Here is a 113,003-nt window from a genome sequence, read left to right on the forward strand (position 1 = left end):
CGGCCAGGTCGAGCGTGGCGCCCGTCGCCACGGTGAAGGCGCTCGCACTGCTCAGCGTGTTGGCCGCGCCGGCGCGCAAGGTGCCCGCCGCGACGCTGGTGGCGCCGGTGTAGGTGTTGGTGCCGCTCAGCGTCAGCACGCCCGCGCCGTTTTTCGCGAGGCTGCCGGCGCCGGAGATCGGGCCCGACCAGCCGAGGCTGTTGCCGTTGGTGTCGATGGTGCCGTTGCCGCCCAGGATCAGCGCGTTGGGCACGCTCAGGCCGTTGGCGCCGGCGATCACGCTGGCGGTGGCGCCCGCGTCGATGGCAACGGCGCCGGTCATCGCCGAGCCGGTGTTCAGCGTGAGGCTGTTGGCGCCGCCGGTGAACTCCACCGCCGCGGCGCGCGTGACGCCGTCGCCGCCGAGGCCGCCGGTGATGGTGCCGCTGTTGGTCAGCGCGATGTTGGCGCCCGCCACGCCGGCCCCGCCCACGCCGTTGGCGCCGGCCGCGCCGCCGCTGCTGTTGGCGCCGCCTGCGCCGCCGGCCCCGCCCGTGATGCTGTTGGTGTTGCCGATGGTGGCGCCCGCGCCGGTCGACGACAGGCCGATGCCGCCGTCGCCGCCCGCGCCCGGCGAACCGGTGCCGCCCACGCCGCCGCCGGCCGCACCGCCCGCGCCACCGGCGCCGCCGGTGATCTGGCCCGTGTTGCTGACGGTCACCGCGGTGCCGGCCAGGGTCACGCCGATGCCGCCCGCGCCGCCGCCGCCGCCCGCGGTGTTCGCGCGCGGTGGCGGCGACTCGGCGCCGCCCGCGCCGCCCGCGCCGCCGGTGATGGCACCGGTATTGATGAAGGTGATCCCGGCGCTCGTCGTGTTCAGGTAGAAGCCGCCACCGCCGCTGCCGCCGCCGCCGGCCTGCGAGAAGGCGTCGCCGCCCTGGCCGCCGATGCCGCCCGTGGAACTGCCCGTGGCCGTGTAGCTGCCCAGCGGCGCATCGAGGATCGAGCCGTAGCCGCCGGCGCCGCCGCCGCCGCCGCCCCAGTAGCCGTTGCCGCCCGCGCCGCCGGCACCGCCGGTGTAGCTGTCGGGAGACGTGGTGGTGCTGTTCAGGATCGACGCGCCCTGGAAGCCGCCGCCGCCGCCGCCGCCGTAGCCGTCACCGGCGGCGGGGCCGCCGGTCTGCGCCTGGCCCGCGCCGCCGGCCTGGCCCACGAACGCCCCCGGACCGGCGGGAATGCTGACCGTGCCGGCCGTGCCGCCGGTGCCCGGGGTTGCCGTGCCGAACAACCCAATGTTTGCGCTCGCTCCCGGCGTAACGCCTGTTGGCGTTGACGAACCGCCGGCGCCGCCGAAGGCATTGACCGTGGTGTCGTTCAAGCCGCCGGCACCGCCGGTGCCGTTGCTGCCGCCCGCGCCCGCGTTGAGCGTGGTCTCGCCGACGGGCACGCCGCCCGCGCCACCGGCCGCCCATGCCGGCACGGCGCACACCAGCAGCGCCGCCGCCGTGGCCACGCGAACGCTGCGCGTGCTGGACGAGCGCGCATGGCCGCGCGAGATTTCAGGTGCGGCCACCCAGGTGCCGAGGGTCGGATTCCAGAGGGTTCGGAAGATCTTGTTCATGGCTTCAACTTGGTCCTTCGTTACCTGATCGGGCAGGCGCCCGCGTGTGGCAGCAATGGCTTGCACCTCCCCACGCCGTCGATTTCGAATTTGCAAGTTAAAAATGTAAGTACGCGTAGCAGGGCGGCATATGCCCGGTTTCGGGTACCCCATGCGGGCCTTGAAGGATGGGTAGGGCGGCCGCCCCCGTCGCGTCGGGGCATCCGGTAGGCGGCATACCCTGAACTGCATCAGGAAGTAACCAATGTTTCCTGATGAGTTCGAAGGTACTCAGTGCAACAGGCGTGCAGCAGGCGCCGCGGCCTGCGATTTCCGGCGAAAGGCGCGCAGCCAGCCGGTGCCCGCGTCGAAGCCGCGGCACACACCGGTGGCAACAAGCCACGTGGTGGCAAGCATTGCCGCGGAGTGAACGCCAACCGCCGCGAACGCCAGCAGCAGCGAGCCCGACGCGGTGATCTCCCGGGCCGCGGGCGCATCGCCCATGCACAGGGGGATGAGCGCCGGCACCAGCATCAGGCCGGCGCCGTGCGCGGTGGACATCATGAAAGACCAGAGCGCCAGCCCGGCATGGCCGGTGGGCGTACGCGCCGCCCATCGCGCGGGGCCGTGCCCGGCGCGGCGGCGCAGCAGGCCCGCCAGGTGCACGCCGACGACCGCGGCGAACAGCACCCCCGCCCCGGCCTGCAACAGCACCCGGTCCATCGACAGGCCGAGCGCCACCGCGGCGGCCACCAGCGCGACCGAGGCCGCATGCCCGATGCCGATGGGCGCCAGGGCCCGCAGCGCCTGCCGCCGGTCGTGCGCGCGCAAGCCCCAGGCGGCGGCGAACATCCAGCCGGTGGCTGGGTTCAGCCCGTGCAGTGCGCCGACACCGGCGACCGCCAGCCATGGCCAGAGGCTTGCCATGCCGTTCTCGTGCGGGCGGGCCGTTCGCGCCTCAGTGCTGCGCGCCGCCGCAGCAGCCGCCGGCCGCCGCGGGAGCAAGCGTCGGTGCCGGTGCCGGCTCGTAGCGGTCGTGGTGGCGCACCCACTCCATCTTGTGCGGCACGTCGCGCTCGCTGCGGCCCTTGGGCGTGAGGTCCATCAGGCTGTACGCGCCCATCATCACTTCCACGCCGCGGCCGAAGGTCGAATAGGTGTGGAAGACATCGCCCGCGTCGTCCTTGTAGAACACGCTGACGCCCGGCGCCTCTTCCGCCGGGAAGGGCCGCTTCTCGTAGTTGTAGTAGACGGCGCCGGTGGCCTGCTCCTGCGGCGTGAAGCTCACGGCGAAGTCGTGGTTGAAGTCGCTGCCGTTCGAAGACACCCAGTCGAACTGCCAGCCCATGCGTTCGCGAAAACGCAGCAGGTCGGCCAGCGGCGCGCGCGAGATGGCCACGAAGGTGATGCCGCGGTCCGCCAGGTGCACGTTCATGCCGTCGGTGTGGTCGGCCATGTACGAGCAGCTCGGGCAACCCTGCGCCCAGCCCGGGCCGAACATGAAGTGCTGCACCAGCAGCTGCCGGCGGCCCTCGAACAGCTCGGCCAGCGTGCGGCGGCCCTGCGGCGTGTCGAACACGTAGGCCTTCTCGATGCGCTCCCACGGCAGCGCGCGGCGCTCGCGGGCGACCTGGTCGTGCAGGCGCATCAGCTCCTTCTCGCGCGCCAGCAAGGCGCGGCGTTCGGCCACCCAGCGCTCGGGCGGCACGACAGGATGATTCACGGTGCTTGTTTCGGTAACTGCGGTGTTCATGGTGGGAAGCTCCTTGCAATCTGCGGACGTGTACGAAGGTGTGTGGAGATGTGAGTCAGGCCCGCTCGGCCCGGGCAGCTTTGGGCCGGCGCACGGCGCGCACCTTGCCGCTGCCACCGCCGCCGCAATAGAAGAGGTCGGCCCCGTCCGACTCGAGCCCGCTCACGCCCACGCCGCTGGGCATTTCCAGCCGCTCGAGCACGGCGCCGGTCTGCGCGTCGATGCGGCGGATCTCGCTCTCGTCGCCCTCCCAGGTGCCGTGCCAGAGCTCGCCGTCGACCCAGGTCACGCCGGTGACGAAGCGGTTCGACTCGATGGTGCGCACCACCGCGCCGGTCTCGGGGTTGACCTGGTGGATCTTGCGGTCGCGGTACTCGCCCACCCACAGGCTGCCTTCGGCCCAGGTCAGGCCCGAGTCGCTGCCGTGGCCGGGCGCCGGAATCGACGCCACCACGCCGCCCGTGACGGGGTCGATCTTGTCGATGCGCGAATCGGCGATCTGGTAGAGGTGCTTGCCGTCGAAGGCGGTGCCGGCGTCGCAGGCAACGTCGAGGGTGCGCGTGGGCTCGCCGCTGTGCGGATCGAAGGCGATCAGCTGCGCCCCCAGCGCGGCCCAGACGCGCTGGCCGTCATGGGTCACGCCGGCCACCTTGTCGCTGCCGGGGAAGGGTCCGTACTCGCGCACGATCTCCGCGGGCTGCACCCTGGCGCGCGCCTCGGCATGAGGGCCGGCCTTGCCGGTCTCGGCTGTCTTGCTTGCTTTGCTGGTCATCGTTGGCTCCTTGTGGGTGCACCGTGGATCGGCGCCTTGGAGACAACTCTATTCAATCGGCAGCGCAGCGGGGAGTAACAAGATCGTCGTGAATCCGGCCAGCGGCGGCGACAGCCAGCGCCGCGCCCGCGTCTGTCCGATCGAACGCACGCGGCCTTCGGCTTCGAGATCGGCAAGCGCGCGCTGCACCGTGCGCTGGCTCGCGTTCAGCGCCAGCGCGAGCGCCGAGGTCGACCACGCCGCGCCGTCGGACAGCAGCGCCACCAGCGCGCCCTGTTCACCGTCGATCGGCGGCGCCAGCACCACCACCGCGCGTGGGCCGTGCGGCTTGAGCACGAAGCCGCGCGGAGTGGCCTCGATCTGCGCCATGCCCTTGGCCAGCGCGCGCAGGCGGCCGATCTCGACGCGCAAGCGCGCGCGGTGCGTTTCGTCGGGGCGCTGCGTGCGAAAGGCGCTGGCGATCAGGGCTTCGCGATCGACGTCGCCGGGCCACGCCTCGGCCAGCACACGCGCCAGCGCGAACAGCACGGGCCGGCGTGCCAGCGGCTGCCAGGCTTCACCCATGCCGAGCCCACGGCGGCAGGCGTCGATCACCAGCGCATCGGAGGCCAGCAGCGCGGCAACCTCGTCGAGGCGCAGCACCTGCTCGTCGCCGTTGGACAGACGCCGCGCGGCGGGCCGCTCCAGCGTGGCGCGCGCCTCGGCCACCTCGGCCAGCAGCGCGGGCACGCGGGCGCGGCCGGCGGCTTCGTGCGCGCGTTCGAGTGCCGCATGCGCGGCGCCGATGTGCAGCGAGCGCAGCGCCAGTTCCGCCGCGCTGAGCTCGGCCACCGCCGCCAGCGAAGGCGGCAGGCCGCGCGCATCGAGCAGCGCCAATGCGGCGGCGGCCTCGTCGAGCCGCCCGAGCAGCAGCAGCCGGCGCGCCGCGATCAGCCGCGCCTGCAGCGCGTTGGCGTGGTCCGCGCGCGCTTCGAGCGTGGCGGCCGCCGCGGCCAGCGCGCGCGGTGTCCCGCCAAGGTCGCGCATGGCCAGCGCCACCTCGGCCTCGGCGACGACGCAGCGCGCGCGAAACAGTTCTTCATGCGCGCCGAAGCCGGTTGCCGCGCGCTTGAGCAGCTCGCGCGCACGCGGGTGCTCGCCAAGCTGCGCCATCGCGATGCCGCGCAGCGCCAGCGCCGGCGGGTCGTCGCGCAGCGCCACGCGCTTGAGCGCGCCCAGCGCGTCGCCGGCGGCAAGCGCGCGGGCGGAGGCGGCGATCAGCGAATCCATGTCGGCAGGGTTGCGGCGCGCTCAGGGCTGCACGGCGATCAGCGGCTCGAGCTGCGCGCGCAGGCGCCGCACCGCCACCTCGTGGCGCAGCGTCTGCGCGCCGCGCCCGTAAGTGCCCGCCTTGCGGATCAGCCGCAACTGCTCGCGCTGCAGCCGCGTCTTCAGCCGGCGCGCGCGCCAGCCGAAGGTCCACCCGATTTCGCGGCGGACCTTGTAGCGCTGCATCGGCGCGCCGATGCGCACCCACTCGTCGTCGCGGATCAGCTCGCGCTCGGGCACGAAGTAGGCCGCCAGCGCATGCAGGTAGGTGCCGTTCTCGCGCGCGGCCACGCGCCAGAAAAGCCCCGCCGCAATGACCACGGGAATGCCCTTCACGGCGAGCAGCACGGCCATCTCGCCATAGCCGCCGTCGAACAGGTCTTCGAGGAACGGCGAGTTCCAGACGAAGTGCATGGCCCATGCGAGCGCAAAGCACAGGAAGGCCACGGCGATGCGCACCACCCGCGGCTTCTCCGGATGCAGCAGGAACCACGCGATGCCGAAGGACGCGATGGTCGTGTAGGCCGCGTGGCTCCACAGCCCGCTCAGCAGCCCGCGCGTCAGCAGGTTGATGAACACCGGCGCCACCTGGTTTTCCAGCGGGAAGTGCATCGAGGCATTGACCGTGTGGATCAGGTTCTCGGTCACCTGGAAGCCCAGCCCGGTCATGGCGCCGACGATCAGCACCGACAGGTAGGTCTGGAACTGGTTGCGCGCCACCAGCACCAGCAGGATCACGCCCGCGAGCTTGAGGAACTCTTCCGTGATCGGCCCCGCCACCGCCGGCCCCCAGACCGCCACGAACTCCGGCGACACCAGCTTGGCGCACAGGCTCTGGATGGCGATGTTCGCCGGCGCCGAGAAATACACCGCGCCCATGCCGCCCCATGCGAAGGCCAGCACGAAGGCCTCGGGCGGGTGCTGCTCGAGCAGGTCCAGCGTGCGAAAGACCTGCAGGAACACCAGCGTGTAGAGCCCCCACACCACCAGCCCCAGCAGCGCGGTGACGGGCACCACGCGCACGCCCATGAAGAACAGGTGCAGCGTGTAGAACAGGCCGTTGACGATCAGCGCGGCCAGCACCCAGAACGCCACGCGGCGCGGCTGGAAGAAGGAGTCGGTGCCCACCGGCCACGCGGAAGCGTCCTTGTCGAAGACCGGCGGGATCATTGGGCGGCCTCCAGGTCCATCGAGTCGAGCATCTCGCGGGCGTCTTCCAGGGCTTCGTCGAGCCCGTCGTCGGCGCCGTAGGCGTCGATCTGCACCACCGACTGGCGCCGCGGGTCGACCACCTGCCAGAAGCGGCCCGCCAGCTTCGAGCCGTAGTAGGCGAAAGTCTTCCCCTGCAAGCCCCACAGGGTGATGAAGTCGGACACGTCGCCGTCGATGCGCAGGCCCTGCCCGCGCTCCATGAGCCGCTGCTGCCGCAGCATCGGGCCGTCGGGGCCACCGGCCCATTGCCCGACGGTCACCAGGAACTTGTGGCTGCCCTTGAAGAGCATCATCGACTGGCCGGCCTTGGAGCGCGACACGTCCATCTGCCAGCCCTCGACCGGAATGAAGCGCGCCTGGCCCACGGCCACCGTGCCGCCCTCGGGCAGGGGCCGGCTCGCGGGCGTGCGGCGGTCCCAGAGGCTCAGGCCGCCCACGTAGACGGCGATGGCGAGAAGCACCGCGAGCGCGCCCGGCCAGGTGCGATAGGGTATTCGGCGTGACGGCTCATGCATCCTTTGATCGTGCCATAGGCCCGATGAAATTCGCGGTGCGCGGTGCGCCGGCCACGATCGCGGTGACGCTCAGTCTCCGCTGTCGCGCGCCGCGAGCCGCTCCACCTCGCGGTCGAGCGCGTCGTACTGGCCGTCGCAGAAAAGCTCGCACAGCCGGTCGACCTCGCCGCGGTTGCGCGCGTCGGCAACGGTCGCGTCCTGCGCCAGCTTGCCCTTGCCGAAGAAGCCCTTGCGCATGCGCATTGCGACCGACTGCAGCTGGTAGCTGCCCGCGGTGCCACCCGTCGTGCCGGTACCCAGTGCAGTGACCCACAGCTGCCGCTGCTCGGCGTCGTTGCACAGCACCAGCGCGGGCAGCGGACCCTCCTGCGCCTCGTCCCATGCCTGGTGCTGCTCGCCCCAGGGGAAGGCGTCGATGGCGGCCATGAAGGCGATCAGGTTGGTCTCGCCTTGCGGGTCGGTCTGCTGGTGGTCGTAGCCGACTTTCTGGATCGCGTAGGTCAACATGTGGCGAATGCCTTTCGGGTGGTGGAGGCCGACATTCTGTGGGCATCGGCACGCGGGAGCGTGGGAGCGTGGGAGCGTGCGAGGGTGCACGGGACCCGTGACTACACTGGCCCCGATGAGCCGCCCTCCTCCATCGTCCGCGCCGCAGCCGCTGTCCGGCACGCGCGACGCCCTCACCTCCATCTTCTGGAACGGCGACGCGCTGCGCAGCCGCAGCGTGAGCGGCACGGTGCTGTCGGCCACGCTCGACATACCGGCGCCGCCCGCGCGGCTGGTGGCGGACTGGGACCGCGAGATCGCCTCGCAGCTGGCACTGGAGCCCGGCGACGTCGAGCCGATGCCGCTCGCGCGGGCGCGCATGCGCTGGCCGGACTACAAGCGCTGCGTGCAGGCCATGGCCGACTGGACCCATGCGCAGGGGCTGCCCGGCGTGCTGGCCGCCAGCGACATCGCCCTCATGGCCTGCCGCGGCGCGCGCTACCACCACGACGGCGCGCAGTACGGCAGTGCGGCGTTCTGCAATCTGTTCGTGAGCGAGGACCGCGGGCTCGACGTGCTCTTTCCGTACGCGGGGCAACGCATTCCGCTGGCGCGCGGCACCGCGCTGGTCTTCGACACCGGCCAGCCGCATGCCGTGGTGCGGCGCGGCAGCACCGGCTTCGACGCGGCCGACTTCCTGCCCGGGCAGGACTGCACCCAGCTCTTCCTGACCTGGGAACTGCCCATGGCCAACGCCCACGTCGCATGCGCGTTGCGGATCGCGTTCGACGTCGATCCCGCGGCCGCGCAGCAACTGGGCGAAGAACAGGTGCTGGTGAACGGCGCGCCGGCCGTGCTGTGCCCGAGTTCGGGCCGCTGGCTTCCGGTCGGCTGACCCGATCGCCCTGCGCGCTACGCCGCGTTCACGGCAGCCAGCCGCTTGCCCGCCGTGGCACGCACGGCGTTGTCGATCGCCTTGTCGAGCAGCTCCAGCCCCAGGTCGATCTCGCTGTCGCTGATCGTCAGCGGCGGCGCGATCCGGAAGACGCCGCCCATGGACGGCAGCTTCACGATGTTCATGCTCAGCCCGAGCCGCATGCACTCGCGCGTGATGGCTTCGCCGAGTTCGGAGGCCGGCTCGCGGGTCCGGCGGTCGGTGACGAGTTCCAGCCCCAGCAGCAGGCCGCGTCCGCGCACGTCGCCGATGCATTCATGCCGCGACTGCAGGCGCTGCAGCCCCTGCGTGAGCCGCGCGCCCGCCGTGCGCGCGCGCTCCACGAGCCCGTCGCGCTCCACCACTTCGAGCACCTTGAGGCCGACCGCCGCGGGCAGCGGGTCGGACACGTGCGTCGTGTAGAAGAGGAAGCCGCGCGCATGGGCTTCTTCCTCGATGGCCGCCGTGGTCACCATCGCCGCCAGCGGCAGGCCCGCGCCCAGCGTCTTGGAGAGCGTGAGGATGTCGGGCGCGACGCCGTCGCGCTCGCACGCGAACATCAGCCCGGTGCGCCCGACGCCGGTCTGCGCCTCGTCGACGATCAGCAGCATGCCGCGCTCGCCGCACTTCTTCTTCAGCGCGGCCATGTAGCCCGCGGGCAACTCGAGGATGCCGCCGCTGCTGAGGATCGGCTCCGCAATGAACGCGGCCAGCGCGCCGGTCGACTGCCTATCGACCTGCTCGAAGCCGTCGTCGAGTTCGCGGCGCCAGTCGAGCTCACCCGCCGGCGTGGTGAAGCGCGGCCGGTAGGCGTTCGGCGCCGGAATGGCCAGCGAGCCGGCCGCGGCCGGGCCGTAGCCCTTGCGCCCCGCGCTGTAGGTGGCCGCGGCCGCGCTGCCGGTCATGCCGTGCCATGACTGCGTGAACGCCACCACCTCGTGGCGGCCCGTCACCAGCTTGGCCATGCGCAGCGCCGCCTCGTTCGACTCGGCGCCGGTGCTCAGCAGCAGCGAGCGCTCCAGCCCCGGCGGTGCATGCTTCGCGATCTGCGCGGCCAGCGCCACCACCGGGCGCGACAGCATGCCGCTGAACAGATGGTCGAGCGTGCGCGCATGCTCCGACACGACGGCGACGATGTCCGGGTGCGAGTGCCCAAGCAGCGCGCTCATCTGGCCCGAGGTGAAGTCGAGGATCGCGCGGCCGTCGGCGTCGTAGACGAAGCTGCCTTGCGCCCGCTCGATGATCAACGGCTCGAAGCTGCCGCCGTAGCGCACCAGGTGCTGTCGGGCCTGCTGCCAAAACTGGGGGTCGTCGTTCCTGCTCATGTCGATGCTTCCCGATCAAAATGAAGCACCTTACGCAGCGGCCTGCGCGTGGGGAAGCGAATTGTTTTGAACTCAGGTATCAGGAGAACTCATTTCGTGAGCCAATCCCTCGACATCGACCTGCTGCGCAGCTTCGTGGCCATTGCCGAGACCGGCGTGCTGGGCCAGGCCGCGGCACGCGTCGGGCGCACGCAGTCGGCGCTCAGCATGCAGATGCAGAAGCTCGAAGGCATCGTCGAGCAGCCGCTGCTGTACCGCACCGGGCGGGGCGTGACGCTCACCGCCACCGGCGAGCGGCTGCTGGTGCGCGCGGGCGAGCTGCTGCGCAAGCACGACGAAGCACTGGCCGAGCTGCGCGGCGAGCAGCTAACCGGCGTGCTGCGCTTCAGCTGCCCCGACGACTATGCGGTCGTGTTCCTGCCGTACCTGCTGCAAGGCTTCGCCAGCCTGCATCCGCGGGTGCAGGTGGACGTGACATGCGCGCCGACTCCGCGGCTGCACGAGCTGCTGGCGCGGCACGCGGTCGACCTGGCGCTGGTGTCGATCGCAAGCAGCGCGGGCAGCTCGGACAGCTCGGTCGACGCAAGCGGCGCGGCCGGCACCGACGTGATCCGCCGCGAGCCGCTGGTGTGGGTGGCACGGCGCGGCGGTGCCGCCGCCCTGCTCGACCCGCTGCCGCTGGCCTTGGGCGCGCCCGACGCGCTGGACCATCTGTGGCCGAAGCGCTCGCTCGAGGCCGCGGGCCGCGCGTACCGGCTCGCCTATGCCAGCAGCAGCCTCTCGGGCCTGGTCGGCATGGCGCGTTCGGGCCAGGCCGTCATCGTGCTGACGCGCACCGCCGTGCCCGACGACCTGGAGATCCTCACGCCGGAACACGGCCTGCCCGACCTGCCGAGCGTCGGCGTCACCCTCGCGTTCGACCGGAAGGAACCGACCGCGTTGACCGCCGCGTTCGCTGCGCACGTGAGGAAGTTTCTTCCCTCGGCTTGACCCACCTCCTGGAACATACAAACCGAAATGGTTGTCAACCAACCGAATCGGTAGAATAATGAGCTTCCAACCTCGGCGTGAGGCTGGACTGCCCGCCCCTCCAAGAAGGAAAACACATTGACCCGCCTGCACCTCGCCTTCACGGCCATCAAGCCCTGCATGAAGATGCTCGTCGTTCTCGGGTTGGCGTTCGGCGGGCTCTACATGGCCGGCAAGACCGTGGCGACGCGCATGCCCGAGTTGCGCGTTTCGGTCAGCATGGGGCACGGGATCCTGGCCCCGAAATTCATCAGCTTCGTCGGCGGCGTGTGACGCGTGGCGGCTAACGAGTGACGGGTGACGGGTGCCCACGCGCGCCTGCGGTGACGAAGCTCGGCGTCAGTGGCCGAGTGCGTTCATCGCGGACGCGACGATGTCGTTGCGCCACTCTTTCTTGAGGTTGACCCGGGCGGCCAGCATGGCCGTGATGCCGAGCCCCGAAAAAGCGCTCGTCACACGCACGATGCGCTCCATCTTCGCCGACTTCAGGTCGATGGCAAGGGCCGCGTACATCATGAGGCCCATCTCGGTCAGCTCCGGGTCGACGTCCTGCTCGGTGTTCGCGAGCTGGTTTGCGAACGCCGACAGGCCCGGCCAGTCGAAGGTCAGGTCGACCGAAGCCTCCACCACGGCCCGGTCCCGCTCGACGCCGGGCGGAATGCCCTTGACGCTGGCCAGCAGCGTCTGCGTCTGCCCGAGGCCGATCTTCAGCGCCGCGTCGTAGATCGCCTTCTTGCTCGGGTAGTGGTGCAGCAACCCGGCCTTGGAGTAGTTGACGGCGTCCGCGATCTGCTGGAGCGAGGTGTTCGCAAAACCGTGCCTGGCGAACAGCGCCGCGGCGCGGTCGATGATTTCTGCGTCTATCTCGGGTCTGGTCGGCCTGGGCATTCCCGCAGTCTAGCGCAGCTTCTACCGGATCAGTCTGTTACCGCGTCGATCGGTTGGTAAAGACGCCCTACCCTACCCGAAGCGACCTGCTGGCGCGGCCGAAGCGCGCGTCACCTTGGCGTCGCCGCCGCAGGGGGCGGCAACGACCGCCGCGAGAGAATGCGCGCATGGAAATCGAAAAATTCCCCAGCGCGCTGATGCACACCATCGGCTTCTCGCAGGTGCTGCATACCGACCCCGAAGCCGGCGTGGCGCGCGTGCGCTTCGTTGCGCGGCCGGAGTTCGCGCACAGCAACGGGACCGTGGTGCAGGGCGGGCTCGTCACCGCCTGGCTCGACTGCTCGATGGCTGTCGCCGTGCACGCCAAGGACCCGACCGCCGGCCTCGCCAGCCTGGAGCTCAAGGTCTCGTTCCTCGACCGGGCCGAAGTGACCACCTTCGAGGCCGAGGCGCGCATCCTTCGATGGGGACGCAGCGTGGTGTTCCTCGACGCGGACCTGTTCGCGCCCGACGGGCGGTTGATTGCGCGTGCGTCTTCCACGGGCAAGCTCGTGCGAAGGACGTGACGGGAGCCGCGTGTGCACTGGATCCTCCAAGAAAACCTGTTCAAGGAAAACGAGTGGGCCAACCTGACCGGAACGCTGGAGCGGTTCGGCATTCCCTTCTCGGTCCACAAGGTCATCCCGTTCATCGGGGAGCTGGTGCCGCCCGCGCAGCCGCAACAGGAGAAGGTCGTGTGCTTCGGTTCGTACTCGATGCGGCACACGGCCAGGGCCCAGCGCTGGACACCCGGCGTCTACGACCTGTTCGACAAGGACTTCAAGGTCCAGCTCCAGCACTGGGGCGAGCGCATGCTGAACTTCGACAGCAGGATCCTGCCGTTCAAGGACGTGCCGCTCCTCGCCGAACCGACCTTCCTGCGCCCCGTCGACGACAGCAAGTACTTCGCGGGCAAGGTCTTCATGCCCGAGGACTTCAATGACTGGAAGCACAAGGTCGTCGACCTCGGGCACGACTACGGGACGTCGTTGAGCGGTGAAACGCTCGTGCAGATCTGCAACCCGAAGACCATCCACGGCGAGTACCGCTTCTGGATCGTGAACGGCGAGATCGCGACGCGGAGCATGTACAAGCGCGGCGACAAGGTGATGTACGCCAGCGACGTGGATGAACGGTTCGACCGGTTCGTGCAGGCGTGCGTGCAGGCATGGCAACCGCACAGGGCGTTCGTGATCGATGTGTGCGACACCCCGCACGGCTTGAAGATCGTGGAGATCAACACGATCAACGCGGCAGGCTTCTATGCCGGCAACGTGCAATCGCTTGTGCTGTCTCTCGAGGACATGGAAGGCGCGGGCTGAACAGCGGCTTGCGCGCACTGGCTCCCCGGTAGGCCAGCCTCAGTCACACGGTTGAAATCGCTGGCATCCCGCCACCGCGTGGATCGACGTCACGGTGTTCTCGCCGTCGATGTGCCTGGAAGTGAACTTCACCGAGGCGCCTTCGGAAAGGCCCGCGAGCAACGACCGGTCGGCGACCCTGAAGGTCTGCACGGTGAACGGGAGCTTCGCCCTGGGCAACAGCTTCAGCCGCACGTAGGACTTGCCGCCGGGCTCGTCGTGGAACGACCGCACGACCGCCAGGGTGAGCACCTGCGCGGACGCGCCTGCGTGCTCCAAGCCGTCAGGCGGTTTCGGCTGCGCGCCGGCGTTGGCGGCCATGAGCAAGAAGCCGAGGCCGATGCTGGCGAGAACGGTGCGGTGCGGCGCGAGCGGCATGCGTGAGTCTCCTCGAGGTCGGTTGGACGTTCAGCACGACATTCTGGCTCAGCGGCGCGTGCGTTCCATCGCCACCGTGGAGCCGACGAACCCGAGCGTGGCGAAGAAGGCGTCGGCGCCCTCCCTGCCCGCGCGAAGCACCCAGGTGACGGCGTCGTCGCCTCGCATGATCTCTTCGGCAAGCGCCCGGCCCACGCCCTGCCTGCGGGCATCCTGCGCAACCACGACCATCGACAGGTAGCCGTTCGAGATCCCGTCGGTGATCGCGCGCGCGAAGCCGACGACACGCCCGTCGGTCTCGGCCACCACCACCCGCTGCGACGCGGCGATCAGGCGGGCCAGGTGTTGCACGTCGTGTATCCGGTGCGACCATCCGCTGCACGCCAGGAGCCGGTGCACCGCCGCGAGATCGGCCGCCTCGAAAGCCCGAACGATCGCGTGCGTCATGGTGAATCCCTACGCCGCCTTCGGCTCCGGAAGAATCGCCGTCAACGCGAAGTCGAGGAGATAGAGCCACGTCGCCTCGAGCCCCATGATGCTGTGGTGGTCCGAGCCTGGCACGGTCTGCACGCTGATGGGGGTGGGCCAGGCCGCGATGAGCTTGGCCGAGCGCTCGGGCAGCACCACGTCGTCGCGCTCCGCCAGCAGCACCTGCGTCTTGGCAGCCACTTCCTTGCTGTGCTCCAGCGAATTGAACTGGTGCCGCAACAGCAGCGACAGCGGCACCAGCGGGAACCGCTTCTTGGCCACTTCGAGCATGGAGTCGTACGGCGTGACGAGTTGCAGGCTCGCGAATGCCTGACGTGCCACGAGCTGGATGGCCACGCCCGTGCCCAGGCTGCGGCCAACGACGTGCAGCCGCGCGTGCGGGAAGGCCTTGCGCAAGTGGTTGGCGAACTGGCACGCGTCCTGGACCGAGGCGATCTCCGACGGGTGCCCCTGCGAATCGGCCACGCCGCGGTAGTTGAGCGCGGCGAAGCCGAAGCCCTCGGGCAGCCAGTGCAGCATCTGCGCCGTGGCGCGCACGTCTTCGCCGCGGCCCGCGAAGTAGACGAACAGGTCCTGCAGCGCGGCCTCGCCCTGCGGGTGGTAGACGTAGCCGCGCACCATGCCGCCGGGCACGGTGTGCGAGTAGGTGGAGAAATCGTCGGACAGATGCACGACGGGAAGCTTGCGCGCGTTGAACAGGATGTCGCCTTGCCGTGCCGCAAGCAGGGTCCAGTACGCCGCGATGCCTCCGATGGCGGCGGCCGAAGCCGACAGTGCGATGCGAAAGACTTTGTTGGATGCCAAGTTGTTCTACTCCCGGGGAGATGGTGCTGGTGCTGCCGGTGCCACCGGTGCTGGTGCGCGGCGCATGGCGCGTAGTTTCGCCGCGTTCGGTGAACCCGCGGTTCGGCGGGGGAAAAGCCGACCGCGCCAGTGCGAAGCGGCTGTCACATCCACCGTGCCTGCCGTGCGTGGCGGCGGCATCGAAACGCGCCGGTCTTGCAGGACCCCGGCGCGACTATGCCCCAGGCCGAAGCAGGACCAGAAAGCTCCAGGTGACATCGCCGCGGCCCAGCATGTCTTCCCGCTCGCCGAGAAAGCGCAGCACGAGGCCATGCCGTTCGGCGAGCCGCGTCGTCTCTTCCGCCGACACGCTGAACATCCGCCGGCCTTGCGGCACGGGGCCATGGCGCAGCGACATCACGACCTGCCCGCCATCGGCCAGCAGCGCCGCAACGGCCTCCATGGCGACTTCACGTTCGCCGGCATCGAGATGCATCCACACGGCAGTCAGCAGGATCAGGTCATGCCGGCGGCCGCCGGCCCGCGTGGCGTGCAACGCGGGCAGATGGTCGTCCACCCATTCGATGGGCAAGGCCATGGCGGCGCATGCCCTCCATGCGGAGTTCGGGGGTCGGCTCGACCGCCACCACGCGGTGGCCGAGCGCGGCCAGTGCCGCGGCATCGCGCCCAGAGCCCGCGCCGATGTCCAGCACACGGGCGGGTGGCGGTGGAAAGCAATGCAGCACCACGCGATGCACATCGGCGAACTTCAGGCTTTCGTACTGCTGCGCCAGCGCCGCCGCGTTGGCGCCGTAGCCGGCGGTTCCCGGAACCTGCGTCATGGCGTCATGGCCGGCGCACGACGCAGCCGAAGTTCGACGCATCGTTCACCGAAGCACCCGCCGCGCCCGTGAACATCGGCCATGCCGGCCAGCGGCACATGGTGCGCGAGCGATGGACGTCGGGGTTGTTGTCGACCGACGCGATCGTCTCGGGCGCCTGGCCAATCGCGCTGGCCGGGATCTCCATGCCCTGGAGCGCCGTGCACGCGGCCTGGGCGTCGGCCGTCGCGCCGGTGGTGCCGCTGGTGCCGCTGGTGCCGCTGGTGCCTGCGCATCCGGCCAGCATGGCGCTTGCCAAGACCACCGCGCCGAGTGCGGGGCCGTGTGCATGAAACTCTTGAATTGCCATGGTCGCCTGCTCGGGTCGTTGTCGCTCAGGCAGATGGTAGAGACAACGCCGCCCGACGTGGGCACGGGTTTGCGCGCTTGCGAAAGACGCATGCGCCGCACACACAGCACACGCCCCACAAGCCGCAAACGTGGCTCGCGGCGCGCTAGCGATTCTCTCGATGCACCACGCCGTGCTCGTCCGTCCACCGCCCCGACCACGTCAGCGGATACAGCTGCTGCTGCCAGAACCCCTTGGGCACGTAGTCGCCCACCACGCCGTAGTTGTCGGGCCAGATCTTGTTCTTGTCCGCCTTCACCGCGGTGCCGAACAGGTAGTCCCAGAACGCGAAGTGCGCCGCGTAGCAACGGTCGAGCCCTTCGGCGTCGCGGCTGTGGTGCCAGTGGTGGAAGTTGGGCGTCACGATCAGGTAGCGAAGCGGCCCCAGCCGCACCGACGCATTGGTGTGGTTGAACACCGCCTGCACGCCCGCGATGACGATGTACACGTTGATCACGTTCTGCGAGAAGCCCAGCAGGAACGCCGGCGCGAGGATGACCACGGTCGACAGCACCGTCTCCACGCCGTGCGTGCGGCTGCCCGAGATCCAGTCCATGCGCTCGGCGCTGTGATGGATGGAGTGCAGCCGCCAGCCGATCGCGGTCTCGTGATAGAAGCGGTGCAGCCAATAGCGCGCGAAGTCGGTGACCAGCATCAGCAGCAACAGCGCATAGCCGAACGGCAGGTTGCGCACCCAGCCGCGCAGCGTGTCCTGTGCGCCGGGCTGCACGCCCGCGAACATGCCGCTCACGCCGTAGAGAACTGCGTAGACCAGGAACAGCGTGAGCCCCACCAGCAGGTGGCCCGTCACGAAGTACATGAAGTCGGTCTGCCACTCCTTGCGGAAGATCGGCATCGCGGGCCGCAGCGGCTTGAGCTTCTCGATGGTGGTGAACAGCAGCGTGGTCGCCAGCAGGTCGAAGATGAACCAGTCGACACCCAGGTACGGCATGTTCGCCGGCAACGGCCCCGCGGGCAGCCAGCCATGGCCCGTGGCACTCACGCCCAGTTGCGAGCCGACGACCGCCACGGCCAGCCAGAACAGCGCCCATGCCGACAGCCGCCGCACGCGGTTGAAGACGATGTTGGTCAGCGCCAGCGCGCCGCACACCACCATGGCCACCAGCAGCACGGTGCGCATGGCGTCGAAGCTCAGCACCTCGCGCACCTTGGGCGTGCTCAGGAAGGCCGGGAACTGGAACATCAACACGCCCAGCATGCTGAAGTTGGCCAGCACCAGCGCGATCATTCCGCTGACCATGCCCTTGCCGCGGTGCAGCGGCCCGTGCGAAAGGGCGAGGTCGACGCCCTTCCTGATTTCCTGGGCGACGTCGTTCTTGAAGCGTTCTGCGGGGGAGGGAGTGGGCATGGGGAACCGGTCGTTGAGTGGCGACCGAGTATCCACGCGCGCTGCCTGCTAACGCCCCAGGTGCCGGTCGAAGAACCTCGCGATATCGCCAAATGCTTCTCGGGTTTCCGGTGCGTCTGGACTCAGCCCGTACTGCGCGTGCGACTGGCCTTCGTAGACATTCAGGTCCGCCTCGACACCGGCGCGCCGCAGCTTGCGGTGCGTGCGCACGGTGTTCGACAGGAACAGGTCGCGCGTGCCCGTGGTCAGGATCGCGGGCGGAAAGCCCTTGAAGTCGCCGTAGATCGGCGACAGCTGCGGGTCCTTCAGGTCGCGGCCTGCGGCATAAAGCAGCGCGGCGCGCCCGAGCCAGCCGTCCCACGTCACGAGCACGTTGTCGATCCACTCGTTGGTCTGGTAGGTGTCGCCGACCTTCGCGATGTCGGACCACGGCGTGCCCGGTGCGATGGCACCCGGCAGCGGCACGTTCTCGGCCTTGGCGCGCAACACCAGCGCAAGCGTCATCGCGCCGCCGGTCGAGGTGCCGAACACCGCCATGTTCTTCGCCCGGTTGGTCTTGAGCAGTTCCTTCCACACGGCCATGGCGTCGTCCATGGCGGCGGGGTACGGGAAGTCGGGCGGCATGCGGTAGTCGACCGACACGACCTTGTAGCCGCCGATGCTCGCAAGCAGCAGCGCCTCGGGCAGCGCCGACTCGCCCGGGCCGAACACGTAGCCGCCGCCGTGCACATGCATCAGCAGACGCTTCTCGTTGCCCGGCGCGATCTTGTTGGGCGTGACGATGAAGGCGTTGACGCCGGCGATCTTCACCGACTGCACGCTCACTCCGAGCTTCTGCTTCATCGCCGGGATCGCCGCGATCACGGGCGCGGCGCGGCGGTTGATGAGCTCTTTCCATTCAGCCGCGTCCTTCGGCGCCGCATTGAAGTGCGCGGGGTACGGCGCCGCGATCAGCGCCTGCATCTGCGGGCTCACCTCGCTGGTCGGCACCGGGCTGAGCTGCGCGGGCGATCGGCGCGCGCCGGGTTGCGCATTGGCCGTGCCTTGCGCGCTGGCCTTCTCGGCGTAGGTCTGCGGGACTTGCGAACAGGCAGAGAGCGCCGCCGCGGCAAGCAGCGCCGCGATGTGCAGGGTTCTGGGGATCATCGCCTTCTCCTGGATGTTTCCTGGGGTTGTCGCGGAATGCGGCAGCGGATGCGCCGGCGCGCGTGGATGCTCGCATCGCCCTTGCATGGCAAGCCCCCGTTGAAACCCCAAGCGTGTCCTTGCCTGGCGAGTGACATGTAGACCAACGACTTAAGAATCGATGCACGACGGGCGAAGACGTGGCGTCGTCCTACAAGCCCCCAAGCGCGACCTGAAGCCGGCCTTTGGTCACGAGCCGGTGGTTCTTCAGGGCCGCGGCTCGAGGTCCGCGGACACGCCGCCCGCCGCATCCACAGCGGCTATGTCGGAAGCGCTCTCCCTCCCCATGCCCATGCCCATGCCGACGCCGGCCAGGCCACCGCCCGCACCCGCCGCACCGGCACCTCCCGCGCCGCCGCCCTTGGCACCGCTGCCGCCGCGCGCGCCAGCCGTGCCGCCACCTTCGCCGCGCGACGGCGTGCCCTTCGCGCGCAACGGGCCCTGCTTGGGCACGCCGAGTTCGGCGGGAAGGGGGTCGAGGTCGAGCACGTCGCGGATGAAGGTGCGCAGCGCAATCACCAGTTCCGCCGTCTCCACGGTGCGGCCCGCGACCATGTCGTTGGCCGCCTGCGTCGCCAGCCGCACCTGCGTTTCGGTGCCGAGCAGGATCACGTCGGACAGCGCGGCCTCCACCGCATCGCGGATGCGGCGGCGGCGGTCCGACGCGGGCATGTCGGCGCGCGCCGGGCCGTCTTCATCGGTCGCGGGCACGTCCGTCACGGCACCCGCGCGCTGGCGCAGGTCGCGAAGGTGGCTCGGGTCCACGGCCAGTTCACCGGTGAAGGAACCACCGAGCACCTTGTAGGCCGCGATGAGCGTCTTCAGCCGTTCGTTGATCTGCCGGTTCTGCCGCTCGCGCCGCTGCTGCACGCCGTGCATGACCAGCAGCCGGATGCCGACCGCAATGGCCGACACGAGCACCAGCCCCAGCAAGGTCGAGAGCAGGCCTTGCCAGGAACTGAAGTCGAGCGCGTTGCGCACCGGGGCCGCGAGCCGGTGCGAATCAGAGGCGGGCCGGCCGCTTGGCGACCGCCAGGGCCAGTGCGAGGCCCACCACCGCCGCGCCGCCCAGCAGTTTCACGGGGCTGCTCGTCACGCTGCGCACGGCCCTGCGGCACGCGGCCCCCCAGCCGCCGCGCGTGGGGGACAGCAAGGCGCGCTCCTGCGGCGTGGTCGCGCGCAAGGCGCTCGGGTTCTCCTCGTCCTCGAGCACGGCCTGGGACACGTCGAGTTGCGTGATGGCATCGGGATGGCGTGGGGGCGTCGTGGGGTGCATGGTGGGTGATCCTTTTCATCGGGATGGTGTCGAGCGACGAGCTTGCGTCGCTTCACGGCCCCCGCCCATGCGCGAGGGCTGACGCTCCGAGTAGGCCAAATGCCCGCCTACAGTGGCGCAATGCTCGCACTCTTCATCATCCGTCCCGTCAGTTCGATCTCATGCCGGATCACCTGCAGATAGCCCTCCGGCGTCGACGGCGTGACCTGGCTGCCCAGCTCCGTCATCGCCGCGATCACCCGCGGGTCTTTGAGCATGCGGCTGAACACCTCGTAGATGCGCGCGGCAATCGGGTCGGCGGTGCCGGCCGGCAGCGAGAGCCCGCCCCACGACGTGAGCTCCACGCCCTTCAGCCCCTGCTCGGCCAGCGTGGGCACGTCGGGCAGGCTGGCGTTGCGCTTGCCCGCCGCGACGCCCAGCGCCCTGAGCTTGCCGGCCTTCACGTGCGGGTAGGCCACCGCGAAGATCGGCATGCCGAAGCCCACCTGGCTGCCCAGCACCGCATTGACCAGCTCCGACGCGCCCTTGTACGGCACGTGCGTGGCGCTGATGCCGGCGGCATTCAGGAACAGCTCCACGCCGAGGTGCGAGGGCGTGCCCACGCCGCCCGAGGCGTAGTCGAGCTTGCCGGGATTGGCGCGCGCCCTGGCGATGAGGTCCTGCAGCGTCTCGATGCCCGAGGCGGGGTGGACGACCAGCAGCACGTCGGACGTGGTGAGCCGCATGACGTGGCGAAAGTCCTTCATCACGTCGTAGCCGGGGCTGCGGTACATCAGCACGTTCGCGGCCATGGGCGCGGCGGAGTAGATCCAGGTGTAGCCGTCGGGCGTGGCACGGGCCACCTGGCGCGCGCCGATGTTGCCGGCGGCGCCGCCCTTGTTCTCGATGATGATCGGCTGGCCCAGCAGGCGGCCTGCCGCCTCGGCGAGGATGCGCGCGCCGGTGTCGGGGCCGGTGCCGGCCAGGTAGGGCACCACCCATTTGATGGGGCGGCTGGGCCAGGGGTCGGCGGCCCGGGCGGCGTTCGCGAGCGGCAGCAGGGGCGATGCGGCCAGTGCGCGGCACAGCGCGCGGCGTGAAAGGTCGATGCAGCCGTTGAGGTCGATGAGGTCGTTGTTCAATTCGCTTGTCTCCGGATCGTTTGGTCTTGTATTTCGTTCGGGCCCGGCCTACGGCGTCTCGCCGAGCAGCTCGCGCGCGATGATGTTCTTCTGTATCTCGCTGGTGCCCGTGAGCACGCGGTACATGCGCAGCATGCGGAACAGGAACTCCACGCGCCGGCCCTGCACGATGCCCTCGCCGCCGTGGATCTGCACCGCCGCGTCGGCGATGCGAAAGGCCGCCTCCGAGCAGAACAGCTTCGCCATCGACGCATCGGCGCGCGCGTCGCCGCCCGCGTCGAGCTGGCGCGCGGTCGAGAGCATCAGCGCGCGCGCCGCGGCCAGTTGCGTGGCCATGTCGGCCAGCGAATGCTGGATGGCCTGGAACTGCGCGATGGGCTGGCCGAACTGCCGGCGCGTGCGCGCATAGTCGCGTGCGTCCTTCAGCGCGACGGTGGCCAGGCCCACCATGCCGGGGCAATGCAGCAGCCGGTTGACGGTGATGCGGCCCAGCGCCAGCGCCAGGCCGCGCCCCGGCTCGCCGATGAGGTTGGCCGCGGGCACGCGGCAGTCGGTCAACAGGATGTCGCCGGTGGTCGACTGGCCGGCCATCGTCTTGTAGCCGGTCTTCACCTCCACGCCGCTCTGGCGCAGGTCGACGAAGAAGGCCGAGATCTCGCGGCGCTCGGGGCTGTCGGAGGTGGAGGCCATCAGCACCGCGAAGTCCGCGAAGGGCGAGCCCGAGATGAAGCGCTTGCGCCCGTTGATGACGTAGGTGTCGCCCTCGAGGCGCGCCTGCGTCTGCAGCGCGCCGGGGTCGGAGCCGGCCTCGGTCTCGGTGAGCGCGAAGCAGATGGCCTTCTCGGCCTGCGCCACCGGCACGATGAAGTTCGCGAGCTGCATCGGCGTGGCGTAGCGCGCCAGCGCGCCCACGCGCGGCGGGCCGCTGAGTTCGCCAAACACATGCGGCGCCAGCGGCGAGCCGCTCGCGTAGATCGACTCCTTGATCAGCACGTGGTCGAGCAGCGAGAGCCCGAGGCCACCCATCTGCGTGGGCAGCGTCATGCCGTAGAAGCCCAGCTCGTGCGAGCGGCGCCACACGCGCCGCAGCGTGGCCCTGTCGGCGCCGTGCTCGTGGTCGATGCCTTCTTCGCGCACCAGCGTGGCCAGCTCGCCGTGCAGGAAGTCGCCGATGCGCGCGATCAGTTCGGCCGCGCGTTCCGAGCCTTCGAAGGGCCCGTCGAACAGCGGCGAGCGCACGCTGGAAGCAGCGGTGGCCGAGGTTGCGACCGTGGTCGTGGCCGTGGCCGTGGCCCCGGGTTCGGATGAGATGACTTGTGTGTTCATGGCAGTGCGGCTCCTCAGTTCACGCGGCGGTCGTGGCCGGCCCAGTACGGCGACTGGATCAGCTTGCGCGCGATCTTTCCGTTGGCGTTCTTCTGCAGCGCCTCGACGAACTCGATGCGGCGCGGGCGCTTGAAGCCCGCGAGCCGTTCGGCGCAGAAGGCGTCCAGCGTGGCCGCGTCCGCGGCCACGCCGGGCTTCAGCACGATGTGCGCGGCCACGGCCTCGCCCCACTTGTCGTCGGGCACGCTGAACACGCAGGCCTCGTCGACCGCGGCGTGCTGGTACAGCACCGCCTCGACCTCCGACGGGTACACGTTGAAGCCGCCGCTGATCACCATGTCCTTCTTGCGGTCGACGATGTAGATGTAGCCCTCGTCGTCGGCGCGCGCCAGGTCGCCCGTGTGGTAGCGGCCGTTCTTCAGCACCTCGGCCGTGAGCTCGGGTGCGCGCCAGTAGCCCGCGAAGATGTCGGCGCCGCCCACCACGATCTCGCCGATTTCTCCGGTGGCCACCGGCTGGCCTTCGTCATCGACGATGTCCACCTGCGACTCGAGAAACGGCCGCCCGCACGACGCGAGCCGCCCGGGCATGGCGGCGCGCGCGAACAGGTGGTCTTCCACGCTCAGGCCGCACACGCCCGAGGTCGTCTCGCCCGCGCCGTAGCCCTGCGAGAGCACGGGGCCGAACACGTCCATCGCCTGCATGATGCGGGCCGGCGCCATCGGCGCGGCGCCGTAGCCCAGGCGCCGCAGGTCGGGCAGCGGACGGTAGCGGCCCTGCACCTCGGCCAGCAGCATGTTGATCATGGTCGGCACCATGAAGGTGTGGGTCACGCGCTCGCGCTTCATCTCGGCGATGAAGCGGCCGGGGTCGAAGCCGCCGAACAACCGGATCGTGGCGCCGCTGCACAGCGCCGGCACCAGCTGCATGCCCGACGCGTGCGTGATCGGGCCCACCAGCCCCAGCAGGTCGCCGGGCTGCAGGTTGTCGGCGCGCATCAGGAACTTGCGCAGTTGCGCGAGCCGGTTGCCGAAGGTCTGCATCGCGGCCTTGAGCACGCCGCTGGAGCCCGAGGTGTAGTGCAGCACCGCGAGCTCGTCGGCGCGCACCCGCGCCGGCGTGAAGCGGTCGCTGGCGCGCGAGAGCATGCCTTCGTACGACGCCGGCGAACCGTCCGCGGCGTCGAGCAGCAGCAGGCGCGGCGCGGCGCCCTTGAGCAGCGGCAGGAAGCCCTCGGCGCGTTCGGCGGTGGTGACGATCAGCGTCGCCTCGCTGTTGGCGATGACCTCGGCCACCTCGACCGGTGCGAGCCGCGCGTTGATCGGCGCCTTCACCAGCGCGGCCTTGTAGCAGGCCAGTTCGAGCTCGACGATCTCGATGCAGTTGGGCAGGTACACGCCCACGCGGTCGCCGCGCTGCAGGCCGAGGCCGCACAGCGCGTTGGCCAGGCGGTTGGAGCGCTGCTCGAGTTCTTCGTAGGTCACCGAGCGCTGCGCGCTGGTGACGGCCAGCCGCTTGGCGTGGATGCGGGCGGCCCGGGATGCGAGCTCGCCGACGTTGGCGATCCCGGGGGCGATCTGCGGGTCTATCTGGGGGGCTGTGGTTTGCAAGTTGTCTCCTGGATGCCCGTGCCACGGCACGGGATGGAGACGACTTTGGCAGCGCAAGGCGCGCAACAACAAATACGGATTGCTGATGCGCGGCCATCAAAAAGGTTGATGGCCCGGCCGGCTCGGCGCGTCCGGCGCTATGGCCTGGCGGCCGTGCCCGGCGTGGCCGGCGTGCGCCGCTTTCCGAACAGAAACTCCGCCTCCCATCGTCCCGACGCGATCATGCGGCGCGTCTCGTCGACCAGCACGTCCATCACCGCCTGGGTCGCGGGGTCGGGTTCGCGCGCCGACGGGGTCGCAAGGAAGTAGGTGCGCGCCAGGTCGGGCTGCACCACGCGCGCCACCAGCCACTGCTTGCCGCCCGGCGACGCGTCACCCATGGCGCAGGCGGGCGAGAAGGTGAAGCCCGCGCCGGCCAGGTACAGCGAGCGGATCACGCGCGCCGAGTCGTGCTCGTGCACGATGTTGAGCTCCAGCCCCAGGTCGGCCGCGGTGCGCTCGACCTGCGCGCGAATGCTGAAGCGGCGCGACTGCAGCACCAGCGGCAGGCCAGCCGCGCGGGCGAAGGGCAGCTCGGGGCGCTGCACCGCGGCGGCCTTGCCTTTCGCCGCCTTCCTGCCGGCGGGCTGCACCGTCATGGCCGCGACCTTGCCGTCGGCGTCGTGGCCGCAGACGAACATCGCTTCCCGCGCGAAGGGCTTCACGTCGAGGCCGTTGACGTATTCGGTGTCGACCAGCAAGCCGATGTCCGCGCGCCGCTCGACCATGGCCTTGCGCACCATCAGGCTCAGGTCGTCGATGACGAACACGCGGATGCGCGGGTGCGACTGCTTCAGCCGCGCCAGCACCGGCCCGAGCAGCAGCGAGGCCAGCAGGAACGGCACCGCCACCGTGACCGAGCCCTCGGGCCCGTCGGGCGCGCGCTGCAGGCGTTCGCGCATCGCGCTGGCGTCCGACAGCAGCCTGCGCGCGTCCTGGTAGAGCTGCAGCCCGGCCGCCGTGGGCGTGACGCCCACGTGCGAGCGCTCGAAGAGCTGCGTGCCGAGCTCGACCTCGAGCTTCTTGATCTGCGCCGTGAGCGCCGGCTGCGCGACGTACAGCGCGCCCGCGGCACGCGACAGGCTGCCCGCCTCGAGCACGGCGATGAAATAGCGGAGGGATCGGAGTTCCATGGCCCCGCGATTCTGTACCCAGGCCGCGCCCTCCTTTCGCCCTGCTTTTCTTGCCGTCTTCAGGACGCCGCGCCGGGCATCTTCTGTTCGCAGTACGCCAGGAACTGGTTGATTTCCTCGGTCTTGTCGAACACCGCGTCGGCGCCCAGGCGCAGGCACTCCGCGCGGTTGTCGGGCGAGGCGGCGTTGGTGAGCGCGATCACCGCGCAGCCCTCGCCGCGCGGGCCCGCGCCCGCCACCGCCGCGAGCACGCCCAGGCCCGAGCCCTGCGCCAGCTTCAGGTCGACCACCAGCAGCTGCCAGCCGCCGTCGTGGGCGTGCAGCCACGCGATCGCCTCGGCCTCCGAGGGCGACGAGCCGATCACCTCGGCGCGCAGGTAGCCCTCGATGACGACCTTCAGGCTGTCCTGGATCGCGGGCTCGTCCTCGACGATGTAGACGGCAAGTTTCATGGCTTGCACAGTCGTTCTTTCGCGCGCGGGGGCCTGTAAGCGAAGGTCCCGTCCGGCTGGCGGCGCCATCGCATTCGGCGCCCGCGCGGCCCGCGCCGCGCCACAATATCGGCTCTTCGAGAACGCCCAAGCCCCGCCCGTCCTTCCATGCGCACCCCCACCCTGTCGGCCCGGCTCCTGCTGGTCGCTTCCGCCGCCCTGCTGCCGCTGGCCATCGTCTGCGGCTTCGCGCTGCACGGGCTGCTCAAGGGGCAGCGCGAACAGACCCAGGCCTCCACGCTCGGCGTGGCCCGCGCGCTGGCAACGGCGGTGGACAGCGAACTGCGGCTCACGGTGGCCGCGCTGCAGGCCTTGGCGCTGACCGAGCCGCTCGGCGCGCCGGAATCCTCGGGCCTGGTCGATGCGCTGCTGCTGTCGAAGGGGCTGCGCGCCTCGCACCCCGAGTGGCGCGGCGTGCTGCTGGTGGCACCCAACGGCAAGGTCATCTTCAGCACCGAGGGCGCCGTCACCGGCACGGGCGAAGGCGTGGTGGAGGCCGCGAGCCTGGCGCAGGTGGTGCGCACCGGGCAGCCGGCGGTGGGCCCGCTCATTCCGGGGCCGCGCGGCAACCTGGCGTTTGCCGTGCGCGTGCCGGTGCTGCGCAACGACGAGGTGCGCTACGTGCTCACGGCCATCGTGCGGCCCGAGGCCATCCACGCGGTGCTGACGCGCCAGCGCGTGCCCGAGGGCTGGGCCGTGTCGATCTTCGACTCCAACGACCTGCGCGTGGCGCGCTCGCGCGAAGACGAGCGTTTTCGCGGCCAGGCGCCCAGCGACACGCTGAAGGAACTGCTCGGCTCGCGGCGCGACCGCCAGGAATTCGTCGGCACCACGCGCAACGTGGACGGCACGCACGTGCAGACGGCCGTGTCGCGCCTGGACTTCGCGCCGTGGACCGTGGCGCTGGGGGCACCCACCGTGGTGGCCGAGGACGCGATGCGCCGCACGCTCATCGCCTACGGCAGCGGCCTGCTGATCTCGCTGCTGCTGGGCGGCGTGGCCGCCTGGTGGATGTCGCGCAGCATCACCCGCCCGATGGCCCGCCTGCGCCAGAGCGCCGACGCGCTCGGCCTCGGCCAGCCGGTGGCGAGCGTGCGCTCGGGCGTGTCCGAAATCGACGCCGTGGGCCAGGCGCTGGCCTCCGCCGCCACCCAGCGCCTGCAGCACGAGGTGGAGCGCGAATGCCTGCTCGGCGCCGAGCGCGACGCGCGCACCGCGGCCCAGGCCGCGCAGCTGCGGCTCGAGCGGCTGGTGAGCGCCAGCGCGGCGCTGTCGCGCTCGCTGGAAGAAGACTCCACGCTGCACGCCATTGCCGAAGTGATCGTGCCCGACGTGGCCGACCTCTGCCGCATCGACCTGCTGGACGAGAACGACGTGCTGCAGCGCAAGCTCACGCACCACGCCGACCCGGCGCGCGGCGCGCAGATTGCCGCGATGGTGGGCAACCGCGAGGCGCCGGCCGGCGTGCCCGGCTTCTTTCCGTGGGCCATTGCCACCGGCAAGACTTTTCTTCACAACCTGGACGAGCCGGGCCTGCTCGCCACCTTCGACCCGCAGCTGCTCGACTTCGTGCAGGCGCTGGACATCAGCGCCGGCTGCGTGGTGCCGCTGGTGGCGCGCGGCCGCACCATCGGCGCCATGGCGATCCTGCAGGACCGCTCGAAGCGGCGCTTCGGGCCGGAGGACGGCGCGTTCATCGGCGAGCTGGCGCAGCGCGCCGCACTGGCGCTGGACAACGTGCGCCTGCTGGCGCGCGCGCGCCAGGCGCAGGCGCAGGCCGAAGTGGCCAGCAAGGCCAAGGACGAATTCCTGGCCATGCTGGGCCACGAGCTGCGCAACCCGCTCGCGCCCATTTCGCTGGCGCTCACGCTCATCGAGCGGCGCGACAACACGGCGTTTCCGCGCGAGCGGCAGATCATCGAGCGGCAGGTGAAGCACCTGTCGCGGCTGGTGGACGACCTGCTCGACATCTCGCGCATCGTGTCCGGAAAGATCGTGCTGCGGCCCGAGCGCATCGACCTGCGCGACACCGTGGCCAAGGCCATCGAGCTCACGCTGCCCGCGCTGCACGCGCGCGGCCACATGCCGCACGTGTCGCTGCCGGCCGCGCCGGTGACCGTGCACGGCGACCCGCTGCGCCTGGCGCAGATCGTGGGCAACCTGCTGAACAACGCCGCCAAGTTCACCCAGCCCGACGAGCGCATCGAGATCGCGCTGCGCGCGCAGGACGGCCAGGCCGAACTCACCGTGGCCGACGCGGGCATCGGCATTGCGCCCGAGCTGCTGTCGCAGGTGTTCGAGCGCTTCGTGCAGGGCGAGCAGCAGCTGCAGCGCGCCGCGGGCGGGCTGGGCCTCGGGCTGGCCATTGCACGCAGCCTGGCGCGGCTGCACGGCGGCACCATCGAGGCGCACTCCGACGGCCCCGGCCAAGGCAGCAGCTTCACCGTGCGGCTGCCGCTGGCGCGCGACGAGGCGCCGGCGGCACTGCCGGCTGCCGTCACGCCGGCCGACACGCGACCAAGATTGAAGCTGCTGCTGGTCGACGACAACCGCGACGCGCTGGTGGTGCTGGCCGACTGGTTCACGCTGGAAGGGCACGACGTGAGTACCGCCGACAGCGCCGAGGCCGCGCTCGAGCTGCTGGAGACCACGCGCTTCGATGCGGGCGTCTTCGACATCGGCCTGCCGGGCCTGAGCGGACACGACCTGGCGCGGCGCGTGCGCGCCGACGCGCGCAGCCGGGGCATGGTGCTGCTCGCGCTGACGGGCTACGGCCAGGAGTCGGACCGCGGCAAGGCGCTTGAAGCGGGCTTTGACGCGCACTTTGCGAAGCCGCCGGACCTCGAGCGGATACAGGATGCGCTGTACCCGGGCCAGCGCGCTTGGCTGGCAGGGTTGGCTGACTGAGCGTTCAGCGCCAGCCGCGCGCCGCGGCCCGCGACAGGCTCGAACGCACCACCAGCCGGTGGAACGGCGAGATCACGAAGATGTAGATGCGCCCGAACAGGTTGTGGCAATGCACCGCCGTGGTCGCGACCAGCTCGCGCCCTTCACCGCTGGCCGACGCGCGCTGCAGCACCGAGGCTCGAAAGTCGAGGTGCCGGTCGTCTTCGCCGATGATCAGCTCGCCGGGCTCGCGCGACAGGATGGGAAAGAAGTCGATGTGCGTGGCGGCCCCGTCGCTGCCGAGTTCGCGACGCAGCCGCGCCGAGGTCTTGATGCCGAACGGCGCCACGATGGCATCGCGCAGCGCCAGCAGCGCGCGGAACCACGGGGCCGGGTCGCCGAACACCGCACGCGCGAGCGCCTCGGTGTCTTGCGGCGCACCGGCCGGCAGCGTGATGGCGAAGGCATCGGCCAGGTCGGCGCCCACGAAGAGGTGGGCGATGCTGCTTTCGGCGGGCAGTGCCGCGGTTCTCACGCTGTTTGGGGCCATGCCCGCATTGTGCGACGCCGTTCGGGTTCAGTCATGGTCCGTCGCGCTCGACAGGGCCTCCCAGGCATCGATCTCGCGCGACATGGCCGCGAGCTTCTCGCGCACCAGCTTCACCGCGTCCTTGCCGAGCAGCAGGTGCACGGGCGGGCTCGTGTCGGCCACGATCTTCAGCAGCGCCTGCGCGGCCTTGGCGGGGTCGCCGGCCTGGGCGCCGCTCTTGTCCTGCCGGGCCTGGCGGATGGGGTCGAACAGCGCGTCGTAGTCCGCCACGGTGCGCGCCGCGCGCACCATCGAGCGCCCGGCCCAGTCGGTGCGAAACGACCCCGGCGCCACCGCCGTGACTTTCACGCCGAAGCCCGCGACCTCCTTGGCCAGCACCTCGGAAATGCCTTCGAGCGCGAACTTGCTGCCGCAGTAGTACGCGATGCCCGGCATCGTGATGAAGCCGCCCATCGAGGTGATGTTGACGATGTGCCCGGCGCGCCGCTCGCGCATCGACGGCAGCACCGCCTTGGTCATGGCGACGGCGCCGAACACGTTGACGTCGAACTGCCGGCGCATCTCGCCGAGCTCCGACTCCTCCAGCGTGCCTTCGTGGCCGTAGCCGGCGTTGTTGACCAGCACGTCGATCGGCCCGACCTGCCGCTGCACGGCGTCGACGGCCGCCCCGATGGCGTCGAAATCGGTCACGTCGAGCAGCACGGCGTGGGCGCGGCCCGGTGATTCCGAAGACGCGGGCACCCGCGCCTCGAACGCGGTGCGCGCCGCCTCGCTGCGCACGGTGCCGACGACCGTGTGGCCTTCGGCGAGCGCGGCGCTTGCGAATGCGCTGCCGAAACCGGAGCTCACGCCGGTGATGAGAAAAGTCTTGACTTGCGATGCGACGGCCATGGCGGCTCCTTGAATGGGGATGACCGATGCTAGGAATCGCCAGCGAAACCGGAAATGCCCGGTCGCCTGCATTGCTTGCCTGAAACTATGAGCCGATGGAAGTCGTGGCGCTTGTGTGGCAAATTGAACGCAACCCGGAACAGCCCGCCATGCCCTCCCCTTCCCCTTCCAAGAAACGCAGGCCGCCGCCAGCACCGTCACCAGTGCCGTCACCCGCACCGCCCGCGCTCCAGCGGCAGATGGTGGCGCTGGCCGGCGCGCTCGCGCCCGCCGAGGGCTACAACCTCACGCCGCTGCCCGATGTGCGGTTTTTGCGGTCGAACCGCCCGCTGGGCCGCGCCCCGGTGCTGTACGACCCCGGCATCGTCATCGTGCTGCAGGGGCGCAAGCGCGGCTTTCTCGGCGACGAGGTGTACCTGTACGACGCGCAGCACTACCTCGCGGTGTCGGTGCCCGTGCCGTTCTCGATGGAGACCGACGCCACCGCCGAGGAGCCGCTGCTGGCCATCTACTTCCGGCTCGACTTCAACGTGGCCGCCGAGCTCATGCTGCGGCTGGACGAACACGGCGCGCCCACGCGCGCGGCGCCCAAGGGGCTGATGTCCACGCCCATGGATGCGCGGCTCTCGCAGTCGGTGCTGCGCTTCCTGGAGGTGATGCGCTCGCCGGTCGAGGCCGCCGTGCTCGGGCCGGGCCTGGTGCGCGAGATCTACTTTCGCGTGCTCGGCGGCGAGCAAGGCGGCGCGATGCGCGCGGCGCTCACGCGGCAGGGCCAGTTCGGCAAGGTGGCGCGCGCCATCCGCAAGATCCACGCGTGCTTCGCCCAGCCGCTGGACATCGGCATGCTGGCGCACGAGGCCGGCATGAGCGCGCCGTCGTTCCATGCGCACTTCAAGGCCGTGACGGCCACCTCGCCCATGCAGTACCTGAAGTCGACGCGGCTGCACCAGGCGCGCCTGCTGATGGTGAGGAACAGCGTGACGGCGGCGCTGGCCTGCACGCAGGTGGGCTACGAGAGCCCCTCGCAGTTCAGCCGCGAGTTCAAGCGCATGTTCGGGCGCGGCCCGGCGGAAGAAGCGCAGCGCATGCGCGAAGCCTTTGCGTTGCCCGATCCGGTGCCGCACGCGGTGTACGTGGCGTCGCACTGAGCCTGGACGGCAGTACCAAGGGGCAAAGGCACCAAGGGGCAGGACCGAAGACCGCCGGATAGAATGAGAGTAATTCTCATTGACGGCAATTTCGTTCCATGTCCTCCCCCGCTGCGGCAGCCCCGATCGACGCGCTCTACCGCGAGCACCGCGACTGGCTGCAGGGCTGGCTGAGGCGCCGCCTGGGAGACGGCCACACCGCCGCGGACCTGACGCAGGACACCTTCGTGCGCGTCATCACCGGCGGCCAGGCGCAGGCCATCCGCGAGCCGCGCGCCTACCTGACCACCCTGGCGCAGCGCGTGCTCTACAACTTCTGGCGCCGGCGCGAACTGGAACACGCGTGGCTCGACGCGCTTGCCGCGCAGCCGGAGGAACTGGCGCCTTCGCCCGAGGCCTATGCGCTGGTGCGCGAAGCCATCGAAACGCTGGACCGGTGGCTCGACGGCCTGCCGCCCAAGGTGCGCGAGGCCTTCCTGCTGCGCCAGCTCGAAGGCTTGCCGCACGGCGAGATCGCGGCGCGCATGGGAGTGTCGATCACCTCGGTGGAGCGCTACGTGAAGCAGGCGATCGTGCACCTCTACACCTGCCCGGCGCAGCCCGATGCCTGAGATGCGGGGGTACGCGGCGCCGCCGCTCGATGCCGCCACCGAAGAGGCCATCGACTGGCTGGTACGGCTCGACTCCGGCCACGTCGACGACGGCGACCACCAGGCCTTTGCCCGGTGGCTTGCCGCCGCGCCCGCTCATGCCGCCGCGTGGGCCACCTTGCGAGAGCGGTTGAGCCAGCGGATCGCCCCCGCGCTGAACCATCTGCAGACCAGCGGCCACGCGCCGATGCACGTGCGCGCACTGAGCGCGCCGCCCGAGCACGGTGCCCGCCGCCGCGCGCTGCTGGGGAGTGCCGCGGTGGCGCTGCTGGCGGCCGCGGGTGGCGGCCTCTGGGCCGACCGGCGCGCCCCGCTCATGGCGTGGGCGGCCGACTTGCGCACCGGCACCGCCGAGCGCAGGCGCTTCACGCTAGACGACGGCAGCGAGCTGCTGCTCAACGCGCGTTCGGCGGTCGACCTGCACTTCAGCCCGGCCCGACGCCTGGTGCGGCTGCGCGAGGGCGCACTGATCGCCGAGGTCGCGGCCGATGCACGGCGGCCCTTCGTCGTGCACAGCGCGCAAGGCACGGTGCAGGCGACGGGCACGCGCTTCATGGTGCGGCAGGACGACGGGCGCACGCTGGTCTCGGTGCTGGAACACAGCGTGCGGCTCAGCGCGCAGCAAGAGGGTGCCCCCGTCGACCTGCAGGAAGGGCGCAGCGCCTGGATGCAGGCCGGCCGCATCGAGCCCCTGCCCGTGTCCAACGCCCCTGTCGACCCGAGCGCATGGTCCACCGGCGTGCTCGAAGTGCACGACCAGCCGCTGGCCGACGTGATTGCGGCGCTGCGGCCCTACACGCCCGCCATCCTGCGCGTGAGCCCGCAGGCCGCGCGCGTCGGCGTGTACGGCGTCTACCCGCTGGACCGGCCGATGGACGCACTGCAGGCGCTGGTCGACACCCTGCCGCTGCGGGTGCGCCGCTGGGGCGACTGGGTGGTGTACGTGGACGTTCGCACGGCATAGGGCGCACACCGCAACGAATGAACTGACGGGTTTGCGCCCCCTCGCGGGACATACAGGTTGAACGCTTCGATCAACCAGAACCGACGAGGAATGTCCGACGTGACGCTGCCCCTTCTTTCATCCGCCCGCGCGCACGCCGGCCTGCCCCTGTCCATGCCCGCGCGCCCGACCTCACGCGCTCCCTCGCGCAAAGCCACCCTGGCCCTGGCGGCCCTGCTCGCATGCGCCACCACGCCGTTTGCGCAGACACCCGCCAATTCGGTGGCTTCACCGGCCTCCCCCACCGCGGCCGGCGAGGCCATGGACTGGAACCTGCCGGCTGATGAACTCGGCATCGTGCTGGCGCGCATCGCCCGCCAGGCGGGCCGCACCATCAGCGCGGCCCCCGCGCTCGTGGCCGGGCGCCGCGCCCACGCCGTGCAGGGCCGTTTCACCGTGGCGCAGGCCGCGCAGCAGGCGCTGAGCGGCAGCGGGCTCGCGCTGGCGCAAACGCCCAGCGGCACGCTGACCGTCGTGGCCGCCGAGGGCAACGCCGCATCGGCCGCCCCCTCGTCCGCATCGACCTCCGACGCGGGCACGACGCTGTCCGAAGTGCGCGTCACGGCGCAGGCCGACCGCCCTGGCACCACCGAAGGCACGGGCGCCTACACCGCACAGGGTCCGAGCGGCGTGGCCACCGGGCTCGGCCTGAGCCTGAAGGACACGCCGCAGTCGGTCAGCGTGATGACGCAGCAGCGCATGGAAGACGAAAACCTCACCACCATCAGCCAGGTGATGGCGCGCACGCCGGGCATCTCGACCGCCGTGCTCGGCACGGAGCGCTCCGCCGCCAGCGCGCGTGGCTACGCCATCACCAACTACCAGCTCGACGGCGTCAGCACCCACACCGAGTTCCTCGGACTCGACGCGCTGCCCTCGCAGAGCATCGCCGACATGGCGCTGTACGACCGCATCGAGGTGCTGCGCGGCGCCTCGGGGCTGACCACGGGCGCGGGCAACCCGTCGGGCGCGATCAACCTGGTGCGCAAGAAACCCACGGCCGCCTTCCAGGGAACGGCCGAGGCCAGCGTCGGCTCCTGGGGCGACCGGCGCGGCATGCTCGACCTCTCGGCGCCGCTGAACGCGTCGGGCAGCGTGCGCGGCCGGGTGGTGGCGGTGCACCAGCAAGGCGACAGCTACATCGACAACTACAGCAAGAAGAAGGACGTGCTCTACGGCGTGGTCGAGGCCGACCTGAATTCCACGCTGAAGCTCACCGTCGGCATCGACCACCAGGAGAACCGCTCGCGCGGATCGCTGTCGTACCTGGGGTATCCGCTGTTCAACAGCAGCGGCGAGCAGACCGACTTTCCGGTGTCCTTCAGCAGCGCCAGCCGCAACAACCGCTTCAACACCAAGTCGACCAGCGGCTTCCTGACGCTGGAGCAATCGCTGGCCAACGACTGGAAACTGAAGCTCTCGGCCAACTACCTGCGCTCCACGCAGCGCGAAGACTCGGTGTACCTCGCGGTCAACAGCAAGCTGTTCGACAAGTTCACCGGCGACGGGCTTTCCCTGAACGCCGAGCGCCGCGACTACGACCTGCGCAACAAGACCGTCGACGTGAAGCTCAGCGGCCCGTTCACCCTGTTCGGCCGCCAGCACGAGGCCGTGATCGGCTTCGACTACACCGACTTCCGCAGCCTGACCAACGGCAGCTTCGACATCACCGGGCTGCGCGATGCGCCCGTGAACATCTACCGCTGGGACAACAGCGGCACGCCCGTGTTCGGCGAGCGCTTCGTCACCTTCGACAGCACGCGCCGCCAGAAAAGCATCTACGGCGCGGGCCGTTTCCAGCTGAGCGACCGGCTCAAGCTCATCGTGGGCGGCAACCTGCTGAACTACGACAGCAACTACATCACCAAGACCACGGCCGGCTACGACGAGAGCTCTCCTTCGTCCGAGCGGCGCGTGTTCACGCCCTATGCCGGGCTGGTCTACGACCTGAACGCCAACCACACGCTGTACGCGAGCTTTGCGACCATCTACAACCCGCAGACGGCCATCGACCGCCGCGGCAGCCTGCTCGACCCGCAGGAAGGCAACACCTACGAGGCCGGCATCAAGAGCAGCTTCCTGGACGGACGCGTGACCGGCAGCGCCGCCGTGTACCAGATCCGCCAGGACAACATCTCGGAGCCCGACACGGGCTACTTCATTCCCGGCACCACCACCACGGCCTCGCGCGCGGTGAAGGGCGCCAGGACCGAGGGCATCGACCTGGAACTCAACGGCACACTGGCGCGCGACTGGAACCTGGCGGCCTCGTACAACTACAGCAGCTCCAAGGACGCGACCGGCCAGCGCATCAACACCACCTTCCCGCGCCAGATGGCCCGGCTCTGGACCACCTACCGCCTGCCCGGCGCATGGCGCCGGCTCACGCTGGGCGGCGGCGTGGAATGGAACGGCGGCATCACCTACACGGGCGAGGCCTGGCAGATCGAGCGCACCGTCACCGCGCGGCAGGGCGCCTACGCGGTGGCCAGCCTGATGGCACGCTACGACGTCAACGACAGGCTTTCGCTCACGCTCAACGTGCAGAACCTGTTCGACCGCAAGTACATCGCGTCGATGTCGGGCTGGTGGTATTCGGGCACGTACGGGGCACCGCGGAATGCGCAGGTGATCGCGCGGTACAAGTTCTGAGGCTGAACGGGGCGGGCGCCGGGGCCCGCCTGTCCCCGCTGCCTTTGCGACCTCTGCTGCCTCCTTTGCCTCTGCTGCCTGCGCTGCTTCGGCCTACTTGCGCACCTTGTCGATCTCCGCCATCAGTTCCTTCACGGTCGCGTCGCCGACCGAGGCCGCGTACTTGTCGATCACCGGCTTCACCTTGGTGCGCAGCTTCGCCATTTCTTCGGGCGGCAACTCCGACACCGTCATGCCCGCCTTCTTCAGCGCGTCGAGCGCGCTGTCGGCGGCGCCGCGCGAGGCCTGGCGCTGGAACGCGGTCGACTCGTTCGATGCCTCGGTGATGATCTTCTTTTCCTCGGCGCTCATGCCGTCCCACGTCTTCCTGCTGATCAGCAGCGCCTGCGGGTTGTAGATGTGCCGCGTCTGGGTGATGTACTTCTGCACCTCGGCGAACTTGGACGACAGGATGGTGGTGTTCGGGTTCTCCTGCCCGTCGACTGCCTTCTGGTCGAGCGCCGGGTACAGCTCGGGGAACGGCAGCGGCGTGGCGTTGGCGCCCAGCGCGCTGAACAGGTCGATGTAGATCGGCGACTGGATCACGCGGATCTTCAGGCCCGCGATGTCGTCGGCCCTGGCGATCGGGCGCTTGCTGTTGGTGAGGTTGCGAAAGCCCAGGTCCCAGTAGCCCAGGCCGTGCAGGCCCTTGTCCTCGAGCTTGGCCATGAGCTTCTGGCCGAACGAGCCGTCGGTGACGGCGTCGGCCTCCTTGCCGCTGTTGAACAGGAACGGAAAGTCGTAGGCCGCGAACTCCTTCACCTGCGCCGACAGGATGCCGGCGTTCAGCACCGTGATCTCGACCGTGCCGCCCTGCAGCGCCGACACGGTCTGCAGGTCGCCGCCGAGCGCGCCGCCCGCGAACAGCTTCACGGTGATCTTGCCGCCCGACTTGGCGGCCACCAGGTCGGCGAACTTCTGCGCGCCCTGCGCCTGCGGATGGCCGGTCTGGTTCTGGAACGCGAACTTGAGCGTGCGCTCCTTCACCTGCGCCACGGCGCCGGACATGCCCACCACCGCGAGGGATGCAATGGCCGCCACGAACATCCTCTTGGTCGTCTGCGTCGAACTCTTCATGCTGAAGTCTCCTTGTGTGTTTTTTCTAGCCATGGAACAAGCTGGCCGGCCCCGTCACCAGCCATGGGAACAGCACCATCAGGAACATGACGGCGAACTCCGCGATCATGAAAGGCACCACGCCGCGCGTGACGTCGTCCATCGATATCTTTCCCACGCCGGCCACCACGTTGAGCACCGTGCCCACCGGCGGCGTGACCAGCCCGATCGAGTTGTTGATGATGAACAGCACGCCGAAGTACACGGGGTCGATGCCCGCGGCCTTCACGATGGGCATCAGCACCGGCGTGAGGATCAGGATGGTGGGCGTCATGTCCATCGCGGTGCCCACGACCATCACCAGCACCATGATCGCGATCATCAGCAGGATCTGGTTGCCCATGAAGGGCTGCAGCAGCCCCACCACCTTCGAGGGCAGGTCGGCCACGGTGATGAGCCAGGCGCTCACCATGGCCGCGGCGATCAGGAACATCACGATGGCGCTGGTCTTGGCGGCGCTCACGAAGATGCCGTAGAGGTCCTTCCAGGTGATCTCGCGGTAGATCACCGTCGACACGAACAGCGCATACACGGCGGCCACCACGGCCGCTTCGGTCGGCGTGAACACGCCCATGCGCAGGCCCACCAGAATGATCACCGGCAGCATCAGCGCCCACAGCGCCTTGCGAAACGCCGAGAGCATCTCGGCCGACGACTTGCGCGGCGGCGGCACGATCTTCTCGCGGCGCACCAGCCAGGCCCAGGTGACCCACAGCGCGCCGCCGATCAGCAGCCCCGGCACGATGGCCGCGAGGAACAGCTTGGAGATCGACACGTTGGCCGCCACGCCGAAGATCACGAGGCCGATGCTCGGCGGGATCACCGGGCCGATGACGCCGGTGGCCGCAATGAGCCCGCCGGCGCGCGCCTTGTCGTGGCCCGCGCTGACCATCATCGGCAGCAGCAGCGCGGTGAGCGCCGCGGCGTCGGCCACGGCCGAGCCCGAGAGTGCCGACAGCAGGCAGCCGGCCATGATGGTCACGTAGCCCAGGCCGCCCTTCACATGGCCGACCACGGCCAGCGCGAAGTCGACGATGCGCTTCGAAAGGCCGCCCACGTTCATGATCTCGCCGGCCAGCATGAAGAAGGGCACGGCCAGCAGCGGAAAGCTGTCGGCCCCGCCGATCACGTTCTGCGCGAGGATCTGCGCGTCGAACAGGTCGAGGTGCCACATCAGCGCGACGCCGCTGGCCAGCAGCGAGAACGCGATGGGAATGCCCATCGCCATGGCGAGCAGCAGCGCGCCTACAAAAACGGCAATGGTCATTTGTGCGCTCCCGTCGCGTCGCCCTGCGAACCGAGGATCTGCTGCAGCTGCACCGCCTCTTCGGACTCCTGCACCATCACCAGGTCGCTCTCGGCGAGGCGGCCGGTGAGCAGGCGCAGCAGGTCGAGCGCGAGGATGAACGCCGCCAGCACCGAGAACACCACGCCCGACAGGTACACCACCGCCATCGAGGCGCCGGTGACCGGCGCGGTCACGTCCCAGTTGATGCGCGTCTGCGCCATGCTGCCCTGGTACAGCAGCCACACGATATAGAGCATCACCACGTGCCCCACGGCCAGGCAGATCTTCTTGCCGATGGGCGGCAGCTTCTGCACCACCATGTCGACGCCGAGGTGGCCGTGCTCCTTCAGCGCCACCACGGCGCCCAGGAAAGTCATCCAGATGAAGAGCCAGCGCGAGACTTCCTCGGACACGGTGATGCCCGAGTTGAAGCCGTAGCGCAGCACCACGTTGCCGAAGACCAGCACGACCATGACCGCGAGCGCGGCCGCGATCAAGGCCTCGACGGCGGTGCAGCACCGGTCGATCCATTGGTTCATGTGGAAGGTCTCTCTTCGTTCAGGCCGCGGCGGCCTGCTGGTTCAACTCGACCAGCGCGCGCAGCGCGGCCAGGTACGACTGCGGCCCGAGCCCCTGGATGGTGCCCTTCACTGCCGGCGAGATGATCGAGTGCGCACGCCACGCCTCGCGCGCGGCGATGTTCGACATGTGCACCTCGATCACCGGGAACGGCATGGCCTTGATCGCGTCGTGCAGCGGCACGCCGTGCTGCGTGAGGCCCGCGGGGTTCACCAGCGCGCCTTGCGCCTCGTCGATGTTGGTGTGCAGGAAGTCGATCAGGTCGCCTTCGTGGTTCGACTGCAGGGTGTCGAGCGTCACGCCGAGTTCGCCCGCGAGCTGCTGCAGCTGCGCGTTGATTTCGGCGAGCGTGGTCTTGCCGTAGATGTGGGGTTCGCGGCGGCCGAACAGGTTGAGGTTGGGGCCGTGCAGGACAAGAATCTTCATGGCGGTGCTTCCAGTGCGCGTCGGTGGCGGTGGGGTCTTACTTGCGGATGCGCGCCAGCTCGTCGGTGTAGAGCTTGACGATGGCGGGGTCGTAGCTCGCGGCAAAGCGCTCGGTCACGGGCTTGGCGATCTGGCGCATGCGGGCCTGTTCGGCCGGGCTGAGTTCGTTGAACTGCGCGCCCTTGGCCTGCAGGTCGCCCACGGCGCGCTGCGCGGCGGCGCGGCTCACCTGGCGCTGGTAGCCGCGCGCTTCGTCGGCGGCCTCGCGCATCATCTTCTGCTCGGTGGGGCTCAGCGAGTCCCAGAACTTCTTGCTGACCAGCACGATGTTGGCCGCGTACACGTGGTTGGTGGCGCTCACGAACTTCTGCACTTCGTAGAACTTGTTCGACAGGATCACCGCGTACGGGTTCTCCTGGCCGTCCACCGCCTTGGCCTCGAGCGCGCCGTACAGCTCTGCGAAGGGCATGGGCACCGGGTTGGCCTTGAAGGCCTTGAAGGTCTCCAGGAACACGGGGTTGGGAATGACGCGGATCTTCAGGCCCTCCAGGTCCTCGGGCTTGGTGATGGGGCGCTTGCTGTTGGTGACGTTGCGAAAGCCCAGGTCCCAGTAGCCCAGCGCGACCAGGCCCTTCTCGGGCAGCTTGGCGATCAGCGCCTGGCCCAGCGGGCCGTCGAGCAGCGCGTCGGCCTGCGCGAAGCTGCCGACCGCGAACGGAAAGTCGACCAGGCCGAATTCCTTCACGATGCCCGCCAGCGAGGTGGTGGCCGGCGCCGACATCTGTTGCACACCGCCCTGCAGCGCCGACTGCTGCTGCATCTCGTTGCCCAGTTGCGAGGCCGGGAACTCCTGCACCTTCATCTTGCCGCCGCTCTTGGCCGCGAGCAGTTCGGCGAAGCGCTTCACGCCGAAGCTCACCGGGTGGTCGGCGTTGTTGAGGTGGCCGAAGCGGATGACACGTTCCTGCACGCCCTGCGCGAAGGCGCAAGTGGAGACGGCAAGACCCAGGGCGGCGGTCAGGCCGGCCGCGGCCAGCGAGCGATAAAGCGTTCTCAAGATGTGATCTCCAGCGGTTCGAACTGTGTTTGAAGGGTGCACGCCGGGGCGGCCCACGGGCGCCTCCAACCTCCGGCGGCGCGATCTTAGTTTGGAAGTGGAAAGTATTTCCACTAGTGAAAACACTTGGCAAAAGGGCTAGAGTTGCACCTGCTCCCGCGCCTGCCTCCTTTTCTTTCGAACGACATGACCGCCATACTCGAACGCAGCTTCAAGGTCCTTGAACACCTGGCCGGCCACCCCGAAGGCCGCGCGCTGTCGGCGCTTTCGGCCGAGCTCGAAATGCCGCTGAGCGCCACGCACCGCCTGCTGACCGAACTGATCCGCTGCGGCTACGTGCGCCAGGACCAGAGCCACGGCGACTACATGCTCACCATCAAGCTGGTGTCGCTGGGCCTGAGCTTCCTGAGCAACAGCGGCATCGTCGACGTGGCGCAGCCGCTGCTCGACAAGCTGGCCGCCGAGTCGGGCGAGCTGGTGCGCCTGGCGGTGGTCGACGGCGACGAGCTCACTTTCGTTGCCAAGGCGCAGGGCGCCACGCGCGGCCTGCGCTACGACCCGGACATGGGCCTGTCGGTGAACCTGTCGTGCAGCTCCGCCGGCCATGCCTGGCTCTCGACCATGACCGACGAGCAGGCACTGCAGCTGGTCGCCAGGCAGGGTTTCGGCAACCCCGACGACTACGGCCCGAAGGCGCCCACCACCGTGAAGGCCCTGCTGGCCTACCTGCGCGCGGCACGCAAGCGCGGCTTCGCGATGATCAACGAGGTGTTCGCGCCCGCCATGACCGCCATGGCCGCGCCGGTGCGCAGCGGCAACGGCGCGGTGATCGGCGTGATCACCATCGCCGGGCCGCTGGTGCGCCTGAGCGAAGAGCGCATGCTCGAACTGGGCCCGGTGCTGCTGCTGTCGGCCGAAGACGTGGCGCTGGCCAGCGGTGCGTCGGCCATGTTCAAGCGCAGGGCCTGAACAGCCACCGAAGACCTGCCGAGTCTCTACATCCGCGCGGCCACCACCTGCCGCACCGCGTCGATCAGCGCCTTGGCGGCCGGCGACGGCAGCGCGTTCCTGCGCTGCGTGAGGCCGATACGCCGGCGCGTGCTCTCCAGCGGATAGGGCAGCACCACGAGCGCACCGGTCTCGATCTCGTAGCGCAGCTGGTGCGCCGAGATGGCGGTGACCATGTCGCTCTGCAGCAGCAGGCCGCGCAGCAACGCCAGGTCGCCGGTTTCCACCGCCGGCACGGGCGCCGCGTCGCCCGCCTCGCGGAAAGCGCGCACCAGCAGTTCGCGCGAGGGCGAGCCCGGCCGCGACAGCACCCACTGCGCGCGCTGCAGCGCCGCCCGGCCGACGCGCGGACGCACCGCCAGCGGATGCCCCGCGCGCACGATGAGCGAGATGCGGTCTTCGAACAGCGGCTCCTGCAGCAGGTCTTTCGCGTCCTCGGGCGGGCGCAGCGCGCCGATGATGAAGTCGATGTCGCCGCTGCGCAGCGCGGCGGCCAGCGCCTCGTACGGGCTCTCGACCGTGCGCACATGCAGCCGCGGATGCCGCGCCACCAGCGCCGCGATGGCCGAAGGCAGGATCAGCGTGCGCGACAGCGGCAGCGCGCCGACCGTCACGCGGCCTTCGACCGCGCCGCGCAGCGCCGCGAGGTCCGACGCGATGCTGCGCAGCTCGGCCAGCGCGCGCTTGCAGCGAAACGCCAGCTGGCTGCCCGCGCGCGTGGGCGTGACGCCGCGCGCCGAGCGCGTGAACAGGGTGCGGCCGGTGCGCGCCTCGAGTTCGCGCACCAGCGCGCTGATGGCCGGCTGCGTCACGCCGAAGGCGGCGGCCACCGCGGGCATGTTGTGCAGTTCCGAGAGGCTGGCGAACAGCGCCAGGCGGCGGCCGCTGAACATCGACGCCAGCAGGCTGCGCGCCTCGACCGGCTGCCGTGCGGCCCCGATGTCGCCCGCCGCCAGCTCCTGGCAGGCCGCGGCAAACTCCTGCTCCACGCGCTGCGCGCGCACGCGCACGGCCTCGCCGTACACATTCATCAGCATGCCGCGTGCCTTGCGCTCGAACAGCGACACGCCAAGGCTGGACTCGAGCTCGGCCACCGCGCGCGTCACCGCCGACGCCACGCGGAACAGCACCTCCGCCGCCTGCGTGACGCTGCCCGTGGCGGCCACGGCCGAGAAGGCCTGCAGGTGCCGCAGGTTGATCTGCAACGCCGTGCCGCCGCCCGCGGGCGCTTCGGCATCGATAAGTTTCTTTGCGGGCATGCAGCGATTCTGCCAAGCACAGGAGGATGCAAGGTCTCTCTTTCACACCAAGGGTTAACCCTAGATCAATAAATAAATGAGAACGCAGTGCAAGCGGAACTCAACCCGCCCGCGGCGCGCTGCGTCCACACTTTCCGCATGCCTGCCGAACCCCCTGAACCCGCTGCAGACTCGTTTTCCGATCTGCAATCGCTGCCCTGCGTGCTGATGCGTGGCGGCACGTCGAAGGCCGCCTTCTTCCACGCCAAGGACCTGCCCGCGGACCCGGCCGCGCGCGACGCCGTGATCCTCGCCGCCATGGGCCACCCCGACGCGCGGCAGATCGACGGCATCGGCGGCGGAAACCCGCTGACCACCAAGGTCGCGATCGTCTCGCCCTCCGCCGATCCGCGCGCCGACATCGACTACCTGTTCGGCCAGGTCGTGGCGACCGAGTCGCGCGTGGACTACGCGCCGACCTGCGGCAACATCCTCTCGGCGGTCGGCCCGTTCGCGCTCGACGAAGGCCTGGTGCAGGCGCAGGACGGCCAGTCGGTGGTGCGCATCCGCATGGTCAACACGGCCTCGTACTGCGACGCCGTGGTGCAGACGCCCGGCGGCCGTGTGCGCTACAGCGGCGACACCGCCATCAGCGGCGTGCCGGGGCACGGCGCGCCGGTGGAGCTGCGCTTCTCCGACATCCTGGGCTCGAGCTGCGGCGCGCTGCTGCCCACGGGCCAGGCGCGCGACCGCATCGACGGCGTCGACGTCACCTGCATCGACAACGGCATGCCCGTGGTGCTGATGCGCGCGGCGGACCTCGGCGTGAGCGGCAGCGAGACACCGGCCGCGCTCGACGCCGATGCCGAGCTGAAGGCGCGCGTCGAATCGATCCGCCTGCAGGCCGGCCAGCGCATGGGCCTGGGCGACGTGAGCGCCAAGGTGGTGCCCAAGATGACGCTGCTGTCGCGCGCACTGGCCGGCGGCGCAATGAACACGCGCACCTTCATTCCGCGCAAGTGCCATGACGCCATCGGCGTGCTGGGCGCGGTGTCGGTGGCCTCGGCCTGCGTGGTGCCGGGTTCTGTGATGGACGGGCTGTTCACCGTCGCTGCGGATGCCGGCGCCGAACGCCGCGTGCACGACCTGTCGGTGGAGCACCCCACCGGCGAATTCACCGTGCGCCTGCTGATGGACGACACCGGTCGCGCCATTGCAGGCGCCGCATTGCTGCGCACCGCGCGGCCGCTGTTCCGCGGCCACGTGCTGGTGCCGCTCGCACCCTCATCCCACCCTTGACCCGAACGGAGACCCCGTGATCATCGACTGCCACGGCCACTACACCACCGCGCCCGCGGCGCTGGAAGCATGGCGCAAGCGCCAGATCGCCAGCCTCGGCAACCCCGCCGAAGCGCCCACCGCCGCGTCGCTGCACATCAGCGACGACGAGCTGCGCGAGTCCATCGAGCAGAACCAGCTGCACAAGATGCGCGAGCGCGGCAGCGACCTGACCATCTTCTCGCCGCGCGCCAGCTTCATGGCGCACCACATCGGCAACTTCGAGACCAGCGCGACCTGGGCCGCCATCTGCAACGAGCTGTGCCACCGCGTGGCGCAGATGTTTCCCGCGCACTTTGCCGGCGCGGCCATGCTGCCGCAGTCGCCGGGCGTGGACCCGCGCAGCTGCATTCCCGAGCTGGAGCGCTGCGTGAAGGACTACGGCTTCGTCGGCATCAACCTGAACCCCGACCCGTCGGGCGGCCACTGGACCTCGCCGCCGTTGTCGGACCGCCAGTGGTATCCGCTGTACGAAAAGATGGTCGAGCACGACATCCCGGCCATGGTGCACGTGAGCACCAGCTGCAACGACTGCTTCCACACCACCGGCGCGCACTACCTCAACGCGGACACCACCGCCTTCATGCAGTGCCTGACCTCCGACCTGTTCACGGACTTCCCGACGCTGCGCTTCGTGATTCCGCACGGCGGCGGCGCGGTGCCCTACCACTGGGGGCGTTTCCGCGGCCTGGCGCAGGAGATGAAGAAGCCGCTTTTGAAAGACCACCTGCTGAACAACATCTTCTTCGACACCTGCGTGTACCACCAGCCGGGCATCGACCTGCTGACGCGCGTGATCCCGGTGGACAACATCCTCTTTGCGAGCGAGATGATCGGCGCGGTGCGCGGCATCGACCCCGAGACCGGCTTCCCCTACGACGACACGCGCCGCTACATCGACGCGGCCACCACGCTGGACGCCAGGGCGCGCCACCAGATCTACGAAGGCAACGCGCGCCGCGTGTATCCGCGGCTGGACCGCGCACTCACCGCCAGGGGACTCTGACCATGACCGCACCGCAACACCACTTCCAGGCGCTGGGCGTCGTTCACCGCAACATCCGGCGCGCCGACCCGGCCGCCGTCGAGCTGCTGTCGCGCCACGGCGTGTCGACCGTGCACGAGGCCATGGGCCGCCTGGGCCTGATGCAGCCGCGCATCCGCCCGATCTACCCGCTGGCGCGCTGCTGCGGCCCGGCCGTCACCGTGCTGCTGCAGCCGGGCGACAACTGGATGATGCATGTGGCCGCCGAGCAGATCCAGCCCGGCGACGTGGTGGTGGCGGCCTGCACGGCCGACAGCACCGACGGCTTCTTCGGCGACCTGCTGGCCACCTCGTTCCTGTCGCGCGGCTGCCGCGGCCTGGTGATCGACGGCGGCGTGCGCGACGTGCGCGACCTGACCGAGATGAACTTTCCGGTGTTCAGCCGCGCCATTCACGCGAAGGGAACCATCAAGGCCACGCTGGGTTCGGTGAACGTGCCCGTGGTGTGCGCCGGCGCGCTGGTGAACCCGGGCGACGTGGTCGTGGCCGACGTCGACGGCGTGGTGGTGGTGCCCGCGCACATGGCGCAGCAGGTGGCCGAGGCGGCGCAGGCGCGCGAAGACAACGAGCACGCCAAGCGCCAGAAGCTGGCCTCCGGCGTGCTGGGCCTGGACATGTACGCAATGCGCGAGCCGCTGGCCAAGGCCGGGCTGCGCTACATCGACTGAGGCAGGCAGGCCATGGCTCGCATCATCGGCGCCGTCGCGTGTTCGCACACGCCCACCATCGGCTTCGCGTACGACAGGAACAAGCAGCAGGACCCCGTGTGGGCGCCCATCTTCGAGGCCTTCGAGCCGGCCCGCCGCTGGCTCGCAGACCACAAGCCCGACGCGCTGTTCTTCATCTACAACGACCACGTCAGCTCGTTCTTCTTCGACCACTACTCGGCCTTCACGCTGGGCGTGGGCGAGCAGCATGCGGTGGCCGACGAAGGCGGCGGCGCGCGCGACCTGCCGGCGCTGGCCGGACACCCCGCGCTGGCGCAGCACATCGGGCGCTCGCTGGTGGCGGACGAGTTCGACATGTCGTTCTTCCAGGACCGCGCGCTCGACCACGGCGTGTTCTCGCCGCTGTCGCTGCTGTGCCCGCACGAGCCCGCATGGCCGGTGCCGGTGATCCCGCTGCAGGTGGGCGTGCTGCAGTCGCCGGTGCCGTCGGCGCGCCGCTGCTGGCGGCTCGGGCAGGCGCTGCGCCGCGCGATCGAAAGCTACCCCGAAGACCTGAAGGTGGCCATCGTGGCCACCGGCGGGCTGTCGCACCAGGTGCACGGCGAGCGCGCGGGCTTCAACAACACCGGCTGGGACGCGCAGTTTCTCGACCTGATCGAGAACGACCCGGTGCGCCTCACCGAGATGACTCAGGCCGAGCTCGCCACGCTGGGCGGCGCCGAGGGCGCGGAAGTGATCATGTGGCTGGTGATGCGCGGCGCGCTGTCCTCGAACATCCGCAAGACGCACCAGAGCTACTACCTGCCCTCGATGACCGGCATTGCCACGGCCGTCTACGAGAACCTGGCGAGCGCGCCCATTGCGAGCGAGGTGCAGCGCCACCGCCGCCACATGGACGAGCAGCTCGCCGGCATCGAGGCGCTGGAAGGCACCTACCCCTTCACGCTGGCCACCAGCGTGCGCGCCTACCGGCTGAACAAGTTCCTGCACGGCATGACGCGCCCCGCGCACCGCGCGGCCTTCATGGCCGACGAGGAGTCCGCGTTCGAGGCGGCGGCGCTCACCGAACAGGAACGCGACCTGCTGCGCCGCCGCGACTGGCGCGGGCTCATCCGGTACGGAGTGATCTTCTTCATGCTGGAGAAGCTCGGCGCGGTGGTGGGCGTGTCGAACCTGCACATCTACGCCGCCATGCGCGGCCAGACGCTGGAAGCCTTCCAGCAGACCCGCAACGCGCCCGGCGCGCTGTATTCGGTGGCCGGCAAGGACGCCGCGCCGCAGGCATGGGACGCGGCCCCGACGCCGCCGCCCGCCCGCTGAGAACCGCACGCACTGAAAACCAGCTAACCAGCTAACCCAGGAACAGACCATGAAGCAGATTTTTCGCACCGTCGCGTGCGCCCTCGCCGCGCTGCTCGCCGTCGGCAACGCCGCCGCGGCAGACGCCTACCCGTCCAAGCCCGTGAAGATCCTCGTGGGCTACAGCGCCGGCGGCGCGGTCGACGCCATCGCGCGTTCGGTCGGCCAGCGCATGGCGGCCACGCTGGGCCAGTCGGTGATCGTCGAGAACAAGCCCGGCGCGGGCACCAACATCGCGGTGAAGGCGCTGACCACCGCCGCGCCCGACGGCTACACGCTGCTGCTGGCGGCCAATGCGCTGGCGGTGAACCCGTCGCTGTTCCAGCCCGCCCCCTATGACCTGGACCACGACCTCACGCCGGTGACGATGGTCGGGCGCGTGCCCGTGGTGTTCACGGTGCGCGAGGAATCGGCCATCAAGACGGTGGCCGACCTGGTGGCCGCCGCCAAGGCCAAGCCGGGCGGCCTGACGGTCGCCACGCCGGGCAACGGCTCGACGCCGCACCTGGCGATGGAGCTGTTCCAGCACACCGCCGGCCTGAAGCTGAGCCACGTGCCCTACAAGGGCGGCGCGCAGGCCATCACCGACGTGCTCGGCGGCCATGTGGACGTGGTCGCGGTCAACGCGCTCGAGGTGCTGCCGCTGGTCAAGGCCGGCAAGCTGCGCGTGCTGGCGGTGATGAGCGCCGACCGCTCCGCCGTGCTGCCCGGTGTGCCGACGGTGGCGGAGTCGGGCTACCCGGGCTTCGAGGCCAGCGTGTGGTACGGCTTCGTCGCGCCCGCGGGCACGCCCAAGCCGGTGCTGGCGGCCTTGCACAACGCCGTGCAGAAGGCGCTCGAGTCGAAGGAAGTGCACGAGCAGCTCGCCGCGGCCGGCGGCGTCACGCTGCCCGGCCCGCCCGAGCAGTTCGCCAAGCTGCTGAAGAGCGATGCGGCGCGCTACGGCAAGCTGATCCGCGAAGCGGGCATCAAGCCCGACTGAGCGCACAACCCACCGCACAACTTGCCGCGCGAAAGACCGCGTGGCAGACCGCGTGACCAACGACGCAAGACGAATCCGACGAACGCAGGAGACACACCCCATGACCCCAGGCATCACGCGCCGGCAGGCCTGCCTCGCAGCCACCCTCGGTGCGGGCGGCGCATTCGGCCTGACCACGGCCAACCTTGCCTTCGCGCAGGCCTACCCCGCGCGGCCCGTGCACATCATTGCGCCCTTCACGCCCGGCGGCTCGACCGACCTGCTGGCGCGCGCCATCGGCCAGGAGCTGGGCCGTGCGTTCAGCCAGGCCGTGGTGGTCGACAACGTGCCCGGTGCCGGCGGCTCGGTCGGCGCGGACAAGGCCTCGAAGTCGCCGGCCGACGGCTACACGCTGCTGATGGGCCACATCGGCACGCTGGCCATCAACCCGTCGCTGTACCCCAAGCTCGACTACCACCCGCTGCGCAGCTTCACCCCGGTGGCGTGGGTGGCGCGCGTGCCCAACGTGCTGGTGGTGCATGCGTCGGTGCCGGCACGCACGCTGCCCGAACTCATCGCGCTGGCCAAGGCCAGGCCGGGGCAGATGGCCTTCGGCTCGGGCGGCAACGGCAGCGCGGCGCACATCACCATGGAATACCTGAAGCTGCAGACCGGCACCTCGTTCCTGCACATTCCCTACCGCGGCACGGCACCGGCGGTGAACGACCTGCTCGCGGGCCAGCTGCAGGTGCTCTTCACGGGCGCGCCCGCGCTGATGCCGCACATCAAGGCCGGCAAGCTGCGCGCGATCGCGGTGTCGAGCCCGCACCGCATCGCGTTGCTGCCCGACGTGCCGACCGTGGCCGAGAGCGGCGTCGCCGGCACCAAGGGCTTCGAGGCCGACCAGTGGTACGGCCTGGTGGCGCCCGCGGGCACGCCGGCGGCGGTGGTCGCGGCGCTCAACCAGCAGATCAACCGCTCGCTGGACTCGGCCGAGGTCAAGATGCGCCTGGGCGCAGAAGGCGCCGAACCCACGCCCACGAGCCCCAAGGCCTTCGGCGACCTGATCGCGAGCGAGATGGTGCGCTGGGACCGCGTCATCAAGACCGCACACGTCACCGTCGATTGAACGCAGCCCGCAGGAGACCATGGGAATGACAGGATTCAAGCGCCTGCTGACGATGGCGGCGACGACGGCCGCGGTGCTGGCCTGCGTCGCGTGCACGACGGCGGCAACGTCGAACACGACGACAACAACAGCAACAACAGCGACGACGGCACCGGCCGCCGCCGGCAAGACCGAAGTGCTCTGGCTCGGCCAGTCGGCCTTTCGCATCACCACGCCCAGCGGCAAGGTGATCGTGACCGACCCGTGGCTCAAGCAGAACCCGCTGACGCCGCCGAAGTACAAGAACCTGGAGGCGCTGGGCAAGGTCGACGTGCTGCTGGTCACGCACGGCCACCTCGACCACTTCGCGGACGCACCGGCACTGGCGCTGCTCAACCAGGTGCCGATGTACGGGCCCGGCGACATGAACCAGACGGTCGGCCTGCTCGGCATCCTGCCGCCGGCGCTGGCGCCGCGCTTCAACAAGGGCGGCACGGTCACGCCGGCGCCCGGCATCAAGGTGACGGCGGTGCACGCGGAGCACTCGTCGGTCATCGTGTGGAAGAACCCCGCCACCGGCAAGGACGAGGCGCACCCGGGCGGCGAGCCGGTGGGCTTCATCATCGAGCTGGAGAACGGTTTTCGCATCTACCACATGGGCGACACGGGCCCGTTCGCGGACATGGCCTTCATCGCGAGCTACTACAAGCCCGACCTGGTGCTGATGCCCATCGGCGGGCACTTCACCATGGGCCCCGACGATGCCGCCTTCGTCACGCGCGAGTGGCTCAAGCCGCGCTTCGTGATTCCGATGCACTACGGCGCGAACCCGCTGGGCAAGGGCACGCCCGAGCAGTACATGCGCGCGCTCGGCAGCAGCGCCACGCGCGTGCTGGCGCTCGAGCCCGGCGAGAGCGCCTCGTTTTGACAAAGTTTTCGACAAGGACCGCACCATGGGACTCACTCTGGGGCTGATCGGCTACGGCGAGGTCGGCGGCATCTTCGGCCGCGGACTGCCAGGCAAGCCCGGCATCGACCGCATCGTGGCCTGGGACCTGCGCTTTGCAGACGCTGCCAACGGTGCCGCGGCCAGGCGCACGGCCGAAGACACTAACGGCGTGATTGCCGCGACCAGCATGACAGCACTCTGCGCCGAGGCCGACCTGATGATCTCCGCCGTGACCGCATCGCAGACCTTCGCGGTGGCCGAAGAGGCTGCGCGGCATGCACGCACGGGCACGCGTTTTCTCGACCTCAACTCCGCATCGCCCGGCACCAAGCAGCGCGCGGCCGAGGCCTTGCGCGCCGCCGGTGTGGACTACGTCGAAGCCGGCGTGATGACCTCGGTGCCGCCCTACGGCATCCGCGTGCCGATGCTGCTGGGCGGCGCGCAGGCCGAGGCACTGGCGGCCACGCTCAACGGCTGGGGCATGGACGCGAAGGCGGTGAGCGAGACGCTGGGCGTGGCGTCGGCCATCAAGATGAGCCGCAGCATCATGATCAAGGGGCTGGAGGCGCTGGTGATCGAGAGCTTCACCACCGCGCGCCGCTACGGCGTGGAGGCGCAGATGCTCGCCACGCTGAAGGAAACCTTTCCGCAGATCGACTGGCCGCAGCAAGGCGCCTACTTCTTCAGCCGCGTGGTGCAGCACGGCCGGCGGCGCGCGGAAGAAATGCGCGAGGCGGCGCAGACGGTGCGCGAGGCCGGCTTCGAGCCGCTCATGACCGCGGGCATTGCGGCCAGGCAGGACTGGGTCGCGCAGCAGGCGCGCGACGGCGTCTTCGAAGGGCTGGGCGGCAAGAGCGCGTGGGAGGACTACGCGGACCGGCTCATCGGGAAGGACAGCAAGGACGCGTAGCCTGCGCGCCTTGCCTCCTTACAGCGCGGCGGCTTCCTCGTCCGCCGCAGCCTCCGCGCGGTCTTCGGCCAGCGGCACTTCGCTGGCCACCAGCGGCGTGCCGATCGGCGCGCCCGCGGTGCCTGTCTTCACCGCCGCCATGTCGGTGTCGTTGGGGTATTGCCCCGCAATCCAGTAGTCGAACACGCGGCGCACGATCGGCGCCGCATGCGCCGCGCCGAAGCCCGCGTTCTCCACGATGGCTGCCACGGCGATCGTCGGGTTTTCGGCCGGCGCGAACGCCATGTACAGCGCGTGGTCGCGCTGGCGCGCATCGAGCGCCTTGCCGCTGGCGCGCGCCTTCGGGCTCAGGCTCACGGCCTGCGCGGTGCCGGTCTTGCCGGCCGAGGCGTAGGCGGCGCCGGCGAACACGCGCGTGCCCGTGCCGCCCTGCGTGACCGCGACCATGGCGTTGCGCACCACGTCGACGTTCCTGCGCGCATAGCCCAGGTCCTGCGCCGGCGGCTGCACCTGCTGCACGACCTCGCCGCTGACGGTGTCCCTGATGGCGCGCACCAGGTGCGGCTGGTAGCGCACGCCGGCGTTGGCCAGCGTGGCGTTGGCCGAGGCGAGCTGCAGCATGGTGAAGCTGTTGTAGCCCTGCCCGATGCCCAGCGAGATGGTCTCGCCCGGATGCCATTTCTTCATCTCGGCGCGGCGGTAGGCCTGGCGCTTCCAGGCGGTGCTGGGCAGCACGCCGCGCACCTCGCCGATCAGGTCGATGCCGGTGGCCTGGCCGAAACCCAGCGGCGCCATGAAGTCGTGGATCAGGTCGACGCCCATCTCGGTGGCGAGCGAATAGAAATACGTGTTGCTCGAATACTGGATGGCCCGGTGCATGTCGACGCCGCCCAGCCCGCCGCGGTGGCTGCGGAAGGTGCGCCCGCCGAAGTTGTAGTAGCCCGGGTCGTTCTCCACCACGTTGGCGGCGCGCTTGCCGGTCTGCAGCGCGGCCAGTGCCATGAAGGGCTTGTAGGTCGAGCCCGGCGGGTAGGTGCCGCGCAGCGCGCGGTTGAGCAGGGGGTTGTCGATCGATTCGCTCAGCGCCTTCCAGCTCTCCACGTCGATGCCCTCGACGAACAGGTTCGGGTCGAACGTGGGCTTGCTCACGAAGGCCAGCACCTCGCCGCTCTTCGGGTCGATGGCCACCAGCGCGCCGCGCCGCTCGCCGAACATGTCTTCCACCAGCTTCTGCAGCTTGATGTCCAGCGACAGCATCACCGTCTGGCCCGGTACCGCCGGGTGGCGCGCCAGGCGGCGCACCGCGCGTCCGCCGGCGGAGGTTTCCATCTGCTCGACGCCGGTCTCGCCGTGCAGCACCTTCTCGTAGCTCTGCTCGATGCCGAGCTTGCCGATGTAGTCGGTGCCGCGGTAGTTGGCGCGGTCTTCTTCCTGCCAGTCGTCCATCGCGGTCTTCTCGCGCTGGTTGATGCGGCCGATGTAGCCGATGACGTGCGCGGCCGTCTCGCCGTGCGGGTAGTTGCGGAACAGCCGCGCCTTGATCTCCACGCCCGGGAAGCGATAGCGGTGCGCGGCGAAGCGCGCCACCTCCTCGTCGCTCAGGCGCGTGCGGATCGGAATGGAGTCGAAGCTGCGCGAGTCCTCGCGCAGGCGCTGGAAACGGCGGCGGTCGCGCGGCGTGACCTCCACCAGGTCGCCGAGCTCGTCGATGGCGGCGTTGACGTCGCCCGCCTTCGAGGGCGTGATCTCCAGCGTGTAGGCCGCGTAGTTCGAGGCGAGCACCACGCCGTTGCGGTCGAGGATCAGCCCGCGGTTGGGCACGATGGGAACGATGGCGGTGCGGTTGCTCTCGGCGCGTTCGGCCAGGTCGTCGTGGCGCACGACCTGCAGCACGGCCAGGCGGGCGCCGATCAGCGCGAAGCCGAACAGCACCACGCAGGCAATGACCAGCAGGCGGCGGCGAAAGCGCGCGAGTTCGGCGGCGGTGTCGCGGATTTCATGGTTCATCGGTACGCAGCAATGCCTTTCGCGCTCACAGCACCCGCAGGCCGAGTTCGCCGATCAGCGCGGCGGCCTGGTCGGAGGAAATGATCGCGCCCTTGAAGAGCTGCGACACGTGCGCGATGCGCAGGCCGCCGAGGTCGACCGAGCGCAGGTCGGCGCCGTCGAAGCGCGCGTTCTTCAGGTTCGCGTCGCGCAGGCTGCCGCCTTCGAACACCGCGTCGCGGAAGTCGCAGCCCGCGAGGTCCGCGTCGCGCAGGTCGAGCCGCTCGATGGTCTGCTTGCGGAACGACATGCCGCGCAGGTCGGCGCCGGCGAGCAGCGAGTCGTGAAAGCCGATGCCGAGCACCTGCGCCTCATGGAAGTGCGCGCCGGTGAGCTTCACCTCGGAGAAGCGCGTGGCCGAGAGCTTGGCGCGGTGCCAGCCGGTGTTGTTGAGGTCGCAGGCGACGAAGCGCGCGTCGGTCAGGTCGGCCAGGTGAAAGTCGGCCTGGCGCGCCCGGCAGGAGGTCCATTGCGTGTCGGCCAACTGGGCCTTCTTGAAGTTGGCCTCGGCGAAGCTGCAGCCGGTGAACTGCGCGCGGCGCAGGTCGAGCTCGGACAGGTCGGCGCCGTCGAAGTCGCATTGCTCGAACTGCAGCGGGGCGGCGGCCTCGGCGATCAGGCGCTTCAGGTGGGTACGGTCGAGGGTCTCGCCGGACATCGGAAAAAGGGAAGGAGTGCTCGAAGCGTCGTTCATGGGTCTGTGGACAAGGTCGCCGACGCCTGCGGGCGTGGACGGGTGCGGGGCGTGTACGGGTGTACGGAGGTGCATTCCCCCGGTCGTGAACGAGAGGTCAACCGCTGTTGAACCCGATGCGCCGCCAGAGTTCCCGTGTTTCGTCGCGAAAAGCGGTCTTCTGTAGCGCAAATGCGTCGACCGGCACGGGAGCGCTTTCTATAATCGCGCGCATTCGGTGCGGTATTTTTACTTATCGCCATCGAATTCCAACGATCAGAGGGTGCTCTTTTTGCGGCGCATGCCGCACAGGAGTTAAACGGGAAGCAGGTGAAACGCATCGCGACGTACGGTGCGCAAGTCCTGCGCTGCCCCCGCAACGGTCAGTGGGTCTGGAAACTTCTGGCGCATGCCCGCGGGCATGTGCAGCCACTGCGTCCTCGGACGTGGGAAGGCGGCGGTTTCCGCGCCGATGCGCTTGCGCCATCGACGCACCCCACGAGCCCGGATACCGGCCCACGCGATCGCCTTCGGACGCTGCGGGAGTGCGTTTGTCCGGGTCGGCTGTGTTGCGTACCGTCATGCGTGCGCGTTCCTCCGGCGCCGTGCAACCCATTGCCGCAGCGTTCGGGTCTTTGAACGGTCCGCGGGCGTGCGGGCCAAAGGAACAACGCATGCGCAAGATTTCGACCCGTCCCACTCCCCTGTTCGGCGTGGGCCTGCTGCTGGCCATGTCCGGCGCCTCGGCCCAGGAGGCCGCCTCGTCCGGCGCACTGCCGACGCTGACCGTCAACGAGAAGAAGACCATCTCGACGGCCACCCGGCTGGAGGCCGACCCGCTGCGCATTCCGTTCACCACCTATTCGGTGGACCGCGCCCAGATGGACGCCGTGGGCGCGGTCACGCTGGAGGACACGCTGCGCACCGTGCCGGGCCTGCAGTTCGGCACGCAGGGCAACTACTACACGCGCTTCGAGACGCGCGGCCTGCGCGACACGCAGGACGTGCTGGTGCTGATCGACGGCGTGCCGCTGCGCCAGCTCCAGGGCAACGCCGACATCACGCTGATCGCGCCCGACCTGGTCGATCGCATCGAGTTCATCAAGGGCCCGGCCTCGGCGCTCTACGGCAAGAACGCCATCGGCGGCGTGGCGCAGTTCTTCATGAAGCCCGAGCGCGCGGGCGGCACCGTGACCACCACGCTGGGCAGCTTCGGGCGCACCGACGCCAGCGTGCGCTACCGCTGGGACTTCGAGCGCGGCAACCTGTACATCGGCGCGGCCAACAACGACTACAAGGGCTTCCAGCGCGACGCGGGCCGGGCGCAGGCGGCGGCCGTGCTCGGCGGCGACTTCGCCGTCACGAACAACTGGACCACGGGCTTGCAGATCTACGACTCGCACGTGCGCGGCGACCGCGGCTCCATCGTGCCGCTGCAGAACGGCAAGCCGATGTTCGGCATCACCTCGCGCGACAACTACGGCATTCCCGATTCGTACGTGGTGGGCGACTACCAGTCGATCGCGTGGAAGAACAAGGTCGACTTCGGCGGCGGCTGGTCGCTCAGCCACCTGAGCAGCTTCGCGCGCTACGACCGCTTCTTTGCCGGGGGCATCACCATCGTGCCGCCGCCCGCGGCCGTGAACAAGGGCTACTCCGAAAGCGACACCTCCGACCGCGGCGTGTTCCACGACGTGGCCGTGACGTGGCTCACCGGCGGCAAGCGCTGGAGCAACGAGCTGCAGTTCGGCGTGGACATCGAGCGCGGCTGGCAGAACCTCGACTCGCCCACCTTCACCAACGCACCGACCTACCGCGGCCCGTTCTACGACGTGCCCGTGACCAATGTGCGCAACGACCCGCGCGGCATTCGCGGCGCCACCACCTACTCGCGCTTCGACCAGGAAGTGCGCAGCTTCTATGTGCAAGACCGCTTCGAGTGGGACGCGTTCGGCATCACCGCCGGCCTGCGCCACGACAAGTTCGAGCAGACGCTGGGCCGCTCGGGCACCAACGTGGTCTCCGCGCAGGAAGGCAGCCGCACCAGCCCGCGCCTGGGGGCCGACTGGGCCTTCTCGCGCAACGCCGCGGCCACGCACGCGGTGTTCGCCAACTGGAGCGAAGGCTTCCGCCCGCAGGCCGTGGCGCTGAACACGCGCAACAACGTGGTGGTGCCCGACATTCTTCGCCCCGAGCTCACGCGCAGCAAGGAAGTGGGCGTGAAGGGCCGCGCGGCCGACGACGGCTGGGCCTACCAGGTCAGCGTGTTCGAGGCCGAGAAGGTCGACGGCCAGCGCGCCTACCGCAGCGGGCCCGACTCGTTCGTGTTCAGCAACGCGACCTCGCGCGCGAAGGGCATCGAGTCGTCGCTGCAGGTGCGGCTGTCGCAGCACTGGAACGGCTACCTGCACTACACGTGGCAGGACGCGCGCCTGAAGGACTTCCAGACCTACACCGACAGCGGCGCGCGCAGCACCAACTTCGGCGGCTACCGCGTGCGCATGTCGGCGCACAACATCGCCGGTGCGGGCGTGACCTGGGCGCAGGGCCCCTGGTCGGTCTCGGGCACAGCCAACTACGTGGGCAGCCGCTACCTGCGCGACAACGTGGTCAACCCGCAGAAGCTGCCGGGCTATTTGCTGGCCAACGTGGCGGTGAGCTACAAGGCCACGCCGCAGCTCACGCTGCAGGCGGGCGTGAACAACCTGGCGAACAAGTACTACATCGGCGACGACCTCTCGGCGCAGGACGCCGGCAACGCCGGGGCGCCGCGCACCTTCTTCGCGCGCGCCAGCTACACGTTCTGAGCGCGATGAAGCGGCGAACGATGCTGACGGGAATGGCGCTCATGACTTCCGGCTTGGCTGCTTCACCCGCGTTCGCCGCGCAGGGGTTCCCGCGCGAGGTCACCGACGCGCTCGGCCGCCGCGTGCGCATCGCGGCGCCGCCGCAGCGCATCGTCGTGGTGTTTCCGAGCAACGTCGAGCTGGCCTGGGCGCTGGGGCTGGAAGACCGCGTGGCCGCCATCGGCGGGCGCGTGCGCTGGCCCGAGTCGGCGCGTGCCAAGCCGAGCATCGGCGGTTCGCTGGGCTACTCGGCGGAAGCGGTGGCCGCGTACCGGCCCGACCTGGTGGTGGTGACGCCGTCGCACTACACGGCGCTGGGCCTGGTGGAGGCCTTCGAGCGCGTGCAGGTGCCCTCGGTGGTGCTGGCGCACCCGGACCTGCCTTCGGTGCTGCGCAACATCGACCTGCTGGGCCGCGCCACCGGGGCGGACGACGCCGCGCGGGCCTTGCGCGCAAGCATGGAGGAACGCCTGAACGCCGTCGCCCGCACGGTGGCCGTGGCGCCGCGACGCAGCGTGTACCTCGAGACGGCCGCCGCCGCGCGCGGCGCCTTCCAGACCATGGGCACGGGCCACTACGCCAACGACGCACTGCAGTGGGCCGGCGGGCGCAACGTGTTCGCCGACCTGCAAGGCTCGCAGCAGGTGAGCGCCGAGGCGATCTTCGTGCGCGACCCCGACGTGATCATCTCGCTGCAGCAGGTGCCCAAGGACCCGGCATCGATCGCCGAACGGCCCGGCTGGCACAGCCTGCGCGCCGTGAAGAGCGGCCGCGTGGTGGTGCTGGAGCGCAGCCACAAGCTGATACCCGGGCCGCGGCAGATCGAGGCGGTCGAGCAGTACGCGCGGGCCCTGCATCCGGAGCTGTTCGCATGAACGAGAAGAAACGGGTGTCTGACGCCACCTTGTGGCTGGTACTGGGCGTGGCGGGCATCGCGGCGGTCACGCTGGCCTTGAGCATCGGCGCCGGCACGGTGTGGCCCACGCGCTGGTTCGCCAGCGGCTCGCTCGACGCGGAGCTGGTGCGCCTGTGGCGCGCACCGCGCGTGGCGGCGGCCTTTTTCGTGGGCGCCTGCCTGTCGCTGGCGGGGCTGGTGTTCCAGGGCGTGTTCCGCAATCCGCTGGCCGAGCCCTACCTGCTGGGCAGCGCGAGCGGCGCGGCCGTGGGCGCTGCCATTGCGCTGTTGCTGCCGGCCATCGTGCCGCCGGCGCTCGGCCTGCCGCTGCTGGCCTTCCTGGGCGCGTGGGGCGCGAGCTGGCTGGTGCTGCTGGTCGGGCGGCTCGGCGGCGAATGGCAGGCCGGCCGCCTGTTGCTGGCGGGGGTGGCGCTGGCCGCCATCCTGGCGGCGCTGCGCAGCCTCATCCTCATGGTGTACGGCGACGAGTCGACCAACCTGCGTGCCGTCATCTCGTGGCAGCTGGGCGGCGTGCAGACGCCCACGCCGGGCGAGGTGACCGTGCTGTTCGCGGCGCTCGCCGTGCTGGTGCTGCTGGTGCGCTCGCTGGCCTACGGACTCGACGCACTGGGCATGGGCGAGGACACGGCCCACAGCATGGGCGTGCGCGTGCCGCGTTTTTCCGCCTGGGCCGTGCTGGTGGCCTCGCTGGCCACGGCGCTGGCCGTGAGCTGGGGCGGCCTGATCGGCTTTGTCGGGCTCATCGTGCCGCACGTGCTGCGCTGGTGGATCGGGCCGCTGCATGCGCGCCTGGTGCCGGCCTGCGCGGTGGCCGGCGGCATTCTCATGGTGCTGGTCGACGGCGTGGCGCGTGCCGCGCTGGCGCCCAGCGAGATTCCGGCGGGGCTGTTGACGGCGCTGATCGGCGGACCGTTCTTCCTGGCGCTGCTGCTGTGGAGGCGCGCATGAGCGAAGCGACCGGCGGCGCGACGGCCGTGAGCGACGCGCTCGTCTTCGACGACGTTTCCACCGGCGTGGGACGCAACCGCTTCCTGCTGGACCGCGTGAGCCTGGCGATTCCCGAACGGGGCCTGCTCGGCATCGTCGGCCCGAACGGCTCGGGCAAGACGACGCTGCTGCGCACCGCGCTGGGTCTGATGCCGCTGTCGTCGGGCCGCGTGCTGCTGCGCGGCCGGCCGCTGCCGCAGTGGCCGGCACGCGCGTTCGCGCGGCACATCGGCTACGTGGCGCAGCAGGGCACGAGCCATTGGGACCTGAGCGTGACGGAGATGCTGCGGCTCCATGCGGCCGAGCTGTCGCCCGAGCTGGTCGAACGCTGCGAGCTCGAACCGCTGCTCGCGCGCCGCTTCGCCACGCTGTCGGGCGGGGAGAAGGCGCGCGTGAGCGTGGCGCGCGCGCTGGCGCACGGCCCCGCGCTGCTGCTGGCGGACGAGCCGGCGGCGCACCTCGACATTCCGCACCACCACCGGCTGATGGCCATGCTGCGCGAAACGGCGCGGCAGCGCGCGGTCGTCGTGGTGCTGCACGACCTGCATGTGGCCAGCGCCTGGTGCGAGCGGCTCGCGCTGCTTTCCGGCGGGCGCCTGCTCGCGCACGGCACGCCCGCCGAGGTGCTGACGCCCGCGCTGCTGTCCACGGCGTACGGTGCGCCGATTGCCTCGCACGAGGTCGGCGCGCTGCGCTTCTTCACCGGCGTGCCCGGTCAGCGGGCGCCGGCATGAACGCGCCGCTGCGCATCGACCTGGCCGGCTACTCGCGCGAAGCGACGCTCGGCGATCACCGCGCGTTTCTGGCCTTCTTCGAGGAAGCCGAACGGCTGGGCTTCGACGGCGTGTGGTTCCATGAATTCCGGCTGCTGCCCGCCGGCGGGCCTTACCCCTCGCCGATGCTGCTGGCCGCCGCCCTGCTCGCGCGCACGCAGCGCCTGCGCGTGGGCGTCTCGGCCCTGGTGCTGCCGCTGCACCATCCGCTGCTGCTGGCCGAGGAGATCGCACAGCTCGATTTGCAGAGCGACGGCCGCTTCGACGTGGGCGTGGGCCGCGGCACCGACGCGTCGACCTTGCGCGCGCTGGAGATCGACCCTGCCAGCACGCGCGAGCGCTTCGAGCGCGCCTGCCTGCTGCTGCGCGACGCGCTGAGCGGCAAGGCCGTGTCGTCCAGCGAGGGGCCGTGGCGCTTCGACGCACAGACCGTCGGCCCGGTGGGCTCGCAACGACAGCATCCGCAGCATCCGCCGCTGTACATCGCCGGCTCGACCGCCGAGACCATGGGCTTTGCCGTGGCGCATGGCTTGCCGCTGCTGCTGAGCCTGGAGCCGCCCGAAACGGCGCAGCTCGCGCACGTGGAGGCCGCCTTCGCGCAACGCGGGCGCGAGGGGCAGGCGCGGATGCTGGCGAGCTCGTCGCTCTCGCGCTACGTCTGCATCGGCGCGACGCAGGCAGCCGCCAGGGCGCAGGCCGACCGGCTGCTGCCGCTGCTGTACGCGCGCCGCCTGCACTTCGCGCGGCTGCGCGGCGTGTTGCCCGAACAGGTGCCGCCGCTGGACGCGGCGCGCGTGCTGCGCGAGCAGGTCGTGCTCGGCGATCCGCAGGACTGCGTGGCGCAGGTCGAACAGCTGGTCGCGCGCACCGGCGTGCGGCAGTTGCGCTGCGTCTTCAATGGCAACGGCGTGCTGGCCAGCGGCGAGGCGCTGGAGGGCATGCGGCTCTTCGCGCAGGAAGCCATGCCGGCGCTACGGGCGCAACACGCGCAACACGCGTTACAGGCGATGCATTCGAACCAGGCCCACGGCCCTAAGCATCCGCCACCGCATACGGCGTGAACCGGCTTTCGTTCTCGTTCACGTCCAGCGCCCGGCCCACGAAGGGGAACGCCCGCTGCGGGCAGGCCACACGCTCGCACACCTTGCAGCCCATGCCGATGGGCGTGGGCACTTCCTGGTCGGCCAGGTCCAGGCCCTTGGCATAGATGAGCCGCGAGGCGTGGCGGATGTCGCATCCCAGGCCGATCGAAAAAGTCTTGCTCGGTGACGCGAAGCCGCGCTGGCCGTGCGACACCGTGCGCGCCACCCACAGGTAGGTGCGGCCGTCGGGCATGCGCGCCAGTTGGCGCAGGATGCGCCCGGGCTGCGCGAAGGCCTCGTACACGTTCCACAGCGGGCAGGTGCCGCCGGTCTTCGAAAAGTGGAAGTGCGTGGCCGACTGCCGCTTGGAGATGTTGCCGGCGCGGTCCACGCGAATCAGAAAGAAGGGCACGCCGGGCGCGCCGGGCCGCTGCAGCGTGCTCAGCCGGTGGCAGATGGTCTCGAAGCCCACGCCGAAGCGGCGCGCCAGCAGGTCGATGTCGTAGCGCAGCGTTTCCGCGGCTTTCAGGAAGAGGCCGTAGGGCAGCAGCATGGCGCCGGCGAAGTAGTTGGCCAGGCCGATGCGCGCCAGCGCATGCGCCGTGGCGTCGCCGAAGTCGGCGCCTTCCACCAGCGACTCGATCAGCTGCGTCTGCTCCAGCAGGGCCAGCTGGGTGGCCAGCTGGAACGCCTGCTGGCCGGGCTCGAGGCTGCCCGACAGGCGCAGCACGCGGCTGGTGGCGTCGTAGCGGCGCTGGCTGTCGATGGCGTCGTCGTCGGTCGGCACCACGCGCACGCCGTGCTGCTTCATGAGCCGCAGCAGCAGCCATTCGGACAAGGGGCCGCCGTAGCTGCGCGCCTCGCCCGCCAGTTGCTCGGCCGCCATGTCCAGCGGCTCGAAGTGGTTCTGGTGGGCGAAGAAGAAATCGCGCACCACCTCGAAGGGCATGGGGCGCGCGCGCGTGAGCTCGCCGCGCCCGTCGCCGAACTCGGCGGCCATCATCTCCAGCCGCTCCATGGCCTCCTGGTGGCGCCGGTGCAGCGCGAGCAACGCGCGCGCCACCGCGGGCATCTGCGAGGCGACCTCGCGCAGCTCGGGCAACGCGACGGTCTCGCCGCCGGGGTTGTCGGCCAGCGCGTCGCGCATGCTGGAGACCAGGCGGGCCTCCTCGTCTTCGGAGAACTGCTGCACGTCGACGCCGAGCGCGCGGCTGATCTTCAGCAGCACGGCCACGGTGAGCGGCCGCTGGTTCTGCTCGATCTGGTTGAGGTAGCTGGGCGACAGGCCGAGCGCCTGGGCCAGCGCCACCTGCGTCAGGCCGCGCTCGGCGCGCAGCTTGCGCAGGCGCACGCCCATGAAGGTCTTGCTCATCGTGTGGTTCCTGGCGAGAAGGGGCGGTCAGCTGGACTTTGCAATATTCGCAATATTTACAAATTCGGCATTTTCCATTCGCAATGATTGGCTAATTCAGTCCTTCATTATGGGCACGCAATTGCGTAAATTGCGAATCCATGACGAACCACGACACGGCGCTCGAACTCACGGAAATCGTGTTTCCCGAGCACGCCAACCACTACGGCACGCTGTTCGGCGGCAACGCGCTGCTGCTGATGTCCAAGGCCGCCTTCCTGGCCGCGCGCGCCTTCGCGAAGTCCGACGTGGTGATGGCCAGCTGCGGCGACGCGCAGTTCCTGGCGCCCGTGCCGGTGGGCAGCGTGCTGCGGCTTCGCGCATGGACCAGCCGCGTGGGCCGCTCGTCGCTCACGGTCTGCGTGAGCGGCACGGCCGAGCAGTTGGGCCACGCGCCGCGGCTGGCGCTGAAGTCGCTGTTCGAGATGGTCGTCGTCGACAAGAACGGCCGGCCCGCGCGCATTCCCGGCGCCTACCTGCACAAAGAGAAAGAGAAGGAAGCAGCATGAACGACATCGCCACCCCCACCAACCCCGCACCCCCCGCAGTCACCGCCATCGCGGCAGTCACTGCCGTCCCGCCCCCAGCCAGCGGCTTCAAGCCGAAGAAGTCCGTCGCCCTGTCCGGCGTGACCGCCGGCAACACCGCGCTGTGCACCGTGGGCCGCACCGGCAACGACCTGCACTACCGCGGCTACGACATCCTGGACATCGCCGAGGTCTGCGAGTTCGAGGAAATCGCACACCTGCTGGTGCACGGCAAGCTGCCCACGGCCGCCGAGCTGCGCGCGTACAAGGCCAAGCTCAAGTCGATGCGCGGCCTGCCCGCGAGCCTGAAGGAAGCGCTGGAGCAACTGCCCGCCAGCGCGCACCCGATGGACGTGATGCGCACCGGCGTCTCTTCGCTGGGTTGCATGCTCCCCGAGAAGGAAGACCACAACGTGCCGGGCGCGCGCGACATCGCCGACCGGCTGATGGCTTCGCTCGGCTCGATGCTGCTGTACTGGTACCACTGGTCGACGCAGGGCAAGCGCATCGACGTGGAGACCGACGACGACTCCATCGGCGCGCACTTCCTGCACCTGCTGCATGGCCGCAAGCCGGGCGCCGCGTGGGAACGTGCGATGCACACCTCGCTGAACCTGTACGCCGAGCACGAGTTCAACGCCTCGACCTTCACCGCGCGCGTGGTGGCGGGCACGGGCTCGGACATGCACTCGGCCATCACCGGCGCCATCGGTGCGCTGCGCGGGCCCAAGCACGGCGGCGCGAACGAGGTGGCCTTCGAGATCCAGAAGCGCTACGACTCGCCCGACGAGGCCGAGGCCGACATCCGCCGCCGCGTGGCGGCCAAGGAGGTCGTCATCGGCTTCGGCCACCCGGTGTACACGGCGAGCGATCCGCGCAACGTGGTGATCAAGGGCGTGGCGAAGTCGCTGTCGCACGAGGCCGGCTCGACCAAGATGTTCGACATTGCCGAGCGGCTCGAAGGCGTGATGTGGGAGGTCAAGAAGATGTTCCCCAACCTCGACTGGTTCAGCGCGGTGAGCTACCACATGATGGGCGTGCCCACGGCCATGTTCACGCCGCTGTTCGTCATTGCGCGCACCTCGGGCTGGGCGGCGCACATCATCGAGCAGCGCATCGACAACAAGATCATCCGCCCGAGCGCCAACTACACCGGGCCGGAAGACCTGAAGTTCGCGCCGATCCAGGATCGGACGTAAAAAGAACAGGAGACGAGAAGAGGCCTGCGCCGCGCACCGTGCGTTAAGCATGTGAAAGCGCACAGGCCCGAGCGTTGCCCCCATGAACACCCACTACCGCAAGAACCTTCCCGGCACCTCGCTGGACTACTTCGACGCACGCGAGGCCGTCGAGGCGATCCGCGCCGGCGCCTGGGCCACCCTGCCCTACACCTCGCGCGTGCACGCCGAGAACCTGGTGCGCCGCTGCGACCCGGCGCTGCTCGCGCAAAGCCTGGTGCAGATCGTCGAGCGCCGGCGCGAGCATGACTTTCCGTGGTTTCCGGCGCGCGTGGTCTGCCACGACATCCTGGGCCAGACCGCGCTGGTCGACCTGGCCGGCCTGCGCGACGCCATTGCCGAACAGGGCGGCGACCCGGCGCAGGTGAACCCGGTGGTGCCGGTGCAGCTCGTCGTGGACCACTCGCTGGCGGTGGAGTGCGGCGGCTTCGACCCCGATGCCTTCGCGAAGAACCGCGCCATCGAGGACCGGCGCAACGAGGACCGCTTTCACTTCATCGAATGGACGAAGCGGGCCTTCAGGAACATGGAGGTGATTCCGCCGGGGAACGGGATCATGCATCAGATCAACCTCGAGCGGATGTCGCCCGTGGTGCATGCGCAGGACGGCGTGGCCTACCCCGACACGCTGGTGGGCACCGACAGCCATACGCCGCACGTCGATGCGCTGGGCGTGGTCGCCATCGGCGTGGGCGGGCTGGAGGCCGAGAACGTGATGCTGGGGCGCGCCTCGTGGATGCGCCTGCCGGTCATCGTGGGCGTGAAGCTCTCGGGCCGGCCGCAGCCGGGCATCACCGCCACCGACGTGGTGCTGGCGCTCACGGAGTTCCTGCGCCATGCGAAGGTGGTGGGCGCGTACCTGGAGTTCCACGGCGAAGGCGCGGCCAGCCTCACGCTGGGCGACCGCGCGACCATCTCGAACATGGCGCCGGAGTACGGCGCCACGGCCGCGATGTTCGCCATCGACGAGCAGACCATCGACTACCTGCGCCTGACCGGGCGTGCCGACGCGCAGGTGCGCCTTGTCGAAACCTACGCGAAGCACACCGGCCTGTGGGCCGACGCGTTGAAGGACGCGGTGTACGAGCGCGTGCTGCAGTTCGACCTGTCGACGGTGGTGCGCAACATGGCCGGCCCGTCGAACCCGCATGCGCGCGTGGCGACAACCGACCTGGCGGCGCGCGGCATTGCAGCGCCCTGGCGCGACGAGCCCGGCCGCATGCCCGACGGCGCGGTGATCATCGCGGCCATCACCAGCTGCACCAACACCAGCAACCCGCGCAACGTGATCGCCGCGGGCCTGCTGGCGCGCAACGCCAACCGCCTGGGCCTCGTGCGCAAGCCGTGGGTGAAGTCGTCGCTGGCGCCGGGCTCCAAGGCGGTGACGCTGTACCTGCAGGAGGCAGGCCTGATGGGCGAGCTCGAGCAGCTGGGCTTCGGCGTGGTGGCCTATGCGTGCACGTCGTGCAACGGCATGTCGGGCGCGCTCGACCCGGTGATCGAGCAGGAGATCGTGGCGCGCGACCTGTACGCGACCGCGGTGCTGTCGGGCAACCGCAACTTCGACGGGCGCATTCATCCGTATGCGAAGCAGGCGTTCCTGGCCTCGCCGCCGCTGGTGGTGGCCTATGCGATTGCGGGCACGGTGCGCTTCGACATCGAGCGCGACGTGCTGACCGTGGCGAACGGCAAGGAGATTCGCCTGAAGGACATCTGGCCGAGCGACGAGGAGATCGATGCCATCGTGAAGTCGAGCGTGAAGCCCGAGCACTTCCGCCAGGTGTACGAGCCGATGTTCGCGATCCGGCCCGACACCGGCGAGCAGGTGGCGCCGCTGTACGACTGGCGCGCCGCATCGACCTACATCCGCCGGCCGCCCTACTGGGAAGGCGCCTTGGCGGGCGAGCGCACGCTCAAGGGCATGCGCCCGCTCGCCATCCTGCCGGACAACATCACCACCGATCACCTGTCGCCGTCGAACGCGATCATGATGAACAGCGCGGCCGGCGAGTACCTGCACCGCATGGGCCTGCCGGAGGAAGACTTCAACTCCTACGCGACGCACCGCGGCGACCACCTCACCGCGCAGCGCGCCACCTTCGCCAACCCCACGCTGCGAAACGAGATGGTGCGCAACGGCGACGGCACGGTGCGCGCCGGTTCGCTGGCGCGCCTGGAGCCCGAGGGCCGCGTCATGCGCATGTGGGAGGCCATCGAAAGCTACATGGCGCGCAAGCAGCCGCTGATCATCGTGGCGGGCGCCGACTACGGACAGGGCTCTTCGCGCGACTGGGCCGCCAAGGGCGTGCGCCTGGCCGGCGTGGAGGCGATTGCCGCGGAGGGCTTCGAGCGCATCCACCGCACCAACCTGATCGGCATGGGCGTGCTGCCGCTGGAGTTCAAGCCGGGCGTCGACCGCCTCACGCTGAAGCTCGACGGCACCGAGACCTACGACGTGACCGGCGAGCGCAAGCCGCGCGGCGACCTCATGCTGGTCATCCACAGGCGCAACGCGCAGCGGCTCGACGTGCCGATGACCTGCAGGCTCGACACGGCCGAGGAGGTGTCGATCTACGAGGCAGGCGGCGTGCTGCAGCGCTTTGCGCAGGACTTTCTTGCAACGACAGCGCGCTCGCCCGTGGCCGCCTGAATCGAAAATCGCATCACCATGATCTACGCACCCCAAATCAGGATTCCCGCCACCTGCATGCGCGGCGGCACCAGCAAGGGCGTGTTCTTTCGCCTGCAGGATCTGCCCGACGCCGCGCAGGTACCGGGCAAGGCGCGCGACGCGCTGCTGCTGCGCGTCATCGGCAGCCCCGACCCCTACGGCAAGCAGATCGACGGCATGGGCGCGGCCACGTCGAGCACGAGCAAGGCCGTGATCCTGTCGAAGAGCAACAGGCCCGGCCATGACGTGGACTACCTGTTCGGCCAGGTGTCGATCGACCAGCCCTTCGTGGACTGGAGCGGCAACTGCGGCAACCTGTCTGCGGCCGTCGGGCCCTTTGCCGTCAGCAACGGCATGGTCGACGCGAGCCGCGTGCCGCGCGACGGCATGGCGGTGGTGCGCATCTGGCAGGCCAACATCGGCAAGACCATCGTGGCGCACGTGCCCATGTCGGGCGGCGCGGTGCAGGAAACGGGCGACTTCGAACTCGATGGCGTGACCTTTCCCGCGGCCGAAGTGCAGCTCGAATTCATGGACCCCGCCGCCGACGAAGAAGGCGCGGGCGGCGCGATGTTCCCCACCGGCCAACTGGTCGACACGCTGGACGTGCCGGGCGTCGGCGCGCTGCAGGCGACGATGATCAACGCGGGCATTCCCACCATCTTCGTGAACGCCGAAGCCATCGGCTACTCGGGCACCGAGCTGCAGGACGCGATCAACGGCGATGCCGCGGCGCTCGCGAAGTTCGAAGCCATTCGCGCGCATGGCGCGGTGCGCATGGGCCTCATCCAGCACATCGATGAAGCGGCCGGCCGGCAGCACACGCCGAAGGTGGCCTTCGTCGCGAAGCCCGCCGGCTACACCGCCTCCAGCGGCAAGGCGATTGCGGCGAGCGACGTCGACCTGCTCGTGCGTGCGCTGTCGATGGGCAAGCTGCACCACGCCATGATGGGCACGGCGGCGGTGGCCATCGGCACCGCCGCGGCCGTTCCGGGCACGCTGGTGAACCTTGCGGCCGGTGGCGGCGAGCGCGCGGCCGTGCGCTTCGGCCACCCCTCGGGCACCTTGCGCGTGGGCGCACAGGCCACGCACGCCGACGGCGAATGGCGCGTGACCAAGGCCGTGATGAGCCGCAGCGCCCGCGTGCTGATGGAAGGCTGGGTGCGCGTGCCCGGCGATGCCTTCTGAGCACCGCGCTCCTTCATTGACTCATTCACAGGAAACACCGATGTCGACTCGCAAGACCCTCCGATCGCTGGCCGAGGCACGCCGCGGCGTGCTGGTGCCGGGCGCCTTCAATGCGCTGTCGGCGCGCGTGATCGAAGACCTGGGCTTCGACGCCATCTACGTCACGGGCGCGGGCGTCACCAACATGTGGTTCGGCCTGCCCGACCAGGGCTTCATGGGGCTGCACGAAATCGCCGACCACACTGCGCGCATCCGCGATGCGGTGCGCCTGCCGCTGATCGTCGATGCGGACACGGGCTTCGGCAATGCGCTCAACGTGCGGCACACGGTGCGCGTGCTGGAGCGCGCGGGCGCCGACTGCATCCAGTTCGAGGACCAGGTCGCGCCCAAGCGCTGCGGGCATTTCTCGGGCAAGGACGTGATCTCCACCGAGGAGGCCGTGAGCAAGATCAAGGCGGCGGTGGACGCGCGCACCGACTCCGACCTGCTCATCATGGCCCGCACCGACGCAGCCGCCACGCAGGGCTTCGAGGCGGCGATCGAGCGCGCGCAGAGGTTCAGCGAAGCCGGCGCCGACATCCTGTTCGTGGAGGCCGTGACCACGGCCGACGAGATCCGCGCGCTGCCTCGACGGCTGGCGAAGCCGCAGCTCATGAACATGGTGATCGGCGGGAAGACGCCGATCTTCGGCGCCGACGAACTCGCGGGGTTGGGCTACGGCATCGTGCTGTACGCGAACGCGGCACTGCAGGGTGCGGTCGCGGGCATGCAGAAGACACTGACGGTGTTGCGTGAAACGAAGCGCGTGAACGAAGACCCGGCGCTGGTCGTTTCGTTTGCGGAGAGGCAACGGCTGGTGCGCAAGCCGGAGCTCGACGCGCTCGAGAAGCACTACGCGGTCTGAAGGGGTTGGCACTGCAATGGGTCGGTGCGGAGCCGGCTCTCGGTAGACTGCCGGGCACCATGCCGCCCCAAACCTCGACAACGCAGACCTTCCACAACTTGCCGGCCGACGCTGCTGCGATCGCACATCGGCTGCGCGCGGGCAACGTGGCGGCCTACCCCACCGAAGCGGTGATGGGCCTGGGCTGCGACCCGTCGAACGAAGCTGCGGTGACGCGCATCTGCGCGCTCAAGCAACGCTCGGTCGAGCAGGGCGTGCTGCTCATCGCAGCCGACTTTTCGCAGGTTGTGCCGTATGTCGACATGGCGCAGATTCCGACGGCCGCGCTCGACAGGGCGCTGGCGAGTTGGCCCGGCCCGTTCACCTGGATCTTTCCGCGCAGCGAGCAGGTGCCGGCGTGGATCTCGGGGCGGCATGCGGGCATTGCGCTGCGCGTGACGGCGCATGCCGGGGCGGCGGCGCTGTGCAGTGCCTTCGGCGGCGCGCTGGTGTCGACCAGCGCGAATCCGCACGGGAAGCCACCTGCACTCGACGCGGGTGAAGTGCTTTCGTACTTTCCGAGCGGCATCGACGTGCTGGTCGACGCACCGCTGGGCGGCTTCGCGAAACCGAGCGAGATTCGCGATGTGCTGACGGGCGAACTGGTTCGCGGCTAACGGCTAACGGCTAACGGCCAGCGGCCAACGACCCGCGGCGCTACAGCGGCGAATCGGGCTGGAACTCGGGCGATGGGCTCCAGAAGCCCTGCATCTCCATCAAGCCCGCGAGGCCCTGCGAACCCAGGTAGCCGGCCGTGGTGCCGACCGACACGTGGCCCAGGTTGTTCTGCACGACCTGGATCGGCACGGGCGGCCGCCCTGCCCTGCCCTGCAACGCGTGCGCGCCATGGGCATGGCGCAACCAGTGGATGCTGGCACGTTGCAGGTCCTTCGCATCGGCATCGCCGAGCGTGCGCGCGGCCTGCGCGAGGAACAGCTTGATGGCGCTGTAGAAGCCGGAAGTCGACCATGGCTTGGGGTGGTCCAGCTTCACGTCGAAACGAGCGAGCACGTGGATGGCACGGTTGTTCGCTGCGCCCACCTGCCGCTCGAAGCCGTGGTGCGCGAGTTCTTCTTCCAGGTCGGCGACCAGCTCGGAAGGCACGGGCACTTCGCGCCTGCGCCCGGCCCGGCCGTTGACCGACAACAGCCATCCGCCGGCATCGCGGCCGTCGGGCGTGCGGAAGGCCACCTGCTGCAGGTCGCCGCAGGTGGCGCCCGTGATTTCAGCCAAACGCAACCCGGTTGCATAGACCCAGCGCATGCCGCGGCGCAGGCGCCGGCCGGCTTCGGTTGCGGCGTGCTTCGCGAGCAGCGTGTCGAGGTGCTGCCACTGCGCGAAGCTGAGCGTGCGATGCATGCCCAGCGCACGCGGGGCGGTTGCCGGCTCGGCCATTGCGGCGAAGGGATTGCTCACCACGTAGTTCTGGCGCATCAGGAATGCGAAGAGGCTGCGCAGGATGGCCATTGCCTGGCGAACGGCGGTGGGCGCGAGCGGGCCTTCGAGCGGACGCCACAGCGGCGACCAGCGCTGGTTGTGGCGCGGGCCGCACCACGACGCGGGCGGCTGGGCAAGAAACTGACGGTAGGCGATCGCGTCTTCTGCCGCCAGCGAGGACAGCGCCGTCTTGCGCTCGAGCACGGCCCACAGCAACAGGCGCTCGGCCTCCTTGCGGTAGGAGCGTTGCGTGGGCGAAAGCTCGGCGGATGCGTCACGCGGTCGCTTCGCGGCGAGCCACGCGCCGATGGCTTCGTGGTCGGTCGCGGCTGTCAGCAGGCACGTGTCGCGCGGCGCGCGGCAGCGGCCGTTGCGGCCGTCGAGCTCGGCGGGCGTCACGAATTTTTCGAGCGGAACCAGGGCGGTTGCGGCCGGCACGACGGCGGCCAGGTCGCCCGGGCTCACCAGCCCGCGCCGCTGGGCCGCATGCGTGCCGACGCGAAGGCCGAGCGGCGACTCGTTGGCGCGCAGCCAGTCGAGGATGCGCGCGGCCTTGCGTTCACCGACCCCGGGCACCCGCACCCACCAGCGGGCGCCATTCAGGTTGATGCTCGCGATCAGCGCGACGAGGGTCGGCAGGCCCGCGAGTTCGAGCCGCGCGGCCACGGCGGGGTTGAGCCAGGCCGAGACGCCGTCGTTGGGGCGCGGGTCCTGGGCCGCAAGGCCTTCGAGCCAGCGCAGCGCTTCCAGCTGGCGCTCCAGGACGCGGGTGCGTCGCGAGGCGCGGGCGGCGCCACTGCCGCCTTGGCTTGCCGCCCCGGGGAAGGCCGTCTCGTAGGCCTCGATCTGCTCGGCTTCGGAGAAATCTTCCAGGCCCTGCGCATGCGCGAAGTCGCTCAGGCTCGGCAGCGGCGTGGCCGCGGCGAACTGCTCGGGGTCGAGCAGGATCAGCCGGGCGGTGCCGGGCCGCTGCTCGCGGCGCGCGGCAGCGGCGAATTCGTCGCGAATCCAAGCGATGGTGCGGCGCACGACCCGCAGGTCGGTGTGCTCGCCTTCCAGGCGAAGGTAGCGGTCCCAGCTGGTGCGCTCGTCGATGCCCTGGGCCAACGCCCGCATGAACGCGAAGTGACCGCGGTGGAGTTTGCGGGGCTGCAGCGGGGTCATGGGAATGGAGGTTCGGGCCCGGGCAGGTTTATTGCCAGAACTTCCACCACGGCCGGATGGGGGTGGGCTCGCTGGCCGGCGCGTCTTCGACGACGGCGGCTGCCTCGCGGGAACGGCGGCGGACTTCGACTTCCAGCGCGTGCGCCGTGCCGTAAGCCTCCTTCTCGCCGCGCTGCGCATGGGCGCGCCATTCATGCGCCAGTTTCACGAGGGTCTCGTCATCGATGTGTGCAAAGGGGGACGACGTACCGTCTGATGTCATGGGTGCCTGGGTCTTGTGGAATGAGTCGAGGGGCTCATTCTATTTCGATGATTAGCAGAATAATCATCCATGCAATTTTTGGTTGCATTTCTAGAGTCTGCAGCGCGACCTGGACTTAAGTGATTGATTTGATTGGCATTATCCGGGGGCTGGCCGGATGGCTGGTAGCGGGATGTTTCCATTTGGGCCTGCTTTGCCAAGGAAAACACCGTTACTCGAGGCCATGAGGCGAGAGATACGGCGGCTTATTCCCGACCCTTCGAGATTAACGATGCAAGTGCTTGTCGCTGCTGGAAACGCTGCGAAAGCCTGCGCTCACTTTCACAAGATCGAAAGGGCGCCGCACGAGGACCGGCATCGCGGCTACCAAGCTTCGCGACCTCCACAAAGGGCGCCCTGAGAATCGGGCTCGCTGGCATTGTGAGTGAATTTGGGCATCTGCTTGCCGTACTTGTTCGGTGCCAACGACAGGTGTGCATCCACTCGTCAAAGGCTCTGAAGGTGTATCGAACCCGGCCTGGCCCGCTGGCGGCACCTCCTTGCCATTGGGAAGTGCTCCAGCAGTGCTGGAACGGCCTTCCCTGGGGATGTCGTGGTGCACCAGCGCCTGAGGGATCGGGTGTTTCGCAATTGCCATTTGCGTGACCCGATCCAAAGTGGCTTGTCCGGGCCACGGCCAATTAACTACAAAGGCTGCCTGAACTGGACACTGGGCACCCTCAAATCCCAATAGATCTCACATTGGGGCAAGCTGCCTCGCCCAGATGCCGATCAGCTCAAGCTGCGTGCCCTGCGCAAAGCGTCGGAGATCGCAGATTCCAACGACTCGAGCGGGGCACTGATCGCGGCACCAGGCGTGAGGGTGATCGTGACCTCCCCGGCCTTCGAACGCACCAGCGTGCCAACCTTCTGGCCGTCGACCTGAACCTCGACCCGCTCGCTGCGCTCGAAACCGGGCGCAGCGTCCAGCAGACGCGCCAGCACCAGCGCCGGCGACAGCGTCTGGCCCCGCAGCTTTTCCACCCGCTTCAGGAGCGCGCGGCGGTCCAGCGCCATCGCGGCGTTGATCTGCTCGGCATGGCGGAAGCTGATTTCCAGTGGCGAGCGGAAGCATTCGACGACCGCTGACGGCAACTGCGCCACCATCAGCGCCTTTCGCACCCAGGTGTGGCTGACGCCCAATCCTTCGGCGAGCTGGCGTTGCGTGGGGAACAGTTGCTCTTCCAGGGCGCGCTGGTACATCACGCCTTGCTCGTACGGCGACAGGTCGGCGCGTTCGCGGTTTTCCCGGTCCATGGCGGCGAACAGGGCGGCGTCGCCCAGGTCGTCCGTCCAGATCGACGCCAGAACGGGGATGCCCAGTTCCAGCGTGGCGCGGTGCCGGCGGTGTCCGAAGACCAGTTCGAACTGGCCCGGCTCGTCCTTGAGCGGCCGCACCAGGATCGGCTGGACGTTGCCGCCTGCATGTTCGATGTCGGCCTTCAGGCCCGCGAACTCGCTGGTCTTGAAAGCCGTTTCGTGGCGGTTGGCCCAGCGGCTCGGCCGGATCGTGGCCGGGTCCATCTTGCGGGTCGGCAGGGAGCCTTCGTACTGGCGCAGCTTTTCGCGCAGCGCCGCCATCTCTCCCTCGACCTGCTGGATCTGGCCGCGGAACGCGAGCATCTGGCCTGGGCCGGTGCGCGGCACATGAGTGCCCCCCACGGCCGGTGGAAACCTGGTTTCCACGTTGATGCCTGCGGGGGCCACGTGCGGCGCCGGCTCTTCAGGAGGCGCTGCCTTCGGCAGGTCGACGGGTTGTGCGGGCGCCTGCGGCAGCGACAGGTTGGCGGTCAGCGCTTCGAGGCGCTTGCGGGTACTAGACATGGTGCGGACTCCTTGGGCGTGGAAACCTGGTTTCCACAAGCGGGGATCGCGATGCCCCAATCGGCGACGACGGCGATTTCGCCTGTCGCGGCTCGGACGCCAGTCGCTGGCATCCGGTCGTAGAAACAGAAGCTGCTGCTTCGCGTTTCCGTTGAATCGTCAGGTTCGGGCGGCATGCGGACTCGATGCCATGGGCAACGTTCGCGGCACTTCGTGGAAACCAGGTTTCCACGATCCCGCCAGCAACACGCCTGGCCTTGCGTGCCCTCATATTAGAAGACGCTTCTGGGCGAGCGAGCAGCAGCCCAGCGTCCAGCTCAACCATCCGCAGTGACAGGGCCTGGCGTGGAAACCTGGTTTCCACGCCAACGCGCACCGTCCTGCTTTCTCGCACACTGGCAGGGATTCGGTCTTGACTGCAACCTCCACCCATCAGCGCGCTCTCCCCTGGGCGGCCCAAGCGCCGACCACCGACTGCTCGACCAGTTCGACAAATGCGTCGTACGCATCCACGGCCCGCTTGTATGTCTTGGCTGCGCCTTCATAGCGCTGCACGTCATAGACGGTCGCGAACTCGGCGGCCTTGTTGCTCGTGACGCTGGTCTTCGGGATCTCGACCGGCAATGTGTATTCGCCGTAGGTCGCCTGGATCCACTGGCGCACCGCGGGCATGGCCGGGTCTGCCGCATCGACGCGGCTCAGCAGCACGTGCAGGAACTCGAAGGCCTTGCCCTCGCGGTCTTTGCTCTGGCCGTCGAGGTTTCCGCCCAGGTCGGCCAGCAGCGACCAGAACTGGGCCGACGAGGCAAAGTCCAGGCCCGACGGCGGAACCGGCACCACGATGCCATTCGCAGCCCAGAGCGCGTTGATGGTCACATAAGAGAGCGACGGCGGCGTGTCGATGACGATCACGTCGTACAGGTCGCGCACGCTTTCCAGGCCTTCGTTCAGTACGTCCCAGAACTTCGCGCCGGGTTCCTGCATCTGGCGTGCGGGCAACGCGAACTCGGCGGAGAACAGAAATGGCGCCGCGGCCACCAGGTCCAGCCCGTCCCAGTAGGTCGAACGGATGGCGTAGCGGATGTCGCTCTGCGTTCCGTCGCACAGCGGTCCGATGGTCATGTCTTCCGTGACCTCGGCTTCGGGCAACAAGCCGTGCAGCGTGGTCAGCGAGCCTTGCGGGTCGGTGTCGATCGCCAGCACGCGATGGCCGCGCAGGCTCAGGCCTTGCGCCAGCACCATGGCCGTGGTGGTCTTGGCGACGCCGCCCTTGAAGTTGCCGACAGCGATCGTGATCGCCTTGCGACCCGAGGGACGCATCTTGTCGGCACGGTAGGTGCGCGTCCAGCGGCGCAGCTCGTCGAGCTCGAAGGTGCGCTTGCCGCCCGACGGCGTCAGGCGGCCGGCCGGCAGGTCTTCCTTGGTGATGCGGTAGGCGACATGCGCCTTGTCCACGCCGCAAAGCGCGGCGAGTTGGGCGGTGGAATAGACGGGAGGAATCTTGCGAGCCTCGGGGGCGAGCAGCATTCCCCGGATCTGCTCGACCATGGAACCAGCGCGCGTGGCAAGGCCAGCGATGCGCTCCATGTTGATGACTTGCCTTGGAGGCGTTTGGGTGTCGGTGGAAACCTGGTTTCCACTGACGGGGGGCACGGGGACGGACATTGCATAGACCCTATTCGACAGAATCCGGCAATTCTACGAGAATCCATCGAATGAACAAGTTATACCGATTCCGCGGTCTCCATGCACTTGTCTAATGTGAGAAGGATTAGGGAACCCCGTCCCGGCGCCCAGCCATATGGGCGCATTTTGCCGTGCCACGCCCCTTCAGGTGCGCCACTGCGGGGCATCCGGGCGTGTTCGAGCCGCAGAACGGGATGGATCGGGGCGAAAAGGGCATCGGGCGAGGCCAGAACCCCATATCCACTCACATCAAACCCCATAGACATACACAGCAATGGCCGAAGAACCCCAATGGATCTCACATGAAATCCCATCGGATCTCACATTGAACCCCATAACTACTCACATAAACCTCGCCAAGTCCTTGTCACAGAACGAGAAAGTCAGTAGCCAAACTCTTCAAAGTCCCAAGTGTTTATCTTTAAATAAAACAAGTCGGTCCATTTCTTTGTGATTTGACCGATTCACAATACGGAGGCATGATGTGAACCCAAGCATTTGCGATACATCAGACATGGCCGAGGAAGATGCTCCGCCCAGCGCCCCGCGCCAACCCCCGACAGCAGACGAACAGAGCGTCGCCAAAGCCAATGAAGCCATTGCGATCCGACCCAAGCGCGGCCGTCTCACGCTGCTGTCCCGCCGTATCTACAACGCCCTGCTGTATCACTCGCAGCGCCAGGGCGTCGACGAACCCGTCTACAAGCTCGCCCTGAGCGAGCTCATCGGCGACGCCCGCTTCAACTCCAACAACACCGAGCTGCTCAAGGCCCACCTGCGCGACATGCAGGCGACGACCATCGAATGGTCGACCAGCGGCCCCGCGCTGAAGCGCTGGGTGTCGTCGCAGTTGCTGGGCACCGTCACCATCGAGGAACAGGGCAGGGGTCGCGCCTGCATGGTCACCTGGCGCTATCCGGAAGAAATCAAGGAGCGGCTCGTCCGCCCTCACCAGTACACGCGCGTGCTGCTGGAGATCAGCGGCCAGATGCGAAGCTATTCCGCCGCCGTGCTCTACGAGATCGGTGCGCGCTATCTCACCTCCCCCGGCCGCCTGTCGATGCGCGAGGACGTGGTCTGGTGGGCTGCCGTGCTGACCGGGCGCAGCGACATCAAGGAAGTCGACTACCGTTTCCTCAAGCGCGACGTGATCTCCAAGGCCCTGGCCGAGATCGACGCGCTGTGCGAAGACTTCAGCATCGAGCTCATCGAGCACAAGCGCGGGCGAAAGATCGAAGAGATCCAGTTCCGTGTCGTGCCCAAGGCGCAACAGCGCCTGGGCGAAATCCAGAATGCCGAGCGCAATGTGTTCGACCTGGCGCTGGTCGGCCGGCTCATCGCCCTCGGCATCAAGCAGGAAGAGGCGCAGGACCTCTACGCAACGACCGACGAGGGCCAGTTGCGCGCCACCCTCGACCACGTCGACCAGCGGCTGCGCAGCCCGACCATGCCCGAGCTGAAATCGCCCGCGGCCTACTTCAAGGACGCGCTCAAGAAGGGCTACGCGGCGATCAAGTCGCTGCCGCCCGCCGATGCAGTGCCGCCCGCGGCCGCCAGCGCCACCTCCGCTGCGCAACCCGCCATGCAGCAACAGCTGTCGCCGTCCGACCGCATGCAGCGCATCCGCGAGCTCTGGGAGAACGACCGCATGGCGCAGGCCCGCGCGATGTTCAGCGAGATGCAGCCGCCCGCGCAGGGCGAGCTGCGCGGCCAGTTCGAAACGCAGCGCCTCGAGCAGTTGGCACCGCCCATTGCCCGCGCTTGGCGCCGCGACGGCCCGGCCAGCCGTGTGGCCGCCAGCACGTTCTACAAGTGGGTCGCACAGACCACCTGGCCTGAAGAGCCTTCCGACCGCGTGCTGCTCGATTTCGCGCTGCAGCGCGGCGTAGCTGGGATCTGAGACCTCTTGCCGAGCAGTTGAGGCGCCAGCGTCGCGCTGAGGCGCCGGCACGCGCCCCGTGGTTGGCAGCGTGATGCCTTTCTAAAACGCGCCGTTAGTGGATTATTGAGAAATTGCGGCATCTGCGACCGGTTGCTCGACAGCGGAAGGCGAGGGCGCCCTTGGAATCGCATCGCCGACGCTTGCGAGCGACGCCATGCCCCATCCCCGGGCTCCGACAGGAGAACCCGGCACCTTCCCCAAGACTACTGCGCGACACCGCAAGTAGCTCTGCAACGGCCGCCTCGCTAGACTGCGCCCGCATCCACGGCCGCGCAGGCCGGGCCTTTTCATTCAACGCCCGAGGACACCCCATGCCGATCGACACCCTCGCCACGTGGCACCAACTGGTCGAGCGCCAGGACGCAGCGGGCCTCGACGCCCTGCTGGACGACGACGCGGTCTTTCATTCGCCGGTGGTGCACAAGCCGCAGGTCGGCAAGGCCATCACGCAGAAGTACCTGGCCGCCGCGTTCCAGGTGTTCTTCAACGACAGCTTTCGCTACGTGCGCGAACTCAAGGGCGAGCGCGACGCGGTGCTCGAGTTCACGCTCGAGCTCGACGGCATCAGCGTCAACGGCGTGGACATGATCAAGTGGAACGACGCCGGCAAGATCACCGAGTTCAAGGTGATGCTGCGGCCGCTGAAGGCCGTCAACCTGATCCACGAAAAGATGGGGGCCATGCTCCAGGCCCACATGCAAGCCCAGGCCAAGGCTCAGCCCCAGCCCGGCCCCTAGCTCAATCGACGCGGATGTTGCGCGCCTTCACCAGCGCGCTCACGCGGGCGCTTTCGTCCTGCACGAACTTCGCGAACGCCTCGGGCGTGGTGCCCGCCGGCTCCAGGCCCAGCTGCAGCAGCTTCTGCTTCACGGCCGGCTCGTTCACCGCCGCCTGAACCGCCTTGCCCAGCTTCTGCACCACCTCGGGCGGCGTGCCCTTCGGCAGGAACACGCCGTTCCACTCCACCACGTTGTAGCCCGGCAGGCCTGACTCGGCCAGCGTCGGCGTGTCGGGCAGCCCCGGCACACGCTTGGCTGAGCTCACGCCCAGCGCGCGCAGCTTGCCGCCTTTCACGTAGCCCAGCGTCGAGGCCACGTTGCCGAAATAGGCCGACACCTGCTCGCCCATCACGTCGGTGAGCGCAGGCGCGCCGCCCTTGTAGGGCACGTGCATCAGGTTGATCCTGGCCTGCTCGTTGAGCGCCTCGCCCGCCAGGTGCGAGCCCGTGCCGCCGCCCGCCGAGGCGAAGCTCAGCTTGCCCGGGTTCTTGCGCGCGAAGTCGATGAACTCCGTCACCGTCTTGTACGGCGCCGTGGCCGGCACCACCAGGATCTGCGGCGCCGTGGCCACCAGCGACACCGGAATGAAGTCCTTCGCCGCGTCGAAGGGCAGCTTGCGCAGCGACGGGTTCACCGAGAAGGCCGAGGCGTCGTACAGCACCGTGTAGCCGTCGCCGGCGGCCTTGGCCACGTTGTCCGCGCCGATCACGCCGCCCGCACCGGGCCTGTTGTCGATGATGATCTGCTGGCCCAGCGCCGTGCTCATCTGCTGCGCGACGATGCGCGCGGTGTTGTCCGCGCCGCCGCCCGCTGCGTAGGGGACGACCATGCGGATCGGCTTGTCGGGCCAGGCAGCCCAGCCCAGCAGGGGAGCGCAGGCGGCCAGCGCCGCGACGGATTTCAGGAGTCGTTTGTTCATGCCGGTGTCTCGGGTGTTCAAGGGGTCTCGGGTGTCCAGGGGTTGGTCGTTCAGGAAAAGTCGTAGAGCCGCGCCGGGTTGTCGACCAGCACGCGTTGGCGCTGGGCTTCGTCGGGCACCCAGGCGGCCAGCAGGTCGAACAGCTGCGCGTCGTCGGGCTTGCCGGTTCGTTCGGTGGGGTGCGGCCAGTCGCTGCCCCACACCACGCGATCGGGCGCTTGCCGCACCCACGCCTGCGCGAGCGCGACGGTGTCGGCATAGCCGCCCGCAGCGCCGAGCGCCGAGTCGAGGTAGGCGCCCGACAGCTTGATCCACGTGCGGCCGTTGTCGCGCAGCCGGCGCACCACGTCGAACGCGGGGTGTGCCTGTGCATCGGGCTGCGGCATGCGCGCCAGGTGATCGAACACGACGGTGCAGGGCAGCCGCGCGAGCAGCGCCGTGTGTTCCACGATCTGCCCGGCGTTCCAGTGCAGTTGCACATGCCAGCCGAGCGCATGCACGCGGTGGGCGAGCGGCTCGACCATGGAAAAATCCGTTGCCGTGCCGGCCGCGGTGTACAGCGTGAAGCGAATGCCGCGGATGCCGCCCGCGTGCAGGCGCTCGAGTTCGGCGTCGCTCACGTCGGGGCGCACCACGGCCACGCCGCGCGTGTGCCGCGCGCCCAGTTCGCGGATGGCCGCCAGCGTCACGCTGTTGTCGATGCCGTGCACGCGCGGCTGCACGACCACCGTGCGCTGCGTGCCGATGCGCCGCTGCAGCAGGCGGTAGTCGCCTGCGGTCGCATGGTCGAGCATTGCATCGGCCGAGCCGTGCAGCGCAAAGCGGCGGTCGTACACGTGCATGTGCGCATCGCAGGCATCTTCGGGTGCACTGCTGGCGGGCTGGCGCGTGCCGCTGCTGTGCGGCACCACGAGGTCGGCGCGCATGGCTTCAGTCGTCCGCGCGGCCGGCGGCCTCTTTCGCGGGCAGCACGCGCTGCGTGTGCTGGCCCAGCGTGGGCGCTGCGAAGGGCTCGGGCCCGGGCGTGCGGCCGAATTGCACGGGGCGGGTGAAGCCGCGGTACGAACCCAGCGTGGGATGCGCGAAGTTCGCGACCATGTCCTCGGCCAGCACCTGTGCGTTGTCGAACATGTCTTCCACCGTGCGCGCGGCGGCGCAGGGCACTTCTTCGCCGAACAGTTCTTCCCACTCGAGCGCGGTGCGTTCGGCCAGTGCGGTGCGCAGCCGGGGCACGATTTCCGCGAAGTGCTGCGCGCGCTTGCGCACCGAGTCGTAGCGCTCGTCGGCGGCCAGCTCGCCCAGGCCGACCTTGTCGCACAGCGCCCGCCAGAAGTGCGGCGTGTTGGCCGAGATGTAGATGTGCCCCTCGCGCGTGGGGTGGATGCCGGTGATGCCGCCCGAGCGCATGTCGCGTCCCACGTCCTTCGGCTCGCCCTCGGCCCACACCATGCGCGCCGACTGCATCGTGAGCGCGGAGCGCAGCAGCGACACGCCCACGAACTGGCCTTCGCCGCTCTTCTCGCGCTCGTACAGCGCGGAGGCCACGCCCGCGGCCACCAGCGCGGCCGCGTAGTAGTCGACCACCGAGCCGTAGATGATCTCGGGCGGCTCGCCGCGCTTGCCCTGCAGCGCGCACATGCCGGTCATGGTCTGCAGCACCTGGTCGTAGCCGGCCTTCGCGCGCAGCGGGCCGGTCTCGCCGTAGCCCGTCACGCTGCAGTAGATGAGCCGCGGGTTCACCAGCTTCAGCTGGTCGTACGCAATGCCCAGACGGGGCGGCACGCTGGGGCGGAAGTTGTGCACCAGCACGTCGGCCGTGCGCACCAGGTCCATCAGCGCGGCCAGGTCATCGGGCTGCTTCAGGTCGAGCACCACGCCGAGCTTGCTGCGGTTCACGCCGATGAACGCGCGGCTCTCGGCCTCCAGCGTCGACGGGTACTTGCGCAGGTTGTCGCCCGTGGGCGGCTCGATCTTGATGACCTCCGCGCCCTGGTCGGCCAGCAGCGAGCAGCCATAGGGGCCCGCGATGTAGGCGCTCAGGTCGAGCACGCGCAGGCCGCTCAGCGGCCCCGCGGGACCGGTGCGCGCGGGCAGGCGCGTGCTGTCGTCCGCGGCGTGGGAGGCGGTGATGCTCATGGGTGTTTCCTCAATCGGCGGTGATGTTCTGTTGCCTGGCCAGCTTCTTCCAGCGCTCCACGTCGTCCGCGATGACGGTGCCGAACTGCGCCGACGTGAGCGGCGTGGCGATCGCGCCTTCGCGCAGGAAGTTGGCCGCGATGGCGGGCTTGGCCAGGATGCGGTTCACGGCGGTGTTGAGCTTGCCGACCACGTCGCCCGGCGTGCCCGCCGGTGCCAGCAGCCCCCACCACAGTTCGAATTCGTAGCCGGGCACCGCCACGGCCATGGGCGTGAGGTCGGGCGCGACGGGGCTCTGCGTCAGGCTGGTGATGCCCACCGCGCGCAGCTTGCCCGCACGCACCATCGGCAGCAGCGAAGGGCCGCTGGAAATCAGCAGCTGCGTCTGGTTGCCGATCAGGTCGGTCACGGCCGGGCCCATGCCCTTGTACGGGATGTGCGCAATCTGCAGGTCGCCCACCTTGGCCTTGAGCAGCTCGGTGCCGAACTGGTTCACGCTGCCCGAGCCGGACGACGCGTAGTTGTACTGGCCGGGCTTGGCCTTGATGGCCGCGATGAGCTCGGCCGGCGTCTTGGCGGGGAACTCGTTGTTCACCGCGACGATGAACGGGCCCTTGGCGAACATGGCCACGGGCGCGAGGCCCTTCACCGGGTCGAAGGGCAGCCTGGTCTGCACGGCCGCGTTGGTCGTCATGCTCGAGGACACTGCCACCAGCGTGTAGCCGTCGGGCGTGGCGCGCGCCACCTGCCCGGTGCCGGTGTTGCCGCTCGCGCCGGGCCGGTTGTCGATGATCACGGGCTGCTTGAGCTCGTCGCCGAGCTCCTTGGCGACCTGGCGCGCGAAGGTGTCGTTCGATCCGCCGGCCGGGTAGGGCACGACGATGGTGATCGTCTTCGAAGGGAAGGCGCCTTGAGCGAAGGCTGTGCCGGCCAGCGTGGCAGCGGCAACGACGGCGAGCGTGCGCAAGCGAAAACCAAAGCGAAAGCGAACGGACGAGGGGAACTGCATTTTTGTCTCCGGGGTTTTTATGAATTCAGGAAGCGCGGTTGGCAAGCGGACGCCGGCTCAACGTGGCAGCAGCCCCAGGCTGCGTGCGCTCTGGACGATGGCGCGCGCGCGGACCACGAAAGGGCCGTCGATCATCTTTCCGTCCACCACGTAGGCACCGACACCGTCGGCATCGGCCACGCGCGTGGCCTCGACCACCTTGCAGGCGTGCGCGATTTCTTCGTCGGTGGGGCGGAACACGTCGTTGGCCATGGCGATCTGGCTCGGATGGATGCAGGTCTTGCCGAGGAAGCCGAGGTTGCGCGCCAGCCGGGCCTCGGCGCGAAAGCCCTCGGCGTCGCGAATGTCCGCGAAGGCGCTGTCGTAGGCATACAGGCCCGCTTCGCCCGCAGCGATGCGCACCGCGAACATCGCCTGCTGGATGGCCGCCGGCTCGCGCCGCGCAATGCCCAGCGGCTCGAACAGGTCGCCCAGCCCCAGCTGCAGGCCCGCCACGCGCGGATGCGCCAGCGCCAGCTCCGACGCCATGCGCAAGGCCGCAGGCGTCTCGATGTTCAGCAGCAGGCCGATGGGCGCCTGCACGCCGTTGGCGCGCTCCGCACGCTCGATGGCTTCAATGGCGGTGCGCACGTGCGCCGCGCTTTGCGGCTTGGGCAGGTTGATGAGGTGCACGCCGGCCTGCGCCGCGGCCGCCACGTCGCGCTCGAAGTGCGGCGTGTCCATGGCGTTGATGCGCACGATCAGCGTCTTCGTCGACGCGGCCGTGGCCGCATCGCCGCGCACCAGGAACTGGCGCACGGTTTCGCGCGCCTCGTCCTTGCGCGGTTCGGACACGGCGTCTTCCAGGTCGATGCAGATGGCGTCCGCCGCACTGGCCAGTGCCTTGGCGAACAACTCGGGGCGGGAGCCCGGAACGAACAGTTTGCTTCTCATGAACGCAGTGTCTGCAGTTCATGAGCGAAGAAAAACAGGGGATGACTGCGATCAGATCATAGAAAATCTACTTTCATGGAAACCGCGTACCTGCACAGCTTTCTCCTGGTGGTGGAGTCGGGCTCGATGTCCGAAGCCGCGCGCCGGCTCGACCTCACGCCCGGCGCCGTGGCCCAGCAGATCCGTGCGCTGGAGCGCGAGCTCCATGCGCCGCTGCTCGCGCGCGCCGGCCGCACGGTGCAACCGACCGAGGCCGGCCACCAGCTGGTGCAGCGCGCGCGCACGCTGCTGCGCGAGGTGAGCGACATCAAGGCGCTGCTCGGCAGCGAGGCGGCCGGCGGCGAGCTGGTCATCGGCACCATCAACACCGCCATCCACAGCCTGCTGCCGGACATCCTCGCGCGCTTCGTGAAGACGCACCCCGGCGCCAAGGTGTTCCTGCAGTCCGGCACCACGGCCACCCTCTACAAGGGTGTGCAGCAGGGCGAGCTCGACGCGGCCGTGTGCCTGTACCCGCCGTTCGCGCTGGCCAAGACCTTCGACTGGTCCCTGCTGCGCGAAGAGCCGCTGGTGCTGCTCGCGCCGAGCCGCCTGGCGCGGCGCGATCCGCACGAGCTGCTGCGCACCTCGCCGCTCATCCGCTACGACCGCAACCTGGGCGGCGGCAAGCAGGCCGACCGCTACCTGCGCGCCGCGGGCATCGTGCCGCAGGAGCGCTTCGAACTCAGTTCGCTGCTGGCCATTGCGATGATGGTCGACCGCGGCCTGGGTGTTTCGCTGGTGCCCGACATCGCGTCTCCGCTGCTCGACGGGCAGAAGGTCGTGAAGATCGCGCTGCCCTTGCCTTCGGAGCACCGGCGCTTCGGCATCCTGTGGCTGCGCGCGTCGGCGCGGCTCAGGTTGATCCAGGGCTTCGTGGACAGCGCGAGGCTGGTGACGGACGGCAAGGGCGGCACGCGCCGCACGGCATCGGTGCGTTGACGCAACGGCGCGGTGCGCCGGTTCAGGTGCCTTCGATCGACGAAAACGGATCGAAGGTCAACGAACTGGTGAAGCCCGGGTCGGTGATCGCATCGCATGCGAACGGGGTCGGCACGGTGAGCGGCAAGGTGCGCCCGGGCAGCAAGACAGATGCCTTCGTCAGGCTTGCTCTTTCGCCAGCCGCTGCCATTCGAATTCGATGCCGTGCCCCGCGCGGCTCGGTGCGAGCGCGAAGCCGTCCTGTATCTCCAGCGGCTGCGCGATGTAGCGGTCCAGCCCGAAGCCGTGGGCTTCGAGGTAGGCGCAGTTGGGAGTCGACGCCAACAGTTGCACGGTGACGTCGTGCGCGCCGTGCGAGGTCACGGGCAGGTTGAAGGCCTCGGCCAGGTGCGCGATCTTCATGAACGAGGTCACGCCGCCGCAGTTGGTGACGTCGGGCTCCGGAAAGCTCACGCCGCCGCTCTCGATCAGGTGCTTGAACTCCCACAGCGTGCGCAGGTTCTCGCCGGCCGCGATCGGCAGGCCGCCGTCGCGCAGCACGCGCGCATGGCCGGCCACGTCGTCGGGAATCAGCGGCTCCTCGAGCCACAGCGGGTGGTACGGCGTGAACGCGCGTGCCGCGCGAATCGCCTGATCGGCCGTCCATTTCATGTTGGCGTCGACCATCAGCGCAAACTCCGCGCCCAGGTGCTCGCGCATCGCCGCGAGCCGTGCGACGTCTTCGCCGAGGCTCTTGCGGCCCACCTTCATCTTGATGGCGCGAAAGCCCTTCTTCAGGTTGGCGTCGGTCTGGGCGAGCAGCTTGTCGAGCGGCAGGTCGAGGTCCACGCCGCCCGCGTAGCAAGGCACGCGCGGGTCATGCCCGCCGAGCAGCTGCCAGCTCGATCTGGTCCTGCACGTACAGCGCCGCCACCCGCGCCTTGCCGCTGTTGTTGGCGTCGGTCGCGGCCTGGCGGTAGACCACCGGCGCGTAGGTGGTCGGAAACGCCAGCGGCACCGTCACGCTGGTTGCCGTGTTGTTGACGAAGCCGGTGTTGCGGAAGTTGTCGGTGTCCTGCTGGCCGAGTTCGGCGCCCACGAGCAGCTTGTGCTTCACCGCGCCCGTGTTCAGCGAGAACGTCAGGTCGGTCTGGTTGAAGATGCTCTTGCGCGAGGTGGTGGTCGCAGGCCGAGGCGCCCGGGCTGAACTGATCCCCGGCCGGCGCGTTGGGGCCGGATGTGCGAATGGTGCGAACGGGCTTCCGTTTGCTACAACCATCTGCTTACAATGAGAACCATTCGCAACAAGTGCTGCGACCGCATTGCAAGCCCTCCATGCCCGCCACCGACGCCTCGATCCGCCTCGTGAACACGCTGTACAGCGACCATCACCCATGGCTGCTGGACATGCTGCGCCGCAAGCTCGGCAACCTGGACAACGCGGCCGACCTCGCGCACGACACCTTCGCGCGCATCCTGTCGTCGAACGAAGCGGGCCCGCTGCGTGAACCGCGCGCCTACCTGACCACCGTGGCGAGCCGCATCGCGGCGCAATACTTCCGCCGCCTCGCGCTGGAGCGCACCTACCTCGACGCCATTGCGCACCTGCCCGAGGCCAGCACGCCGTCGCCCGAAACCCGCCTGCTGGTCGTCGAGGCGCTCGCGGCCGTGAGCCGCGTGCTCGACGGCCTCAAGCCGCATGTGCGCGAGGTCTTCCTGATGGCGCAGCTCGACGGCCTGAGCTACCCGCAGATCGCCGAGCAGCTGGGCCTGACCCTCAACGTCGTGCAGAAGGCGATGGGCAAGGCCTACCGCCACTGCTACGACGCCGTCTATGGCGATTGAGTCCGAGGCCTGGCTCGGCCAGCCGGTGTTCAAGCCCGCGAGCGACGCGCCGCGCGCCATCGATTCGTCGGTCGTCGACGAAGCCGTCGCGTGGCTGGTGAAGATCCAGTCCGGCGGCGCATCGGCCGCCGACAGCGCCGCCTGCGACGCATGGCGCCGCTCGCACCCCGACCACGAGCGCGCCTGGCTGCGGCTGTGCGGCCTGGGCCGCGACCTGCGCGAAGGCACCACCGGCATTCATCCGCAGGTCGCGCGGTCGACGCTGCGCGGCGCCGAGCGCCAGCAGCGCCGCTGGGTGCTCAAGTCCGTCGCGGGCGTGGGGCTCGGCGCCTGGGGCGCCTGGGCGCTGCGGCACGACATCGCCTTGCTGGGCGCCGACCACCGCACCGGTGCCGGCGAGCGGCGCAGCGTGGTGCTGGCGGACGGCACGCAGCTGGTGCTCAACACGCGCACCGCGGTCGACGTGCGCTTCGACGCCGCCACGCGCACGCTGCGGCTCCTCCACGGCGAGATCATGGTGACCACCGGCAAGGACGCCGCCCAGCGCCCCTTCATCGTGCTCGGCCGCGACGGCCGGCTGGTGCCGGTGGGCACCCGCTTCGTCGTGCGCGAGTTCGACGAAGGCGCGCATGCCACCGGGCTCACGGTGCTCGAAGGCGCGGTCGACGTCAGCGCCGGCACGCAGTCGCAGGTCACGCGGGTGGAGGCGGGCAGCCGCGTGCGTTTCGGCGCGGGCAGCGTCGGCATGCTGAACCGCGCCGACGAACGCGCCGTGGCCTGGACCGACGGCATGCTGGTGGTCGAGCGCATGCGCCTGGGCGATTTTCTCGATGAGCTGGCCCGCTACCGCAGCGGTGTCTTGCGCTGCGACCCGGCCGTGGCCGGCCTCCTTGTGAGCGGCGCCTTTCCGCTCGCCGACACCGACGCGGTGCTCGCCATGCTGGAGGAAACGCTGCCCGTGCGGCTGCGTTCCGCGAGCCGGTTCTGGGTGAGCGTCGCCGCCCGCTGAACGGGTTCTCAAAAAATTTCTGCCGAAAGCGGCAGGTTTCCAGATCTCGTGCATCAACGAATGGAGGTGCCGCGAAAACCAGCGGCGCGGTTTTTCCATCCCATCCGATCACAGAGAGTTCTTCACATGGCATTCATCGCCAGGCCCGAAAGACGCGACCCATGCGAGCCGCGCGATCCATGCGACCCACGCGAACGCAGTTTCCAGCCCTTCGCGTTGGCGCTCGCCGCGCGCGCCGGCTGCCTGGCCGCAGCCATGGCTGCGGGTGCACCAGCCTGGGCGCAGGCCGCACAGGCCGCACAAGCCGCACCGGCGGAACCCGCCCCGCAGGCGGCCGCCGCGAGCCGCCCCTACGCCATCGAGGCCGGCTCGCTGGACAGCGTGCTCGGCCGCTTCGGCCGCGAGGCCAACGTGATGATCGCCATCGACCCCACGCTGACCCAGGGCCTGAAGAGCCCCGGGCTGCGGGGCAGCTTCACCGTGCCCGCCGCGCTCGACCGGCTGCTCGCGGGCAGCGGCCTCGAAGCGGTAGCGGGCGCCAACGGCGGCCTGCGGCTGCGCAAGACCGCATCGGCGGTGGGCGCCGAAGGCCCGGAGAAGACCGCGCCGGGCACTGCCGCCGGTGTCGCCGGCGCTACCGGCGCCAGCGGCACCACCGGCACCACCGGCACCACGGGCCCCACGCTCGCCCCGGTCACCGTCAGCGCGCGGCGCGAGAAGCTCTACGACGTGCAGGACGTCAACGCCGGCGCGCTCGGCGTGCGCTCGCTGCAGGACCTGCCGTTCGCCGTGGGCTCCTACACCGTCGACACCATCGAGACGCAGCGCGCGCGCACCGCGCTCGACGTGCTGCGCAACGACCCGTCGGTCACGCCGACCTCGGGCTTCTCGTCGTTCGACGGCGTGGCCGTGCGCGGCTTCTCGGCCAACGCGTTCAACAACGTGCGCCGCGACGGCCTGCTGGCCAACATCTACAGCGACGTGCCGCTGGAGAACAAGGAGCGCGTCGACGTGCTCAAGGGCCTGTCGGGCTTTCTCTACGGCGTGGGCGAGCCCAGCGGCATCGTCAACTACGTGATCAAGCGCCCCACGCGCGAGCGCTTCGCCAGCCTGACGGCCGAGGTGCGCAGCTACGGCGGGCGCTATGCGGCCATCGACGCCGGCGGGCCGCTGGACGCCAACGGCACCGCGGGCTACCGCTTCAACGCGGCCACTGAAAAGGTCGGCGACTTCACGCACTTCGGCGACCTGAAGCGCGACTTCCTGAGCGGCGCTGTGGACATCAAGATCAACCGCGACACCCTGCTGCAGCTCGACTTCGACTGGCAGAAGAAATCGCTCGCGGCCAGCGGCATGATCGGTGCGCGCAGCGACGCGACCGTGGTGCCGGCCTCGAGCTTCGACCCGCGCACGCTGGTCGGCCAGCCCTGGGGCCAGTACAAGACCGACGCCTGGAACCTCGGCGCGCGCCTGGACTACGCCATCAACAGCCAGTGGGACCTGACCGCGCAGCTGGGCTTCAGCCGCACCCAGCGCAACGCGCTGTTCTTCAACGCCTCGCAGGTGGCCGCCAACGGCGACGTGCTCAAGGGCAACACGCGCTACGAGGGCGAGCCCTATCCCACGGCCGCGGGCCAGCTGTTCGCCACCGGGCGCTTCAAGACCGGATCGATCGGGCACGAGACGGTCGTCGGCTACTCGTACTCGAGCCTCGAGTCGCCCGACGGCGACTACCTGCGCTTCCCGCAGATGATCGGCAACGTCTACCGGCCGCTGCCCTACGCGCAGCCCTACCTGCCCGACAACACGCACCTGCCCTCGAGCACCGCGCGGCAAAGCAGCGTCTTCGTGAGCGACACCATCAGCTTCACGCCGCAGTGGCAGCTGCTGCTGGGCGCGCGCCACATCGCCTACGGCAGCGACATCGGCAGCAAGTACGACGGCACGCCGAAGTACAGCACCCGCGTCACCGTGCCCACGCTGAGCGTCATGTACAAGCCGAGCGAGCGCACCACCGTCTACGCCACCTACGGCGAAGGCTTCGAGCAGGGTGCCTATGCGCCCAGCTATGCCGACAACGCGCTGCAGAAGCTCGGCCCCATCAAGAGCCGGCAGTACGAGATCGGCGTGAAGAGCCGCGTGCTCGACGGCCTCATGCTCACCGCCGCCGCCTTCGACATGGACAAGCCGCTGCAGGCCGTCTCGCCCGCCGACAACATCTTCCGCCAGCAGGGACGGCAGCGCCACCGCGGCGTGGAGTTCACCGCGAACGGCGAGATCACGCCGCAGCTCAGCGGCATCGCCGGCGTGTCCTGGCTCGACGCGGAACAGCGCGACACCGGCGACGCGGCGCTCGAAGGGCGCCGCCCCAGCAACGTCGCGCGCTTCCAGGCGAACGTGTTCCTCGACTACCGGCTCGCGTCGGTGCCGGGCCTGTCCTTCAACACCGGCGTGTACCACGTGGGCAACCGCCCGCTGGACCGCGCCAACACCATGATCGTGCCCAGCTTCACGCGCTGGGACCTGGGCGCCGCCTACGTGACGCGGTGGATGGGCAAGTCCTCGGTGATCCGCCTGTCGATCGAGAACGTCACCAACCGGCGCTACTGGAGCTCGGTCAACTACGGCGGCGTGACGCAGGGCAACCCGCGCATCGTCCGCCTCGCGACCACGGTGAACTTCTGAGAAGGGCGGTCCGCATGAACAAGCTCCGAACGGCCGTGCGCACGGCCGTCCTCCTGTGCGCGCTGGCGGCAAGCGCCACGGCGCTCGCGCACGGCGTGTGGGTCGCGCAGCGCGCGAGCGAACTCGCGCTCGTCCTGGGCGAAGGCGCGCTCGACGAAAGCTACGAGCCGCGCCAGGTCCACGAGGTCAAGGCCTTCACCGCGCAAGGCGCGCCGGCCGGCGTCAAGCTGCAGCCGCGCACGCGCAACGTGGTCGTCGAGCCCGCCGCCGACGCGGCCGTGCTGTCGATGGCGGTGGAAGACGGCTTCTGGTCGCAGGGCCCCGACGGCAAATGGGTGAGCGGCTCGCGCGCGCAGGTGCCCGCCGCGAAGAAGGCGGGCTACTACATGAAGTACGGCACCACCTTGCTCAAGCCGGTGGCCATGCCCTTCAAGCCGCTGGGCATGGCGCTGGAGATCGTGCCGCTGGCCGACCCGATGGCGCTGCGCCGCGGCCAGCCGCTGGCCGTGCGCGTGCTCTCCAGGGGCAAGCCCGTGGCCGGCGCCGCCGTCATCGGCGACTTCACCGGCAATGTGTCGGGGCCGCGCGCCAGGACCGACCGCACGGGGCGCGCGTCGGTCGTGCTCGGCAGCAGCGGGCTGAACGTGATCGCCGTGTCGCTCGTGCGGCCGCGCGCCGACAAGGCCGAGGCCGACGAAGACGGCCTCGAGGCCACGCTGGCCTTCGCCCTGCCGAAGACGGGCGACTGACGCGGCAGCGCCCGGCAATGCGCAAGCGCCTCCTGCGGCTGCATCGCTGGGCCGGCCTCGCCACGGCCGCCTTTCTCGTGCTCGCCGGCCTCACCGGCAGCCCGCTGGCCTTCGAGGACCCGCTCGAGGCCTGGCTCAACCCGTCGCTCTTCGTCGTTGCGTCGCAGGCCGTGCCGATGCGCGACGCCTTCGAACTGCGCGAACTGGCGCAGCGCGCCGCGCCGCCGCAGGCCCGGATCGACAGCGTGATCCTGGCGCCGCAGCCGGCGCGCGCGCTGCGCTTCATCCTCGCGGCCCGCACCGATCCGCTCGCCGATCCACTGACCGGCCAGCCGACGCCGCTCGACGTCGACGAGCTTTTCATGAACCCGTACACCGGCGAAGTGCTCGGCACGCGGCTGTGGGGCCGCTCGCTGTTCGAGCGCAAGACCGCCGTCAGCTTCATCTACCGGCTGCACTACGCGCTGGCGCTGCCCGTGCCCTGGAGCGCGCGCGTGCTCGGCGCGGTTGCGTTGCTGTGGACCTTCAACTGCCTCGCCGGCTTTTTTCTCACGCTCCCGCGGCAAGGCCCTGCCGGCTGGTGGCGGCGCTGGCGCGCGGCCTGGCGGCTCGCACCGCGAGGCAGCGCCGCGCGATGGAGCTTCAGCCTGCACCGCAGCTCAGGCCTCTGGCTCTGGCCGGTGCTGCTGGTGTTCGCAGCGTCGGCCGTGATGCTCACGCTGCGCGACAGCGTCTACCGGCCCGTGATGTCGCTGGTCACCGTGACGCAGGACGCGTGGGCCGGCCTGCCGGCGAAGCCGTTCGATCCTTCGCAGTCCTTGCTCGAATGGCGCGCCGCGCACGCGGCCGCCCGCGAGGCCATGGCGGCGGCGGCCAAGGACAAGGGCTTCACCGTCATCGCGCAGCGCGACCTGCGGCTGGACCGCTCGCGCGGCCTCTACGCCTACCGCGTGCGCTCCAGCCTGGACATCCGCGATGCCGCAGGCTCGACCACGGTGCTGATCGACGCGTCCACCGGCGCCTTGCGCGGCTTCGTGGGTGGTGCGAGCGGCAATGCGCTGGAAGAGTGGCTGGGCGCGCTGCACATGGCGCGCGTGTTCGGCATGCCCTACAAGGTGCTGGTGGCGCTGCTCGGCCTTGCCGTGGCCGTGCTGTCCGTCACCGGCGTGTGGGTGTGGGCCCGCAGGCGGGGCGCCGTGCGCGTCAGGCGCCGCGCACCCCGCGCGCCATCAGCGCCCGGTACGCCGACGGCGAGTGACCGAGGCTGCGGTTGAAGAACTTGCTGAAGTAGGCCGCGTCGGCATAGCCCAGCTGCGTGGCCACCTCGGCCACCGGCATCTCGGTGTAGGCCAGCAGCCGCCGCGCCTCGAGCAGCAGGCGCTCGTGCAGCAGCTGCTGCGCCGATTGCCCCATGGTGTTGCGGCAGCTGCGGCTCAGGTGGTCGGGCGTGACGGCCAGCAGGTCGGCATAGAAGACCAGCGGCCGATGCTCGCCGTAGTGCTGCTCCACCAGCGCCTGGTAGCGCCTGACCAGGGCGTCGCGCGCGCCGGCCGATTGCTCGCGCGCGGACTGCCCGTCGCGCAGCCGCACGAACTGCACCGCCAGCAGCGTGGCAAGGGCCAGCAGCGCATGCACGCGGCCGGGTTGCCGCGCGCGGAACTCCTCGGCCACCTGCGCGAACAGGCCGGCGCATGCCGCCGCGTCTTCCGCGCGCGGCTCGCCCAGCACGAAAGAGGCACCGAGCGCCGACGCCGCCAGGCTGGAGCCGTCGAGCAGTTTGCGCAGCGTGCGCGAAGACAGCGTCACCTGGTGGCCGACCGCGTGGCGCGTGTAGGTGAAGCCGTGCACCGAGCCCGGTGCCAGCATCAGCAGCACCGGCGCGCGCGCCTCGAAGGCGCGGCCGTCGACCGTGCCCCGCACCGCGCCTTGCTCGATCAACTGGAACTGGTACAGCGATTCGTGCCGGTGCGCCGGAATCGTCCAGTTCATCTCGCTGCCGCGCACGGCCACCGGCTCGTAGTGCAGGCAGTCGTCGGGTTCTTCGTGCCGGACCTCGCTAAACGGCACATGCAGCAGGGGCGTGGGGGAGGGCTTCATGGGGCGGTCCGAAGGGTAGGGGCGTGTCGTGCCAGTCGTGCGGGGTCGAAGCGATCGATGCCGGAAAACTACCCGCAGCCGCCCGCTTTGTCCATGGCCGCCGCGCGCCGGCGCGGGCACCATGGCGGCACAAGACAACAACGGGCGCCCGGCGCCCAGGAGACAAGCCATGCAACGACGGTCCTTTCTCGGGGGCGCGGCTGCGCTGACGGCGCTCGGGCGCTTCGGCGGCGCGCAGGCCCAGGCACCTGTGCCACCGCTTCCGGGCAACGCCTTCATCGTCTCCGGCTTTCCCGCCGGCGGCATGGGCGACTACGTGGCGCGCCCGCTCGCCGAGCGCCTGCGCGGCAAGTACGCGGCCAGCATGGTGGTCGAGGCCCGCCCCGGCGCGGGCGGGCGCATCGCCGTCGACTACGTGCGGCGCGCGGCGCCCGACGGGCTGACCATCCTGCAGATCCCGAGCTCGCCGATGACGCTCTATCCGCACACCTACAGGAAGCTCACGTACGACCCGCTGGCCGACTTCATTCCAGTGACCAGCACCGCGACCTACTCGTTCGTGCTCACGGCCGGGCCCGGCCTGCCGGGGGACGTGAAGACCGTGGCCGACTACGTGAAGTGGGCCAAGGCCAACCCCACGCAGGCGAACTACGGCATTCCCTCGGCGGGCTCCGCGCTGCACTTCGTCGGCATCATGCTGGCCAAGGCCAGCGGCGCGCCGATGATGCCCATCGCCTACAAGGGCGGCGCCCCGCTGCTCAACGACGTGCTGGGCGGCCAGGTGCCGGTGAGCATCAGCGTGCTGGGCGAGGTGATGCCGCACATCCGCAGCGGCAAGCTGCGCGGGCTGGCGGTGTCCAGCGCGGCGCGCTCGCCCTTCCTGCCCGACGTGCCCACCTTCGCCGAGCAGGGCTACAACGACATCGCAGTGCAGGAATGGCTGGGCTGGTTCGTGCCCGCCAGGACACCCGCCGACACCGTGGCGCGACTGAACACGCTGGTGCGCGAAGGCCTGCAGGCGCCCGACTTCGTCGCCGCGCTGGCCCAGAGCGGGCTGGCGCCCCTGCACCAGCCGGCCGACGAGTTCGCGCGCATGCTGCGCGCCGACCTGGCCCGCTGGGCCCCGGTGGTGAAAGCCTCCGGATTCACCGCGGAGGACTGAGACTTGGCCCTGGAACTCAATGGCGCGCAGGCGCTGGTGCGCGTGCTGCTCGGCGAGCAGGTGCGCGATGTCTACGGCATCGTCGGCGGCAAGCTCGGCGCGCTGCTGCACGCCATCTCGCAGCAGAGCGAGCTGCGCTTTCTCGGCGTGCGGCACGAAGGCGCCGGGCCCATGATGGCCGCGGCCACCCACGCCGGCACCGGCCGCATGGCGGTGGCCATCGCGGAGATGGGGCCGGGCGGCCTGAACATGGCCTCCGGCCTCGGCGTGGCGTTCGCCAACAACCTGCCGCTGCTGGCCGTCACCACCAACCAGCACCGCGCCGCGAGCTACCCGCACAGCGGCATGTTCATGGACCTCGACACCGTCGGCGTGACCCGCCCCGTCACCAAGTGGAACGCCGTGGTGCACGACGCGCGCCGCATGCCCGAGCTCGCGCGGCGCGCCTTTCGCGAAGCGCTGAGCGGCCGGCCCGGCCCGGTGCACCTCGACATTCCGCAGGACGTGCTGTCGCAGCGCTGCAGCTTCGCCGACGACGCCTTCGACATTGCGCCCGCGCACTACCGCGCCACGGGCCGCGTGCGGCCCGACGCCGCCGGCGTGGCCGACGCCATTGCGCTGCTGCGCACCGCGCGGCGGCCGCTGGTGGTCGCGGGCGGCGGCGTGGTGGCAAGCGGCGCGGCACCGCAGCTGCGCGAGCTCGCGCGCCGGCTGAACGCACCGGTGGTCCCCACGCAGATGGCGCTGGGCGTGGTGGCGTCGGACAGCCCGCACTTCATCGGCCATGGCGGGCTGATCGCCGGCGAGGCGGTGCGCCATGCCTTCGCGCAGGCCGACGCCATCGTCGCGGTCGGCTGCCGCTGGTCGTCGTGGATGTGGGACGCGCACGGCCCCTTCGCGCGCCGCGGCCACCGCATGGTGAGCATCAACATCGATCCGCTCGCGCTCGGGCATCCGGCGCTGCACGCGGTGGCGCTGCAGGCCGATGCGGGCGCCGCGCTCGACGACCTGCTCGCCGCGTGGGACGACGGCGTGGCCGCGCGCGTGGATGTCGACTGGCTGCCCGCCGCACGCGGCGTGCGCGCCGCCTACGAGGCGAAGCTCTCGGCCCTGGCCGACTCGGCAGCCGAGGACGGCGAGGCGATGCACCCCGCCACCCTCGCGCGCGAGATCGCACGCGCCCTGCCGGGCGACGCGCTGGCCGTGTACGACGGCGGCCACACCAGCTTCTGGAGCAACGACTTCACGCCGGTGCACGCGGTGCGCACGCGCTTTCACGAGCCCGGCATGAGCCACCTCGGCTTCGGCCTGCCCTATGCGATGGCGCTGCAGGCCCAGCACCCCGGGCGCGCCGTGGTGCAGGTCACCGGCGACGGCTCCTTCGGCTTCACCATGAACGAGCTGGACACCGCGCGCCGCCACCGGCTGCCGGTGCTCACCGTGATCCACAACAACGAGGCCTGGGGCATCATCCGCACCGGCCAGCGCAATGCGCTGGGCTTCGAGCTGGGCACGGGGCTCGAGGAGACCGACTACGCGGCCATTGCGCGCGGCTTCGGCTGCCACGGCGAGCGCGTCACGCGCGCCGAAGAGGTCGGCCCCGCGATGCAGCGTGCACTGGCTTCGGGGCTGCCCGCGGTGCTCGACTGCCGCACCCGCTTCGTGCCGCACCCCGCCATGCCGATGTTCGGCAGCATGAACCGCTTCGGCTTCGACGCGCTCACGCACGCCGGTACCTCTACCCCCGACGCTCCCGGCGTCACTCCCTGAACCAGGACACCTTCATGAGCAACACCCTCACACTGCAGCAAGCCCGCACCGTCATCGACGCCGCCATCGCGAAATCGAAGGAGGCCGGCTACAAGCCCATGGCCATCGCCGTGCTCGACGCCGCCGGCCACCTCAAGGCCTTCGTGAGCGAGGACGGCGCCAGCATGTTCCGCTTCGACGTGGCGCGCGCCAAGGCCTGGGGCGCGGTCGGCATGGGCGTGTCCAGCCGCGCGCTGGCCGAGCGCGCCAAGGACAACCCGAACTTCTTCGTCTCGCTGGCCGCCACGGCCGATGGCCGCTTCCTGCCGCAGACCGGCGCCGTGGTCATCAAGGACGCGCAAGGCCAGGTGCTCGGCGCCGTGGGCGCCAGCGGCGGCACGGGCGACGAGGACGAGGCCATCTGCAAGGCCGGCGTGGAGGCCGCGGGGCTGGTCAGCGGCTGACCTTGCGCAGGCTGCTCACGTTCACGCTCGCGCTCATGCAGCAGCGTGCTTGTAGCCCACGCGCCGCGTGGGCGTGAGCGCACCGAAGGCCGGCCACGCCAGCAGCACGCCTTGCCGCTCCAGCGTGGCCTGGAAGTCGGCCAGCAGCGCAGCGTCGGCGCGCACCGCGCGCGGCGGTTGCCTGCGCGCCAGCGCGAACGCGGCCAGCGTGCCCGAGGCCTCGCCGATGCTCCACTCCGTCGCGTGCTCGCGGTACGCGCCGTTGGTGACGCGCGTGGTGCCGAGGTTCTTGCAGGCGGGCAGCAGGTTGTCCACGCGCACGGGCAGCAGCGCGCCCAGCGGGATCTGGAACGGGAACGAGTCGATGTCCACCGTGTTGCGCCCGCGCGTGCTCGGGTGCAGGTCGATGCGGTAGGCGCCGATGCCCACGCTGTCGAAGAACGACTCCGCGGCGTCCTGGCCCGGGCGCGCCTTCACGCCGACGTGCTGCTCGAGCACCGTGAACTCCGCCTCGATGCGGCGGCCCTCGCGGTAGTAGGCCTGCTTGGCCAGCCCGTCGCTCGTGCCCAGCACGTCGCCGCGCAGGCGCAGGCCGCGGTAGCCGCAGCCGCCGTCGTGGCGCGGCGCATCGGTCTGCATCCAGTAGAAGAAGGCAAGGCTGAACTGGCGCGCTTCTTCGAGCGCCTGCGCCTGGGCCTGCGGCGTCACGCCGACGATGGGCTTTTCCCAGTAGTCCATCTGCGGCCAGTTTGCCAGCGTGATGTCGCTCGCATACGCGCCGGGCTCGAAGTTCAGGCGCCATGCAATGCGCCGCGCGTGCCACAGGTCGTAGAGCGATTCGGCATCGCTCGGCCCGACGAACAGCGGCCGCTCGCGCGGCTGGTGCGTGACGAAGTCGCTCAGCGTCCAGCTGAACTGCGGGCCGGGCCAGCAGTCGAGCTGCAAGGTCTTGAGCCGGTCGTACGCAGCCGGCTTGTCGATGGTGTGGTCCTCTCCGGGCAGGTAGTCGGCCGCCAGGCACCAGGTGATGGCCTGCTGGTCGAACGGGTCGGCCTCGGGCAGCGCATTCAGCTCGCCGGTGCGCGACTGCGCCTCGGCGCCGAACACATGCTCGACCTGCGCCATCTCGAGCACGTCGCCGATTTCGGTGGCGTCGATGAACATCGGCGCCTGCAGCACGCGCTCGCATTCGTTCACGAGGTCGCGCACGCGAACGGCGCGAAGCCGGTCGCCGCCGGCCTGCACCTGCAGCAGGCGGTGCTGGCGCAGCACCGTCACGCGGCCGGCGGCCACGTGCGGCGCGAGCAGGCTGTCGATCACCTTCACCGCCACCCAGGGCTCGTGGCACAGCGTGCTCACGTTGCCCTGGCCGGGGTTCAGCCGCAGGCTGCCGCGCGCCGCCTCGGTCAGCGGCATGTGCGTGCGGTAGTACGCGCGAATGCCGTGGCGCAGCGCGGCATAGCTCTGCGAGGCGCTCAGGCTTTCGATCCACGGGTGCTCGTCGGGCGGCACCGCCTGCGCGGTGAGCTGGCCGCCGAGCCAGTCGAGCTCCTCGACCAGCACCACGCGCGCGCCTTGCCGCGCCGCGGCCAGCGCGGCCGAGACGCCGCCCAGGCCGCCGCCGATCACGACGATGTCGGCTTCGAGTTCCGCGCCCGGCGCGGCGGTGGACGATATGTGGGCTTGTGCTGCTGCTGTCACGCGTGCGTCCTCAGTCCGCCTTCAGGCCGAGCCGGCGGATCGCGTCGCCGTAGCGCTTCGTCTCCGACGCGATCAGCTGGCCGAACTCGGCCGGGCTGCCGTGCGCCGGCTCCACGCCCAGCGCCTGCAGGCGCTCCTTCACGTCGGGCATGGCCAGGGCCGCGTTCACGTCCTTGTTCAGGCGCGCGACCACCTCGGGCGGCGTGCCGGCCGGCGCAAGGATGCCGAACCAGCCGGTCACCTCGAAGTTGGGCACCGCGGTCTCGGCCACGGTGGGCACGTCGGGCAATGCGGCCGAGCGTGCCTTGGTGGTCACGGCCAGCGCGCGCAGCTTGCCCGAGCGGATGAGCGGCAGCGCGCTCGAGGGAATGTCGAAGCCGAGGTCGACCTCATGGCCCATCAGCGCGGTCAACGCCGGGCCCGAGCCCTTGTACGGAATCATCAGCATGTCGACCTTGGCCTCGCTCTTGAGGAACTCGGCCGCCAGGCTGGTGGTGGTCGCGCCGCCGCCGCCGGCCGCGTAGTTGAGCTTGCCAGGCGCCTTGCGCGCGGTGGCCAGCACGTCGGCCAGGCTGTGCAGCGGCGAGCCCGCGGGCGCCACCATCACCACCGGCGAGGCGCCGACCTTGGCCACCGGCGCGAAGCTCTTCACCGTGTCGTAGTTCAGCTTCGGGTACAGCGCGGTGCTGCCGGGGAAACCGCTGGTCACGAACAGCAGCGTGTAGCCGTCGGCGGACGCGTTGGCCACGAAGCTGTTGGCGATGGTGCCGCCCGCGCCGGGCCGGTTGTCGACGATGACCGGCTGCCCCAGCGAGGTCGTGAGCTTCTGCGCGACCATGCGCGCCAGGATGTCGCCCGAGCCGCCGGGCGCGAAGCCGACCACCAGCGTGGTGGTCTTGGCCGGGTAGGCCTGCGCATGGGCGCCGGCGGCGGTCAGCAGCGCCGCGCCTGCGGTGAGCCCGAGGGCCAGGTGGCGAACGAGTTTTTTCATGGGAATGTCTCCGTCAAGGGTTGGAATGGTTCTCGCGCAGCCAGGCCTGCGCCATGCGCGCGGCCCGCGGAAGGCCGAAGAAGTCGAGGTAGGCCGGCAGCTGGTGGTCGAGCATCGGCCGCCCCGGGTGCACGCGCAGGCCGCGCTGTGCCGCGCGCTGCAGCAGCGGTGTTTCGGCCGGCTGCATGATCACGTCGGCCACCAGCGTGCCGCCGGCGAGCGAGCCCGGGTCGAAGGGCAGCGCGTCGCCGGCCTTCATGCCGAGCGGCGTGGCGTTCACGGCGATGTCGCAGGCAATGTGCGACGGGGTGCGCAGCGCCACCACCTCGCTGGCGCTGAAGTGCTGCTGCAGCTGCGCGGCCAGTGCGCCGGCCAGCGCGGCGTTCACGTCGAAGATGCCCAGCCACGCGACGCCGGCCGACAGCAGCGCCGCGGCCACCGCGGAACCCGCACCGCCCGCGCCCACCACCAGCACCTTGCGGCCCGAAGGCTCGTGCCCGGCGGCGCGCAGCCCCGCGAGAAAGCCGACGCCGTCGAACAGGTCGCCCTGCAGCGTGCCGCCGGTCTCGCCTGCGGCGCCTGTGTCGCGCCGGATCGCGTTCACCGCGCCCACCAGCCGCGCCGATTCACCGGGCTGCGCGACCAGCTCGAACAGCGTCTTCTTGTACGGCACCGTCACCAGCAGCCCGCCGATGCTGCCGGAGGCCAGCAGGCCGCGGCAGGTCTCGACCACCGATTCGGGCGGCAGCTCCAGCGGCACCACCAGCGCGTCGATGCCCGCACAGCGGAACAGCGCGTTGAACGCCAGCGGCGCCTTCACCTGCGACACCGGGTTGCCGACGACCGGAAAGAGAAGGGTGCTGCCGCTCACCGGCGGCGCGATGTCGGGGATGACCAGGGGCGCATTCATGGGCCCGGATGCTACGAACGCAGCGCCGATCGATCCAATACCAATGCGGGCCGTGCCAATAACATCGGGTTATCGACAAGGGTTATCCCTGACGGGGTTGTTTTAGGCTTGGTGCCGGCACCCGGTCCGCGAACGCCGGGCGAACATCGACAAAAGGGGATCGGCGCCGTGTGGCTCGTTCGGTGTTCGTCAGCGAAAATCGGCGGTCCCCAGCCCGCCCTCCTGCATCACCCGGTTCCCCCAGCGCTCGTGACACCCACCGAATTCGAGGGCTTCATCCTCACCCGCCACTGGCGCGACGCGCCGGCCGGGACCGAAATCGAATACTGGCTGGCAACCGATGCGGGGCCGAGGAAGGTGGTCCTGACCTCGCAGACCGCCGTCGCATTCGTCGCAAGCCGGCACCGGGCGGCGGTGCAGGCGCAACTCGGCAGCATGCCGGGGCTGCAGCTGCGCGAGCTCGAACTCAAGAGCTTCCAGCAGGAGCCCGTCATCGGCATCTATGCGACGCACTTCCGCCAGCTCGGCCGGTTGGCGCGCGCCCTCCAGCCGCAGGGCATTCCGCTGCTCGAAGCCGACGTGCGGCCGCACGACCGCCACCTGATGGAGCGCTTCATCACCGCCGGCGTGCGGGTCGAAGGCGGCAGGGCAGGCCGCGGCACCCTCGTCGACTGCAGGCTCAAGCCCGCCGCCGAATTCCGGCCGGTGCTGAAGGTGGTGTCGCTGGACATCGAGACCAGCCAGCACGAGGCGCTCTATTCCATCGCGCTGGACGGCATGCCGGAGCGCGTGGTCTTCATGCTGGGCGAGCCGCCATCTGAAGCCGGTGGGCCCCTGGACTTCTCGCTCGTGTATTGCCCCACCCGCAAGGCCATGATCGAGGCACTCAACGACTGGTTCGAAAGGAACGACCCCGACGTTCTCATCGGCTGGAACGTCATCCAGTTCGACCTGCGCGTGCTCCAGAAGACAGCCGACGACTGCGGGGCGAAGCTCCTGCTGGGGCGCGAGCGCCGGCCCATCGCGTGGCGCACCCATCCGGGCAAGCAGGGCTACCTGTTCGCGCCCATGCCCGGGCGCGTGATCATCGACGGCATCGACGCGCTCAAGGCCGCGGTGTGGAGCTTTCCTTCGTTCAGCCTGGAGACCGTCTCGCAAGCGCTGCTGGGCGAGGGCAAGGCCATCGGCGACGAGTACGACAAGATGGCGGAGATTGAGCGGCGCTACCAGCAGGACAAGCCCGCGCTCGCGCTCTACAACATCCGCGACTGCGAGCTGGTGCTGCGCATCTTCGACAAGGCGAAGCTGCTGCAGTTCGTGGTGGAGCGGGCCTACACCACGGGCCTGCAGGCCGACCACTTCGGCGGCTCCATTGCCGCGTTCAGCCACCACTACCTGCCGCGCATGCACCGCCTGGGCTACGTGGCGCCCAACGTCGGAGAGATCGCGAGCAAGGCCTACCCCGGCGGCTACGTGATGGACTCGAAACCCGGGTTCTACGACTCCGTGGTGGTGCTCGACTACAAGAGCCTCTACCCCTCGATCATCCGGACCTTTCTCGTCGACCCCGTGGGCCTCGTGGAGAGCGCGAACGCCGGCGAGACGGCCATGCTGGTCAAGGGCCCGGGCGGGACCCTCTTCTCGCGCGAGAAGCACTGCCTGCCCGAAATCGTGACCACGCTGTGGCGCGCTCGGGACGAGGCCAAGCGGGCCAGGAACGAACCGCTGTCGCAGGCCTTGAAGCTGCTCATGAACTCCTTCGCCGGCGTGCTGGGCGCGTCGGAGTGCCGCTTCTTCAACCCCAAGCTGGTGTCCGCCGTGACCCTGCGCGGGCACGAGATGATGAAGCTCACGCGCGAGTTCGTGGAGAAGCGCGGCTACGAGGCCATCTACGGCGACACCGACTCCATCTTCATCTGGCTCAGGCGCACCCACACCAACGAGGAAGCGCATGCCGTCGCGGCGAGCCTGGCGAGCGACATCAACGACTGGTGGACGCGCACGCTGCGTGAAACGCAGGGGCTGGAGAACTTCCTGGAGATCGAGTTCGACACCCACTACAGGAAGTTCTTCATGCCCACCATCCGCGGCTCGGACGTGGGCAGCAAGAAGCGCTACGCCGGCCTGAGCGCGGATGCCTCGGGCAAGGAAGAAATGGTCTACCGCGGCCTGGAGATGGCGCGCAGCGACTGGACCCCGCTGGCGCGGCAGTTTCAGGAGGGGCTGCTGTCGCGCATCTTCCAGGGCGAGCCCTACAAGGCGTTCGTGACCGACTATGCGCAGTCGACGCTGGCCGGGCAGAAGGACGAACTGCTCATCTACCGCAAGCGCCTGCGCCACCGCCTCGATGCCTACCTGGTCAACGTGCCGCCGCAGGTGCGCGCGGCACGCATCGCCGACGAATACAACGACCAGGTCAACCGGCCCAGGCAGTATCAGAACGGCGGATGGATCCACTACGTCATGACCCGCAACGGGCCGGAGCCGCTGGAAACGCGCCGTTCCCGCATCGACTACGAGCACTACCTGACCAAGCAGCTCCAGCCGATCGCCGACGCCATCCTGCAGCCCATGGGAGAGAGCTTCATGGCGTTGACGACTTCACAGCAGGGGCTGTTCTAGCGGATTGCGGGTGGGGCGCAACAGTGCGCCACTGCGCCACTGCGCCACTGCGCAAAAAGCACTAACGCGCCGCCGCCCCGGCAAGGAACATATCGACCGCGCGCTGCACCATCGCGTGGATCTGCTTGAGCGCCACCGGCGCGGGGTTGGACTGGTACAGCCGCAACTGGGTCTCCGCCGTGACCAATGCCGTGAACTGCTGCGCGGCCACCTGCGGGTCCAAGGTCCGCAGTTCGCCGCGCTGCATCGCTGATTCCATGAAGCCCGCCAGGGTCCGCAGGTACTCGGCGGGGCCCGACTCGTGGAACTGCAGCCCCACGTCGGAGTGCCCCGCTTCGGCGATGACCATGCGGTAGACCGCCAGCGCGTCGGCGTCGTTGGTCAGCACGAACAGCATCCGCTTGCCGAACCGCATGAGCTGCGACTCGAGCGTGGCGTTCTCGGTCACCTCCTGCAGTTCGACCGCGGCCTCGGCCAGGTGCGAGGTGGCCACGGTCTGGACGACCGCGGCGAAGAGCTCCTCCTTGGAGGCGAAGTACCCGTACAGCGTGGCCTTCGAGCCGCCCAGGCGCTTGGCGAGCTCGTTCATCGACGTGCGCTCGTAGCCCAGCTCCTTGAACAGCGCCACCGCCGCTTCGAGGATGGCGGTGCGCCGCGCTTCTGTCCTGACCTTCATGGCATCCCTCAAAAGAATACCCGAATGTACAGTTTTCTTGACATCGCTCGAATCCATCTCAATAATGAACCGTACTGTACGGTTATAAAACCGAACAGTCGCTGCGCAAGGCCGGGACGGCGTTCCCGCTGCCTTGTTCATTCACCATTTTTTCGATGTGAGGAAACGCGATGCGTGCTCTTTCCGGTGGCTCCACGGCCATCACCCTGGCGGTTTGTCTGGGCCTGACGGCGTGTGCCAGCACACAGCCGGTTCCGTATGCGGGCATTGCCTCCGCACCCCAGTTGCGGCCCAGCCAGCATGACGACTCCGGTCGCATTCCCTTCGAATACAAGACGAACATCGACTGGCGGCGGTACTCGGCCTTCGTGCTCGATCCGGTCGCGATCTACCGCGGCGGCGACGCGCAGTTCGGCGACGTGCCGGAAGACGACAAGGTGTTCCTCGCGCGCGCCATGCAGAGCCAGTTCACCGACAAGCTGAACGCGCGCTTTCGCAATGCCCCCGGCAGGGGCGCCAACGCCGTGCGGATCAAGCTGACGCTCACCGGCGCCAGGATGAACACGGCGTTCCTCAGCACCTTCTCGCGCTTCGATCTCATGGGCGGCCCCTACAACGCCGTGCAGGCGATCCGCGGCAGGGAGGGCGCGATGACGGGTTCGGTCAGCTTCGCGGTGGAGATCTACGACGCCGCGAGCAACGAACTGCTGGGTGCCTATGTCGCCAAGCAGTACCCCGGCGCATGGAATCTCAAGGCCGGCATCGGGGCTCGGAGCGCCTCCATGGTCGGCATCGAAAACGGCGCCGACCAGCTGGTCGCCTACCTGCAATGACCCAAGCCGCCGAGGCACCGGGCCACGCGCTGGCGGTGTTGCTGCGGCGGCGGCTGCGCAGGGCCTGCATCAGGCTGCGCTGCGTGCTGGCACGGGCCCGCTGGCCGGGGCTCGGCATCTTCCACGCGAAATGACCCATCCCCGTCCCACCTACACAGCCGGAGCATTCCAGTGACCCCTCTCAATTTCTTCCGCCTTGCAGGCTTCGCGGCCGTGTTCGCCACGGCCTTCCAGGCGCAGGCCGACAGCTTCACCTCTTCCGTGGCTTCCAGTGCCGGCTCCGCGTCCAGCGGCAGCGTGTCCGCGTCGCTGCGCGGTTCCAGCAGGAGTTCGTTCGACGGCGACAAGGTGGCCGACGGCGACTACCGCATCACCGAAGTCGCGCAGGCCGCCGGCCGCGCGGGCTTCGCGCGTGTGGCGATGCAAAGCGACGACGCGCAACGCCGCATCGTGCTCGAACTGCCGCAAGCCACCTTCGCCAAAGAGGCCCTGGGCCCGGGCGACCTCGTGCGCACGCAACAGCGCGCCTACGGCACCGCTTTCGCACGCGGCGACACGCGCGAGGCGTTCTACCTCGTGCTGGCCGACGACTGGTACGGGGGGCTCGCCGCCCGTCCCGTGGGCCTTTGAGCCGCCTGCGCCGGCTGGCGTTGCAGGGGCTCGCCGCTGCCCTTGCCTTCGCGGGGTGCGTTGTGCACGCGGCCTCCTCCTCGCAGTTCTGCGATCGCGCGGTACCGCTCAGCGCAAGCCAGCAGGATCGCCTGCTGCGCTTCACCGCCGCCGTGCAGGACGCGCTCTCGGCCACGGGCAGCGACGCCGTGCTGATCAGCCGCTCCGGCCTGGACCTCTCGCGCTTTCGCATCCGCTACTCGCACGCCGCCATCGCGTGGAAGGCAGAGGGCGGCAGAGAGGGCGGCAGAGAGGGCGGCATCTGGTCCGCGCGGCAGCTCTACTACGCCTGCGACGAGGGGCACCCGCGCCTCTACGACCAGGGCCTGGCTGGTTTCGTCATGGGCATCGACGACGCCGCGCTGGGCTACGTCTCCATCGTGGCCCTGCCGCCCGAAGCAGCACAGGCACTGCGGGGCGCGGCGCTCGACACGCCGCGCGCCGTGCACCTGCTGGCCGCGCGCTACAGCGCCAACGCCTATCCCTTCAGCCTGCGCTACCAGAACTGCAACCAGTGGGTGATGGAACTGCTCGCCGTGGCGTGGGGCGGCCTGCCCGACGGCAACGACCTGCGACGGCGCGCCCAGCAATGGTTGCGCGACGCGCCCTACAAGCCGGCGGCAGTCGATGTCGGCTCGCATGCGCTCGTCTTCGCGTCGAGCTTCGTGCCGCTGCTGCATCTGGACGACCACCCGCAGGAAGACATCTACGCCCTGAAGCTGCGCGTGAGCCTGCCCTCGACCGTCGAAGCCTTCGTGCGCGAACGCCACCCGCTGAGCGAACGCGTCGAGCTGTGCCACGACGGCAGGCAGATCGTGCTGCACCGAGGGTGGGAACCCGTCTCCGACGGCTGCCTGCCCGGTGCGGGCGATCGCGTCGTCGCGCTCGACTGAACCGCACCAACGCGCACCAACGCGCACCGACGCACACCAGCGCGCACCAGCGCGCACCGGCCTTCAGCCCACCGACCGAACGAGAACCATGAAATACCTCTCGAGTTTTGCAGCCGCCCACGCCGCGGTGATCGCGCTGGTGATCGGCGTCTTCCTCATCGACGGTTGCGCGCACCGGCAAGCCCGCACGGGGCCGAACGCGCCCAATTTGCGGGATGCGCGGGATGCGCGGGATGTGCCGGATGTGCCGGCTTTGGCATTCCCGAACCCGCAGGGCCGCGCCACGACGGCAAAGGGAGCCCGGCCGTGAACGTCCTGCTCCTCGGACCCGGGCACGGGCTGCGCGACACGCTCGGCGCCATGCTCGCAAGGTCCGGCTTCGCCGTCGACGAGGCCGACACGCGCAGTGCCGGCGCATGGCTCCGCGCCGGCAAGCCGTATGCGCTGGTTGTTCTCGACGCGGGCCAACCTGAGGAGATCCATGCGGCGGTTCATGCAGTGATAGGTGCGGTCCGCCGATGCACCGCCGCCCCGTTGCTCGTGCTGACGCAGCGAGACCCGCTGGCCGATCGTCTCGAAGGACTGGCGCTGGGGGCGACCGAGTACCTGGTCAAGCCCTGTGCGCCCGCCGACCTGCTGGCGCGCGCGTGGGCGCTGGCATCTCGCGGCCACGAGCCGGAGGCGGGCCTCCTGCGGCTGGCCGACCTGGCGGTCGACCGGGAGCGCGGCAAGGCGTTCCGCCAAGGCGTGGATCTCGGCCTCAGCGCCACCTTGTTCGAGCTGCTGGACGTGCTGATGGCGCACAAGGGCGAGGTGCTGTCGCGCGCCGAGCTCATCAGGGCCGTGTGGGGATCGAATGCCCAGGAGCGCGACAACATGGTCACGGTCGGCATCCTCAGGCTGCGCCAGAAGCTGGACGGTCCGTTCGCACTGAAGCTGATCCACACGGTGCGCGGCGGGGGCTACGTGCTTGCGCTCGGCCCCTGACCGCGCCCCCGGCCGCCGGTTGCTACGCCGGATGGCCGGCGACAGCCCCTGCGCCAAGCCGTGAACGCGTGCGCGCCTCTCGCGCCCGCTCGATCCACGCGTACAGCGTCGGCATGAAGAACAGCACCAGCGGCAGCTGCACCACCAGCCCCGAGATGATCGCGACGGCCAGCGGCTGCTGCATCTCGGAGCCCGCGCCGATGGCCAGCGCCAGCGGCAGCAGCGTGAGGATGGCCGCGAGCGTGGTCATGGCAATCGGCCGCGCGCGGAACTGGCCGGCGCCCACCAGGCTGCGGCGCAGGTCGCGGCCCGCGCGGTGGCGCTGCCGCTGCTCCGAGAAATAGAACACCGCCACCTCGGTCGCGATGCCGATGATCATGGTCATTCCCATCATGGCCGAGATGTTGAGCTCGATGCCCGTGAGCCACAGCCCGATGAAGACCGCCGACACCGACAGCAGCGAGGTGCACAGGATCGACACCGCCACGGCGAAGCTCTCGTACAGGAACAGCAGCAGCAGGAACACCAGCGCCACCGCGGCCGCAAACACCGTCATCAGGCCCTTGAACGCGATCTGCTGCTGCTGGTAGAGGCCGCCGAGCTCGTAGTAGACCCCCCGCGGCAATGCGCCGTTGGCCGCCAGCGCCTGCTTGACGTCCTGCACCACCGAGCCGAGGTCCCGGCCTTCGATGCGGCCCGTGACGGCGATCATCGACTTGAGGTTTTCGCGCGTGATCTGCGGCTGCCCGCTCAACGTCTCGAAGGTGGCGATCCGGCGCAACGGCACCAGGTGGCCGTCGGGCGCACGCAGCGGCAGGTCGTCGAGCTGCGCCTGCGTCGCGCGGCTGCCCGCCGGCGTCCAGACGCGCACGCCGACGATCTTGGTCTCCTGCGCATAGGACGTGGCGACCGAGCCCGCCAGCGCCGTCTGCAGCGCGCGCGTCACCTGGTCGGGGTCGAGCCCTTCCACCGCCGCGGCCACCCGGTTCACATGCACCGCGATGGCATCGCCGGCCGGGTTGATGCCCGAGCGCACCTCGACCAGCCCGGGCACCTTGCCGATGCGCTGCGCCACCTGCTCGGCCGCGCCGGGCAGCAGCTTCGGGTCGGCCGCGAACAGCTTCACCTCGACCGGCTGCGGCACCGCCGTCAGGTCGCCGATCAGGTCTTCCATGAGCTGCGCGAGCTCGACGTTCACGCCCGGCACCTGGTGCTCGACGCGGTTGCGCACGTCCTGCATGACCTCCTGCACCGGGCGCCGCTTGCCGGACTTCAGCCGGATGAAGAAGTCGCCTTGGTTGGTCTCGCTGAGGCCACCACCCAGGCCGGTGGCGGTGCGGCGCGAGTAGGTGTCGACCTCGGGCGTGTCGCGCACGATGGTCTCGACCTGCCGCAGCAGCCGGTCGGTCTCCGACAGGGCGGTGCCCGGCGGCGTGCGGTAGTCGAGGATGAAGCCGCCTTCGTCCATCGACGGCATGAAGCCCGTGCCGACCTGCCGGAACGCGAACCCACCCGCGCCGAGCAGCAGCGCCACGCACACCACCAGCACCCAGGGCCGCGCGATGCAGCGCAGCAGCCAGTGGCGGTAGCGCAGCTTGAACCAGCGCGTGGCGCGGTCGTCCGGCGCGGGCCTGTGCTGCCTGCCGAGCAGGAAGTGCGCGAGCAGCGGCACCGCCAGCCAGGTGACGAGGAACGAGATGGCCAGCGCCGACGCCATGGTGAGCGACAGCGCCTTGAAGAACGCACCCGTCACGCCCGAGAGAAACGCCAGCGGCGCGAAGATCACCAGCGTGGCCGCGCTCGAGCCCGCCAGCGGGCGCAGGAACTCCATCGCGGCGTCGACCACGCCCAGGCGCGTGCCTGCACCCTCCCGGCTCGCCTCGGCCAGCCGGCGCTCGATGTGCTCGATCATCACGATCGCGTCGTCGATCACCAGCCCCACGGCCGCGGCCATGCCGCCCAGCGTCATGATGTTGAAGCTCATGCCCAGCAGCTGCAGCACGACGATGGTGATGGCCAGCACCGCCGGCACCACCAGCACGGCGATGGCGGTCACGCGCAGGTTGCGCAGGAACACCACCAGCACCAGCGCGGCGAGCACCACGCCGATCAGGATCGCGTCGCGCACGCTGCTGGCCGAGGCCGTCACCAGTTCGCTCTGGTCGTACCAGTTGGCCACGCGTACGTCCTTGGGCAACTGCGGCGCGAAGCCGTCCAGCGCGGCCTTCACGTCGGTGGCGATCTGCACGCTGTTGCTGCCCGGCTGCTGGCGGATCGACAGCAGCACCGCATCGCGGCCGTCGGCCGTCACGCGCAGCCACTCGGGCGTGGTCGAGCGCGCCACGCCGGCCACGTCGCCGATGCGCACCACGCCGTTGGTGCCGTTGGCCACCACGGTCTGGCGCACGTCGTCCACGCCGGCCAGCCGTGTGTCGGCCAGCACCAGGTAGAGCTTGTAGTGGTCCTCCAGGCGGCCGGTGGCGCTCAGCGAGTTGCCCGCCGCGAGCGCTTTCGACAGGTCGTCCATCGACAGGCCGTAGGCCTGCAGCCGGCGCGGATCGGCGGTGACGCGCACCTCTTCCGACGCGCCGCCCTGCACCTGCACCGTGGCCACGCCCGCGATGCCCGAAAGCAGCGGCCGCAGCTGGTAGCTCGCGAGGTCACGCAGCGCGGTCGGCGACAGGCTCTTGGAGGTCAGGCTGTAGGCAATGATGGGAAACACCGTCGGGTCCATGCGGCGCGCCGCGACGCGCGTGCCGGGCGGCAGTTGCGACTGGATCTGCGCCAGCGCCGCATTCACCTGCAGCGTGGCGGCCACCATGTCGGTGCCCCAGTCGAAGCTCACGGACACCTCGGCGCTGCCGCGGCTGGTGGTCGAGCGCACGTTGGTCACGCCGGCGATGCTGCGCACCGCTTCCTCGACCGGGCGCGTCACCTGCAGTTCCATCTGGCTCGCGGGCTGGTCGCCGGCGTCCAGCGACAGCGACACGCGCGGAAACTGCACCGTCGGAAACAGCGACACCGGCAGCCTGAACGCGGCCAGCGCGCCGGCCAGCGCGAGCAGCGCCACCAGGAACAGCACGGAACGGCGATGCGCGGACAGCCATGCCGCCGCCTTCACCTGGCGCCCTCCCGGACCTTCATGCCTTCCTTGAGCTCGTAGTTGCCGAGCGACACCACGGGCAGCGCGGCATCGATCGCGCCGTCGACGGCGACCTGCCCGTGCACCTCGGCGCGCGGCTGCACGCCCACGCGGTGCGCCGCGCCGTCGCGCACCTGGTACACATAGTCGCCCTGGCTGTCGTTGAGCACCGCGAGCCGTGGCACCAGCCAGCCGTCGACGCTGCCGGTCGAGATGCCGGCCTGCACCCGCATGCCGAGCACCAGCGCACCGGCCGACGCGGCCGGCACCTGCACCACGACATTGACCAGCTGCGTCTTCGGATCGACCAGGTCCTGCAGGCTCGCGACACTGCCCACGGCCGATGCGGGGGGGGGCGATACCGCCGATACCGCCGATACCGCCGATGCCGCCGCGCCGGTCGCGCCGGTCGCGCTGTCGCCGGCCGGCTGCGACGGCAGCGCCGTCAGGCTCACGGGGTCGCCCACGTGCACCGCCGCGCGGCGGGCCGGCTCGATGCCGAGGTTGACGCGCAGCGTGTCGACACGCCCGAGCTGCAGGATCGGCGCGTTGGCCGCGAGCCGGTCGCCGAGCGCCGCGTTGAGCGCCGTCACCACGCCGTCGAACGGTGCCGTCACGGCCGATTCGCCGGCACCGGCGCCGGTCTTGCGCAACGCATCGAGCGCGGCCTGCGCGTCCTGCTCGGTCTTGCGGGCCGCCTCGACCTGCGACACGGTGGCCAGCTGCAGCTTGAAGAGCGCCTGCACGCGCTGGCTCTCGCCCTGTGCGAGCTTCCATGCGCTCTGCGCGTTCAGGTAGGCGGTCTCCGAGGCCGGGTCGCCGGCCACGCGGGCCAGCACCGCGCCCTTGCGCATGCGCTGGCCCACCACCACCGGCAAGGCCACGAGCTGGCCCGCGCGCGGCAGGCTCATCGACTCGGACTGCGCCGGCGCCACGTCGCCCCAGGCCGTCACGCTGACCGGCACGCGGGTGCGCACGGCGGCAACCGACGCGATGCTGGCCACCACGTCCTGCGCGGGCGGGGCGGCGGTGGTCTTGTTCGCGGCGCCGGCCTTGAACATCAGCACCGTGCCGCACGCCAGCAGTGCGGCGGCCACCACGGCGGCAACGGCCGTGAGCTGGAGGGAGATTCGATGGGACTTCATGCGTGTTCCTTGAGGGCGGCGTCGTAGCCGCCGGTGAGGGTGAGCAGGCCGACGCGTTGCTCCTGGAGGGCCTGCATGGCGTCGATGCGTTCGCCCTGTTTGGCCAGCAGCGCGGCCTGCGCGCTCGCAAGGGCGAGCGCGTCGGCGTTGCCCGCCTGCCATGCGGCGTGCACGCGCTGCGCGCTGGCTTCGAGCTGCACGATGGCCGCGTCGATGCCGGCGAGCTGGCGCAGGCTGATCGCCTGCTCGGCCGTGACGCGCGCGATGTCGCTCACGCCGACATTCAGGCGCTGCTGGTACTCGGCGCGCAGCTTGTCGCGCGTGGCGTTCTGCACGGCGATCTCGCCGCGGTTGCCGTTGAACACCGGCAGGCCCAGCGTGATGCCGAAGCCGCGCGTGTAGCTGTTGCTGGTGTCGCGCGAGCGCTGCACGCCGAGCGTGAGCGCGGGGAACTGGCCGAGCAGCGCCACGCGCAGGCGTGCGTCCTGCGCGGCATAGCCCTCGCGCAGTGCCGCGATGTCGGGGCGCGCCGCGAGCCGGCCGTTGGCCCCGGCCCGCACGGCTTCGGTGTCGAACGGAGGCAGGGCCGGGCCGCCCTGCAAGCGCAGCGCGGTGTCGGGCGACAGGCCCAGCAGCGCGTGCAGGTCGCTGTCGGCCTGGTTGGTCTGGCGCTCGAGGTCGTGCAGCTGGCGCTCCACGTCCTGCAGCGCCGCCAGGTGCGGCGCCACCGCATCGGCCGTGAGCAGGCCGGCCGCGAGCGCCTCGCCGGTGCGGCGGTAGCGCTCGGCCATCAGCGTGCGCGTGCGCTCGAGCAGGTCGCGCCGCCGCTGCGCGGCATCGAGGCGCACGTACAGCAGCCGGGCCTGGGCGATCACCTGCCACTCCTGCCACAGCAGGTTGCCGCGCGCCTGCCGCACGTCGGCGTCGGCGGCGTCCACCGTGGCCGCATGCGTGATCAGCGCATTGATGGCGTAGCTCGCGCCGGCCACGAAGGCGCTCGTGATGCCGGCACCGGTCACGTCGGGAAGATCACGCGTGAGGCTGACCTGCGGGTCGGGCAGCAGCCGGGCCGCGAAGGCCTGCGCGGCCGACACGCCGGCCGCGCTGCGCGCGATGCGCAGCTCGGGGTTGTTGACCACCGCGAGCGTGGCGACCTCGTCGAAGTCGAGCCCGTCGCTGGCGTCGAACGCTCTGGGCGCCAGCGCGGGCAGGGCGCCTTCGATGCCGTCGAGCGCGGCGTGCGGCACCGTCGCGGGGAACGAAGGCGCGCCGGGCAGCGGCGCGGCGTGGTACGTGGCGCAGCCGCCGAGCGCCGCGCCCAGCGCACAGATCGCGCCGAGGGTGGAGAGCTTGAAGAGCGTTGTGAGCCGCGGTGCGCGCCAGGGGTAGAGGGAATGTGCTGGGGCAGTCATGTCGGTGCGTCCTGCCCCGCAGCTTCGGGGCCCGCGACTTACCGAAGCCTTAAGGTGCTGCGCCGCGCAGGGATTGGCGGGACTTAAGCCGGCGTTAAGTGACGAACGGCAAACATGCGGCCCCTGCATGACCTTCGACAACATCCACCTCTTCGAGCTGATCAACGCCGGCGCGCAACCCGGCTGGACCACGCTGGCGCTCGCGCGCGCCGTGGCGCAGTGGCTGGTGCTGGCCGTGCCGGTGGCCTGGCTGGCGCTCTGGGCGCGCGGCGCCCGCGCGGTGCGGCACGACCTCGTGCACGTGGCGGTGAGCGCCGCGCTGGCGCTCGGCCTCGCGCAACTCGTGGGCCTGGCATGGCCCTCGCCGCGGCCGTTCGCGCTGCACCTGGGCCACCAGTACCTGGCGCATGTCGGCGACCCGGGCCTGCCGAGCGACCACGTCACGCTGCTGTGGAGCCTCGCGTTCGCGGTGCTGGGAACGGCACGCGGTTCGTGGCTGGTGTTTCCGCTGCTGGCGGCGGGCTTGCTGGTCGGCTGGGCGCGGGTCTACCTCGGCGTGCACTTTCCGCTCGACGTGGCCGCCGCGCTGCCGGTGGCGGCGGTGGGTGCCGGGCTGGCGCTGGCGCTGCGCCCGGCGCTGGAAACATGGAGCCGGCCGCTGTGGTCGCGCTACGATGCCTGCGAGCGCGCCGCGTTGCGCTTCCTGCATCTGGACTGAGGCTTCACACCCATGCGCCTGCTACTCGTCGAGGACGATCCCATGATCGGCAAGGCCGTGCGCCAGGGCCTGCTCAATGCCGGCTTCGCGGTCGACTGGGTGCACGACGGCGCCGCCGCCGAGCTCGCACTGCGCGACGCGGTCTACGACCTCGCCATCCTCGACCTGGGGCTGCCCGTGAAGGACGGCATGGCGCTGCTCGAGAGCATGCGGCGCCAGGGCAACCACCTGCCGGTGCTCGTGGCCACCGCGCGCGACGCGGTCGCCTCGCGCATCGCGGGCCTCAACGCCGGCGCCGACGACTACCTGGTCAAGCCCTTCGACATGGACGAACTGGTGGCGCGTGCGCGCGCGCTGATCCGCCGCCGCGCGGGCAGCGGGTCGTCGCAGCTGGTGGCCGGCGAACTGGTGCTCGACCCGCTGCGCCGCACCGTGACGCAGGCCGGCGCGCCGGTGTCGCTGTCGGCGCGCGAGTTCGCGCTGCTCGAAACGCTGATGCAGCGCCCCGGCGCCGTGCTGTCGAAGGAGAAGCTCGAGGAATCGATGTACGGCTGGGGCGAGGAGATCGGCAGCAACGCGGTCGAGGTGCACCTGCACTACCTGCGCAAGAAGCTGGGCAGCTCGGCCATCGTCAACGTGCGCGGCGTGGGCTACCGCGTCGCGGACTGATCTTGCGCTCGCTCAGACGCGGACTGCTGCAATGGACGCTGGGCGCGCTCGCGTTCGGCTCGATCCTGCTGGTGCTCGTGAGCTACGTGTTCGTGCTCGACGAGATGAACGAGGTGCTGGACGACAACCTGCGCGAGGTCGCCACCTCGGTCGCGCGCTTCCACACCAGCGGGCAACTGCTGGCGGTGACGCCCTCGCGCCCGCGCGGCGAACCGGCGCCCGACCAGGGCGACCTTGTCACGCGCGTCTGGCGCCGCGACGGCCGCGCCGTGGACGGGCCCGACAGTGCCTACGCATTTCCCTTTTCCGCCGAGCCCGGCGCGCGCCGCCTGATGCTCGACGGCGTCGAGTGGCGCGGCTTCACGGTGGTCGACGAGCGCTTCGTGGTGCTCGCCGCGCAGCGCACGGCGGCACGCCAGCAGATGGCGGTCGAGGCCGCCTCCAAGCTGCTCGTGCCGCTGCTGGTGCTGGCGTCGCTGATCGCGGCGCTGCTGGTGGTTGCGTTGCGCCGCGGGCTGGCCCCGCTCGGCGAGGCCACGACGCAGATCGCGCAGCGCAACGCGCTCACGCTCGAGCCGATCGACGGCGCTGAAATGCCCGGCGAGCTGCGCCCGCTGGTGGGCGCGTTCAACGGCCTGATGAAGCGCGTGGCCGACGCCTTCGCCACGCAGCAGCAGTTCATTGCCGATGCGGCGCACGAGCTGCGCTCGCCGGTGACCGCGGTGCGGCTGCAGATCGACCTGATCGAGCATGCCCACGATGCGTCGGAGCGCGAGGCCACGCTGCGCGACGCCCGCGAAGGCATGGACCGGCTGCAGCGGCTGGTCGAGCAGCTGCTGCAGCTGTCACGCGCCGGGCCGGATGCGATCGAGGCGCGAGGCGCGCAGCGCGAACCGGTGGACCTCGACCGGCTGGTGCTCGACACCGTGTCGGCCTTTGCCCGCACCGCGTCGCTGCGGCAGGTCGACCTGGGCGCCGAGGCCC

105 protein-coding genes, 1 pseudogene and 1 riboswitch (1 of these 107 running past the window's edge) are annotated in these 113,003 nt (G+C 69.9%); of the genes and pseudogenes, 51 read left to right on the forward strand and 55 right to left on the reverse strand.

Going from position 1 to position 113,003, the window contains the following annotated elements; genetic code table 11:
• The 8 genes from BM004_RS32670 to BM004_RS32705 all read right to left on the reverse strand — a co-directional run.
• On the reverse strand, window positions 1–1,600 hold a 1,600-nt coding region (locus tag BM004_RS32670; RefSeq protein WP_256220148.1), incomplete at its 3' end, for an ESPR-type extended signal peptide-containing protein.
• Between the two features lie 270 nt (window positions 1,601–1,870).
• Window positions 1,871–2,506 carry a hypothetical protein gene (locus BM004_RS32675; protein WP_093219834.1) on the reverse strand — a complete coding sequence of 212 codons (636 nt, stop codon included), beginning with the start codon at window positions 2,504–2,506 and terminating at the stop codon, window positions 1,871–1,873.
• A 31-nt stretch (window positions 2,507–2,537) separates the two neighbouring features.
• Window positions 2,538–3,332 (reverse strand): DUF899 domain-containing protein, encoded by a 795-nt coding sequence (locus tag BM004_RS32680; protein WP_093219648.1) that lies wholly within the window; start codon window positions 3,330–3,332, stop codon window positions 2,538–2,540.
• A 55-nt stretch (window positions 3,333–3,387) separates the two neighbouring features.
• A complete protein-coding gene (locus BM004_RS32685) occupies window positions 3,388–4,104 on the reverse strand; it encodes a Vgb family protein (RefSeq protein WP_177206676.1) in 717 nt (238 codons plus the stop codon).
• 48 nt (window positions 4,105–4,152) lie between these two features.
• Window positions 4,153–5,373, reverse strand: coding sequence for a helix-turn-helix domain-containing protein (locus BM004_RS32690; RefSeq protein ID WP_093219651.1), 1,221 nt, complete (start codon window positions 5,371–5,373; stop codon window positions 4,153–4,155).
• A gap of 21 nt (window positions 5,374–5,394) precedes the next feature.
• Window positions 5,395–6,582, reverse strand: coding sequence for a PrsW family intramembrane metalloprotease (locus BM004_RS32695; RefSeq protein ID WP_093219653.1), 1,188 nt, complete (start codon window positions 6,580–6,582; stop codon window positions 5,395–5,397).
• Window positions 6,579–7,085: a hypothetical protein gene (locus tag BM004_RS32700; protein WP_256220149.1), complete on the reverse strand. Its 507-nt coding sequence runs from the start codon at window positions 7,083–7,085 to the stop codon at window positions 6,579–6,581. Before BM004_RS32700 ends, BM004_RS32695 begins: the two co-directional genes overlap by 4 nt.
• Window positions 7,086–7,208: 123 nt before the next feature.
• Window positions 7,209–7,646, reverse strand: a complete 438-nt coding sequence (locus BM004_RS32705; protein ID WP_093130228.1) for a hypothetical protein — start codon at window positions 7,644–7,646, stop codon at window positions 7,209–7,211.
• A 115-nt stretch (window positions 7,647–7,761) separates the two neighbouring features.
• On the opposite strand from BM004_RS32705, the gene BM004_RS32710 reads away from it, so the two are divergent.
• Window positions 7,762–8,520 carry a hypothetical protein gene (locus tag BM004_RS32710; protein WP_093219656.1) on the forward strand — a complete coding sequence of 253 codons (759 nt, stop codon included), beginning with the start codon at window positions 7,762–7,764 and terminating at the stop codon, window positions 8,518–8,520.
• 17 nt (window positions 8,521–8,537) lie between these two features.
• Here BM004_RS32710 and BM004_RS32715 read toward each other — a convergent pair whose 3' ends face one another.
• The gene (locus tag BM004_RS32715; RefSeq protein ID WP_093219658.1) at window positions 8,538–9,884 is read right to left on the reverse strand and encodes an aspartate aminotransferase family protein; all 1,347 of its coding nucleotides are present in this window, start codon (window positions 9,882–9,884) and stop codon (window positions 8,538–8,540) included.
• Between the two features lie 96 nt (window positions 9,885–9,980).
• On the opposite strand from BM004_RS32715, the gene BM004_RS32720 reads away from it, so the two are divergent.
• Together BM004_RS32720 and BM004_RS32725 are read left to right on the forward strand one after the other, a co-directional pair.
• Window positions 9,981–10,874: a LysR family transcriptional regulator gene (locus tag BM004_RS32720; protein WP_093219661.1), complete on the forward strand. Its 894-nt coding sequence runs from the start codon at window positions 9,981–9,983 to the stop codon at window positions 10,872–10,874.
• A gap of 117 nt (window positions 10,875–10,991) precedes the next feature.
• Window positions 10,992–11,186, forward strand: coding sequence for a hypothetical protein (locus BM004_RS32725; RefSeq protein WP_093219663.1), 195 nt, complete (start codon window positions 10,992–10,994; stop codon window positions 11,184–11,186).
• Window positions 11,187–11,252: 66 nt separating this feature from the next.
• Here the strand turns inward: BM004_RS32725 and BM004_RS32730 are convergent, their stop codons facing one another.
• Entirely contained in the window at window positions 11,253–11,801 is a 549-nt protein-coding gene (locus BM004_RS32730) for a TetR/AcrR family transcriptional regulator (RefSeq protein WP_093130233.1), read from the reverse strand.
• A gap of 167 nt (window positions 11,802–11,968) precedes the next feature.
• On the opposite strand from BM004_RS32730, the gene BM004_RS32735 reads away from it, so the two are divergent.
• Both BM004_RS32735 and BM004_RS32740 read left to right on the forward strand, forming a co-directional pair.
• On the forward strand, window positions 11,969–12,367 hold the full coding sequence (locus BM004_RS32735; protein WP_093130234.1) for a PaaI family thioesterase: 399 nt from the start codon (window positions 11,969–11,971) through the stop codon (window positions 12,365–12,367).
• A gap of 12 nt (window positions 12,368–12,379) precedes the next feature.
• The gene (locus BM004_RS32740; RefSeq protein WP_093219666.1) at window positions 12,380–13,162 is read left to right on the forward strand and encodes an ATP-grasp domain-containing protein; all 783 of its coding nucleotides are present in this window, start codon (window positions 12,380–12,382) and stop codon (window positions 13,160–13,162) included.
• 39 nt (window positions 13,163–13,201) lie between these two features.
• Here the strand turns inward: BM004_RS32740 and BM004_RS40955 are convergent, their stop codons facing one another.
• The 14 genes and pseudogenes from BM004_RS40955 to BM004_RS32810 all read right to left on the reverse strand — a co-directional run bounded on the left by BM004_RS40955 (window position 13,202) and on the right by BM004_RS32810 (window position 25,592).
• Entirely contained in the window at window positions 13,202–13,579 is a 378-nt protein-coding gene (locus BM004_RS40955; protein WP_256220150.1) for a copper-binding protein, read from the reverse strand.
• A gap of 48 nt (window positions 13,580–13,627) precedes the next feature.
• Complete coding sequence (locus BM004_RS32750) at window positions 13,628–14,026, reverse strand: GNAT family N-acetyltransferase (protein WP_093219668.1); 399 nt, start codon at window positions 14,024–14,026, stop codon at window positions 13,628–13,630.
• 9 nt (window positions 14,027–14,035) lie between these two features.
• Entirely contained in the window at window positions 14,036–14,872 is an 837-nt protein-coding gene (locus BM004_RS32755) for an alpha/beta hydrolase (RefSeq protein ID WP_093130237.1), read from the reverse strand.
• Between the two features lie 214 nt (window positions 14,873–15,086).
• Window positions 15,087–15,693, reverse strand: a pseudogene (locus BM004_RS32760) (class I SAM-dependent methyltransferase).
• Window positions 15,694–15,697: 4 nt separating this feature from the next.
• Window positions 15,698–16,042: a tannase/feruloyl esterase family alpha/beta hydrolase gene (locus BM004_RS32765; protein ID WP_143072592.1), complete on the reverse strand. Its 345-nt coding sequence runs from the start codon at window positions 16,040–16,042 to the stop codon at window positions 15,698–15,700.
• A gap of 145 nt (window positions 16,043–16,187) precedes the next feature.
• Window positions 16,188–17,450 carry a sterol desaturase family protein gene (locus BM004_RS32770; protein ID WP_093219673.1) on the reverse strand — a complete coding sequence of 421 codons (1,263 nt, stop codon included), beginning with the start codon at window positions 17,448–17,450 and terminating at the stop codon, window positions 16,188–16,190.
• Window positions 17,451–17,498: 48 nt separating this feature from the next.
• Window positions 17,499–18,596, reverse strand: coding sequence for an alpha/beta hydrolase (locus BM004_RS32775; protein ID WP_093130241.1), 1,098 nt, complete (start codon window positions 18,594–18,596; stop codon window positions 17,499–17,501).
• 246 nt (window positions 18,597–18,842) lie between these two features.
• Window positions 18,843–19,616: a hypothetical protein gene (locus BM004_RS32780; protein ID WP_093219676.1), complete on the reverse strand. Its 774-nt coding sequence runs from the start codon at window positions 19,614–19,616 to the stop codon at window positions 18,843–18,845.
• A gap of 22 nt (window positions 19,617–19,638) precedes the next feature.
• Window positions 19,639–19,911 (reverse strand): hypothetical protein, encoded by a 273-nt coding sequence (locus BM004_RS32785; RefSeq protein WP_093219679.1) that lies wholly within the window; start codon window positions 19,909–19,911, stop codon window positions 19,639–19,641.
• Between the two features lie 107 nt (window positions 19,912–20,018).
• Window positions 20,019–21,032, reverse strand: a complete 1,014-nt coding sequence (locus BM004_RS32790) for a Bug family tripartite tricarboxylate transporter substrate binding protein (protein WP_371271168.1) — start codon at window positions 21,030–21,032, stop codon at window positions 20,019–20,021.
• Window positions 21,033–21,080: 48 nt separating this feature from the next.
• A complete protein-coding gene (locus BM004_RS32795) occupies window positions 21,081–22,358 on the reverse strand; it encodes an acyl-CoA dehydrogenase family protein (RefSeq protein WP_093219686.1) in 1,278 nt (425 codons plus the stop codon).
• A 14-nt stretch (window positions 22,359–22,372) separates the two neighbouring features.
• Complete coding sequence (locus BM004_RS32800) at window positions 22,373–23,968, reverse strand: AMP-binding protein (protein ID WP_093219691.1); 1,596 nt, start codon at window positions 23,966–23,968, stop codon at window positions 22,373–22,375.
• 137 nt (window positions 23,969–24,105) lie between these two features.
• Window positions 24,106–25,140 (reverse strand): LysR family transcriptional regulator, encoded by a 1,035-nt coding sequence (locus BM004_RS32805; RefSeq protein WP_093219695.1) that lies wholly within the window; start codon window positions 25,138–25,140, stop codon window positions 24,106–24,108.
• 59 nt (window positions 25,141–25,199) lie between these two features.
• A complete protein-coding gene (locus BM004_RS32810; RefSeq protein WP_093219839.1) occupies window positions 25,200–25,592 on the reverse strand; it encodes a response regulator in 393 nt (130 codons plus the stop codon).
• 147 nt (window positions 25,593–25,739) lie between these two features.
• Here BM004_RS32810 and BM004_RS32815 point away from each other — a divergent pair, with 147 nt between their 5' ends.
• Window positions 25,740–28,538, forward strand: a complete 2,799-nt coding sequence (locus BM004_RS32815) for a hybrid sensor histidine kinase/response regulator (protein WP_093219699.1) — start codon at window positions 25,740–25,742, stop codon at window positions 28,536–28,538.
• Window positions 28,539–28,542: 4 nt separating this feature from the next.
• Here the strand turns inward: BM004_RS32815 and BM004_RS32820 are convergent, their stop codons facing one another.
• Window positions 28,543–29,067, reverse strand: coding sequence for a DUF2867 domain-containing protein (locus BM004_RS32820; RefSeq protein WP_093219702.1), 525 nt, complete (start codon window positions 29,065–29,067; stop codon window positions 28,543–28,545).
• A 27-nt stretch (window positions 29,068–29,094) separates the two neighbouring features.
• Window positions 29,095–29,958 carry an oxidoreductase gene (locus BM004_RS32825; RefSeq protein WP_093219705.1) on the reverse strand — a complete coding sequence of 288 codons (864 nt, stop codon included), beginning with the start codon at window positions 29,956–29,958 and terminating at the stop codon, window positions 29,095–29,097.
• 239 nt (window positions 29,959–30,197) lie between these two features.
• On the opposite strand from BM004_RS32825, the gene BM004_RS32830 reads away from it, so the two are divergent.
• From BM004_RS32830 to BM004_RS32845, 4 genes are all read left to right on the forward strand, one after another.
• On the forward strand, window positions 30,198–31,106 hold the full coding sequence (locus BM004_RS32830; protein ID WP_093130346.1) for an AraC family transcriptional regulator: 909 nt from the start codon (window positions 30,198–30,200) through the stop codon (window positions 31,104–31,106).
• Window positions 31,107–31,204: 98 nt separating this feature from the next.
• Window positions 31,205–31,717: a sigma-70 family RNA polymerase sigma factor gene (locus BM004_RS32835; RefSeq protein ID WP_093219707.1), complete on the forward strand. Its 513-nt coding sequence runs from the start codon at window positions 31,205–31,207 to the stop codon at window positions 31,715–31,717.
• Window positions 31,710–32,720 carry a FecR family protein gene (locus tag BM004_RS32840; protein ID WP_093219710.1) on the forward strand — a complete coding sequence of 337 codons (1,011 nt, stop codon included), beginning with the start codon at window positions 31,710–31,712 and terminating at the stop codon, window positions 32,718–32,720. Before BM004_RS32835 ends, BM004_RS32840 begins: the two co-directional genes overlap by 8 nt.
• 99 nt (window positions 32,721–32,819) lie before the next feature.
• The gene (locus BM004_RS32845) at window positions 32,820–35,411 is read left to right on the forward strand and encodes a TonB-dependent siderophore receptor (protein WP_256220151.1); all 2,592 of its coding nucleotides are present in this window, start codon (window positions 32,820–32,822) and stop codon (window positions 35,409–35,411) included.
• A 93-nt stretch (window positions 35,412–35,504) separates the two neighbouring features.
• On the opposite strand, the gene BM004_RS32850 is transcribed toward BM004_RS32845, so the two are convergent.
• From BM004_RS32850 to BM004_RS32870, 5 genes are read right to left on the reverse strand one after another with little or no spacing between them, the layout of a single operon-like run.
• Window positions 35,505–36,527: a TRAP transporter substrate-binding protein gene (locus BM004_RS32850; RefSeq protein ID WP_371271169.1), complete on the reverse strand. Its 1,023-nt coding sequence runs from the start codon at window positions 36,525–36,527 to the stop codon at window positions 35,505–35,507.
• A 25-nt stretch (window positions 36,528–36,552) separates the two neighbouring features.
• Window positions 36,553–37,833, reverse strand: a complete 1,281-nt coding sequence (locus tag BM004_RS32855) for a TRAP transporter large permease (RefSeq protein ID WP_093130253.1) — start codon at window positions 37,831–37,833, stop codon at window positions 36,553–36,555.
• Window positions 37,830–38,393: a TRAP transporter small permease gene (locus tag BM004_RS32860; protein ID WP_093130254.1), complete on the reverse strand. Its 564-nt coding sequence runs from the start codon at window positions 38,391–38,393 to the stop codon at window positions 37,830–37,832. The genes BM004_RS32855 and BM004_RS32860 overlap by 4 nt, the downstream gene beginning before the upstream one ends.
• A gap of 19 nt (window positions 38,394–38,412) precedes the next feature.
• Complete coding sequence (locus BM004_RS32865) at window positions 38,413–38,859, reverse strand: type II 3-dehydroquinate dehydratase (protein ID WP_093130255.1); 447 nt, start codon at window positions 38,857–38,859, stop codon at window positions 38,413–38,415.
• A gap of 37 nt (window positions 38,860–38,896) precedes the next feature.
• Window positions 38,897–39,916, reverse strand: a complete 1,020-nt coding sequence (locus BM004_RS32870) for a TRAP transporter substrate-binding protein (protein ID WP_093219715.1) — start codon at window positions 39,914–39,916, stop codon at window positions 38,897–38,899.
• Between the two features lie 186 nt (window positions 39,917–40,102).
• Here BM004_RS32870 and BM004_RS32875 point away from each other — a divergent pair, with 186 nt between their 5' ends.
• Window positions 40,103–40,885 carry an IclR family transcriptional regulator gene (locus tag BM004_RS32875; protein WP_093130257.1) on the forward strand — a complete coding sequence of 261 codons (783 nt, stop codon included), beginning with the start codon at window positions 40,103–40,105 and terminating at the stop codon, window positions 40,883–40,885.
• 26 nt (window positions 40,886–40,911) lie between these two features.
• Here the strand turns inward: BM004_RS32875 and BM004_RS32880 are convergent, their stop codons facing one another.
• Window positions 40,912–42,183, reverse strand: a complete 1,272-nt coding sequence (locus BM004_RS32880) for a LysR family transcriptional regulator (RefSeq protein WP_093219717.1) — start codon at window positions 42,181–42,183, stop codon at window positions 40,912–40,914.
• Window positions 42,184–42,321: 138 nt separating this feature from the next.
• On the opposite strand from BM004_RS32880, the gene BM004_RS32885 reads away from it, so the two are divergent.
• From BM004_RS32885 to BM004_RS32920, 8 genes are all read left to right on the forward strand, one after another.
• Window positions 42,322–43,461, forward strand: coding sequence for a 4-oxalomesaconate tautomerase (locus BM004_RS32885; protein WP_093219720.1), 1,140 nt, complete (start codon window positions 42,322–42,324; stop codon window positions 43,459–43,461).
• 16 nt (window positions 43,462–43,477) lie between these two features.
• Window positions 43,478–44,506 (forward strand): amidohydrolase family protein, encoded by a 1,029-nt coding sequence (locus tag BM004_RS32890; RefSeq protein ID WP_093130259.1) that lies wholly within the window; start codon window positions 43,478–43,480, stop codon window positions 44,504–44,506.
• A gap of 2 nt (window positions 44,507–44,508) precedes the next feature.
• Window positions 44,509–45,213: a 4-carboxy-4-hydroxy-2-oxoadipate aldolase/oxaloacetate decarboxylase gene (gene ligK / locus BM004_RS32895; RefSeq protein ID WP_093219723.1), complete on the forward strand. Its 705-nt coding sequence runs from the start codon at window positions 44,509–44,511 to the stop codon at window positions 45,211–45,213.
• 12 nt (window positions 45,214–45,225) lie between these two features.
• Window positions 45,226–46,533 (forward strand): gallate dioxygenase, encoded by a 1,308-nt coding sequence (locus BM004_RS32900; protein WP_093219725.1) that lies wholly within the window; start codon window positions 45,226–45,228, stop codon window positions 46,531–46,533.
• A 49-nt stretch (window positions 46,534–46,582) separates the two neighbouring features.
• Window positions 46,583–47,554 (forward strand): Bug family tripartite tricarboxylate transporter substrate binding protein, encoded by a 972-nt coding sequence (locus BM004_RS32905; RefSeq protein ID WP_093219728.1) that lies wholly within the window; start codon window positions 46,583–46,585, stop codon window positions 47,552–47,554.
• 100 nt (window positions 47,555–47,654) lie between these two features.
• Entirely contained in the window at window positions 47,655–48,662 is a 1,008-nt protein-coding gene (locus tag BM004_RS32910; RefSeq protein WP_093130263.1) for a Bug family tripartite tricarboxylate transporter substrate binding protein, read from the forward strand.
• Window positions 48,663–48,687: 25 nt separating this feature from the next.
• A complete protein-coding gene (locus tag BM004_RS32915; protein ID WP_177206677.1) occupies window positions 48,688–49,569 on the forward strand; it encodes a metal-dependent hydrolase in 882 nt (293 codons plus the stop codon).
• A 25-nt stretch (window positions 49,570–49,594) separates the two neighbouring features.
• Window positions 49,595–50,500 (forward strand): NAD(P)-dependent oxidoreductase, encoded by a 906-nt coding sequence (locus BM004_RS32920; RefSeq protein WP_093219730.1) that lies wholly within the window; start codon window positions 49,595–49,597, stop codon window positions 50,498–50,500.
• 18 nt (window positions 50,501–50,518) lie between these two features.
• Here BM004_RS32920 and mrdA read toward each other — a convergent pair whose 3' ends face one another.
• Both mrdA and BM004_RS32930 read right to left on the reverse strand, forming a co-directional pair.
• Window positions 50,519–52,507, reverse strand: coding sequence for a penicillin-binding protein 2 (mrdA, locus tag BM004_RS32925; protein ID WP_093130265.1), 1,989 nt, complete (start codon window positions 52,505–52,507; stop codon window positions 50,519–50,521).
• A gap of 25 nt (window positions 52,508–52,532) precedes the next feature.
• The gene (locus BM004_RS32930; protein WP_256220152.1) at window positions 52,533–53,240 is read right to left on the reverse strand and encodes a pentapeptide repeat-containing protein; all 708 of its coding nucleotides are present in this window, start codon (window positions 53,238–53,240) and stop codon (window positions 52,533–52,535) included.
• Between the two features lie 243 nt (window positions 53,241–53,483).
• Window positions 53,484–53,754: riboswitch (cobalamin riboswitch) on the forward strand.
• 139 nt (window positions 53,755–53,893) lie between these two features.
• Between BM004_RS32930 and BM004_RS32935 the strand changes: the two genes are divergently transcribed.
• Genes BM004_RS32935 through BM004_RS32955 form a run of 5 tightly spaced genes read left to right on the forward strand, consistent with a single transcriptional unit; the run spans window position 53,894 to window position 59,802 of the window.
• Complete coding sequence (locus tag BM004_RS32935; protein ID WP_093219732.1) at window positions 53,894–56,026, forward strand: TonB-dependent receptor; 2,133 nt, start codon at window positions 53,894–53,896, stop codon at window positions 56,024–56,026.
• Between the two features lie 41 nt (window positions 56,027–56,067).
• Window positions 56,068–56,940: an ABC transporter substrate-binding protein gene (locus BM004_RS32940; protein ID WP_256220153.1), complete on the forward strand. Its 873-nt coding sequence runs from the start codon at window positions 56,068–56,070 to the stop codon at window positions 56,938–56,940.
• Window positions 56,937–57,929 (forward strand): FecCD family ABC transporter permease, encoded by a 993-nt coding sequence (locus BM004_RS32945; RefSeq protein ID WP_093219736.1) that lies wholly within the window; start codon window positions 56,937–56,939, stop codon window positions 57,927–57,929. Before BM004_RS32940 ends, BM004_RS32945 begins: the two co-directional genes overlap by 4 nt.
• Entirely contained in the window at window positions 57,926–58,702 is a 777-nt protein-coding gene (locus tag BM004_RS32950; protein WP_143072593.1) for an ABC transporter ATP-binding protein, read from the forward strand. Before BM004_RS32945 ends, BM004_RS32950 begins: the two co-directional genes overlap by 4 nt.
• Entirely contained in the window at window positions 58,699–59,802 is a 1,104-nt protein-coding gene (locus BM004_RS32955; RefSeq protein ID WP_256220154.1) for an LLM class flavin-dependent oxidoreductase, read from the forward strand. Before BM004_RS32950 ends, BM004_RS32955 begins: the two co-directional genes overlap by 4 nt.
• Here the strand turns inward: BM004_RS32955 and BM004_RS32960 are convergent.
• Window positions 59,774–61,195 (reverse strand): short-chain fatty acyl-CoA regulator family protein, encoded by a 1,422-nt coding sequence (locus BM004_RS32960; protein WP_093130271.1) that lies wholly within the window; start codon window positions 61,193–61,195, stop codon window positions 59,774–59,776. The genes BM004_RS32955 and BM004_RS32960 overlap by 29 nt on opposite strands.
• A gap of 140 nt (window positions 61,196–61,335) precedes the next feature.
• Here BM004_RS32960 and BM004_RS32965 point away from each other — a divergent pair, with 140 nt between their 5' ends.
• The 6 genes from BM004_RS32965 to BM004_RS32990 all read left to right on the forward strand — a co-directional run bounded on the left by BM004_RS32965 (window position 61,336) and on the right by BM004_RS32990 (window position 68,418).
• Window positions 61,336–61,743, forward strand: coding sequence for an acyl-CoA thioesterase (locus tag BM004_RS32965; RefSeq protein ID WP_093130272.1), 408 nt, complete (start codon window positions 61,336–61,338; stop codon window positions 61,741–61,743).
• Entirely contained in the window at window positions 61,740–62,960 is a 1,221-nt protein-coding gene (gene prpC, locus BM004_RS32970; RefSeq protein ID WP_371271171.1) for a bifunctional 2-methylcitrate synthase/citrate synthase, read from the forward strand. Before BM004_RS32965 ends, prpC begins: the two co-directional genes overlap by 4 nt.
• An 82-nt stretch (window positions 62,961–63,042) precedes the next feature.
• Entirely contained in the window at window positions 63,043–65,649 is a 2,607-nt protein-coding gene (gene acnD / locus BM004_RS32975) for a Fe/S-dependent 2-methylisocitrate dehydratase AcnD (protein ID WP_093219741.1), read from the forward strand.
• An 18-nt stretch (window positions 65,650–65,667) separates the two neighbouring features.
• Window positions 65,668–66,858, forward strand: a complete 1,191-nt coding sequence (prpF, locus tag BM004_RS32980) for a 2-methylaconitate cis-trans isomerase PrpF (RefSeq protein ID WP_093219744.1) — start codon at window positions 65,668–65,670, stop codon at window positions 66,856–66,858.
• A gap of 40 nt (window positions 66,859–66,898) precedes the next feature.
• Window positions 66,899–67,762, forward strand: coding sequence for an isocitrate lyase/PEP mutase family protein (locus BM004_RS32985; RefSeq protein WP_093219746.1), 864 nt, complete (start codon window positions 66,899–66,901; stop codon window positions 67,760–67,762).
• A gap of 59 nt (window positions 67,763–67,821) precedes the next feature.
• A complete protein-coding gene (locus tag BM004_RS32990; RefSeq protein WP_093219748.1) occupies window positions 67,822–68,418 on the forward strand; it encodes an L-threonylcarbamoyladenylate synthase type 1 TsaC in 597 nt (198 codons plus the stop codon).
• Between the two features lie 40 nt (window positions 68,419–68,458).
• Here the strand turns inward: BM004_RS32990 and BM004_RS32995 are convergent, their stop codons facing one another.
• From BM004_RS32995 to BM004_RS33010, 4 genes are all read right to left on the reverse strand, one after another.
• The gene (locus BM004_RS32995; RefSeq protein WP_093219750.1) at window positions 68,459–70,402 is read right to left on the reverse strand and encodes a phage integrase family protein; all 1,944 of its coding nucleotides are present in this window, start codon (window positions 70,400–70,402) and stop codon (window positions 68,459–68,461) included.
• Window positions 70,403–70,430: 28 nt separating this feature from the next.
• Entirely contained in the window at window positions 70,431–70,664 is a 234-nt protein-coding gene (locus tag BM004_RS33000) for a hypothetical protein (RefSeq protein WP_143072594.1), read from the reverse strand.
• A gap of 771 nt (window positions 70,665–71,435) precedes the next feature.
• Entirely contained in the window at window positions 71,436–72,527 is a 1,092-nt protein-coding gene (locus BM004_RS33005; protein ID WP_093219755.1) for a ParB/RepB/Spo0J family partition protein, read from the reverse strand.
• 432 nt (window positions 72,528–72,959) lie between these two features.
• Window positions 72,960–74,114 carry an AAA family ATPase gene (locus BM004_RS33010; RefSeq protein ID WP_256220156.1) on the reverse strand — a complete coding sequence of 385 codons (1,155 nt, stop codon included), beginning with the start codon at window positions 74,112–74,114 and terminating at the stop codon, window positions 72,960–72,962.
• A gap of 613 nt (window positions 74,115–74,727) precedes the next feature.
• Between BM004_RS33010 and BM004_RS33015 the strand changes: the two genes are divergently transcribed.
• Window positions 74,728–76,113: a replication initiation protein gene (locus BM004_RS33015; protein ID WP_093219758.1), complete on the forward strand. Its 1,386-nt coding sequence runs from the start codon at window positions 74,728–74,730 to the stop codon at window positions 76,111–76,113.
• Window positions 76,114–76,466: 353 nt separating this feature from the next.
• Window positions 76,467–76,892 (forward strand): nuclear transport factor 2 family protein, encoded by a 426-nt coding sequence (locus BM004_RS33020; RefSeq protein WP_093219761.1) that lies wholly within the window; start codon window positions 76,467–76,469, stop codon window positions 76,890–76,892.
• A gap of 1 nt (window position 76,893) precedes the next feature.
• Here the strand turns inward: BM004_RS33020 and BM004_RS33025 are convergent, their stop codons facing one another.
• Genes BM004_RS33025 through BM004_RS33045 form a run of 5 tightly spaced genes read right to left on the reverse strand, consistent with a single transcriptional unit; the run spans window position 76,894 to window position 81,931 of the window.
• Window positions 76,894–77,853: a Bug family tripartite tricarboxylate transporter substrate binding protein gene (locus tag BM004_RS33025; protein WP_093130284.1), complete on the reverse strand. Its 960-nt coding sequence runs from the start codon at window positions 77,851–77,853 to the stop codon at window positions 76,894–76,896.
• A gap of 50 nt (window positions 77,854–77,903) precedes the next feature.
• The gene (locus BM004_RS33030; RefSeq protein ID WP_093219763.1) at window positions 77,904–78,779 is read right to left on the reverse strand and encodes an amidohydrolase family protein; all 876 of its coding nucleotides are present in this window, start codon (window positions 78,777–78,779) and stop codon (window positions 77,904–77,906) included.
• Between the two features lie 4 nt (window positions 78,780–78,783).
• Window positions 78,784–79,989 carry a CaiB/BaiF CoA transferase family protein gene (locus BM004_RS33035; RefSeq protein WP_093219766.1) on the reverse strand — a complete coding sequence of 402 codons (1,206 nt, stop codon included), beginning with the start codon at window positions 79,987–79,989 and terminating at the stop codon, window positions 78,784–78,786.
• A 10-nt stretch (window positions 79,990–79,999) separates the two neighbouring features.
• Window positions 80,000–80,998, reverse strand: coding sequence for a tripartite tricarboxylate transporter substrate binding protein (locus tag BM004_RS33040; RefSeq protein WP_093219769.1), 999 nt, complete (start codon window positions 80,996–80,998; stop codon window positions 80,000–80,002).
• A 57-nt stretch (window positions 80,999–81,055) separates the two neighbouring features.
• Window positions 81,056–81,931, reverse strand: a complete 876-nt coding sequence (locus tag BM004_RS33045) for an HpcH/HpaI aldolase/citrate lyase family protein (RefSeq protein ID WP_093219772.1) — start codon at window positions 81,929–81,931, stop codon at window positions 81,056–81,058.
• A 75-nt stretch (window positions 81,932–82,006) separates the two neighbouring features.
• Between BM004_RS33045 and BM004_RS33050 the strand changes: the two genes are divergently transcribed.
• Entirely contained in the window at window positions 82,007–82,912 is a 906-nt protein-coding gene (locus BM004_RS33050) for a LysR family transcriptional regulator (protein WP_093219774.1), read from the forward strand.
• A gap of 22 nt (window positions 82,913–82,934) precedes the next feature.
• Here BM004_RS33050 and BM004_RS42165 read toward each other — a convergent pair whose 3' ends face one another.
• The 3 genes from BM004_RS42165 to BM004_RS33060 are packed head-to-tail and all read right to left on the reverse strand — an operon-like array spanning window position 82,935 to window position 84,008.
• A complete protein-coding gene (locus BM004_RS42165; RefSeq protein WP_256220157.1) occupies window positions 82,935–83,057 on the reverse strand; it encodes a hypothetical protein in 123 nt (40 codons plus the stop codon).
• A 14-nt stretch (window positions 83,058–83,071) separates the two neighbouring features.
• Complete coding sequence (locus BM004_RS33055) at window positions 83,072–83,761, reverse strand: mandelate racemase/muconate lactonizing enzyme family protein (protein WP_218152760.1); 690 nt, start codon at window positions 83,759–83,761, stop codon at window positions 83,072–83,074.
• 7 nt (window positions 83,762–83,768) lie between these two features.
• The gene (locus tag BM004_RS33060) at window positions 83,769–84,008 is read right to left on the reverse strand and encodes a hypothetical protein (protein ID WP_177206678.1); all 240 of its coding nucleotides are present in this window, start codon (window positions 84,006–84,008) and stop codon (window positions 83,769–83,771) included.
• Window positions 84,009–84,226: 218 nt separating this feature from the next.
• On the opposite strand from BM004_RS33060, the gene BM004_RS33065 reads away from it, so the two are divergent.
• The 5 genes from BM004_RS33065 to BM004_RS33085 all read left to right on the forward strand — a co-directional run bounded on the left by BM004_RS33065 (window position 84,227) and on the right by BM004_RS33085 (window position 90,453).
• Complete coding sequence (locus BM004_RS33065; protein ID WP_093130292.1) at window positions 84,227–84,736, forward strand: sigma-70 family RNA polymerase sigma factor; 510 nt, start codon at window positions 84,227–84,229, stop codon at window positions 84,734–84,736.
• On the forward strand, window positions 84,726–85,745 hold the full coding sequence (locus BM004_RS33070; protein ID WP_093219781.1) for a FecR domain-containing protein: 1,020 nt from the start codon (window positions 84,726–84,728) through the stop codon (window positions 85,743–85,745). The genes BM004_RS33065 and BM004_RS33070 overlap by 11 nt, the downstream gene beginning before the upstream one ends.
• Window positions 85,746–85,871: 126 nt before the next feature.
• Window positions 85,872–88,430 carry a TonB-dependent siderophore receptor gene (locus tag BM004_RS33075; protein WP_177206679.1) on the forward strand — a complete coding sequence of 853 codons (2,559 nt, stop codon included), beginning with the start codon at window positions 85,872–85,874 and terminating at the stop codon, window positions 88,428–88,430.
• A 14-nt stretch (window positions 88,431–88,444) separates the two neighbouring features.
• A complete protein-coding gene (locus BM004_RS33080; RefSeq protein WP_093219788.1) occupies window positions 88,445–89,179 on the forward strand; it encodes a DUF4198 domain-containing protein in 735 nt (244 codons plus the stop codon).
• Window positions 89,180–89,196: 17 nt separating this feature from the next.
• Window positions 89,197–90,453, forward strand: a complete 1,257-nt coding sequence (locus BM004_RS33085; protein ID WP_093219791.1) for a PepSY-associated TM helix domain-containing protein — start codon at window positions 89,197–89,199, stop codon at window positions 90,451–90,453.
• Here BM004_RS33085 and BM004_RS40965 read toward each other — a convergent pair.
• Window positions 90,383–91,276: an AraC family transcriptional regulator gene (locus BM004_RS40965; protein ID WP_177206680.1), complete on the reverse strand. Its 894-nt coding sequence runs from the start codon at window positions 91,274–91,276 to the stop codon at window positions 90,383–90,385. The genes BM004_RS33085 and BM004_RS40965 overlap by 71 nt on opposite strands.
• A gap of 169 nt (window positions 91,277–91,445) precedes the next feature.
• On the opposite strand from BM004_RS40965, the gene BM004_RS33100 reads away from it, so the two are divergent.
• Genes BM004_RS33100 through BM004_RS33110 form a run of 3 tightly spaced genes read left to right on the forward strand, consistent with a single transcriptional unit; the run spans window position 91,446 to window position 94,651 of the window.
• A complete protein-coding gene (locus tag BM004_RS33100) occupies window positions 91,446–92,438 on the forward strand; it encodes a Bug family tripartite tricarboxylate transporter substrate binding protein (RefSeq protein ID WP_177206681.1) in 993 nt (330 codons plus the stop codon).
• Window positions 92,439–92,441: 3 nt separating this feature from the next.
• Complete coding sequence (locus BM004_RS33105) at window positions 92,442–94,208, forward strand: thiamine pyrophosphate-binding protein (RefSeq protein WP_093219799.1); 1,767 nt, start codon at window positions 92,442–92,444, stop codon at window positions 94,206–94,208.
• 14 nt (window positions 94,209–94,222) lie between these two features.
• Window positions 94,223–94,651, forward strand: a complete 429-nt coding sequence (locus BM004_RS33110; protein WP_093130299.1) for a GlcG/HbpS family heme-binding protein — start codon at window positions 94,223–94,225, stop codon at window positions 94,649–94,651.
• Window positions 94,652–94,684: 33 nt separating this feature from the next.
• Here the strand turns inward: BM004_RS33110 and BM004_RS33115 are convergent, their stop codons facing one another.
• The 3 genes from BM004_RS33115 to BM004_RS33125 are packed head-to-tail and all read right to left on the reverse strand — an operon-like array spanning window position 94,685 to window position 98,253.
• Window positions 94,685–96,352: an FAD-dependent oxidoreductase gene (locus BM004_RS33115; protein ID WP_093219802.1), complete on the reverse strand. Its 1,668-nt coding sequence runs from the start codon at window positions 96,350–96,352 to the stop codon at window positions 94,685–94,687.
• Between the two features lie 10 nt (window positions 96,353–96,362).
• Window positions 96,363–97,343, reverse strand: coding sequence for a tripartite tricarboxylate transporter substrate binding protein (locus BM004_RS33120; RefSeq protein WP_093219805.1), 981 nt, complete (start codon window positions 97,341–97,343; stop codon window positions 96,363–96,365).
• 13 nt (window positions 97,344–97,356) lie between these two features.
• Window positions 97,357–98,253 carry a shikimate dehydrogenase family protein gene (locus tag BM004_RS33125; RefSeq protein WP_093219808.1) on the reverse strand — a complete coding sequence of 299 codons (897 nt, stop codon included), beginning with the start codon at window positions 98,251–98,253 and terminating at the stop codon, window positions 97,357–97,359.
• A 249-nt stretch (window positions 98,254–98,502) separates the two neighbouring features.
• Here BM004_RS33125 and BM004_RS33130 point away from each other — a divergent pair, with 249 nt between their 5' ends.
• Window positions 98,503–100,875, forward strand: coding sequence for a DNA polymerase II (locus BM004_RS33130; RefSeq protein WP_093219811.1), 2,373 nt, complete (start codon window positions 98,503–98,505; stop codon window positions 100,873–100,875).
• Between the two features lie 61 nt (window positions 100,876–100,936).
• Here the strand turns inward: BM004_RS33130 and BM004_RS33135 are convergent, their stop codons facing one another.
• Complete coding sequence (locus BM004_RS33135) at window positions 100,937–101,551, reverse strand: TetR/AcrR family transcriptional regulator (RefSeq protein WP_093130303.1); 615 nt, start codon at window positions 101,549–101,551, stop codon at window positions 100,937–100,939.
• A gap of 170 nt (window positions 101,552–101,721) precedes the next feature.
• Between BM004_RS33135 and BM004_RS33140 the strand changes: the two genes are divergently transcribed.
• From BM004_RS33140 to BM004_RS33160, 6 genes are all read left to right on the forward strand, one after another.
• Window positions 101,722–102,384, forward strand: a complete 663-nt coding sequence (locus tag BM004_RS33140) for a DUF3313 domain-containing protein (RefSeq protein WP_093130304.1) — start codon at window positions 101,722–101,724, stop codon at window positions 102,382–102,384.
• The gene (locus tag BM004_RS41630) at window positions 102,381–102,518 is read left to right on the forward strand and encodes a hypothetical protein (RefSeq protein WP_177206682.1); all 138 of its coding nucleotides are present in this window, start codon (window positions 102,381–102,383) and stop codon (window positions 102,516–102,518) included. Before BM004_RS33140 ends, BM004_RS41630 begins: the two co-directional genes overlap by 4 nt.
• A 37-nt stretch (window positions 102,519–102,555) precedes the next feature.
• Window positions 102,556–103,014, forward strand: coding sequence for a hypothetical protein (locus tag BM004_RS33145; RefSeq protein ID WP_093130305.1), 459 nt, complete (start codon window positions 102,556–102,558; stop codon window positions 103,012–103,014).
• On the forward strand, window positions 103,011–103,946 hold the full coding sequence (locus BM004_RS33150; RefSeq protein WP_093219813.1) for a DUF2145 domain-containing protein: 936 nt from the start codon (window positions 103,011–103,013) through the stop codon (window positions 103,944–103,946). Before BM004_RS33145 ends, BM004_RS33150 begins: the two co-directional genes overlap by 4 nt.
• An 88-nt stretch (window positions 103,947–104,034) precedes the next feature.
• A complete protein-coding gene (locus BM004_RS33155; protein ID WP_093219816.1) occupies window positions 104,035–104,256 on the forward strand; it encodes a hypothetical protein in 222 nt (73 codons plus the stop codon).
• Window positions 104,253–104,933 carry a winged helix-turn-helix domain-containing protein gene (locus tag BM004_RS33160; protein ID WP_093219818.1) on the forward strand — a complete coding sequence of 227 codons (681 nt, stop codon included), beginning with the start codon at window positions 104,253–104,255 and terminating at the stop codon, window positions 104,931–104,933. Before BM004_RS33155 ends, BM004_RS33160 begins: the two co-directional genes overlap by 4 nt.
• Before the next feature lie 22 nt (window positions 104,934–104,955).
• Here the strand turns inward: BM004_RS33160 and BM004_RS33165 are convergent, their stop codons facing one another.
• Genes BM004_RS33165 through BM004_RS33175 form a run of 3 tightly spaced genes read right to left on the reverse strand, consistent with a single transcriptional unit; the run spans window position 104,956 to window position 110,632 of the window.
• Window positions 104,956–108,054, reverse strand: a complete 3,099-nt coding sequence (locus BM004_RS33165) for an efflux RND transporter permease subunit (protein WP_093219821.1) — start codon at window positions 108,052–108,054, stop codon at window positions 104,956–104,958.
• Entirely contained in the window at window positions 108,051–109,220 is a 1,170-nt protein-coding gene (locus BM004_RS33170; RefSeq protein ID WP_093219823.1) for an efflux RND transporter periplasmic adaptor subunit, read from the reverse strand. The genes BM004_RS33165 and BM004_RS33170 overlap by 4 nt, the downstream gene beginning before the upstream one ends.
• Entirely contained in the window at window positions 109,217–110,632 is a 1,416-nt protein-coding gene (locus tag BM004_RS33175) for a TolC family protein (protein ID WP_177206683.1), read from the reverse strand. The genes BM004_RS33170 and BM004_RS33175 overlap by 4 nt, the downstream gene beginning before the upstream one ends.
• Before the next feature lie 127 nt (window positions 110,633–110,759).
• Here BM004_RS33175 and BM004_RS33180 point away from each other — a divergent pair, with 127 nt between their 5' ends.
• The 3 genes in view from BM004_RS33180 to BM004_RS33190 are tightly spaced (at most 12 nt apart) and all read left to right on the forward strand, a layout consistent with a single transcriptional unit that may run on beyond the window.
• Window positions 110,760–111,350, forward strand: a complete 591-nt coding sequence (locus BM004_RS33180) for a phosphatase PAP2 family protein (RefSeq protein WP_177206684.1) — start codon at window positions 110,760–110,762, stop codon at window positions 111,348–111,350.
• A 12-nt stretch (window positions 111,351–111,362) separates the two neighbouring features.
• Window positions 111,363–112,019 (forward strand): response regulator transcription factor, encoded by a 657-nt coding sequence (locus tag BM004_RS33185; RefSeq protein WP_093130312.1) that lies wholly within the window; start codon window positions 111,363–111,365, stop codon window positions 112,017–112,019.
• Window positions 112,020–112,021: 2 nt separating this feature from the next.
• Window positions 112,022–113,003: the 5' portion of an ATP-binding protein gene (locus tag BM004_RS33190; RefSeq protein WP_093219829.1), read on the forward strand. The gene runs 455 nt beyond the window's last position; only the first 982 of its 1,437 coding nucleotides appear in the window; it begins with the start codon at window positions 112,022–112,024; the stop codon falls past the right edge of the window.

Source organism: Variovorax sp. OK212, assembly GCF_900112425.1.
Lineage (GTDB): Bacteria > Pseudomonadota > Gammaproteobacteria > Burkholderiales > Burkholderiaceae_C > Variovorax.

Bases quoted from the DNA above. Each gene is read 5' to 3' on its own strand.
- BM004_RS32675 (WP_093219834.1), bottom strand. From the start codon at position 2,506: ATGGCAAGCCTCTGGCCATGGCTGGCGGTCGCCGGTGTCGGCGCACTG.
- BM004_RS32680 (WP_093219648.1), bottom strand. From the start codon at position 3,332: ATGAACACCGCAGTTACCGAAACAAGCACCGTGAATCATCCTGTCGTG.
- BM004_RS32685 (WP_177206676.1), bottom strand. From the start codon at position 4,104: ATGACCAGCAAAGCAAGCAAGACAGCCGAGACCGGCAAGGCCGGCCCT.
- BM004_RS32690 (WP_093219651.1), bottom strand. From the start codon at position 5,373: ATGGATTCGCTGATCGCCGCCTCCGCCCGCGCGCTTGCCGCCGGCGAC.
- BM004_RS32695 (WP_093219653.1), bottom strand. From the start codon at position 6,582: ATGATCCCGCCGGTCTTCGACAAGGACGCTTCCGCGTGGCCGGTGGGC.
- BM004_RS32705 (WP_093130228.1), bottom strand. From the start codon at position 7,646: ATGTTGACCTACGCGATCCAGAAAGTCGGCTACGACCACCAGCAGACC.
- BM004_RS32710 (WP_093219656.1), top strand. From the start codon at position 7,762: ATGAGCCGCCCTCCTCCATCGTCCGCGCCGCAGCCGCTGTCCGGCACG.
- BM004_RS32715 (WP_093219658.1), bottom strand. From the start codon at position 9,884: ATGAGCAGGAACGACGACCCCCAGTTTTGGCAGCAGGCCCGACAGCAC.
- BM004_RS32730 (WP_093130233.1), bottom strand. From the start codon at position 11,801: ATGCCCAGGCCGACCAGACCCGAGATAGACGCAGAAATCATCGACCGC.
- BM004_RS32735 (WP_093130234.1), top strand. From the start codon at position 11,969: ATGGAAATCGAAAAATTCCCCAGCGCGCTGATGCACACCATCGGCTTC.
- BM004_RS40955 (WP_256220150.1), bottom strand. From the start codon at position 13,579: ATGCCGCTCGCGCCGCACCGCACCGTTCTCGCCAGCATCGGCCTCGGC.
- BM004_RS32750 (WP_093219668.1), bottom strand. From the start codon at position 14,026: ATGACGCACGCGATCGTTCGGGCTTTCGAGGCGGCCGATCTCGCGGCG.
- BM004_RS32765 (WP_143072592.1), bottom strand. From the start codon at position 16,042: ATGGCAATTCAAGAGTTTCATGCACACGGCCCCGCACTCGGCGCGGTG.
- BM004_RS32770 (WP_093219673.1), bottom strand. From the start codon at position 17,450: ATGCCCACTCCCTCCCCCGCAGAACGCTTCAAGAACGACGTCGCCCAG.
- BM004_RS32775 (WP_093130241.1), bottom strand. From the start codon at position 18,596: ATGATCCCCAGAACCCTGCACATCGCGGCGCTGCTTGCCGCGGCGGCG.
- BM004_RS32785 (WP_093219679.1), bottom strand. From the start codon at position 19,911: ATGCACCCCACGACGCCCCCACGCCATCCCGATGCCATCACGCAACTC.
- BM004_RS32795 (WP_093219686.1), bottom strand. From the start codon at position 22,358: ATGAACACACAAGTCATCTCATCCGAACCCGGGGCCACGGCCACGGCC.
- BM004_RS32805 (WP_093219695.1), bottom strand. From the start codon at position 25,140: ATGGAACTCCGATCCCTCCGCTATTTCATCGCCGTGCTCGAGGCGGGC.
- BM004_RS32810 (WP_093219839.1), bottom strand. From the start codon at position 25,592: ATGAAACTTGCCGTCTACATCGTCGAGGACGAGCCCGCGATCCAGGAC.
- BM004_RS32815 (WP_093219699.1), top strand. From the start codon at position 25,740: ATGCGCACCCCCACCCTGTCGGCCCGGCTCCTGCTGGTCGCTTCCGCC.
- BM004_RS32820 (WP_093219702.1), bottom strand. From the start codon at position 29,067: ATGGCCCCAAACAGCGTGAGAACCGCGGCACTGCCCGCCGAAAGCAGC.
- BM004_RS32825 (WP_093219705.1), bottom strand. From the start codon at position 29,958: ATGGCCGTCGCATCGCAAGTCAAGACTTTTCTCATCACCGGCGTGAGC.
- BM004_RS32830 (WP_093130346.1), top strand. From the start codon at position 30,198: ATGGTGGCGCTGGCCGGCGCGCTCGCGCCCGCCGAGGGCTACAACCTC.
- BM004_RS32835 (WP_093219707.1), top strand. From the start codon at position 31,205: ATGTCCTCCCCCGCTGCGGCAGCCCCGATCGACGCGCTCTACCGCGAG.
- BM004_RS32840 (WP_093219710.1), top strand. From the start codon at position 31,710: ATGCCTGAGATGCGGGGGTACGCGGCGCCGCCGCTCGATGCCGCCACC.
- BM004_RS32850 (WP_371271169.1), bottom strand. From the start codon at position 36,527: ATGAAGAGTTCGACGCAGACGACCAAGAGGATGTTCGTGGCGGCCATT.
- BM004_RS32855 (WP_093130253.1), bottom strand. From the start codon at position 37,833: ATGACCATTGCCGTTTTTGTAGGCGCGCTGCTGCTCGCCATGGCGATG.
- BM004_RS32860 (WP_093130254.1), bottom strand. From the start codon at position 38,393: ATGAACCAATGGATCGACCGGTGCTGCACCGCCGTCGAGGCCTTGATC.
- BM004_RS32865 (WP_093130255.1), bottom strand. From the start codon at position 38,859: ATGAAGATTCTTGTCCTGCACGGCCCCAACCTCAACCTGTTCGGCCGC.
- BM004_RS32875 (WP_093130257.1), top strand. From the start codon at position 40,103: ATGACCGCCATACTCGAACGCAGCTTCAAGGTCCTTGAACACCTGGCC.
- BM004_RS32880 (WP_093219717.1), bottom strand. From the start codon at position 42,183: ATGCCCGCAAAGAAACTTATCGATGCCGAAGCGCCCGCGGGCGGCGGC.
- BM004_RS32885 (WP_093219720.1), top strand. From the start codon at position 42,322: ATGCCTGCCGAACCCCCTGAACCCGCTGCAGACTCGTTTTCCGATCTG.
- ligK (WP_093219723.1), top strand. From the start codon at position 44,509: ATGACCGCACCGCAACACCACTTCCAGGCGCTGGGCGTCGTTCACCGC.
- BM004_RS32900 (WP_093219725.1), top strand. From the start codon at position 45,226: ATGGCTCGCATCATCGGCGCCGTCGCGTGTTCGCACACGCCCACCATC.
- BM004_RS32905 (WP_093219728.1), top strand. From the start codon at position 46,583: ATGAAGCAGATTTTTCGCACCGTCGCGTGCGCCCTCGCCGCGCTGCTC.
- BM004_RS32910 (WP_093130263.1), top strand. From the start codon at position 47,655: ATGACCCCAGGCATCACGCGCCGGCAGGCCTGCCTCGCAGCCACCCTC.
- BM004_RS32915 (WP_177206677.1), top strand. From the start codon at position 48,688: ATGACAGGATTCAAGCGCCTGCTGACGATGGCGGCGACGACGGCCGCG.
- BM004_RS32920 (WP_093219730.1), top strand. From the start codon at position 49,595: ATGGGACTCACTCTGGGGCTGATCGGCTACGGCGAGGTCGGCGGCATC.
- mrdA (WP_093130265.1), bottom strand. From the start codon at position 52,507: ATGAACCATGAAATCCGCGACACCGCCGCCGAACTCGCGCGCTTTCGC.
- BM004_RS32930 (WP_256220152.1), bottom strand. From the start codon at position 53,240: ATGAACGACGCTTCGAGCACTCCTTCCCTTTTTCCGATGTCCGGCGAG.
- BM004_RS32935 (WP_093219732.1), top strand. From the start codon at position 53,894: ATGCGCAAGATTTCGACCCGTCCCACTCCCCTGTTCGGCGTGGGCCTG.
- BM004_RS32940 (WP_256220153.1), top strand. From the start codon at position 56,068: ATGACTTCCGGCTTGGCTGCTTCACCCGCGTTCGCCGCGCAGGGGTTC.
- BM004_RS32945 (WP_093219736.1), top strand. From the start codon at position 56,937: ATGAACGAGAAGAAACGGGTGTCTGACGCCACCTTGTGGCTGGTACTG.
- BM004_RS32950 (WP_143072593.1), top strand. From the start codon at position 57,926: ATGAGCGAAGCGACCGGCGGCGCGACGGCCGTGAGCGACGCGCTCGTC.
- BM004_RS32955 (WP_256220154.1), top strand. From the start codon at position 58,699: ATGAACGCGCCGCTGCGCATCGACCTGGCCGGCTACTCGCGCGAAGCG.
- BM004_RS32960 (WP_093130271.1), bottom strand. From the start codon at position 61,195: ATGAGCAAGACCTTCATGGGCGTGCGCCTGCGCAAGCTGCGCGCCGAG.
- BM004_RS32965 (WP_093130272.1), top strand. From the start codon at position 61,336: ATGACGAACCACGACACGGCGCTCGAACTCACGGAAATCGTGTTTCCC.
- prpC (WP_371271171.1), top strand. From the start codon at position 61,740: ATGAACGACATCGCCACCCCCACCAACCCCGCACCCCCCGCAGTCACC.
- acnD (WP_093219741.1), top strand. From the start codon at position 63,043: ATGAACACCCACTACCGCAAGAACCTTCCCGGCACCTCGCTGGACTAC.
- prpF (WP_093219744.1), top strand. From the start codon at position 65,668: ATGATCTACGCACCCCAAATCAGGATTCCCGCCACCTGCATGCGCGGC.
- BM004_RS32985 (WP_093219746.1), top strand. From the start codon at position 66,899: ATGTCGACTCGCAAGACCCTCCGATCGCTGGCCGAGGCACGCCGCGGC.
- BM004_RS32990 (WP_093219748.1), top strand. From the start codon at position 67,822: ATGCCGCCCCAAACCTCGACAACGCAGACCTTCCACAACTTGCCGGCC.
- BM004_RS32995 (WP_093219750.1), bottom strand. From the start codon at position 70,402: ATGACCCCGCTGCAGCCCCGCAAACTCCACCGCGGTCACTTCGCGTTC.
- BM004_RS33000 (WP_143072594.1), bottom strand. From the start codon at position 70,664: ATGACATCAGACGGTACGTCGTCCCCCTTTGCACACATCGATGACGAG.
- BM004_RS33005 (WP_093219755.1), bottom strand. From the start codon at position 72,527: ATGTCTAGTACCCGCAAGCGCCTCGAAGCGCTGACCGCCAACCTGTCG.
- BM004_RS33010 (WP_256220156.1), bottom strand. From the start codon at position 74,114: ATGGAGCGCATCGCTGGCCTTGCCACGCGCGCTGGTTCCATGGTCGAG.
- BM004_RS33015 (WP_093219758.1), top strand. From the start codon at position 74,728: ATGGCCGAGGAAGATGCTCCGCCCAGCGCCCCGCGCCAACCCCCGACA.
- BM004_RS33020 (WP_093219761.1), top strand. From the start codon at position 76,467: ATGCCGATCGACACCCTCGCCACGTGGCACCAACTGGTCGAGCGCCAG.
- BM004_RS33025 (WP_093130284.1), bottom strand. From the start codon at position 77,853: ATGAACAAACGACTCCTGAAATCCGTCGCGGCGCTGGCCGCCTGCGCT.
- BM004_RS33030 (WP_093219763.1), bottom strand. From the start codon at position 78,779: ATGCGCGCCGACCTCGTGGTGCCGCACAGCAGCGGCACGCGCCAGCCC.
- BM004_RS33035 (WP_093219766.1), bottom strand. From the start codon at position 79,989: ATGAGCATCACCGCCTCCCACGCCGCGGACGACAGCACGCGCCTGCCC.
- BM004_RS33040 (WP_093219769.1), bottom strand. From the start codon at position 80,998: ATGCAGTTCCCCTCGTCCGTTCGCTTTCGCTTTGGTTTTCGCTTGCGC.
- BM004_RS33045 (WP_093219772.1), bottom strand. From the start codon at position 81,931: ATGAGAAGCAAACTGTTCGTTCCGGGCTCCCGCCCCGAGTTGTTCGCC.
- BM004_RS33050 (WP_093219774.1), top strand. From the start codon at position 82,007: ATGGAAACCGCGTACCTGCACAGCTTTCTCCTGGTGGTGGAGTCGGGC.
- BM004_RS33065 (WP_093130292.1), top strand. From the start codon at position 84,227: ATGCCCGCCACCGACGCCTCGATCCGCCTCGTGAACACGCTGTACAGC.
- BM004_RS33070 (WP_093219781.1), top strand. From the start codon at position 84,726: ATGGCGATTGAGTCCGAGGCCTGGCTCGGCCAGCCGGTGTTCAAGCCC.
- BM004_RS33075 (WP_177206679.1), top strand. From the start codon at position 85,872: ATGGCATTCATCGCCAGGCCCGAAAGACGCGACCCATGCGAGCCGCGC.
- BM004_RS33080 (WP_093219788.1), top strand. From the start codon at position 88,445: ATGAACAAGCTCCGAACGGCCGTGCGCACGGCCGTCCTCCTGTGCGCG.
- BM004_RS33085 (WP_093219791.1), top strand. From the start codon at position 89,197: ATGCGCAAGCGCCTCCTGCGGCTGCATCGCTGGGCCGGCCTCGCCACG.
- BM004_RS40965 (WP_177206680.1), bottom strand. From the start codon at position 91,276: ATGAAGCCCTCCCCCACGCCCCTGCTGCATGTGCCGTTTAGCGAGGTC.
- BM004_RS33100 (WP_177206681.1), top strand. From the start codon at position 91,446: ATGCAACGACGGTCCTTTCTCGGGGGCGCGGCTGCGCTGACGGCGCTC.
- BM004_RS33110 (WP_093130299.1), top strand. From the start codon at position 94,223: ATGAGCAACACCCTCACACTGCAGCAAGCCCGCACCGTCATCGACGCC.
- BM004_RS33120 (WP_093219805.1), bottom strand. From the start codon at position 97,343: ATGAAAAAACTCGTTCGCCACCTGGCCCTCGGGCTCACCGCAGGCGCG.
- BM004_RS33125 (WP_093219808.1), bottom strand. From the start codon at position 98,253: ATGAATGCGCCCCTGGTCATCCCCGACATCGCGCCGCCGGTGAGCGGC.
- BM004_RS33135 (WP_093130303.1), bottom strand. From the start codon at position 101,551: ATGAAGGTCAGGACAGAAGCGCGGCGCACCGCCATCCTCGAAGCGGCG.
- BM004_RS33140 (WP_093130304.1), top strand. From the start codon at position 101,722: ATGCGTGCTCTTTCCGGTGGCTCCACGGCCATCACCCTGGCGGTTTGT.
- BM004_RS41630 (WP_177206682.1), top strand. From the start codon at position 102,381: ATGACCCAAGCCGCCGAGGCACCGGGCCACGCGCTGGCGGTGTTGCTG.
- BM004_RS33155 (WP_093219816.1), top strand. From the start codon at position 104,035: ATGAAATACCTCTCGAGTTTTGCAGCCGCCCACGCCGCGGTGATCGCG.
- BM004_RS33170 (WP_093219823.1), bottom strand. From the start codon at position 109,220: ATGAAGTCCCATCGAATCTCCCTCCAGCTCACGGCCGTTGCCGCCGTG.
- BM004_RS33175 (WP_177206683.1), bottom strand. From the start codon at position 110,632: ATGACTGCCCCAGCACATTCCCTCTACCCCTGGCGCGCACCGCGGCTC.
- BM004_RS33180 (WP_177206684.1), top strand. From the start codon at position 110,760: ATGACCTTCGACAACATCCACCTCTTCGAGCTGATCAACGCCGGCGCG.
- BM004_RS33185 (WP_093130312.1), top strand. From the start codon at position 111,363: ATGCGCCTGCTACTCGTCGAGGACGATCCCATGATCGGCAAGGCCGTG.